The organism is Pedococcus sp. 5OH_020 (assembly GCF_027812955.1).
Lineage (GTDB): Bacteria > Actinomycetota > Actinomycetes > Actinomycetales > Dermatophilaceae > Pedococcus.
The window spans coordinates 1-114,289 of the sequence record NZ_JAPYZV010000010.1; the positions used below are offsets into that span (position 1 = coordinate 1).

At 70.8% G+C, this 114,289-nt stretch carries 104 protein-coding genes and 1 pseudogene (1 of these 105 cut by a window edge); 45 read left to right on the plus strand and 60 right to left on the minus strand.

Features of this window, described 5'->3' with window-relative positions; all coding sequences use genetic code 11:
- Positions 1–217 precede the first annotated feature (217 nt).
- From PHA84_RS17110 to PHA84_RS17145, 8 genes are all read left to right on the plus strand, one after another.
- Positions 218–403, plus strand: a complete 186-nt coding sequence (locus PHA84_RS17110) for a hypothetical protein (RefSeq protein ID WP_270889350.1) — start codon at positions 218–220, stop codon at positions 401–403.
- Positions 404–507: 104 nt separating this feature from the next.
- On the plus strand, positions 508–1,629 hold the full coding sequence (gene ald, locus PHA84_RS17115; protein WP_270889351.1) for an alanine dehydrogenase: 1,122 nt from the start codon (positions 508–510) through the stop codon (positions 1,627–1,629).
- A gap of 38 nt (positions 1,630–1,667) precedes the next feature.
- Entirely contained in the window at positions 1,668–3,197 is a 1,530-nt protein-coding gene (locus PHA84_RS17120) for an ATP-dependent DNA ligase (RefSeq protein ID WP_270889352.1), read from the plus strand.
- A gap of 80 nt (positions 3,198–3,277) precedes the next feature.
- Positions 3,278–3,466, plus strand: coding sequence for a hypothetical protein (locus PHA84_RS17125; protein WP_270889353.1), 189 nt, complete (start codon positions 3,278–3,280; stop codon positions 3,464–3,466).
- 43 nt (positions 3,467–3,509) lie between these two features.
- Complete coding sequence (locus PHA84_RS17130) at positions 3,510–3,968, plus strand: MarR family winged helix-turn-helix transcriptional regulator (protein WP_270889354.1); 459 nt, start codon at positions 3,510–3,512, stop codon at positions 3,966–3,968.
- 7 nt (positions 3,969–3,975) lie between these two features.
- On the plus strand, positions 3,976–5,190 hold the full coding sequence (locus PHA84_RS17135; RefSeq protein WP_270889355.1) for an MFS transporter: 1,215 nt from the start codon (positions 3,976–3,978) through the stop codon (positions 5,188–5,190).
- 44 nt (positions 5,191–5,234) lie between these two features.
- Positions 5,235–5,999 carry a HipA family kinase gene (locus PHA84_RS17140; protein WP_270889356.1) on the plus strand — a complete coding sequence of 255 codons (765 nt, stop codon included), beginning with the start codon at positions 5,235–5,237 and terminating at the stop codon, positions 5,997–5,999.
- Positions 5,975–6,376, plus strand: coding sequence for a DUF3037 domain-containing protein (locus PHA84_RS17145; protein ID WP_270889357.1), 402 nt, complete (start codon positions 5,975–5,977; stop codon positions 6,374–6,376). The genes PHA84_RS17140 and PHA84_RS17145 overlap by 25 nt, the downstream gene beginning before the upstream one ends.
- 49 nt (positions 6,377–6,425) lie before the next feature.
- Here PHA84_RS17145 and PHA84_RS17150 read toward each other — a convergent pair whose 3' ends face one another.
- The 5 genes from PHA84_RS17150 to PHA84_RS17170 form a co-directional block, all read right to left on the minus strand.
- The gene (locus tag PHA84_RS17150) at positions 6,426–7,244 is read right to left on the minus strand and encodes a TrmH family RNA methyltransferase (protein ID WP_270889358.1); all 819 of its coding nucleotides are present in this window, start codon (positions 7,242–7,244) and stop codon (positions 6,426–6,428) included.
- 49 nt (positions 7,245–7,293) lie between these two features.
- Positions 7,294–8,067, minus strand: coding sequence for a sulfite exporter TauE/SafE family protein (locus PHA84_RS17155; RefSeq protein ID WP_270889359.1), 774 nt, complete (start codon positions 8,065–8,067; stop codon positions 7,294–7,296).
- A 76-nt stretch (positions 8,068–8,143) separates the two neighbouring features.
- Positions 8,144–9,361: an SPFH domain-containing protein gene (locus PHA84_RS17160; RefSeq protein WP_270889360.1), complete on the minus strand. Its 1,218-nt coding sequence runs from the start codon at positions 9,359–9,361 to the stop codon at positions 8,144–8,146.
- 4 nt (positions 9,362–9,365) lie between these two features.
- Positions 9,366–9,833, minus strand: a complete 468-nt coding sequence (locus PHA84_RS17165; protein ID WP_270889361.1) for an NfeD family protein — start codon at positions 9,831–9,833, stop codon at positions 9,366–9,368.
- Between the two features lie 25 nt (positions 9,834–9,858).
- A complete protein-coding gene (locus tag PHA84_RS17170) occupies positions 9,859–10,677 on the minus strand; it encodes an ABC transporter ATP-binding protein (protein WP_270889362.1) in 819 nt (272 codons plus the stop codon).
- A 32-nt stretch (positions 10,678–10,709) separates the two neighbouring features.
- Between PHA84_RS17170 and PHA84_RS17175 the strand changes: the two genes are divergently transcribed.
- Entirely contained in the window at positions 10,710–11,477 is a 768-nt protein-coding gene (locus PHA84_RS17175) for a hypothetical protein (protein WP_270889363.1), read from the plus strand.
- Positions 11,478–11,512: 35 nt separating this feature from the next.
- On the opposite strand, the gene glgA is transcribed toward PHA84_RS17175, so the two are convergent.
- Positions 11,513–12,718 (minus strand): glycogen synthase, encoded by a 1,206-nt coding sequence (gene glgA, locus PHA84_RS17180; protein WP_270889364.1) that lies wholly within the window; start codon positions 12,716–12,718, stop codon positions 11,513–11,515.
- A gap of 137 nt (positions 12,719–12,855) precedes the next feature.
- On the opposite strand from glgA, the gene glgC reads away from it, so the two are divergent.
- The 5 genes from glgC to cphA all read left to right on the plus strand — a co-directional run bounded on the left by glgC (position 12,856) and on the right by cphA (position 20,079).
- Positions 12,856–14,109, plus strand: coding sequence for a glucose-1-phosphate adenylyltransferase (glgC, locus tag PHA84_RS17185; RefSeq protein WP_270889365.1), 1,254 nt, complete (start codon positions 12,856–12,858; stop codon positions 14,107–14,109).
- A complete protein-coding gene (locus tag PHA84_RS17190; RefSeq protein WP_270889366.1) occupies positions 14,106–14,924 on the plus strand; it encodes an LLM class F420-dependent oxidoreductase in 819 nt (272 codons plus the stop codon). The genes glgC and PHA84_RS17190 overlap by 4 nt, the downstream gene beginning before the upstream one ends.
- Positions 14,925–15,092: 168 nt before the next feature.
- Positions 15,093–16,322 carry a phosphoserine phosphatase SerB gene (serB, locus tag PHA84_RS17195; protein WP_270889367.1) on the plus strand — a complete coding sequence of 410 codons (1,230 nt, stop codon included), beginning with the start codon at positions 15,093–15,095 and terminating at the stop codon, positions 16,320–16,322.
- A gap of 16 nt (positions 16,323–16,338) precedes the next feature.
- On the plus strand, positions 16,339–17,196 hold the full coding sequence (locus PHA84_RS17200) for a cyanophycinase (protein ID WP_270889368.1): 858 nt from the start codon (positions 16,339–16,341) through the stop codon (positions 17,194–17,196).
- Positions 17,197–17,232: 36 nt separating this feature from the next.
- Entirely contained in the window at positions 17,233–20,079 is a 2,847-nt protein-coding gene (gene cphA / locus PHA84_RS17205) for a cyanophycin synthetase (protein ID WP_270889369.1), read from the plus strand.
- Between the two features lie 23 nt (positions 20,080–20,102).
- On the opposite strand, the gene PHA84_RS17210 is transcribed toward cphA, so the two are convergent.
- From PHA84_RS17210 to PHA84_RS17220, 3 genes are read right to left on the minus strand one after another with little or no spacing between them, the layout of a single operon-like run.
- Positions 20,103–22,289 (minus strand): tetratricopeptide repeat protein, encoded by a 2,187-nt coding sequence (locus PHA84_RS17210; RefSeq protein ID WP_270889370.1) that lies wholly within the window; start codon positions 22,287–22,289, stop codon positions 20,103–20,105.
- 44 nt (positions 22,290–22,333) lie between these two features.
- Positions 22,334–23,092 (minus strand): enoyl-ACP reductase FabI, encoded by a 759-nt coding sequence (gene fabI / locus PHA84_RS17215; protein ID WP_270889371.1) that lies wholly within the window; start codon positions 23,090–23,092, stop codon positions 22,334–22,336.
- A gap of 40 nt (positions 23,093–23,132) precedes the next feature.
- Complete coding sequence (locus PHA84_RS17220; RefSeq protein WP_270889372.1) at positions 23,133–23,843, minus strand: beta-ketoacyl-ACP reductase; 711 nt, start codon at positions 23,841–23,843, stop codon at positions 23,133–23,135.
- 90 nt (positions 23,844–23,933) lie between these two features.
- Here PHA84_RS17220 and PHA84_RS17225 point away from each other — a divergent pair, with 90 nt between their 5' ends.
- Positions 23,934–24,254: a DUF3099 domain-containing protein gene (locus PHA84_RS17225; protein WP_270889373.1), complete on the plus strand. Its 321-nt coding sequence runs from the start codon at positions 23,934–23,936 to the stop codon at positions 24,252–24,254.
- On the plus strand, positions 24,254–24,463 hold the full coding sequence (locus tag PHA84_RS17230) for a hypothetical protein (RefSeq protein WP_270889374.1): 210 nt from the start codon (positions 24,254–24,256) through the stop codon (positions 24,461–24,463). Before PHA84_RS17225 ends, PHA84_RS17230 begins: the two co-directional genes overlap by 1 nt.
- A gap of 26 nt (positions 24,464–24,489) precedes the next feature.
- On the opposite strand, the gene moaA is transcribed toward PHA84_RS17230, so the two are convergent.
- Positions 24,490–25,536, minus strand: coding sequence for a GTP 3',8-cyclase MoaA (gene moaA, locus PHA84_RS17235; protein WP_270889375.1), 1,047 nt, complete (start codon positions 25,534–25,536; stop codon positions 24,490–24,492).
- 32 nt (positions 25,537–25,568) lie between these two features.
- On the opposite strand from moaA, the gene PHA84_RS17240 reads away from it, so the two are divergent.
- On the plus strand, positions 25,569–26,366 hold the full coding sequence (locus PHA84_RS17240) for an SURF1 family cytochrome oxidase biogenesis protein (RefSeq protein WP_270889376.1): 798 nt from the start codon (positions 25,569–25,571) through the stop codon (positions 26,364–26,366).
- A 31-nt stretch (positions 26,367–26,397) separates the two neighbouring features.
- Here the strand turns inward: PHA84_RS17240 and PHA84_RS17245 are convergent, their stop codons facing one another.
- The 10 genes from PHA84_RS17245 to PHA84_RS17290 form a co-directional block, all read right to left on the minus strand.
- Complete coding sequence (locus PHA84_RS17245; RefSeq protein ID WP_270889481.1) at positions 26,398–28,269, minus strand: ABC transporter ATP-binding protein; 1,872 nt, start codon at positions 28,267–28,269, stop codon at positions 26,398–26,400.
- 44 nt (positions 28,270–28,313) lie between these two features.
- Positions 28,314–29,186 carry an enoyl-CoA hydratase/isomerase family protein gene (locus tag PHA84_RS17250; protein ID WP_270889377.1) on the minus strand — a complete coding sequence of 291 codons (873 nt, stop codon included), beginning with the start codon at positions 29,184–29,186 and terminating at the stop codon, positions 28,314–28,316.
- Positions 29,187–29,196: 10 nt separating this feature from the next.
- The gene (locus tag PHA84_RS17255) at positions 29,197–29,901 is read right to left on the minus strand and encodes a sirohydrochlorin chelatase (RefSeq protein ID WP_270889378.1); all 705 of its coding nucleotides are present in this window, start codon (positions 29,899–29,901) and stop codon (positions 29,197–29,199) included.
- On the minus strand, positions 29,898–31,184 hold the full coding sequence (gene cobA, locus PHA84_RS17260) for a uroporphyrinogen-III C-methyltransferase (protein ID WP_270889379.1): 1,287 nt from the start codon (positions 31,182–31,184) through the stop codon (positions 29,898–29,900). The genes PHA84_RS17255 and cobA overlap by 4 nt, the downstream gene beginning before the upstream one ends.
- Entirely contained in the window at positions 31,184–32,530 is a 1,347-nt protein-coding gene (locus PHA84_RS17265; protein WP_270889380.1) for a sulfate adenylyltransferase subunit 1, read from the minus strand. Before PHA84_RS17265 ends, cobA begins: the two co-directional genes overlap by 1 nt.
- Positions 32,530–33,471, minus strand: a complete 942-nt coding sequence (cysD, locus tag PHA84_RS17270) for a sulfate adenylyltransferase subunit CysD (RefSeq protein ID WP_270889381.1) — start codon at positions 33,469–33,471, stop codon at positions 32,530–32,532. The genes PHA84_RS17265 and cysD overlap by 1 nt, the downstream gene beginning before the upstream one ends.
- The gene (locus PHA84_RS17275; protein WP_270889382.1) at positions 33,468–34,235 is read right to left on the minus strand and encodes a phosphoadenylyl-sulfate reductase; all 768 of its coding nucleotides are present in this window, start codon (positions 34,233–34,235) and stop codon (positions 33,468–33,470) included. Before PHA84_RS17275 ends, cysD begins: the two co-directional genes overlap by 4 nt.
- Positions 34,232–34,474, minus strand: a complete 243-nt coding sequence (locus PHA84_RS17280; RefSeq protein ID WP_270889383.1) for a hypothetical protein — start codon at positions 34,472–34,474, stop codon at positions 34,232–34,234. Before PHA84_RS17280 ends, PHA84_RS17275 begins: the two co-directional genes overlap by 4 nt.
- Positions 34,471–36,192: a nitrite/sulfite reductase gene (locus tag PHA84_RS17285; protein WP_270889384.1), complete on the minus strand. Its 1,722-nt coding sequence runs from the start codon at positions 36,190–36,192 to the stop codon at positions 34,471–34,473. Before PHA84_RS17285 ends, PHA84_RS17280 begins: the two co-directional genes overlap by 4 nt.
- Positions 36,193–36,323: 131 nt before the next feature.
- Positions 36,324–37,925, minus strand: a complete 1,602-nt coding sequence (locus tag PHA84_RS17290; RefSeq protein ID WP_270889385.1) for an ABC-F family ATP-binding cassette domain-containing protein — start codon at positions 37,923–37,925, stop codon at positions 36,324–36,326.
- A 146-nt stretch (positions 37,926–38,071) separates the two neighbouring features.
- On the opposite strand from PHA84_RS17290, the gene ypfJ reads away from it, so the two are divergent.
- The gene (ypfJ, locus tag PHA84_RS17295; RefSeq protein ID WP_270889386.1) at positions 38,072–38,992 is read left to right on the plus strand and encodes a KPN_02809 family neutral zinc metallopeptidase; all 921 of its coding nucleotides are present in this window, start codon (positions 38,072–38,074) and stop codon (positions 38,990–38,992) included.
- A gap of 27 nt (positions 38,993–39,019) precedes the next feature.
- Here the strand turns inward: ypfJ and PHA84_RS17300 are convergent, their stop codons facing one another.
- From PHA84_RS17300 to PHA84_RS17355, 12 genes are all read right to left on the minus strand, one after another.
- On the minus strand, positions 39,020–39,613 hold the full coding sequence (locus PHA84_RS17300) for an acVLRF1 family peptidyl-tRNA hydrolase (protein WP_270889387.1): 594 nt from the start codon (positions 39,611–39,613) through the stop codon (positions 39,020–39,022).
- Positions 39,547–39,876: a metal-sulfur cluster assembly factor gene (locus tag PHA84_RS17305; RefSeq protein WP_270889388.1), complete on the minus strand. Its 330-nt coding sequence runs from the start codon at positions 39,874–39,876 to the stop codon at positions 39,547–39,549. Before PHA84_RS17305 ends, PHA84_RS17300 begins: the two co-directional genes overlap by 67 nt.
- The gene (sufU, locus tag PHA84_RS17310; RefSeq protein ID WP_270889389.1) at positions 39,869–40,336 is read right to left on the minus strand and encodes a Fe-S cluster assembly sulfur transfer protein SufU; all 468 of its coding nucleotides are present in this window, start codon (positions 40,334–40,336) and stop codon (positions 39,869–39,871) included. Before sufU ends, PHA84_RS17305 begins: the two co-directional genes overlap by 8 nt.
- On the minus strand, positions 40,336–41,619 hold the full coding sequence (locus PHA84_RS17315) for an aminotransferase class V-fold PLP-dependent enzyme (RefSeq protein ID WP_270889390.1): 1,284 nt from the start codon (positions 41,617–41,619) through the stop codon (positions 40,336–40,338). Before PHA84_RS17315 ends, sufU begins: the two co-directional genes overlap by 1 nt.
- A gap of 67 nt (positions 41,620–41,686) precedes the next feature.
- Positions 41,687–42,445 carry a Fe-S cluster assembly ATPase SufC gene (gene sufC, locus PHA84_RS17320; RefSeq protein WP_270889391.1) on the minus strand — a complete coding sequence of 253 codons (759 nt, stop codon included), beginning with the start codon at positions 42,443–42,445 and terminating at the stop codon, positions 41,687–41,689.
- A 79-nt stretch (positions 42,446–42,524) separates the two neighbouring features.
- Positions 42,525–42,893, minus strand: a complete 369-nt coding sequence (locus PHA84_RS17325) for a non-heme iron oxygenase ferredoxin subunit (protein WP_270889392.1) — start codon at positions 42,891–42,893, stop codon at positions 42,525–42,527.
- Positions 42,890–44,095, minus strand: a complete 1,206-nt coding sequence (gene sufD / locus PHA84_RS17330) for a Fe-S cluster assembly protein SufD (protein WP_270889393.1) — start codon at positions 44,093–44,095, stop codon at positions 42,890–42,892. The genes PHA84_RS17325 and sufD overlap by 4 nt, the downstream gene beginning before the upstream one ends.
- Positions 44,095–45,516 (minus strand): Fe-S cluster assembly protein SufB, encoded by a 1,422-nt coding sequence (sufB, locus tag PHA84_RS17335; RefSeq protein ID WP_270889394.1) that lies wholly within the window; start codon positions 45,514–45,516, stop codon positions 44,095–44,097. The genes sufD and sufB overlap by 1 nt, the downstream gene beginning before the upstream one ends.
- Positions 45,513–46,358: a helix-turn-helix transcriptional regulator gene (locus PHA84_RS17340; protein ID WP_270889395.1), complete on the minus strand. Its 846-nt coding sequence runs from the start codon at positions 46,356–46,358 to the stop codon at positions 45,513–45,515. Before PHA84_RS17340 ends, sufB begins: the two co-directional genes overlap by 4 nt.
- Before the next feature lie 198 nt (positions 46,359–46,556).
- Positions 46,557–49,484: a helix-turn-helix transcriptional regulator gene (locus PHA84_RS17345; RefSeq protein ID WP_270889396.1), complete on the minus strand. Its 2,928-nt coding sequence runs from the start codon at positions 49,482–49,484 to the stop codon at positions 46,557–46,559.
- Positions 49,485–49,558: 74 nt separating this feature from the next.
- Positions 49,559–49,801 carry a hypothetical protein gene (locus tag PHA84_RS17350; RefSeq protein ID WP_270889397.1) on the minus strand — a complete coding sequence of 81 codons (243 nt, stop codon included), beginning with the start codon at positions 49,799–49,801 and terminating at the stop codon, positions 49,559–49,561.
- 163 nt (positions 49,802–49,964) lie between these two features.
- Positions 49,965–50,141, minus strand: coding sequence for a hypothetical protein (locus tag PHA84_RS17355; RefSeq protein ID WP_270889398.1), 177 nt, complete (start codon positions 50,139–50,141; stop codon positions 49,965–49,967).
- Positions 50,142–50,290: 149 nt separating this feature from the next.
- On the opposite strand from PHA84_RS17355, the gene PHA84_RS17360 reads away from it, so the two are divergent.
- The 3 genes from PHA84_RS17360 (at position 50,291) to PHA84_RS17370 (ending at position 52,957) form a co-directional block, all read left to right on the plus strand.
- Complete coding sequence (locus PHA84_RS17360) at positions 50,291–51,001, plus strand: ABC transporter ATP-binding protein (RefSeq protein WP_270889399.1); 711 nt, start codon at positions 50,291–50,293, stop codon at positions 50,999–51,001.
- A complete protein-coding gene (locus PHA84_RS17365) occupies positions 50,998–51,804 on the plus strand; it encodes an ABC transporter permease (RefSeq protein ID WP_270889400.1) in 807 nt (268 codons plus the stop codon). The genes PHA84_RS17360 and PHA84_RS17365 overlap by 4 nt, the downstream gene beginning before the upstream one ends.
- A 226-nt stretch (positions 51,805–52,030) precedes the next feature.
- Positions 52,031–52,957 (plus strand): COX15/CtaA family protein, encoded by a 927-nt coding sequence (locus tag PHA84_RS17370; RefSeq protein ID WP_270889401.1) that lies wholly within the window; start codon positions 52,031–52,033, stop codon positions 52,955–52,957.
- A gap of 24 nt (positions 52,958–52,981) precedes the next feature.
- Here the strand turns inward: PHA84_RS17370 and PHA84_RS17375 are convergent, their stop codons facing one another.
- Positions 52,982–53,878 carry an oxidoreductase gene (locus tag PHA84_RS17375; protein WP_270889402.1) on the minus strand — a complete coding sequence of 299 codons (897 nt, stop codon included), beginning with the start codon at positions 53,876–53,878 and terminating at the stop codon, positions 52,982–52,984.
- A 110-nt stretch (positions 53,879–53,988) separates the two neighbouring features.
- Positions 53,989–54,936, minus strand: a complete 948-nt coding sequence (locus tag PHA84_RS17380) for a heme o synthase (RefSeq protein ID WP_270889403.1) — start codon at positions 54,934–54,936, stop codon at positions 53,989–53,991.
- Between the two features lie 250 nt (positions 54,937–55,186).
- Between PHA84_RS17380 and tkt the strand changes: the two genes are divergently transcribed.
- Genes tkt through pgl form a run of 6 tightly spaced genes read left to right on the plus strand, consistent with a single transcriptional unit; the run spans position 55,187 to position 63,806 of the window.
- The gene (tkt, locus tag PHA84_RS17385) at positions 55,187–57,484 is read left to right on the plus strand and encodes a transketolase (RefSeq protein WP_270889404.1); all 2,298 of its coding nucleotides are present in this window, start codon (positions 55,187–55,189) and stop codon (positions 57,482–57,484) included.
- Positions 57,485–57,489: 5 nt separating this feature from the next.
- Positions 57,490–58,635, plus strand: coding sequence for a transaldolase (tal, locus tag PHA84_RS17390; protein ID WP_270889405.1), 1,146 nt, complete (start codon positions 57,490–57,492; stop codon positions 58,633–58,635).
- A complete protein-coding gene (locus PHA84_RS17395) occupies positions 58,632–60,296 on the plus strand; it encodes a glucose-6-phosphate isomerase (RefSeq protein ID WP_270889406.1) in 1,665 nt (554 codons plus the stop codon). The genes tal and PHA84_RS17395 overlap by 4 nt, the downstream gene beginning before the upstream one ends.
- Positions 60,293–61,837, plus strand: a complete 1,545-nt coding sequence (gene zwf / locus PHA84_RS17400) for a glucose-6-phosphate dehydrogenase (protein ID WP_270889407.1) — start codon at positions 60,293–60,295, stop codon at positions 61,835–61,837. Before PHA84_RS17395 ends, zwf begins: the two co-directional genes overlap by 4 nt.
- Positions 61,834–63,057 (plus strand): glucose-6-phosphate dehydrogenase assembly protein OpcA, encoded by a 1,224-nt coding sequence (opcA, locus tag PHA84_RS17405; protein ID WP_270889408.1) that lies wholly within the window; start codon positions 61,834–61,836, stop codon positions 63,055–63,057. The genes zwf and opcA overlap by 4 nt, the downstream gene beginning before the upstream one ends.
- Entirely contained in the window at positions 63,054–63,806 is a 753-nt protein-coding gene (pgl, locus tag PHA84_RS17410; RefSeq protein ID WP_270889409.1) for a 6-phosphogluconolactonase, read from the plus strand. Before opcA ends, pgl begins: the two co-directional genes overlap by 4 nt.
- Positions 63,807–63,974: 168 nt before the next feature.
- On the opposite strand, the gene PHA84_RS17415 is transcribed toward pgl, so the two are convergent.
- From PHA84_RS17415 to PHA84_RS17465, 11 genes are all read right to left on the minus strand, one after another.
- Complete coding sequence (locus PHA84_RS17415) at positions 63,975–64,325, minus strand: RNA polymerase-binding protein RbpA (protein WP_179422783.1); 351 nt, start codon at positions 64,323–64,325, stop codon at positions 63,975–63,977.
- Positions 64,326–64,346: 21 nt separating this feature from the next.
- Complete coding sequence (gene secG, locus PHA84_RS17420; protein WP_270889410.1) at positions 64,347–64,592, minus strand: preprotein translocase subunit SecG; 246 nt, start codon at positions 64,590–64,592, stop codon at positions 64,347–64,349.
- Positions 64,593–64,664: 72 nt separating this feature from the next.
- On the minus strand, positions 64,665–65,471 hold the full coding sequence (tpiA, locus tag PHA84_RS17425) for a triose-phosphate isomerase (protein WP_270889411.1): 807 nt from the start codon (positions 65,469–65,471) through the stop codon (positions 64,665–64,667).
- Positions 65,471–66,682, minus strand: coding sequence for a phosphoglycerate kinase (locus tag PHA84_RS17430; RefSeq protein WP_270889412.1), 1,212 nt, complete (start codon positions 66,680–66,682; stop codon positions 65,471–65,473). The genes tpiA and PHA84_RS17430 overlap by 1 nt, the downstream gene beginning before the upstream one ends.
- A 4-nt stretch (positions 66,683–66,686) precedes the next feature.
- A complete protein-coding gene (gene gap / locus PHA84_RS17435) occupies positions 66,687–67,691 on the minus strand; it encodes a type I glyceraldehyde-3-phosphate dehydrogenase (protein WP_270889413.1) in 1,005 nt (334 codons plus the stop codon).
- Positions 67,692–67,819: 128 nt separating this feature from the next.
- A complete protein-coding gene (locus tag PHA84_RS17440; protein ID WP_270889414.1) occupies positions 67,820–68,992 on the minus strand; it encodes a nucleotide sugar dehydrogenase in 1,173 nt (390 codons plus the stop codon).
- The gene (gene whiA, locus PHA84_RS17445; protein WP_270889415.1) at positions 68,989–69,969 is read right to left on the minus strand and encodes a DNA-binding protein WhiA; all 981 of its coding nucleotides are present in this window, start codon (positions 69,967–69,969) and stop codon (positions 68,989–68,991) included. Before whiA ends, PHA84_RS17440 begins: the two co-directional genes overlap by 4 nt.
- Positions 69,970–70,020: 51 nt before the next feature.
- On the minus strand, positions 70,021–70,959 hold the full coding sequence (locus PHA84_RS17450) for a gluconeogenesis factor YvcK family protein (RefSeq protein WP_270889416.1): 939 nt from the start codon (positions 70,957–70,959) through the stop codon (positions 70,021–70,023).
- Positions 70,956–71,897, minus strand: a complete 942-nt coding sequence (gene rapZ, locus PHA84_RS17455) for an RNase adapter RapZ (RefSeq protein WP_442952929.1) — start codon at positions 71,895–71,897, stop codon at positions 70,956–70,958. The genes PHA84_RS17450 and rapZ overlap by 4 nt, the downstream gene beginning before the upstream one ends.
- 2 nt (positions 71,898–71,899) lie before the next feature.
- Entirely contained in the window at positions 71,900–73,879 is a 1,980-nt protein-coding gene (uvrC, locus tag PHA84_RS17460) for an excinuclease ABC subunit UvrC (protein WP_270889418.1), read from the minus strand.
- 59 nt (positions 73,880–73,938) lie between these two features.
- Complete coding sequence (locus PHA84_RS17465) at positions 73,939–74,388, minus strand: Rieske (2Fe-2S) protein (protein WP_270889419.1); 450 nt, start codon at positions 74,386–74,388, stop codon at positions 73,939–73,941.
- Between the two features lie 269 nt (positions 74,389–74,657).
- Between PHA84_RS17465 and PHA84_RS17470 the strand changes: the two genes are divergently transcribed.
- From PHA84_RS17470 to PHA84_RS17490, 5 genes are all read left to right on the plus strand, one after another.
- Positions 74,658–75,791, plus strand: coding sequence for a branched-chain amino acid ABC transporter substrate-binding protein (locus PHA84_RS17470; protein ID WP_270889420.1), 1,134 nt, complete (start codon positions 74,658–74,660; stop codon positions 75,789–75,791).
- Positions 75,792–75,909: 118 nt separating this feature from the next.
- Positions 75,910–76,893, plus strand: a complete 984-nt coding sequence (locus PHA84_RS17475) for a branched-chain amino acid ABC transporter permease (protein ID WP_270889421.1) — start codon at positions 75,910–75,912, stop codon at positions 76,891–76,893.
- Positions 76,890–78,017, plus strand: coding sequence for a branched-chain amino acid ABC transporter permease (locus PHA84_RS17480; protein WP_270889422.1), 1,128 nt, complete (start codon positions 76,890–76,892; stop codon positions 78,015–78,017). Before PHA84_RS17475 ends, PHA84_RS17480 begins: the two co-directional genes overlap by 4 nt.
- The gene (locus PHA84_RS17485) at positions 78,010–78,903 is read left to right on the plus strand and encodes an ABC transporter ATP-binding protein (RefSeq protein WP_270889423.1); all 894 of its coding nucleotides are present in this window, start codon (positions 78,010–78,012) and stop codon (positions 78,901–78,903) included. The genes PHA84_RS17480 and PHA84_RS17485 overlap by 8 nt, the downstream gene beginning before the upstream one ends.
- Positions 78,893–79,612 carry an ABC transporter ATP-binding protein gene (locus PHA84_RS17490; protein WP_270889424.1) on the plus strand — a complete coding sequence of 240 codons (720 nt, stop codon included), beginning with the start codon at positions 78,893–78,895 and terminating at the stop codon, positions 79,610–79,612. The genes PHA84_RS17485 and PHA84_RS17490 overlap by 11 nt, the downstream gene beginning before the upstream one ends.
- A 60-nt stretch (positions 79,613–79,672) precedes the next feature.
- Here the strand turns inward: PHA84_RS17490 and uvrA are convergent, their stop codons facing one another.
- Positions 79,673–82,885: an excinuclease ABC subunit UvrA gene (gene uvrA, locus PHA84_RS17495; RefSeq protein ID WP_270889425.1), complete on the minus strand. Its 3,213-nt coding sequence runs from the start codon at positions 82,883–82,885 to the stop codon at positions 79,673–79,675.
- 50 nt (positions 82,886–82,935) lie between these two features.
- Between uvrA and PHA84_RS17500 the strand changes: the two genes are divergently transcribed.
- Complete coding sequence (locus tag PHA84_RS17500) at positions 82,936–84,762, plus strand: glycoside hydrolase family 15 protein (protein ID WP_270889426.1); 1,827 nt, start codon at positions 82,936–82,938, stop codon at positions 84,760–84,762.
- The gene (locus tag PHA84_RS17505) at positions 84,759–85,457 is read left to right on the plus strand and encodes a maleylpyruvate isomerase family mycothiol-dependent enzyme (RefSeq protein ID WP_270889427.1); all 699 of its coding nucleotides are present in this window, start codon (positions 84,759–84,761) and stop codon (positions 85,455–85,457) included. The genes PHA84_RS17500 and PHA84_RS17505 overlap by 4 nt, the downstream gene beginning before the upstream one ends.
- Positions 85,458–85,463: 6 nt before the next feature.
- Here the strand turns inward: PHA84_RS17505 and PHA84_RS17510 are convergent, their stop codons facing one another.
- From PHA84_RS17510 to PHA84_RS17520, 3 genes are all read right to left on the minus strand, one after another.
- Positions 85,464–86,156, minus strand: coding sequence for a response regulator transcription factor (locus PHA84_RS17510; protein WP_270889428.1), 693 nt, complete (start codon positions 86,154–86,156; stop codon positions 85,464–85,466).
- 120 nt (positions 86,157–86,276) lie between these two features.
- Positions 86,277–86,927 (minus strand): response regulator transcription factor, encoded by a 651-nt coding sequence (locus PHA84_RS17515; protein ID WP_270889429.1) that lies wholly within the window; start codon positions 86,925–86,927, stop codon positions 86,277–86,279.
- The gene (locus tag PHA84_RS17520) at positions 86,924–87,553 is read right to left on the minus strand and encodes a sensor histidine kinase (protein WP_270889430.1); all 630 of its coding nucleotides are present in this window, start codon (positions 87,551–87,553) and stop codon (positions 86,924–86,926) included. The genes PHA84_RS17515 and PHA84_RS17520 overlap by 4 nt, the downstream gene beginning before the upstream one ends.
- Positions 87,554–87,950: 397 nt before the next feature.
- On the opposite strand from PHA84_RS17520, the gene PHA84_RS17525 reads away from it, so the two are divergent.
- Positions 87,951–88,856 (plus strand): EamA family transporter, encoded by a 906-nt coding sequence (locus tag PHA84_RS17525; RefSeq protein ID WP_270889431.1) that lies wholly within the window; start codon positions 87,951–87,953, stop codon positions 88,854–88,856.
- A 36-nt stretch (positions 88,857–88,892) separates the two neighbouring features.
- Here the strand turns inward: PHA84_RS17525 and PHA84_RS17530 are convergent, their stop codons facing one another.
- On the minus strand, positions 88,893–89,897 hold the full coding sequence (locus tag PHA84_RS17530; protein ID WP_270889432.1) for a TerC family protein: 1,005 nt from the start codon (positions 89,895–89,897) through the stop codon (positions 88,893–88,895).
- A gap of 296 nt (positions 89,898–90,193) precedes the next feature.
- Here PHA84_RS17530 and PHA84_RS17535 point away from each other — a divergent pair, with 296 nt between their 5' ends.
- Positions 90,194–90,334: a hypothetical protein gene (locus tag PHA84_RS17535; protein ID WP_270889433.1), complete on the plus strand. Its 141-nt coding sequence runs from the start codon at positions 90,194–90,196 to the stop codon at positions 90,332–90,334.
- The gene (locus tag PHA84_RS17540) at positions 90,301–90,573 is read left to right on the plus strand and encodes a DUF7218 family protein (RefSeq protein WP_270889434.1); all 273 of its coding nucleotides are present in this window, start codon (positions 90,301–90,303) and stop codon (positions 90,571–90,573) included. The genes PHA84_RS17535 and PHA84_RS17540 overlap by 34 nt, the downstream gene beginning before the upstream one ends.
- Here the strand turns inward: PHA84_RS17540 and PHA84_RS17545 are convergent.
- Both PHA84_RS17545 and uvrB read right to left on the minus strand, forming a co-directional pair.
- On the minus strand, positions 90,570–90,920 hold the full coding sequence (locus PHA84_RS17545; protein WP_270889435.1) for an MmcQ/YjbR family DNA-binding protein: 351 nt from the start codon (positions 90,918–90,920) through the stop codon (positions 90,570–90,572). The genes PHA84_RS17540 and PHA84_RS17545 overlap by 4 nt on opposite strands.
- A 13-nt stretch (positions 90,921–90,933) precedes the next feature.
- The gene (gene uvrB, locus PHA84_RS17550; RefSeq protein ID WP_270889436.1) at positions 90,934–93,045 is read right to left on the minus strand and encodes an excinuclease ABC subunit UvrB; all 2,112 of its coding nucleotides are present in this window, start codon (positions 93,043–93,045) and stop codon (positions 90,934–90,936) included.
- Between the two features lie 124 nt (positions 93,046–93,169).
- Between uvrB and PHA84_RS17555 the strand changes: the two genes are divergently transcribed.
- Positions 93,170–94,381 (plus strand): MFS transporter, encoded by a 1,212-nt coding sequence (locus PHA84_RS17555; protein ID WP_270889437.1) that lies wholly within the window; start codon positions 93,170–93,172, stop codon positions 94,379–94,381.
- A gap of 143 nt (positions 94,382–94,524) precedes the next feature.
- Here the strand turns inward: PHA84_RS17555 and coaE are convergent, their stop codons facing one another.
- The 3 genes from coaE to rpsA form a co-directional block, all read right to left on the minus strand.
- Positions 94,525–95,736, minus strand: a complete 1,212-nt coding sequence (gene coaE / locus PHA84_RS17560) for a dephospho-CoA kinase (protein ID WP_270889438.1) — start codon at positions 95,734–95,736, stop codon at positions 94,525–94,527.
- A 64-nt stretch (positions 95,737–95,800) separates the two neighbouring features.
- Positions 95,801–96,271, minus strand: coding sequence for a PPOX class F420-dependent oxidoreductase (locus PHA84_RS17565; RefSeq protein ID WP_270889439.1), 471 nt, complete (start codon positions 96,269–96,271; stop codon positions 95,801–95,803).
- Between the two features lie 189 nt (positions 96,272–96,460).
- A complete protein-coding gene (gene rpsA / locus PHA84_RS17570) occupies positions 96,461–97,957 on the minus strand; it encodes a 30S ribosomal protein S1 (RefSeq protein ID WP_270889440.1) in 1,497 nt (498 codons plus the stop codon).
- Positions 97,958–98,122: 165 nt separating this feature from the next.
- Here rpsA and PHA84_RS17575 point away from each other — a divergent pair, with 165 nt between their 5' ends.
- From PHA84_RS17575 to PHA84_RS17585, 3 genes are all read left to right on the plus strand, one after another.
- Entirely contained in the window at positions 98,123–98,932 is an 810-nt protein-coding gene (locus tag PHA84_RS17575) for a class I SAM-dependent methyltransferase (RefSeq protein WP_270889441.1), read from the plus strand.
- Between the two features lie 100 nt (positions 98,933–99,032).
- Positions 99,033–99,281: an SCO4226 family nickel-binding protein gene (locus PHA84_RS17580; RefSeq protein WP_270889442.1), complete on the plus strand. Its 249-nt coding sequence runs from the start codon at positions 99,033–99,035 to the stop codon at positions 99,279–99,281.
- 260 nt (positions 99,282–99,541) lie between these two features.
- The gene (locus tag PHA84_RS17585) at positions 99,542–101,254 is read left to right on the plus strand and encodes a hypothetical protein (protein ID WP_270889443.1); all 1,713 of its coding nucleotides are present in this window, start codon (positions 99,542–99,544) and stop codon (positions 101,252–101,254) included.
- A 20-nt stretch (positions 101,255–101,274) separates the two neighbouring features.
- On the opposite strand, the gene PHA84_RS17590 is transcribed toward PHA84_RS17585, so the two are convergent.
- On the minus strand, positions 101,275–102,255 hold the full coding sequence (locus tag PHA84_RS17590) for a DUF3068 domain-containing protein (protein ID WP_270889444.1): 981 nt from the start codon (positions 102,253–102,255) through the stop codon (positions 101,275–101,277).
- Positions 102,256–102,449: 194 nt separating this feature from the next.
- On the opposite strand from PHA84_RS17590, the gene PHA84_RS17595 reads away from it, so the two are divergent.
- From PHA84_RS17595 to PHA84_RS17605, 3 genes are read left to right on the plus strand one after another with little or no spacing between them, the layout of a single operon-like run.
- Positions 102,450–103,181, plus strand: a complete 732-nt coding sequence (locus PHA84_RS17595) for a class I SAM-dependent methyltransferase (protein WP_270889445.1) — start codon at positions 102,450–102,452, stop codon at positions 103,179–103,181.
- The gene (locus PHA84_RS17600) at positions 103,178–105,127 is read left to right on the plus strand and encodes a hypothetical protein (protein ID WP_270889446.1); all 1,950 of its coding nucleotides are present in this window, start codon (positions 103,178–103,180) and stop codon (positions 105,125–105,127) included. The genes PHA84_RS17595 and PHA84_RS17600 overlap by 4 nt, the downstream gene beginning before the upstream one ends.
- Complete coding sequence (locus PHA84_RS17605; RefSeq protein ID WP_270889447.1) at positions 105,124–106,467, plus strand: acyltransferase family protein; 1,344 nt, start codon at positions 105,124–105,126, stop codon at positions 106,465–106,467. Before PHA84_RS17600 ends, PHA84_RS17605 begins: the two co-directional genes overlap by 4 nt.
- Positions 106,468–107,447: 980 nt before the next feature.
- On the opposite strand, the pseudogene PHA84_RS17610 reads toward PHA84_RS17605, so the two are convergent.
- Positions 107,448–110,531, minus strand: a pseudogene (locus PHA84_RS17610) (alpha-(1->3)-arabinofuranosyltransferase domain-containing protein); the annotation flags it as partial.
- A 10-nt stretch (positions 110,532–110,541) separates the two neighbouring features.
- Positions 110,542–111,303, minus strand: a complete 762-nt coding sequence (locus PHA84_RS17615) for a class I SAM-dependent methyltransferase (RefSeq protein WP_270889448.1) — start codon at positions 111,301–111,303, stop codon at positions 110,542–110,544.
- 83 nt (positions 111,304–111,386) lie between these two features.
- Here PHA84_RS17615 and PHA84_RS17620 point away from each other — a divergent pair, with 83 nt between their 5' ends.
- Complete coding sequence (locus PHA84_RS17620) at positions 111,387–112,577, plus strand: glycosyltransferase family 4 protein (RefSeq protein ID WP_270889449.1); 1,191 nt, start codon at positions 111,387–111,389, stop codon at positions 112,575–112,577.
- Here PHA84_RS17620 and PHA84_RS17625 read toward each other — a convergent pair.
- Positions 112,559–112,690 carry a hypothetical protein gene (locus tag PHA84_RS17625; protein WP_270889450.1) on the minus strand — a complete coding sequence of 44 codons (132 nt, stop codon included), beginning with the start codon at positions 112,688–112,690 and terminating at the stop codon, positions 112,559–112,561. The genes PHA84_RS17620 and PHA84_RS17625 overlap by 19 nt on opposite strands.
- Positions 112,691–112,749: 59 nt before the next feature.
- On the minus strand, positions 112,750–114,289 hold the 3' portion of the coding sequence (locus PHA84_RS17630; RefSeq protein WP_270889451.1) for a hypothetical protein. It continues 374 nt past the right edge of the window; the window shows 1,540 of its 1,914 coding nt (coding positions 375–1,914); its start codon lies beyond the right edge, outside the window — the gene reads right to left on this strand; it ends in the stop codon at positions 112,750–112,752.

A 114,289-nucleotide genomic window follows, 5' to 3' on the forward strand; every position in this document is an offset into this window, starting at 1 on the left:
ACCGCGGGAGGCCCTCCCATGTCAGCCCATCAAAGCGACGAGTCGCACTCCCTCAACCAACGTGACCGGTCAGTACATCTAGCTGCCTCGCCGTCTTCTTCGAGCCGTCCCCACGAGGAGAGCCCACCTCATCCGTTCGGCCACTTCGGCTCGTCCGTCGGAGCGACCTCGGCGCGTCTCGCAGGGCATGGCACGAGGTCAGCTCTACCTTCGAATCGTGAGCAGTCACGCGACATACCGCACCTCCACCGCGCACCACCCACGGGTCCAGCGTGGCCCCGACGGCGGCTGGGTCTGGGCGTGCTCCTGCGGCGGTGCGTCGTGCCGGACCATCCGTCACGGCCTCCCCTGGAAGCAGGCCGTCATCGGCGCCCTCCTGCACTCGGCCACGGTCGCCCCCTGAGGGTCGCGCTCGTCGCCCTTGGCACCGACCGCCCCTGCTGGTGGTTGGCAGCGGGCCGCAAGTCCGCCATTGTTCGAGGACCACTGCGATCCAGGAGGCACCACATGAAGGTCGGCATTCCCCGCGAGGTCAAGAACAACGAGTACCGCGTCGCGATCACCCCCTCCGGAGTCCACGAGCTGGTCGTGCACGGCCACAAGGTCTTCGTCGAGCGGGGGGCCGGAGTCGGTTCCTCCATCCTGGACGACGACTACCGGGCGGCCGGGGCGAGCATCCTCGAGACCGCAGACGACGTGTGGGGCACCGGTGACCTCATCCTCAAGGTGAAGGAGCCGATCGAGCCCGAGTACGGGCGGATGCGCGAGGGACAGACACTCTTCACCTACCTCCACCTCGCCGCCGACAAGGCCCTCACAGAGGAGCTCGTGCAGCGGAAGGTGACCGCCATCGCGTACGAGACGGTCGAGCTCCCGGACCGCTCGCTGCCGCTGCTGGCCCCCATGTCGGAGGTGGCGGGCCGCCTCGCGCCGCAGGTCGGCGCGCACACCCTGATGCGGGCCCAGGGCGGACGCGGCGTGCTGATGGGCGGCGTCAGCGGGGTCTACGCCGCCAAGGTCGTCGTCATCGGCGCCGGTGTGTCAGGCATGAACGCCGCCGCGATCGCCCTCGGCATGCAGGCGGAGGTCCTCCTGCTCGACCGGGACATCGCCAAGCTGCGCCATGCGGACGCCATCTACCAGGGCCACTGCCAGACGGTTGCCTCCAACACGTACGAGATCGAGCGCGCCATCAGCGACGCGGACCTCGTCATCGGCGCGGTACTCGTCCCGGGTGCCAAGGCACCAAAGCTCGTCACGAACGAGCAGGTGTCCCGCATGAAGCCGGGGTCCGTCCTCGTCGACATCTCCATCGACCAGGGAGGCTGCTTCGAGGACTCCCGGCCGACCACCCACGCCGACCCCACCTACGAGGTGCACGGCTCGGTCTTCTACTGCGTCGCGAACATGCCCGGGGCCGTCCCACACACGAGCACCTACGCCCTCACCAACGTGACCCTCCCGTACGCCGTGGAGCTCGCCGACAAGGGCTGGCGCTCCGCCCTGTCCGAGAACCACCCGCTGAGCCTGGGGCTCAACACCCATGACGGGCAGGTCACGTACGCCCCGGTCGCGCAGGCTCACGGGCTTCCGTCGACCCCGCTCGGCACGATCCTCGGCGGGGGCTGAGCAAGGCGCCCGTCGGTCCCGCGCACTAGCCTCGACTGGTGCTCTTCGCCGACGTCGTGGCCGCCTCGAACACAGCCACCGCGACCAGGTCCCGGCTGGCCAAGACGCAGGCCGTCGCGAGCGCCCTGCGCTCTGCGGGCAGCGAGGAGGCGGCCACGGTCGCCGCCTACCTCTCCGGGGTCCTGCCCCAGCGCCGTGTGGGCGTAAGCTGGCGGGGCTTGTCGAGCCTGCCGACCCCTGCGGACAGCCCCGTGGCCACCGTCGCCGAGGTCGACCAGGCCCTGACCGCGCTGTCCGAGGTCAGCGGAGCGGGGTCGGGGGCCCTGCGTGCTGCTGCTGTGGGCACGCTCTTCGGCGGGCTCACGGCGGCGGAGCAGGACTTCCTGCGCGCCCTCGTGACCGGTCAGGTCCGGCAGGGTGCGCTCGACGGCGTGATGCAGGCCGCGATCGCCGCCGCAGCCGACGTTCCCGAGGCTGCTGTCCGCAGAGCGGTCATGCTCGCCGGCCACGCCGGACCGGTCGCACGCGCGGCTCTCGAGGGCGGCACGGCGGCCTTGGCGCAGATCGGCCTCGAGGTGGGCCGCCCCCTGCGCCCCATGCTCGCCGCGTCGACGCCAGACGTTGCAGCGGCCTGGGACCAGGTCGCCTCCCAGGACGGCGCCTTCGTCGACGGCAAGCTCGACGGGATCAGGCTCCAGGCCCACCGCGACGGGAACGACGTCCGGCTGTTCACCAGATCGCTCGACGACATCACCGACAGGCTGCCGGAGGTCGTGGAGGCGGTCCTGGAGCTCCCGGTCCGGCGGCTCGTCACCGACGGCGAGGCGATCGCCCTGGACGAACGAGGCCGGCCGCGGCCCTTCCAGGAGACCGCGTCGCGAACCATGAGCAGCGTGGGAGTGACCGAGCTCCGCGAACGCATCCCTGTCACGCCCTTCTTCTTCGACCTGCTCCACCTCGACGGCGAGGACCTGCTGGACGCTCCGGCGCACGAGCGTCTCGACCGCCTCGGCACTCTCGTCCCGGCCCGATGGCTGGTCCCCCGGGTGCGGGCGACCTCGGCCGAGGAGGCCCAGCAGTTCTTCCAGCGCCTCGTCGCCGACGGGCACGAGGGTGTCGTGGTCAAGTCGACGACCGCTGCGTATGCCGCGGGCCGACGCGGTGCGGGGTGGGTCAAGGTCAAGCCCCGACACACGCTCGACCTCGTCGTCCTCGCCGTCGAGTGGGGAAGCGGTCGCCGGCGGGGCTTCCTGTCCAACATCCACCTGGGAGCCAGGGACCCCCACAGCGGCGGCTTCGTCATGCTGGGCAAGACCTTCAAGGGCATGACGGACGAGATGTTGCAGTGGCAGACCACGCGCTTCCTGCAGCTCGAGACCTCCCGCTCGGGGCACGTGGTGCACCTACGCCCCGAACAGGTGGTGGAGGTGGCCTTCGACGGCATACAGACCTCCTCCCGGTACCCGGGCGGCATGGCGCTGCGGTTCGCCCGGGTGCTGCGCTACCGCGATGACAAGACCGCGGAAGAGGCAGACACGGTCGACACCCTGACGGCGTTGCGGACCTGAGCAGGCCCGTACGCCGTTGGCCGTATCAGCGGCCCTCTCACCCTCTCCTGAGAGCAGGAACATCCGGAGAGGGCAGAGAGATGACCACACGGCGGGCGACCAGGGCCGACATTGCGCACCACCACCCACGGGTACGCCGGGTCGGCTGCCAGGGCTGGGCCTGGCTCTGCGCCTGCGGTGGCGCATCGGGCCGGACCCCGCTGGCGTGCTCGACCTGGCGGGAGGCCGTCCTGGGAGCCCTGCACCACTCCGAGAACCTGGCGCCCTGACGCTCGAGTTGAACTACATAATGACGTTATATAAACTGCCGGCATGGACGAGCGGAGCACTGTCGGCAACGACCTGTTGCGGGCGGCTGCCAGGCTGACCCGGTGGGCCACCCGCAACGCCTCGTTCGAGGTTCCGTATGCCCAGGCGCGCCTGTTGGCCCTGCTGGACGAGCTCGGGCCGTCGAGGGTGAGCGCTCTGGCCGAGGCCGACCACAGCAGCCAGCCGAGCATGACCGCAGCCCTACAGCGCCTGGAGAGCCAGGGCTGGGCCCAGCGGGAACCCGACCCGAGTGACGCTCGGGCGACGTTGCTGTCGCTGTCCCGCGCTGGGCGCAAGGCCCTGTACGAGGTCCGAGCGGCCAGGCTGGACGCCCTGTCCCCCACGTTGGACGCCCTCAGCGACAGCGACATCGCCGTCCTGCGCGAGGCCATCACGGTCATGGAGTCCCTGGTCCATCCGGTCCCGGTCTCGACCACCCCCACCCTCCGAAAGGAAGCCTGAACCTCTCATGTGGCGCCAACCCAAGACCGTCTGGTCTGTGGCCTTCGCCTGTGTCATCGCCTTCATGGGCATCGGCCTCGTCGACCCCATCCTGAAGCCCATCGCGGACGACCTCGGGGCGACCGCGTCCCAGGTCTCCCTGCTCTTCACCAGCTACATGGCGGTCATGGGCGTCGCCATGCTCGTCACGGGCTGGGTGTCGAGCCGAGCGGGCGCCAAGCGCACCCTGCTGCTCGGCCTGCTGGTCATCATCGTCGGAGCGGGTCTCGCCGGTGCACAGGACTCGGTCGGCGGGATCGTCGCCTTCCGCGCCGTGTGGGGGCTGGGCAACGCGCTCTTCATCGCCACGGCCCTGGCCACGATCGTGAGCGCGGCCCGCGGCTCCGTCGGCCAGGCCATCATCCTGTACGAGGCCGCCCTGGGCGTCGGCATCGCAGCCGGGCCGCTGCTCGGTGGATGGCTCGGCGGCCACTCCTGGCGCTGGCCCTTCTGGGGCGTCTCCGCCCTCATGGCCGTCGCGGTCGTCGCGATCGTCTTCACGTTGCCGGCCACCCCACCGACCGGCCGTCGCAGCAGCATCACCGCGCCGCTGCGAGCCCTGTCCCACCGGGGGCTGCTGACGGTGGGACTGACCGCGCTGCTCTACAACTTCGGCTTCTTCACCCTCCTGGCGTTCACCCCGTTCCCGCTCGCCATGGGCGCCCACCAGGTGGGGCTGGTCTTCTTCGGCTGGGGCCTGCTGCTCGCCTTCACCTCCGTTGTCGTCGCGCCGCGGCTGCAGCGCCGTGTCGGGACCCTGCCGGGGGTCGTCGGTGCACTGCTCGGGTTCGCCGTGATCCTCGCGGTCATGGCGGTGGAGACGGAGCACAAGCCGGTTCTCGTGGTCGGGGTCATCCTGGCCGGAGCCTTCCTGGGCATCAACAACACCTTGATCACGGAGACGGTGATGAAGGTGTCGCCGGTGGAACGAGGGGTCGCCTCGGCCGCCTACAGCTTCGTCCGGTTCGGAGGTGGGGCGGTCGCCCCATGGCTGGCCGGAAAGCTCGGCGAACGGTCCATCCACGTGCCGTTCTGGGTGGGCTCGGGCGCCGTAGTGCTGGGCGTGCTCGTGCTGCTCACCGCACGCCGTGACATCCTGTCGATCGACGCGCAGCCGGGGCACGGAGCCGAGGCCGCCGACAGCCCGCTGGAGGCAGAGGCGGTCACCGTCGGCGACTCCTGACCTCGCGGGCGGTTCGCCAAGGGCGACGCCCTAGGCTGGCGCCCGTGCTCGACGAGATCACCGCGACTCGGTACGTGACCCCCCTCAAGGAGGGTGGCTCGCTGCCGGGCATCGTCGAGGCCGACGACCTCGGCACCTATGTGCTGAAGTTTCGCGGAGCCGGTCAGGGTCTGAAGGTCCTGGTCGCCGAGGTGCTCGTCGGTGAGCTGGCGCGCGCGCTGGGGCTGAACGTCCCCCGTCTCGCGGTCGTCGACCTCCAGGCGCCGATCGCCAAGTACGAGGCGGACGAAGAGGTCCAGGACCTGCTGACCGCCAGCCTGGGCCTGAACCTCGGCATCGACTTCCTGCCCGGCTCCTTCGGGTACGACGGCTCACGCCCACCGGACCCGCAGACGGCTGCCGAGATTCTCTGGCTCGACGCCTTCACGGCCAACGTGGACCGGACGTGGAGCAACCCCAACCTGCTGGTCTGGCACCGGCGGCCGTGGCTCATCGACCACGGAGCAGCGCTGTACTTCCACCACTCGTGGCCCGGTCGAGGCGCGCGACCCGAGCGTTTCGCCGCGCAGCCGTTCGACGCCAGCACGCACGTCCTTCGAGACGTCGCCGGTGACGTCCGCGAGGCGCATTCGCGCCTGGCGACGCAGGTCCCCGGCCTGCTCGACAGCGTGACGGAGGAGGTTCCCGACGCGTGGCTGGAGAGCGCACCAGGGCTGGACAGCCCTCACGCGGTACGCGCCGCCTACCGGGAGCACCTCCTTGCGCGGCTGGAGACCGTCGAGGTATGGCTGCCGGGGGGTGCGCCGTGAGCCTGTACGGGTACCAGTACGTCGTCCTGCGGTGCGTTCCCCGCGTGGAGCGCGAGGAGTTCCTCAACGTCGGCGTGGTGCTGTACTCCCAGAGCGCCGACTACCTCGAGGCGGAGTACCACGTCGATAGCGCTCGCCTCAGCGTGTTGGCGCCCGATCTCGATGCCACCGAGGTGGGCGAGGCCCTGGAGACGGTCTGCCGGGTATGCCGTGGGGACACCGGCGGCGGCCTGCCGAACCTGGGCAGCCTGGGACGTCGCTTCGGCTGGCTCAGTGCACCGCGGAGCACGGTCGTCCAGCCGGGGCCGGTGCACGGTGGACTGACGGCAGACCCCGCCGCCGAGCTGGCCGGCCTCGTCCAGCGGCTGGTGGGCTGACGGCTGGTCGGCTGACCGGCTGGTCGGCTAAGGACTGGTCGGCTCAGGGCTAACACTCGGCGGACGTTCGAAGGGCCCAGGCAGCCACGGCACCGGCGGCGGCGACGTTGAGGGAGTCCACGCCGCCGGCCATGGGGATGGTCACGGTCAGGTCTGCCGCTGCGAGGGTGCGATGGGACAGGCCGTCGCCCTCGGTGCCCAGCACCAGCGCCAACCGGTCCGGCGGCGCGGCCGCCAGCTCGTCCAGGCTGACGGCGTCCGCCGCCAAGGCGAGGGTGGCCACCGTGAACCCGAGCCGACGCAGGTCGGCGATACCGGCGGGCCAGGGGCCGATACGCGTCCACGGCACCTGGAACACCGTGCCCATCGAGACACGGACCGCCCTGCGGTACAAGGGATCGGCGCACCGGGGCGTCACGAGGACGACGTCGACCCCGAGCGCCGCGGCAGACCGGAACACGGCGCCGACGTTCGTGTGGTCCACGATGTCCTCCAGGACCAGCACCCGGCGGGCGCTGTCGAGGATCTCGTCCAAGGACGGCAGGACCGGACGGTGCATCGAGGCCAGGGCGCCGCGATGGAGATGGAAGCCCGTCAGCTGCTCGATCACCTCGGGCTGCCCCACGAACACCGGGACGCCGGACTCCTCTGCCTCGCCGACCAGGTCAGCCAGATCCGTGAGCCAGCGCGGTGCCATCAGGTAGCTGCGCGGTCGATGACCCGCGGACAGCGCCCGGCGGATGACCTTCTCCGACTCCGCGATGTAGAGGCCGCGCTCCGGCTCCGTACGCCGGCGCAGCGCGACGTCGGTGAGCGACACGTAGTCCGCGAGTCGCTCGTCGGTGGGAGTCTCGATGGGGATCGGCACGGCGAGCAGGCTAGAGCACCCACCACGCAGGCTCAGTCCCAGGTCGTGCTCAGCTGAACCAGATGATCTTCGTGATGCCGACGAGCCCGACGAGGATGATCACCGTACGCAGCGCCAGGGGTGGCAGCCTCCGCCCGACCCTGGCCCCGAGGAGCCCACCGACGAAGGCGCCGACGCCGATGAGCAGCGCGACCAGCCAGTCGATCCGTTCCCAGGCGACGAGCATGAACGTGGCTGCCGCCACGGCGTTGACGATGGTGCCGAGCACGTTCTTGAACCCGTTGAGGCGCTGGATCGGCTCACTCGACAGTGCGCTCAGCAGCCCCATGAGGATCACTCCCTGGGCCGCCCCGAAGTAGCCCCCGTACACTCCGGCCACCAGGACTCCGCCGGTCAGGGCGGGACCGTTCCAGGCAGCCGGAGGGATACCTGCCTCGTGTCTGGCCGCCGCCCGACGCTGGAGCGTTGGGCCGAGTACTACCAGTGCAAGGCCGAGCGCGATCAGCACGGGGACGATGGCCTGGAACGCCTCTGGTGGGAGTACGAGGAGCAGCACGGCACCGATCACGCCGCCCACCAGCGAGGCGGGGGCAAGCCGGGTCAGCGTCCGCCTCGAGCCCTCCAGCTCGCCGCGGTAGCCATGCACGGCCGTCACCCCGCCCGCCACGAGACCCACCGTGTTGGACACGTTGGCCACCACCGGCGGGTAGCCGAAGAAGAGCAGCGTCGGAAACGTGATCAACGTGCCGGAGCCGACGACGGTGTTGATCGTGCCGGCCGCCATTCCCGCCACCAGCACGCCCACGGCTTCTAGGACGGACACCGGGCAACCCTAACGAGGTGGCCCGCGCCGCTCCATTCAGGATGCCGCGCGGGCGACGCGCGGTGTCCCTCGTGGCCTACGCCGTCGGCGGCTTGGGCGGCCCCTCACCCTCGAAGGGTGCGATCGGTTCGGTCGGCGCAACGGGGTCGGCTGGCGTGCCGGAAGCGGTGTCAGCCATGGTGGCAGGCGCGGAGACCGGCGACTCGTACTCGGGCACCGCGTCGACCGGTGGTCTCGGCGCGGGCTGCACCCGCTGCACCGGTGCCGCGTGCTCGGTCGCCTCCTGGCTGGCCTTGCCCGCCATACCTCGCGCCTCGGCCAGCGCCTGTGCCGGGTCCTCGAGCACGGTGTCGTCGAACGCGTCCGCGAGCTCTCCCGGGTCGACCCACTCCTCGCCGTCGCCGCCGTCGGGGCTCGGCCCCTTGTCGGCGGCGCCGAGTGCTCCGCCGATCCCTCGTAGCGCGTCGGTGAGCTCGCTCGGGATGATCCACATCTTGTTGGCGTCGCCGCGGGCGATCTGCGGCAGGACCTGCAGGTACTGGTAGGCCAGCAGCTTCTGGGTCGGCTTGCCGCGGTGGATCGCGTCGAAGACCTGCTGGATCGCGCGCGCCTGCCCCTGCGCCTCCAGGATGCGCGCCTGGGCCGAGCCCTCGGCCCGCAGGATCTGGCTCTGCTTCTCTCCCTCGGCGGTGAGGATGTTGGACTGTTTGGCGCCCTCGGCGGTGAGGATGATGGCGCGGCGTTCACGCTCGGCCTTCATCTGCTTCTCCATGGACTCCTGGATCGACATCGGCGGGTCGATGGCCTTCAGCTCGACCCGGTTGACCCGGATCCCCCACTTGCCGGTCGCCTCGTCGAGGACGCCCCGCAGCTGGGCGTTGATCTGGTCGCGGCTGGTCAGCGTCTGCTCGAGGTCCAGCGAACCGATGACGTTGCGCAGCGTGGTGACGGTGAGCTGCTCGATGCCCTGGATGAAGTTGGCGATCTCGTAGACGGCCGACTTGGCCTCGATCACCTGGTAGTAGATGACGGTGTCGATGTTGACCACGAGGTTGTCGGACGTGATGACGGGCTGCGGCGGGAATGACACCACCTGTTCCCGCAGGTCGATGTTGGCGCGCACCTTGTCGACGAACGGCACGAGGAAGTGGATGCCGCCCTCGAGGGTCCTGGAGTACCGACCCAGCCGCTCGATGATGAGCGCAGTCTGCTGCGGGACGATCCGGATGGTCCGGAACAGGATGATGAGGACCAGGACGACCAGGACCAGCAGGACGACATAGCCAGGAGTCATGCTTTTACTCCGATTTCTGACCCACCGCGTCGCCGGTGACGATGGCGGTGGCCCCCTCGATGGATATGACCCGGACCTGTTGCCCGGGCTCACACACCGTGCCTGCGTCGCGGGTGCGCGCAGACCACGTCTCGCCGTTGAGCTTGATACGGCCCGCCGTCTCGGTCACCGGCTGGAGCACCCAGGCCGTGCGACCGACGAGGCTCGCCGCACCGATCCCGCCCGTTCCGGCGGGCACCATGAAGTGACGCTTGATGGGCGGACGAACCACGAACACGAGGACGACCGCGACGACCACCGCGACCAGGACCTGGGCGGCGAAGCCGGCACCCACCGCGGCGGTGGCCGCTCCAGCGACCGCACCTCCCGCGATCATGAGGAAGACGAAGTCCACCGAGGCGGCCTCGATCGCGACCAGAACCAGCGCCACACCCAGCCAGGCCACCCACGGGTTCTCCGAGAACCACTCCATCGCGTTCCTCCCTCGTCAGCTATCTCTATGACGCCGCGGCCGCGGCAACCGTTCCCGCGCCGACGCGGGCACGCGCCGTCCACCGGCCGCCACGACGCTCGAGCTCGAGCGGCATGCCGAAGGTCGCCGAAAGGTTGCCCTCCGTCAGCGTGATCTCCAGCGGTCCCTGGGCCACGACCTTGCCGTCGCGCAGGAGCAGGACGTCCGTGAAGCTCGGCGGGATCTCCTCGACGTGGTGCGTCACGAGGACCAGCGCGGGAGCGTCGACGTCTGCGGCCAGCTCCCCCAGACGGCGGACGAGGTCCTCGCGGCCACCCAGGTCCAGGCCGGCGGCCGGCTCGTCCAGCAGCAACAGCTCCGGATCGGTCATCAGGGCCCGTGCGATCTGCACGCGCTTCCGCTCACCCTCCGAGAGGGTGCCGTAGCTGCGGTCGGCCAGGTGGTCGGCGCCCAGGGCCTTGAGCAGCTCGGCGGCCCGCACATGGTCGAAGGTGTCGTACGACTCCCGCCAGCGGCCCACCACGCCGTACGACGCGGTGACCACCACGTTGTGGACTGCCTCGTCACCCGGTATGCGCTCGGCGAGAGCCGCGGACGCCAGCCCGATCCGCGGCCTCAGCTCGAAGACGTCCACCGCTCCCAGTACCTCGGAGAGCACACCAGCGACTCCGGACGTCGGGTGCATCCGGCCGGCCGCCAGCTGCAGCAGCGTCGTCTTCCCGGCGCCGTTCGGGCCGAGGATGACCCAGCGCTGCCCCTCCTCCACCTCCCAGGTGACGTCGTCGAGCAGCGTCGTCTGGCCCCGGACCACGGTCACCCCGGCGAACTCAAGGACGTCACTCATGCCACCGGACCCTATCGGCTTAGCATGACGCGGTGCCCGAACTGCCTGCGTCTGTGCGTCTTTCGCTGTGGACAACGCACGCCTGGGCGACCGGCGGGTCGGTGGAGGACGCCGTACGGCTCGCCATGCAGGACGTCGACCACGTCTCGGGTGACCTGGGCCGGCTGTCGCTGTGGCATGAGCTGGGCGAGCAGGCGCTGCTGGTTGCCCTGCCGGCGGCGGGTGACCTGACCGCCATGCCGGGCGCTTCTGCGGAGGCGCTCGGCGCGGCGGCGTCGGAAGGAGAGTGTGTCTACGTCGCGGGCCTCGGCGGCATGCTCGTGCCCAGGTTCTCGACCTTCGGCCATGAGCATCGAGGAGGCCTCGACACCGGCACTCGGGTCGACTGGGCGGCCTACGACGCGGACCCTGTCCCCCGGCACCGCGTCGAGGCCCTGGAGGCGTCACAGCTCGAGCGTCACCTGCGAGAGGAGCTCGCGGACGCCACACGCTCGCTCGAGGCGGTGGGAGGACAGCCGTTCTCGGGCGGCGCCGCACGGGAGCTGGCGGACGCCTCGCTGGGGGGTCGCTGGGGCCTGCCGGCCGGTCTGCCGGGCAGGGCGGCTCGCGTCATCGCGCTGGCGGGGACGGTCGGCGCGGTGGTGGACGTGGCTCTCGCCGCCGGCGACGGGTCACTGACCGCGGCAGCTGCCATGGCCCGCAACACCGTGTTGCGCCGTCTACAGCGCGCGGCCGACCGGGCTCTCGCGGATGCCACGAACGCGGCCTGCGCGGTGGTGGCCGGATGGCGACCAGGCTGACCCAGGGGTAGCAGGCACGGCCTGGACCAGGTGTGTCAGCCGACGGCCGACCGGTCGAGGACGTCGAGGTAGACCTGGCTGGTCTGTTCGCCGATGCTCGCCCAGGAGAACTCCTCGACCGCCCGGCGGCGGCCTGCCTGCCCCAGCTGCTCCGCCCGCGAGACGTCGCTCACGGCGTCGGTGAGCGCGCCCGCGAGGTCGCTGACGAAGCGGTCCGGGTCGAGCGGGATCCCGCTGCCGTCCTGCTTCTGGTCGATGGGCACGAGCCATCCGGTCTCGCCGTCGACCACGACCTCCGGGATGCCGCCCGTGGCCGTGGCGACCACTGGCAGCTCGCACGCCATGGCCTCGAGGTTGACGATGCCCAGGGGCTCGTAGATGGAGGGGCAGGCGAACACGGTCGCTGCGGACAGGAGCGCGACGACCTCGTTGCGTGGAAGCATCTCGGGAATCCACACCACGCCGTCGCGGCCCGACTTGAGCTGGTCCATCAGCCCTTCGACCTCGGCGAGGATCTCCGGGGTGTCGGGCGCCCCGGCGCACAGCACCAGCTGCACGTCGGGTGGGAGCTCGGCCGCCGCCCGAAGCAGGTACGGCAGGCCCTTCTGCCGAGTGATGCGGCCGACGAAGATGACGGACCTGCCGTCGGGGTCGACCCCGTGCCGTCGCACCGTCTCCACGTCGGGATGGCGTTGCCACAGCTGCGAGTCGATGCCGTTGTGCACCACCTTCACGCGCTCCGGGTCGATGTCCGGGTAGCTGCGCAGGACGTCCTGACGCATGCCCTCGCTCACGGCGACCACGGCGCCCGCCGCCTCGTACGCAGTCCGCTCCATGAACGACGACAGGCGGTAGCCGCCTCCGAGCTGCTCCGCCTTCCACGGCCGCATGGGCTCCAACGAGTGTGCGGTCACGACATGCGGCATCCCGCCCAGCAGTGACGCCACGTGGCCGCCGAAGTTGGCGTACCACGTGTGCGAGTGGACGAGGTCCGCCCCGACGCAGTCGCCGGCCATCGAGAGGTCCACGCCCATCGTCCTCACGGCGGCGTTCGCCTCCGCCAGGCCCGGTAGGTCGGCATACCCCGAGGTGCCCTCCTCGGCCACCGGCTCACCGAAGGCGCGCACCCTGGTGTCGATGTCACCGCGCTCGCGCAACGCCCGGACCAGCTCGGCCACGTGGACGCCCGCGCCACCGTAGATGTTGGGCGGGTACTCCTTGGTCAGGATGTCCACTCTCACGTCCGTGAGACTAGCCCGGCCGTGGTGCCGCCGCGAGGGGCGCAGCGGCGGGCCAGGTGCAGGTGCGGCGCAGCCCAGCGTGAGATTGGCCGCCTGGTGGGGTCGCCGCGGGGCCTGTCAGTCCCTAGGGTCTGAGCATGGCGTACCGATCGGGTGGACCCCAGGTGCTGGCGATCGTCCTGGCAGGCGGCGAGGGGAAGCGGCTGATGCCGCTGACGGCCGACCGAGCCAAACCGGCGGTCCCCTTCGGGGGCATCTACCGGCTCATCGACTTCGCGCTCAGCAACGTCGTGAACTCGGGCTACCTCAAGGTCGTCGTGCTAACCCAGTACAAGTCGCACAGTCTCGACCGGCACGTCACGAAGACGTGGCGCATGTCCAACATGCTCGGCAACTACGTCGCGCCGGTCCCCGCGCAGCAGCGCATCGACAAGAACTGGTACCTCGGCTCGGCGAACGCGATCTTCCAGAGCCTGAACCTGATCCACGACGAGCAGCCGGACATCGTCGTGGTGGTGGGCGCCGACCACGTCTACCGCATGGACTTCTCCCAGATGGTCACCCAGCACATCGAGACCGCTGCAGGCGTCACCGTGGCCGCGATCCGCCAGCCCATCTCCCTCGCCGACCAGTTCGGGGTCATCGAGGTGGACGGCTCGGACCACCGCAAGATCGGTGCGTTCCTGGAGAAGCCGAAGGAGCCCAAGGGACTGCCGGACTCACCGCAGGAGGTGCTGGCCTCCATGGGGAACTACGTCTTCGACTCGGACGTGCTGGTGGACGCCGTCACCCAGGACGACGCGCGTCCGGGAAGCAAGCACGACATGGGTGGCGACATCGTGCCCGCGTTCGTCGAGGAAGGTCGCGGCTATGTCTACGACTTCAAGGACAACATCATTCCCGGGGCCACCGAGCGCGACCAGGCCTACTGGCGCGATGTCGGCACCATGGACTCGTACTGGGATGCGCACATGGACCTCGTCTCGATCCATCCGGTGTTCAACCTCTACAACTACGAGTGGCCCATCTACACCGACTACGGGCCCTTTGCGCCTGCCAAGCTCGTCCACGGCGCTGCCGGAAAGTTCGGCGAGGCGCACAACTCCGCCGTCTCCCCTGGCGTGGTCATCTCTGGTGCGACCGTCACCAACTCGGTGTTGTCGCCGAGGTGCCACATCCACAGCGGCACCACCATCGACGACAGCGTCCTGCTCGACGGCGTCGAGGTCGGACGCGGCTGCACGATCACCAGGGCGATCATCGACAAGGGCGTCCTCGTGCCGGACGGCGCGGAGATCGGCGTAGACCACGAGCACGACAAGGAGAGAGGGTTCATGGTGACCGAGTCAGGACTGACTGTGGTGGCGAAGTTCCAGAAGGTCCCGCTATGACGGCAGCAGACCGGCCGGTGCGGGTCGGGGTGCAGCTCCAGCCTCAGCATGCCGAGTACGCGGCGATCCGGCGCGCCTGCGCAGAGGCCGAGGAGATCGGTGCAGACGTGGTGTTCAACTGGGACCACTTCTACCCGCTCTACGGCCAGCCCGACGGCGCTCACTTCGAGTGCTGGACGATGCTCGGCGCCTGGGCCGAGGCGACCGAACGCGTGGAGATCGGTGCACTGGTCACCTGCAACAGCTACCGGAACCCGCAGCTGCTCGCCGACATGGCCCGGACGGTCGACCACATCAGCGGTGGTCGGCTGATCCTGGGCATCGGCTCCGGCTGGTTCGAGAAGGACTATGACGAGTACGGCTACGAGTTCGGCACGGCCGGTGGACGCCTGAACGCCCTGGCCCGCGACCTTCCGCTGATCCGGGACAGGTGGACCAGGCTCAACCCACCACCGACCCGCGACATCCCGGTGCTGATCGGCGGTGGTGGGGAGCGCAAGACCCTTCGGATCGTCGCCGAGCACGCGTCGATCTGGCACGGCTTCGGGGACGCCCAGACCATCGCGCACAAGCATCAGGTCCTCGACGAGTGGTGCGCCAAGGTCGGCCGCGACCCTGGTGAGATCGAGCGCTCGGCCGGCGTCTCACCGCGGCCAGGTCGGCACCGCGAGGACGTCCCGGACTACGCCAGCGGCGCCGAGGCACTGTATGAGGTCGGCACGCGCCTGTTCACTGTGGGAATAGGCGGTCCGAAGTACGACCTGGCGCCACTGCGCGAGCTGGTCGACTGGCGGGACTCCCGCAGGGGCGCCTGAGCCGGCCGGCCGGCCCGAGGGCGCCGCCCGATCCGGCCGGCTCACCGGCGGGACCGCATGGATGTTCCGCCGGCAGCACAGCGACTGTTCGAATCTCGAAGAGTGGCACGACAACCGTATGGCGAGACTCAGCACAGCGGCCCCTGAGAGCGTCGATATCGTGGCGTCGTGCCCGAGCCGACCACCGAGGACGCCGAGTCGCTGCTCGTCACGATCAGCGGTGAGGACCGCCCCGGCGTCACCAGCGCGTTCTTCGACGCCATCGCAGACGTGGGCGCGGAGGTGCTGGACCTGGAGCAGGTCGTGGTCCGCGGACATCTGACGCTGGCCATGCTGCTGACCGGAGGGGCCCAGGACCGGCTGCGCGGCGTGGTCCAGTCGGTCGCGAAGTCCCTCGACCTCAAGGTCAAGATCAAGAGCGGCACGGGTGACACGAGACGGCGTCGCACAGGCCGGGCAGCGGTCGTCGTCCTCGGCGCACCCCTGCGCGCCAGCGGAGTCGCCGCCGTGACCGCGCGGATCGCCTCCCACGGCGCCAACATCGACCGGATCCGTCGCCTCTCCCGGTACCCCGTGACGACCCTGGAGCTCGACGTCTCGGGCGCCGACGTCGACCTGCTGCGCCGGGAGCTCGCGCTGGAGTCTGCGGTCCACGGCATCGACATCGCCGTTGCCGCCGGGGGGCTCGCGCGTCGCGGCCGCCGCCTGGTCGTCATGGACGTCGACTCCACCCTCATCCAGGACGAGGTCATCGAGCTGCTCGCCAGCCACGCGGGACGGCAGGCCGAGGTCGCCGCGGTGACCGAGGCAGCGATGCGCGGCGAGCTGGACTTCGCGGAGAGCCTGCGGGAGCGGGTGGCGGCGCTGCGGGGTCTACCCGTCTCGGTTCTCGACGACGTCCGTGCCGCGGTGCGGTTCACCCCGGGAGCCAGGACGCTGGTGCGGACGCTCAAGCGCCTGGGGTTCACGGTCGCGGTGGTGTCCGGCGGGTTCATCGAGATCGTCGGGGACCTCGCGCGGGAGCTGGACATCGACCATGCCCATGCCAACAGTCTCGAGGTGCGCGACGGCCTCCTCACCGGGCGCGTCGTCGGGGACGTCGTGGACCGCGCCGGCAAGGCGCAGGCCCTGAGGCGGTTCGCCGAGGAAGCCGGCCTTCCCCTTTCCCGCACTGTTGCCATCGGGGACGGCGCGAACGACCTGGACATGCTGGAGGCCGCGGGAATGGGCGTCGCCTTCAACGCCAAGCCGGTGGTCCGCGAGCAGGCGGACACCGCGGTCACGGTGCCCTACCTCGACGCGGTCCTCTACCTCCTCGGAATCACCCGCGAGGAGATCGAGGAGGCCGACGAGGCTGACGGCACGCCGACCCCCGCTCCGCCCCTGGCCACCGCGTGACTCCTAGGCTGACGTGATGGCAGCAACGAGACGGAGCACGCCCACCCTCTTCATCATCGGTGGAGCGGAGGACCGCGTCGGCAAGGCGACGGTCCTGCGCCGCTTCGTACGGCTTGCGGGCGGACGCCGGTCCATCATCGTGCTGATTCCCACAGCGTCGTCCTTCCAGGCCCAGGTGGGTGAGGCCTACACGGACGTCTTCACCAGGCTGGGGGCCCCGGCACCCATCGTCGTGAACCCGCAGAGCCGGACCGACGCCTACTCCCAGGAGTCCGTCGACCTGCTGGACGCCGCGACGGGGATCTTCATGAGCGGCGGCAGCCAGCTCAGGCTGAGCCAGCGGTTCCCCGGCACGCCGCTGGGAGACGCCCTGCATCGCGCTCACGAGCGGGGAGCCGTCATCGCGGGAACCTCGGCCGGCGCCTCCATCATGAGCCGATTCATGATCTCCATGGGCGACGAGGGCATCACGCCCCGCCAGCGGCACAGCCAGCTCAGTGCCGGGCTGGGCCTGCTCGAAGGGGTCATCATCGACCAGCACTTCGCCCAGCGGTCGCGGTACGGACGGCTGATGTCCATGGTCGCCGCCTCCCCCAACCTCATCGGCGTCGGCATCGACGAGGACACCGCGATCGAGGTCCGGGACCGCAGGACGTTCACCGTGCACGGCTCCGGTGCCGTGTTCGTCCTGGACTGCCGCGCCGCGACGTCGGACGCGCCGGATGCCCGCCGAGGTGCGCCCCTGATGGTCTCCGGTGCAGTGGTGCATTCGCTTCCGGCAGGCAGTACGTTCGACCTCGCCGAGGTGCGGCTCGTGGAGTTCGTCGAGAAGCACCCGGACGTCACCGTGGCCCTGGCCTCGGCCAAGGCCTGACCAGCCGCCTCGCATGTCCGACCGCTAGGAGTACCGATGGCTGATCGCCCCACCCCGACGGGACCGCCTGCTCCGGACCTGCGGATCGTCGAGTCACGGGTCTACCGCGGTGGGAACATCTGGTCCTACAACCCCGCGATCCACCTCGTGGTCGACCTTGGAGTCCTCGAGGGGTACCCGAGCGACTCCCTGGACGGGTTCACCGACGCGCTGGTGGACCTGCTGCCCGGTCTGAAGAACCACACCTGCTCGCGAGGGGTCAAGGGCGGCTTCGTCGAACGTCTCCGCGACGGCACCTGGCTGGGCCATGTTGCGGAGCACGTTGCACTGCAGCTTCAGCAGGAGGCCGGGCACGACCTGCGCCGTGGCAAGACCCGGGCCGTGAAGGGCCACGCCGGCCGGTACAACGTCATCTACGACTACACCGACGAGACGGTCGGGCTCGCCGCGGGCGAGCTCGCCGTGCGGCTGGTGAACCATCTGGTCCAGGCCGAAGAGGGCTTCGACTTCCCCGACGAGCTCGAGGCGTTCTTGCGACGGGCGCAACGGACCGCGTTCGGGCCCTCCACCGCCGCCATCCTCGAGGAGGCGGTGGCCCGGGACATCCCCTACATCCGGCTCAACGCCGCGTCGCTGGTGCAGCTCGGCCAAGGCGTCCACGCACAGCGCATCCGGGCCACCATGACATCCAAGACCGGGGCACTGGCGGTCGACATCGCCAGCGACAAGGACATGACGACACGGTTGCTGGCGTCCGCCGGGCTGCCGGTCCCCAAGCAGGAGACGGTCCGTAGCGCGGAAGGCGCCGTGGCGGCCGCGCGGCGGATCGGCTTCCCCGTCGTCGTCAAGCCGCTCGACGGCAACCACGGACGTGGTGTCTGCCTGAACCTGCAGTCCGACGACGAGGTACGTGACGGGTTCGCCACGGCGCAGGAGGAGTCCCGCCGTGGCCCGGTGATCGTCGAGTCCTTCGTCACCGGCCGCGACTACCGCTGCCTCATCGTCGGCGGACGGATGCAGGCCATCGCCGAGCGGGTGCCGGCCCACGTGGTGGGTGACGGCACCCATACGGTGGCCGAGCTGGTCGACATCACGAACGCCGACCCGCGTCGCGGTGTCGGGCACGAGAAGGTGCTGACCCGGATCAGGGTCGACGCGGCGGCCGAGCGGCTCGTCCGCGACCAGGGCCTCACCATGGAGGACGTGGCGCCCGAGGGGCAGATGGTCAAGCTGGCCCTGACCGGCAACATGTCGACCGGCGGGATCTCCGTGGACCGGACCTTCGACGCGCACCCCGACAACGTGGAGATCGCCGAGGAGGCGGCCCGCATGATCGGTCTCGACGTCGCGGGCATCGACTTCATCTGCCCCGACATCGCCTCGCCGGTGCGTGAGACGGGCGGCGCCATCTGTGAGGTCAACGCGGCACCGGGGTTCCGGATGCATACCCATCCGACCGTCGGTGAGCCGCAGTTCATCGCCAAGCCGGTCGTCGACCTGCTCTTCCCGCCCGGCTCCCCCTCCCGGGTCCCGATCGTCGCGGTGACCGGGACCAACGGCAAGACGACGACGTCGCGGATGATCGCCCACATCTTCAAGGGGATCGGCCGCAAGGTCGGCATGACCTCCACCGACGGGATCGTCATCGACGAGCGGCTCGTCTACAAGGCCGACGCCTCAGGGCCCCGCTCGGCCCGGATGGTCCTGCAGAACCCCAGGGTGGACTTCGCCGTCATGGAGGTGGCGCGTGGCGGGATCCTGCGCGAGGGGCTGGGCTATGACCGCAACGACGTCGCGGTCGTCACCAATGTCGCCCCCGACCACCTCGGCATGAAGGGGATCGACACCCTCGAGCAGCTCGCCGACGTCAAGGCTGTCGTCGTGGAGGCGGTGCCCCGCAGCGGTTTCGCGGTGCTCAACGCCGATGACGCCCTCGTCCGGAGGATGCGGCGCCGCTGTTCCGGCGGGATCGTCTGGTTCTCCTTGCAGCCGCCCGGGACCCCCGTGCGCGAGTTCATCGAGGAGGCCTGCCGACGAGGGGGCCGGGCCGTGGTGCTCGAGCCGACGGACCGCGGCGACATGATCGTCATCAAGCACGGCAGGCGGTCCATGCAGCTGGCGTGGACCCACCTGCTGCCGTCCACGTTCGGAGGCACTGCGAAGTTCAACGTGGCGAACGCCATGGCGGCGGCCGGTGCGGCCTTCGCGGCGGGCGCGGGACTGCACGAGATCCGTCAGGGACTGCGGACCTTCACGACCTCGTACTACCTGTCGCCGGGACGGATGAACCTCGTCAACGTCCACAACGTCGACGTCTTCGTCGACTACTGCCACAACGCGCCCGGTATGCGGGTGCTCGGCGAGTTCGTGGACGGGTATGCCGCCCAGAAGACGGGGCAGAGCGACCTCGGGAAGGTCTCGCGCATCGGCATGGTGTCCACGGCCGGTGACCGCCGTGACGACGACATGCGTGAGCTCGGGGCAATCGCGGCGCACCACTTCGACGTGGTCGTCGTCCGCGAGGACCAGCGGCTGCGCGGTCGACCGGCCGGCCAGACCGCTGCCCTCATCGCCGAAGGCGCCAAGGGTGAGATCGGAAAGGAGGGCGTGCGGTGCCGGCAGGTGGAGACCGTCCTGAACGAGGTGGAGGCGGTCCGACACTGCATGGCGAGGGCCAACCCTGGGGACGTCGTGGTGCTCTGCGTCGACCAGCACGCGGAGGTGCTGGCGGAGCTGGAGCAGCTCACCCACTCGGCGCAGGCCGGCGCGCACAACCCAGAGGGCACCGGAGATCCCGACCTCGACCCGGCGGAGCTGCAGTCCGAGGCCCAGCAGTCCGGTGACGAGGCGGCCGTTCCCGAGAGCGACTCGGCCACCGTCTGACCGACCAGAGCCGGTCCCGGACGTCAGCGGGGACGCAGCTCCTCGGCATACGCGTGCAGGGCCCGCTGGTAGCTCAGGGTGTCCTCGTCGCCGGCGTGGTGGAGCAGCGTGTCGACGAGGTCGGCCACGGCCTGGTCGGCGCGGCCGATGTCGACCGCAGCCAGCGCGCGGAACGCCGCCACGGCCGCGCTGCCCGGGCGCTCGCCGCTCAGCTCGGTGAGGAGCTCGTAGGCGGCCTCCGGCTGACCGGTGACCCGCAGGCTGGAGGCGAGCTGGATCCTCGCGCGGTGCCGGTGCGGCTCGCGCAGCCCTGTCGCCAAGCACTCCCGGTAGAGCGGGATCGCGTCATGCTCCTTGCCGGCGGCGTCGAGCGCGCAGGCCAGCTCGTACATCAGGCGACCGTCCGACGGATGCCGCCGGTGCAGCGCCGCGGCAGCCTCTACGCGGGCCTGGTCCTCGCCGAGCTGCCAGACCTCGGCAATGGCGGCCTCGAGCTCGTGCTCCCCGCGTGAGGCGACGACCTTGCGCCGGATGTCCTGCGGCCCGTCGGCGGTCGCCCCCTGCGACTCCAGCCACTCGATGACCTGCGCCCTCTCGGCGTGGCACATCAACGCGACGACATCGCCGTCGGCGGCTCCCGGGACGAGGGCCTGCAGCCCCGCGAGCTCGGTGCCGTAGGACTCGATGTCCGAGACGCCCGCGCGCGCGAGCCCTGCCCGCAGATGCTGCTCGAGATCCTGCATCGTCCGTCCGCGCAGGTAGTGAGCCTTGTGGGCGGCCACCACGCGGTCGGCGCGCAGGCCCGCGAGCTCGCCCATGGCCTCGAGGAGGTCGTCCGTGCGGTCACCGGCCAGCCCCAGACCGAGGTGCACCTGCCCGCCGGATGCCGTCAGGCCGCGGGCGACGTCGAGCAGCGCCTCGAGGCCGGCCTCGTTGTGGGCCAGGTCCACGATCACCGTGATGCTGCCGCCGTCCGGGCGGGGCAGCGTGTACGTGTTCATCCGTCCCGGGTTGAGCCGGCCGTCCGGCACGAAGGTGCGCAGGCCCTTCACCACCGCGTCCCGGGGCAGCCCCACCCCGAGTGCCGCGGCCGTGGCGGCGAGGGCGTTGGCCATGTTGTGCTGCGAGAGCCCCGCCATGGTGGCGGGCACGTCGAGGATGCTCACCAGGCGGTCCGGGTCCTGACCGTTCTGGAGCACGGTGAGGTGCCCGTCCAGGATCGTGAGGGCCCTGCCCCCGAGGTCCAAGGACTCCCGCACCGCAGGCGAGTCGGCGCGCAGCGTGAACACCCAAGGACGCGCCTTGATGCCCGCCCTCATGGCCCAGACGCGGGGGTCGTCCCCGTTGAGCACCACCCAGCCGGTCGGGCGCGTCGCCTTCGTCACGATCGCCTTCACCTCGGCGAGCTGGTCGACCGTGTCGATGCCCTGCATGCCGAGATGGTCGGCCGACACATTCGTCACCACGCTGACGTCGTTGGACGAGACGCCCATCCCCTTGAGCAGCATGCCACCCCGGGCCGTCTCCAGGATGCCCAGCTGGACCCCCGGCGAGGTCAGCACGCCGCGCGCGCCCGCGGGACCGGAGTAGTCCCCCGGCTCCACCATCTCGCCCTGCACGACGATCCCGTCGGTCGACGACCAGGCGGTGCGCAGCCCGGCCGTCATCCCGATATGGCCCAGCAGGCGGGTCGTGGTCGTCTTGCCGTTCGTCCCCGTCACCGAGACGACCGGGATGGTGGGGCGCAGGACGGAAGGGCGGTCTCCCGGCTCCGCCTGGCTGACAGCCCTGGCCTGCTGCTCGACGACGTCACGTCCCTGCAGCCACGCCTCGAGGACGGGTGCGACGGAGGCACCCAGCGCGTGGGCACGTCCCCGCCTGCGCCACACGAACGCGACGACGACCTCTTCCGGTAGGCCCCCCGGCCGGGTCCGGACCCCCAGCCGGGTGGTGCCGCTCGCCGTCGCCACGCGGCGTACTGCTCGTTCGACGACACGCATGACGAACCGCTGACGCTGCTCCGTCCCTGGGGCGCCCGGGCGCGCGCCTCGCATCCCGATCCGCCGGGCAAGCTCGGACAGCGACGCCTCGCGTGCTGCCAGGTAGCCCGGCAGCTCCAGGCTCACCTTGGTGGCGGGCTTGCCGAAGTAGAGGTTGGGACCCTCCAGGAGCCGCATCTCGGTCACGGCGACAGCGGTCTCCGACGTCATGCCGGGAGCCTAACGGCGGCAGGGGGCAGAACCGAGACGGTGCCCTACTGGCCCATCGCGTGGACGCCACCGTCGACGTGCACGATCTCGGCCGTCGTGGCGGGGAACCAGTCGGACAGCAGCGCCACACAGGCCTGGGCAGCGGGAAGCGCGTTGTTGACGTCCCATCCCAGGGGCGCCCGCTGCCCCCAGGTGTCCTCGAAGGTCTGGAACCCCGGGATCGACTTCGCGGCCGTGGTCCGGATGGGGCCGGCCGCGACGAGGTTGCACCGGATCCCCTTGGGCCCGAAGTCACGTGCGAGGTACCGGTTCGTCGACTCGAACGCCGCCTTGGCGACCCCCATCCAGTCGTACACCGGCCAGGCGTACTTGGCGTCGAAGGTCAGCCCGACGATGCTGCCGCCGCCCTGCATCAGGGGCAGGGCGGCGACCCCGAGAGCCTTGAGGGAGTAGGCGGAGGCGTGCATCGCCGTTGACACGTCCTCGAACGTGCCCTCCAGGAAGTTGAACGCCCCCTGCGGCGCGAAGCCGATCGAGTGCAGCACCCCGTCGAGGTGGTCCACGTGCTCGCCGACCCGCTCTGCCAACGAGTCGAGGTGGCCCTGGTCGGTGACGTCGAGCTCTACCACCGGTGGAGTGGTGGGCAGGCGCTTGGCGATGGTCTGCGTGATCCGCATGGTGCGTCCGAAGGACGTCAGCACCACCTCGGCGCCCTGCTCCTGTGCCAGCTTGGCCACGTGGAAGGCGATCGAGGAGTCCATCAGGACTCCGGTGACGAGCAGCTTCTTGCCCTCGAGGAGCATGGTCGGGTCTCCGATCTCGTGAGGTGAGGGAGGTCGTGGGTCAGTGACCCATGCCGAGGCCGCCGTCGACGGGGATCACCGCGCCGGTGATGTATGCCGCGTCGTCGGACACCAGGAAGCGGACGGCGGCCGCAACCTCCTCCGGCTGGGCGAACCGCCCTGCAGGAATGCTGGCCTGGTAGGCCTTCTTGCGGTCGTCGGGCAGATCGGCGGTCATGTCGGTCTCGATGAAGCCCGGGGCCACCACGTTGGCCGTGATGCCACGACCGCCGAGCTCACGGGAGATCGAGCGGGCCAGCCCCACGAGGCCCGCCTTGCTGGCGGAGTAGTTGGTCTGGCCTGGGGACCCGTAGAGCCCCACCACGCTCGAGATGAAGACGATCCGGCCGCGGCGCTGACGGATCATCCCCTTGACCGCACGACGGGCGCAGCGGAAGGCGCCGGCCAGGTTGGTGTCCAGAACGGTGTCGAAGTCCTCGTCGCTCATCCTCATGAGGAGCTGGTCCCTGGTCACTCCGGCGTTCGCCACCAGAACGTCCACCGGAGCACCCAGGAGGCTCTCGGCGTCGGTGAAGGCCTGGTCCACCGAGGCGGTGTCCGTCACCTCGCAGCGGACCCCCTGGAGCCCCTGTGGCGGCTCACCGGACCGGTGCGTGACCACGACCTGGTGGCCGGCGTCCGCGAGGGTGGTGGCGATGCTCAGCCCGATGCCCCGGTTGCCGCCGGTGACCAGGACGTTGCGGGCTGTCATGCGTCTCCTTCCGCCGTGCTGTCGTCGACGCGAGCGACCCTATCGACTACCGATCGGTACACCGCATCCGAAGGCGCCTATCGTGGACCTGTGCCGCACCGCTCCCACCACCACGACGACGAACCGGTCGTCCAGTCGGTGACCTCCGCCCCGTCGTCGCTGGCCGAGGAGCAGTCCGGCCGCATCCGGCGGTACCTCGTCACGATGGGGATCCGGACGGTGTGCTTCGTCCTCGCGGTCGTCACCGCCACGGCAGGAGCGCCCTGGTGGGTGTGGGGCTCGTTCGCTGTCGCCGCTGTCGTCCTGCCGTATGTCGCCGTCGTGATGGCGAACGCTGTCCGACCGCGCCCGCCGGGGAGCTCTGCACCCGTGACGCCCCACGGCGACGGCCCCGACCAGCTCGAGCGCTGATGAGCTCTCTGCTCTGCAGCGCCAAGGGCTGTCGCGCGTCGGCCACCTGGGCGCACCTGTGGAACAACCCGTCCCTCCACGATCCGCAGCGGCGTAAGGTCTGGCTCGCCTGCGACGACCACCGGACGTCCCTGGGCGACTTCCTGTCGGTCCGCGGGTTCCTCGTCGAGACGGTGCCGGCGGACGCCATTCCCGCGACTGCCGGCTGAGCCGCCGACCTGCTGTGTTCTGGTCCTCAGCCGCCGATGGCAGACATCGGCCGGTCGGGCTGGACGAAGTCGGCCGAGCCGATCCCGTGGCCCGGCGCCTTGCGCCACATCTCGCCCTGGATGAGCCGGGCCAGCTGGTCGTCGTCCGCGCCGTCGCGCAGGGGGCCGCGAAGGTCGGTCTCCCGCTGGGAGAAGAGGCAGTTGCGGACCTGGCCGTCGGCCGTGAGCCTGGTGCGGTCGCAGGCGGCACAGAAGGGGGCTGTGACGCTGGCGATGATGCCCACGGTCTGCGGCCCGCCGTCGACCAGGAACCGCTCCGCCGGGGCGCTGCCCCGGTCGGACTCGGGGAGCGCCGTGAGCTCGAACCGCTCCGCCAGCCGCTCCCGAACCTCCGCGGCCGAGACCATCGTGGAGGCGTCCCACCCGTGCTGGGCGTCGAGCGGCATCTGCTCGATGAAGCGCAGCTCGTACCCCCGGTCCAGGCACCACTGCAACAGCTGCGCAACCGAGCGGTCGTTGATGCCACGCATGGCCACCGCGTTCACCTTCACCGGCACGAGCCCGGCCTGCGACGCGGCCTTCAGGCCCGCTTCCACGTCGTGCAGCCGGTCGCGGCGGGTGAGGTCGGCGAACTCCTCGGCGTCGATGGTGTCCAGACTGACGTTCACCCGGTCCAGCCCGGCCGCGGCGAGCGGCTGCGCCAGGCGGTCCAGGCCGATGCCGTTCGTCGTCATGGCGATGCGTGGGCGCGGCCGCAGCTCGGCGATCCGGCGGACGACGTCCACGAGGGACCTGCGCAACAACGGCTCCCCGCCGGTCAGCCGCACCTGCCGGACCCCCAGGCGCACGAAGACGCCCACCACCCGGACCAGCTCGTCGTCGGTCAGCATCTCCGGTTTCGCCAGCCAGGGCAGCCCCTCGGCAGGCATGCAGTAACGGCACCGAAGGTTGCACCGGTCCGTGACGGAGACCCGTAGGTCGCGCGCGACCCGGCCGAGCTGGTCGGGGAGCCCCGCCAGGCCCGCCGGAGCAGGGCTCAGCTCGCGCACGCGAGGGAACGGCAGGCCGGTCATGGACACCAGCCTAAGCCGGGTACCGTGATCCGGTGCTAAGGGTGCTCATATCGCGACGGTGGCTGGGCGCCCTTGCCGTAGCCCTGGCGTTCGCCGTCGCGGCCTTCTTCCTGGGGCGGTGGCAGTGGCATCGGTACGAGGCCAAGGCGGCTCGGGCCGACCGCATCCATGCCCACTACGACGCCCGGCCGCGGCCGGTGGAGGACGTCCTGGGCGCCGCACCCCTTCCGCTCGCCCTGGAGTGGACGCGCGTCACGATGCACGGCCGGTATGCCGGGAGCCAGACCCTGCTGGTGCGCAACCGACCGTTCGAAGGTACCTACGGATACGAGGTGCTGGTCCCGCTGGTCGACGACCAGGGCTCCACCGTGCTCGTCGACCGAGGATGGGTGGTGAACGCCAAGACCGCCGAGACGCCACCGCAGGTCCCGCCGGCGCCATCCGACGCCGTCACGGTCACAGGGTGGCTCAGGCGATCGGAACCGTCCCTCGGACGCAGGCCGCCCGCGGGACAGCTGGCCAGCATCAACCTCCAGGAGGCGAGCCGGCAGGTCGGGAGACCGCTACTGGGCGGCTACGTGGTGCTCGAGGTGGAACGCCGGCCCGACGGGACGTCGCCGCCTCGCCCCACGCCCCTGGAGGCGCCCGACACAGACCTGGGCCCGCATCAGGCCTACGCGTTCCAGTGGTGGGCTGCGATGGCCGGCGGGTTCGTGCTGGTCTGGTTCGGCGCCCGCCGTGAGTACCGGGAGGGGAAGGCGTTGGAGCCGGGCGCGAGCCTGGTCCCCGCTGCCCGGAAGGTACGCATCTGGGACGAGGAGGACGCCTGAGTCCTCGCGCACGAGCTGGACACCCCCGCAGTCATGCGGGGATGTCGGACTCCTGGTCGGCGAACTGCGTCGTGTAGAGGTCGCTGTAGAGGCCACCAGCGGCCATCAGCTCGCGGTGGGTGCCGCGCTCGACGATGCGGCCCTGGTCGACGACGAGGATCTGGTCGGCCCCTCGCACCGTGGACAGGCGGTGGGCGATGACCACCGCGGTGCGGCCGTGGAGCGCCGTGTCGAGGGCCCGCTGGACGGCCGCCTCCGACTCGCTGTCCAGGTGGGCGGTCGCCTCGTCGAGGACGAGCAGCCCAGGACCCTTCAGCAGCAGCCGGGCCAGAGCCAGTCGCTGCTTCTCGCCGCCGGACAGCCGGTGACCCCGGTCGCCGACCACCGTGTCGAGCCCCTCCGGCAGGGCGCTGACCAGCGACCACACCTGGGCCGCCTTCAGAGCCTCGACAAGCTCGGGCTCGGTGGCCTGCGGTGCCGCGTAGAGGAGGTTGGCGCGGATGGTGTCGTGGAAGAGGTGCGCCTCCTGGGTCACCATGCCAACTGTCCGGGCCACCGACTCCAGGGTCGCCTCCCGAAGGTCGAGCCCGTTGATCCGGACCGCTCCGGCGCTCGGGTCGTACAGCCGCGCGAGCAGGGCCGTGATGGTGGACTTGCCGGCACCACTGGGACCCACGAGCGCGACGAGCTGTCCGGGCAGCACCTCGAAGTCCACGTCGAGCAGCACCGCGCCGGAGCCCTTGCGGTCCCCCGCCGCCACGCTCTCCAGGGACGCCAGGGAGACCTCGTCCGCCGAGGGGTAGCGGAAGGCGACGCCTTCCACCTCGACCCTGACCGGTCCGGCCGGCACTGGCCGCGCACTCGGGCTCTGCGTCACCAGCGGCTTCAGGTCGAGGACCTCGAAGACCCGCTCGAAGGAGACGAGTGCCGTCATGACGTCGACCCGCACGTTGGACAGCGAGGTGAGCGGACCGTACAGCCGCGCGAGCAGCGCGGTGAGGGCGAGCAACGTACCGACGGTCAGTGAGCCACTCACCGCCATCAGCCCTCCGAGGCCGTAGACCATCGCGGTGGCCAGCGAGGCGACGAGGGTCAGCGCCACGAAGAACACGCTGCGGTTCAACGCGATCTTGACGCCCATGTCGCGCACCCCGGCCGCCTGCCCGGAGTACTCACGGTCCTCACGCTGCGGGTCGCCGAAGAGCTTGACGAGCAGCGCCCCGGCGACGTTGAAGCGCTCGGTCATCCGCGACCCGAGGTCGGCGTTGAGGCCCATCTGGGCGTGGGTCAGGCCTGCGAGCCGCTTGCCCATGTACCGGGCCGGGAGGAGGAAGAACGGCACCAGGGCCAGGGAGGCGGCCGTGAGCTGCCAGGAGAGGGTCGCCATGGTGCCGATGATGAGCGCCAGCGACACGACGTTGCTCACGACGCTCGACAGGACCGACGTGAACGCCTGCTGCGCTCCGATGACGTCGCTGTTGAGCCTGCTGACCAGGGCACCGGTCTGGGCCCGGGTGAAGAAGGCGATGGGCTGGCGCAGGACATGCGCGAAGACCTGGGTCCGCAGGGAGTAGATGAGCCCCTCGCCGATCCGGCTCGAGTACCACCGCTCGACGAGCGTCAGGATCCCGTCCCCGACGGCCAGCGCCGCGACGATGAGCGCCAGGTCGATGACGACCCCGCGGTCGCGGGGGGTGATGCCACGGTCGATGAGCTCCTTGAGGAGCAGCGGCGTGGCGACCACCAGGGCCGAGTCCACCACGACGAGCACCACGAAGAGCGCGATCTCGCGACGGAACGGTTGTGCGTAGCCCATCACCCTGCGGGCGGTGCCGGGGGCGAGCTTGCGGTCCTTGACGGAGTCGTCGCGGGTCAACGACCGCATCGCCATCCAGCCCGACATGCTCACGCGACCACTCCTTCACTCACGCCGTGGCAACGCGGTAGCTACCCGCCGGCATTCCCATCCTCACCGCGGCCACTGACAGCCGAGGCGGCCAGTGCCCGCAGGAGCCGGGCCTGAGCCTGTCTCTCACGCTGCAGCTGGGAGCCCGGGTCGGCGCCGACGGCGGCCCGGAGCAACGGCTTCAGCTCACGGAGGGCGGCGTTCGGCGCGGACAGCAGGCCGGCCACGAGGTCCCTCGTCGCGGCCTCGAGGTCCGCCGCGGGCACGGCCACGTTCGCAAGGCCGATCGCCACTGCCTCCGCAGCCCCGACGAACCGGCCGGTGGCACAGATCTCCAGCGCCCGGCCGAGCCCGACCAGGGAGACGAGCGGCTGCGTGCCGGCCAGGTCCGGCACGAGCCCCAACGACGTCTCCCGCATGCCGAGCTGCACGTCGTCGGCCACGACTCGCAGGTCCGCGGCGAGCGCGAGCTGGAGGCCCGCCCCGATCGCGTGCCCCTGCACCGAAGCCACCACCACTGCCGGCACCTCGCCCCACCTCGCGAAGCCCTGCTGGAACTCGGCGATCATCGCCTCCGCCGCCTCGGCTCCGGCGGCGGCGAGGGCCAACAGGTCCGGCTCCCCTTCGACGCCGTCGGCCGACAGCAGCCCACGATCCAGCCCCGCGGAGAAGGACGGGCCGTTGCCGCGCAGGACGACGACGCGCACCGCCGGATCCAGCGACGCCGCCACGGACGCCAGGGCCCGCCAGAGGCTCGGCGTCTGGGCGTTGCGTCGCGGCACGTTGTCCAGCGTGACCGTCAGGACGAGCCCGTCACGATGGAGCCGCAGGTGCGGGTGCGGCCGGTCACGGTCGGAAGCGTGGTCGGGGGGCTCGTCGCTGGGGTCCGTGGGCAGGTCGTCGGGCGCGCTCACACGGGCCCGCTCACGCGGGCACGCTGTCGGCGCGACGCAGGACCAGTCGTGCCACCGCCTCGGTGTGCGCGAGGGCTCCGGGCACCATCCGCACGCCGGCGCGTCCGCACTCCTGGGCCATCCGGTCGCGCAGCACACCCTCGGCGACCATGAACGACACCGCCACGGTCCGTTCCACCTCGTCCGGCAGCGTCCGCAGCACCTGGTCGAGGGTCGCGCCCCCGTCCAGGGCGGCCACGCCCCAGGCGCCCCAGCCCTGTCGGGGGTGCTGCGCCACGGTGCGGGCCACCGTGGCCACCGCCTCGCTGTCGCTCGACCCGGCGGCATACAGGACCACAGCGGTGTGCCGGTTCGGCGCTAGCCCCGCCGCGGCCAGCAGCTCGTCCACACCGTCCAGCAAGAGCTCGTGCGGTCCCAGCGAGGCCGCAAGGGCCACCTCGGCGCCGGACCGGCGAAGCATCACCCCGACCGCCTCGGGAACGTCCACCTTCGCGTGGAACGCGGGGGTCAGCAGGACGGGGACCACGACGGCGCGGTCCCCGAGCACCGCCGCCGTCTCGGTCGGGCTGGGTGCGTGGTGGTCGAGGTACGCAGTGTGCACGGGCCGGTGGGGCACCAGGGACTGGACGCGACCCGCGAGGGCCTGCACCCCCCGAGCGTGGCGGGGGTCCGGCGAACCATGGGCCAGCAGGACGATGTCGGGGTCGGAGCTCACCCGCCGGACGCTACTCCCGCGAGGTCGCCGAGTGCGGCACGCACGCCGACGACCTCGCCCACCACGACGACAGCGGGCGCGCGCACCCCTGCGGCTCGTGCGTCTGCGGCGGCGCGACCCAACGTCGTCGTGGTGGTGCGCTGGTCGGCGGTCCACCCCCGCTCCACGAGGGCGACAGGCGTGCTCTCCGGACGGCCGGCGGCGACGAGGGCCTTCGCGGTCCGCTCCAGACCCGTGACGCCCATGAGCAGGACGAGCGTGGCGTCGGGTGCCGCGTCAGCCGCCGCTCGGAGCACGTCGTCTGCACCGTCATGGGCGGAGGCCACCACGAAGGAGGCGGTGATGCCTCGATGCGTCACCGGGATCCCCGCCGCAGCGGGGACGGACACGGCGGAGGTGACGCCGGGCACGACCTCCACCGCGACCCCATGTCGGACGCAGTAGAGCGCCTCCTCACCACCCCGTCCCAGGACGAAGGGGTCGCCACCCTTGAGCCGGACGACGCGTCTGCCGAGCCGGGCGTGATGGACGAGCAGCTCGTTGATCCGCTGCTGGCTGACCGGGTGGTTCCCGGGGGTCTTGCCGACGTCGACCACCTCGACCTCAGCCGCGAGGTCGCGGAGCAGGCCGCGTGGTCCCAGCCGGTCCGCCACCACGACGTCCGCCGCGGCAAGCAGCGCCCTGCCGCGCACGGTGATCAGGTCCTCCGCTCCTGGGCCGCCCCCGACCAGAGCGACGCGTCCGGCGACGTGGTCACTGCCACCTGGCTCCGGGGTGCGGCGGGTCCCACGGACCGGCAGCGTACCGCTGTCCAGAGCGGCCGAGACGGCGTCGCGCACAGCCATGGCACGACGTGGGTCACCCGCTGCGGACACCGCCACGGTGATCCCCTCCGCCGGCGATCCGGCCGCTCCCCTGGCGACCGCGGGGGTCCAGGCGCTGGACGCCCGGCCGTCCCCTGCCTGCACGCACCAGATCCGCGCAGCAGCCGCCTCGCGAGCCACCTGGGCGTCCACGGCCGGGTCGCCCGTGGCCGTCTGGACGAGCCAGGCGGGTTCCGGTGTGAGCAGGTCTCCCGCGACATACTCGCGCTGCTCCCAACGGACCCGGCCATCGTCCACCAGCTGCTGGACGTCCTCGCAGACCCAGGGCGCGACGACCTGCACGGCGGCTCCCGCCGCGAGCAGCCCCTGCGCGCGGCGTGCGGCGACCGGGCCGCCCCCCACGACGACCACCCGTCGGCCTTCGAGGTCGAGGGTCAGCGAGTACGCCGGGCGGGCCATCAGATGCCCTCGCCGGCGCTGCGGTCAGGTGCGTCCGCCATGCCGGCAGCCAGAGTGGAGCCGTCACTGTCGTCGATGAGCAGGAACGCCCCGGTCCGACGGAGGGCGCGGTAGTCGTCGATGGCCACGTCCTCGGCGAGCTTGATGCGCACCCTCCCGATCGCGTTGAGGGCCAGTCCATCGGGGGCCGTGCGCTGTTCCATCGTCTCGATGTCGAGCTGGTCCACCACGTCCTCGACGAGGGCGCGGACCGTACGCGTCCCCACCCGGACCAGGACGCGGTCACGGTGACGGACCGGCCGGTCGGAGAGCACGGCCACGGTTCCGGACAGTGAGCGGGTGACCAGGCCTGGAGTGTCGGCCGCGGCGAGCAGGTCCCCACGGCTGACGTCGATGTCTTCGGCCAGCCGCAGCACCACCGACTGGGGCGCGAAGGCGACCTCGAGCGACTCGATGGTGCCGTCCGCCCGGGCGCGGTCGATGCCGCTGACGGTGGTGCGCCGCCCCGCAGGCAGGACCACCACCTCGTCACCCGGTCGCACCACGCCGGAGGCCAAGCGCCCCGCATACCCGCGGTAGTCGCGGTGCTGGGCACTCTGTGGCCGGATGACATGCTGCACCGGCAGCCGGAACGGCTGGGTGGAGGGGTCCGTCCCCACGGGGACCGCCTCCAGATGCTCCAGCAGGGTCGGTCCCGCGTACCACGGCGCCCGGTCGGACCGGTCGACCACGTTGTCGCCGAACAGGGCCGAGACCGGGACGGCGACGACGTCGTCGATGCCGAACCGCGCGGCGTGCCGGCGGAACTCCGCGACGATCTCCTCGAACCGGGCGTGGTCCCAGTCGACGAGGTCCATCTTGTTCACGGCCACGGCGACGTGCCGCACCCCGAGCAGCCCGGTGACCGCCAGGTGGCGCCGGGTCTGCTCGACGACGCCATGGCGGGCGTCGATAAGGATGAGCGCCAGCTCGGCCGTCGACGCCCCCGTGACCATGTTGCGGGTGTACTGCACATGCCCCGGGGTGTCCGCGAGGACATAGGACCGCGTGGCGGTGGAGAAGTAGCGGTAGGCGACGTCGATGGTGATGCCCTGCTCGCGCTCGGCCCGCAGGCCGTCGGTCAGCAGGGCGAGGTCCGCGACGTCGAGCCCGCGCTCGCGGCTGACCCGCTCGACGGCGTCGAGCTGGTCGGCGAGAACCGACTTGGTGTCGTACAGGAGCCGGCCGACCAGGGTGGACTTGCCGTCGTCGACCGACCCTGCCGTCGCCAGGCGGAGCAGGTCGTGTCGCCGGCCGGTCGGCAGCCCGGAGGCGTGCGCTGCCGGCTGGGCGTGGGTCGTCGTCATCAGAAGTACCCCTGCTTCTTGCGGTCTTCCATGGCCGCCTCGGACAGCCGGTCGTCCGCACGCGTGGCCCCGCGCTCGGTCAGTCGCGAGCCGGCCAGCTCCCGGATGACGCCTGCGACGTCGACCGCCTGGGAGTCCACGGCGCCGGTGCAGCTCATGTCCCCGACGGTCCGGTAGCGGACCCGCCGCGCCTCCACGGTCTCGTGCTGGCGAGGTCCGCCCCACTCCCCCGCCGAGAGCCACATGCCGTCGCGCTGGAAGACGTCCCGCTCGTGGGCGTAGTAGAGGTCCGGCAGGGCGATGCCTTCGCGCTCGATGTAGCGCCAGACATCCAGCTCGGTCCAGTTGGACAACGGGAAGACCCGCACGTGCTCGCCGGGGGCGTGCCTGCCGTTGTAGAGGTCCCAGAGCTCAGGACGCTGACGTCGCGGGTCCCAGGCTCCGAAGGAGTCGCGCAGGCTGAAGACGCGCTCCTTGGCCCGCGCCTTCTCCTCGTCGCGGCGACCGCCACCGAACACGGCGTCGAACTTGCCCGCCTCGATCGCGTCGAGCAGAGGGACCGTCTGGAGCGGGTTGCGCGTGCCGTCCGCCCGCTCGCGCAGGCGCCCGTCGTCGATGTAGTCCTGGACCTGCGCCACGACGAGCCGCACGCCCAGCCGCGCCACGGTCGCGTCGCGGTACTCGAGCACCTCCGGGAAGTTGTGCCCGGTGTCGACATGAAGCAGGGCGAAGGGCAGTGCAGCCGGTGCGAACGCCTTGAGCGCCAGGTGCACCATCACGACGGAGTCCTTGCCCCCGCTGAACAGGATCACCGGCCGCTCGAACTCCCCGGCCACCTCGCGGAAGATGTGGATCGCCTCTGACTCCAGGTGGTCCAGGTGGTCCAGGGTGTACTGCGCCGGCAGCGCCGTGGCGGTGTTGGTGACGGCTGTCGTGGTCATGTGTGCAACCCGCATTCGGTCTTGTCCTTGCCGGCCCAGCGGCCGGCTCTCGCGTCTTCCCCAGGAGCCACCGCACGAGTGCAGGGAGCGCAGCCGATGGACGTGTAGCCCTCCTGCCGCAGGGGGTTGAGGAACACCTGGTGCTCCGCGACATACCGGTCCACGTCCTCGTCGCTCCACGCGGCGATGGGGTTGAGCTTGACCATCTGCCTGCGCTCGTCCCAGCCGACCAGGCCGATGTCGGTCCTCGTGGGGGCGTCGGCCCGGCGCATGCCGGTCACCCAGGCCTGGTGGGTCGACAGCGCCCGGTTGAGCGGTTCCACCTTGCGCATCGCGCAGCACTGGTCGGGGTCGCGGTCGTGCAGCTTCTCGCCGTACTGGGCGTCCTGCTGCGGCACGGTGAGCAGGGGCAGGATGGTCCGGATCCTCAACGGCAGCATGGCCTGGTAGGCGTCCCGGGTGCCGAGGGTCTCGGCGAAGTGGTACCCGGTGTCGAGGAAGAAGACGTCAGCGCCCTCGATGGTCGTGCCGACCAGGTGCACCAGCACCTCGTCCCCCATCGATGAGGCGACCGTGAGCTTGTCGCCGAAGGTCTCGGCCGCCCATCGCAACGCCTCTCGCGCCAGCTCCACCCGGGTCGCGTATGCGGTCCGTCCGCCCGGCGCGTCCTCGGCGGCCGCCTCCAGTCCGGTGAACCGGGCGGCGGCCTCGTCGGCCAGCGTGCGCAGCTCCTGCGCCGAGCGCGTCTGCGTGACAGCGGTCATGATGTCGTCTCCTTGTGCGACTCGGCGTGCTCGAGGTGGGCCTTCTCGAGCGCGGCCTGCTCCCGCAGCCGCCCGGGGATGTGCGCGGCGTCAACTGCCTCGAGCGACACGGTGAAGACGCGCGCGCAGGCGGTGCACCGCCAGGCGCCCTGCGGATCCTCCACCGGCCGGAGGTCCTCCTCGGCGCAGAACGGGCAGTAGTAGATCGCGGCTGACGACAGCCGTCCCGTGTCCGTCACCGCAGGTCGCCCTCGTCCGCGCGGTGGGCCCAGTGGGCGAAGGACTCCTGGGCCTCGCGCTGCTCGAGGAAGCGGCCGGCCAGCCGCTCGACGTACTCGGGAAGGTCCTGCGCACGGACCTTGAGCGCGCGGGTCTTGCGCGCAAGCTGTGGCTCGCTGCCCAGCCCCCCGCCCAGGTGCACCTGGAAGATCTCGACCAGGTTGCCCTCGTCGTCCGTCTGGACCATGCCCTTGAGCCCCACGTCCGCCACCTGGGTCCGCGCACACGAGTTCGGGCATCCGTTGATGTGGATGGAGAAGGGGACGTCGAAGTCGGGGAGCCGCCGCTCCATCTCGGCGATCACGGTGTGCGCGCGAGCCTTGGTCTCGACCAGGGCAAGCTTGCAGAACTCGATGCCCGTGCACGCCATCACCCCGCGCCGCCACTCGCTCGGCGCGGCCGGGAGCCCCACGGCGGCCAGCGCGCGCGTGAGCGCAGCCACCTCGGCCTGTGGAACGTCGAGCACGAGGATCTTCTGATGCGCCGTCAGGCGGACCCGACCGGAGCCGTGACGCGACGCGAGGTCCGCGACGGCCGCCAGGGCCGTCCCGCTGACCCGTCCCGCGACGGGAGCCACACCCACCCAGAAGCGTCCGTCCTTCTGCGCGTGGACGCCCACGTGGTCGCGCCGACGCGTCGAGGGCGCCTGGGGTGCCGGCCCGTCCAGCAGCGGCCGGCCGAGGTACTCGGTCTCCAGGATGTCCCGGAACTTCGCCGGACCCCAGTCGGCCATGAGGAACTTCAGTCGAGCCCGGTTGCGCAGACGGCGGTAGCCGTAGTCCCGGAAGATGGAGACGACGCCTCTCCAGACCTCCGGTACCTCCGCGAGGGGGACCCAGGCCCCCAGACGCTCGGCGAACATCGGGTTCGTGGACAGCCCGCCGCCGACCCACAGGTCGAAGCCGGGACCGTGGTCGGGGTGGTGCACGCCGACGAAGGAGATGTCGTTCACCTCGTGGGCGACGTCGAGGCTGGGGCTGCCCGAGACCGCGGTCTTGAACTTCCGCGGCAGGTTCGAGAACTCGGGGCTGCCGATGTAGCGCTCGCGGATCTCGCGGATCGCAGGGGTGCCGTCGATGACCTCGTCCGCGGCGATCCCGGCCACGGGCGAGCCGAGGATCACGCGTGGCGTGTCACCGCAGGCCTCTGCCGTGGTCAGCCCGACCGCCTCGAGCCTGCGCCAGATCTCCGGCACGTCCTCCACCCGGATCCAGTGCAGCTGGATGTTCTGGCGGTCGGTGACGTCCGCCGTGTCGCGGGCGAACTCCTGGCTGATGCCCGCGACCGTCCGCAGCTGCTCCCCGTCCAGCGCGCCTCCGTCGCTGCGCACCCGGAGCATGAAGTACTCGGCGTCGAGCTCGCTCGGGTCCAGCGTGGCGGTCTTGCCACCGTCGATGCCGGGCTTGCGCTGGGTGTACAGACCCCACCAGCGCATCCGTCCCCGCAGGTCCTCACCCGGGATGCTCGCGAAGCCCTCCTTGGCGTAGACCTCCTCGATACGGGTCCGCACGTTGAGGCCGTCGTCGGCCTGCTTGAGCTCCTCGTTGGGGTTCAGCGGGGTGCGGTCGCCGTCGGCCCAGGCGCCGGTAGCCTTCCCAGCCTGGCGCTGGGGGCGGGTAGGGGTCTGCGTCACGCAGTCTATTGTGCCGAACGGCTTATGGATTGCATAACCGTCCATTATCCGACCCGAATCCCCACGTAACCGGTGGGCGATCGGGGCCCCCGCACGTTCGCGGTGCGGGGAAGCGGTGGCAGCCGCTGCCGCGGGTGGCTTGCGCCGGGCCGCTGGCCGTGGCGGGGCTTGGCCGGCTACGCCAGCGCGATGAGGTCCAGGTAGTCCTGACCCCAGAGGTCCTCGACGCCGTCCGGTAGGAGCAGGATGCGCTCGGGTTCCAGAGCCTCCACCGCCCCCTCGTCGTGGGTCACGAGGACCACCGCCCCCTTGTACGTCCGCAGCGCCCCCAGGATCTCCTCGCGAGAGGCGGGGTCCAGGTTGTTGGTCGGCTCGTCGAGGAGCAGGACGTTCGCGCTCGAGACCACGAGCATCGCCAGGGACAGGCGGGTCTTCTCGCCTCCCGAGAGCACCGAGGCCGGCTTGTCGACGTCGTCGCCGCTGAACAGGAAGGAGCCGAGGACCTTGCGAACATCGGTCTCGCCGAAGGAGTCCGGCGCCGCCGACTTCATGTTCGCCAGCACCGACCGGCTGACGTCGAGGTTCTCGTGCTCCTGGGCGTAGTAGCCGAGCTTGAGCCCATGGCCGGGTTCGACCTGGCCGGTGTCGGGACTGTCCACGCCGGCCAGCATGCGCAGCAGAGTGGTCTTGCCGGCGCCGTTGAGGCCCAGGACGACGACGCGGGAGCCACGGTCGATAGCGAGGTCCACATCGGTGAAGACCTCCTGGCTGCCGTACGACCGGGAGAGCCCGGTGGCACGCAAGGGGGTGCGCCCGCAGGGCGCCGGTTCGGGAAAGCGCAGCTTGGCCACCTTGTCGGTCACCCGCTCCCCCTCCACGCCGGCCAGCATCCGCTCCGCGCGCTTGATCATGTTCTGGGCGGCGACCGCCTTGGTGGCCTTGGCACGCATCTTCTCGGCCTGCTCCATGAGAGCGGCAGCCTTCTTCTGCGCGTTGGCCAGCTCGCGCTTGCGACGCCGCTCGTCGGTCTCGCGCTGCACCAGGTACGGCTTCCACCCGACGTTGTACACGTCGAGCTCCCCCCGGTTGGCGTCCAGGTGGAACACCCGGTTCACCACCGCGTCGAGCAGGTCGACGTCGTGGCTGATGACCACGAGACCGCCCTGGTAGCCCTTGAGGTAGTCCCGGAGCCAGCCGATGGAGTCGGCGTCGAGGTGGTTGGTGGGCTCGTCCAGGAGCAGGGTCTGTGCTCCGGAGAAGAGGATGCGGGACAGCTCGACGCGCCGGCGCTGGCCACCCGACAGGGTGGCCAGGGGCTGGCCGAGGATGCGCTCCTCCAGTGCCAGCGCGCTGGCGATCGACGCGGCCTCGGACTCCGCGGCATACCCGCCCCGAGTGGTGAACTCGCCCTCCAGGCGGCTGTACCGCCGCATCGCCTTCTCGCGCGTCTCCTCGTCGGCGCTCGCCATCGCTGCCTCCGCCTCGCGCATCTGCGTGATGATGCGGTCCAGGCCGCGCGCAGAGAGGATCCTGTCCCGGGCGAGCACGTGGAGGTCGCCGGTACGGGGGTCCTGCGGGAGGTAGCCGACCTCGCCACTGCTGGTCACCGACCCGGCGGCAGGCTGCCCCTGCCCGGCGAGGACCTTGGTGAGCGTCGTCTTGCCGGCACCGTTGCGGCCCACGAGCCCGACGCGGTCGCCCGGGGCGATGCGGAACGTCGCCCCGTCGAGGAGGAGTCGGGAGCCAGCGCGCAGCTCGATCCCACTGGCGGCAATCACGGCGGCAGAACTCCAGACATCGACACGGGGAAGGTGGACGCACCGCCCGAATTGCGGTTGCGACGCTCAGGGGCTGAGATCACTAGTCTAGCGAGGACGTTCGCACCCGGGCGCCCGCCCGCCCGCCCCCCGGCCATGGAGGTCAGATGAGCTTCAACGACGACGTCCAGCTCGACACGTCACAGGTCGGGTCCGGCGGCGGCGGAGGCGGGCCGGGCGGGATGGTGGTCGGCGGAGGCATCGGCGGCATCATCCTGCTCGTCATCGCACTCATCTTCGGCATCAACCCCGGCTCGCTCCCGGACGGCTCGGGAACCGGCCCAGGACAGGCGCAGGGCGGACAGGTGCAGGCTGGTGGGAGCGAGGACCCGGGCGCGCTGGCGCAGTGCAAGACCGGGGCGGACGCCAACCGGAGCGACACCTGCCGGGTGGTCGCCACGGTGAACTCGGTGAACGCCTTCTGGGCTACGGAGCTGCCGCGGTACCAGCGGCAGTACACGCCCGCCAAGACGATCATCTACAACGGCTCGACCCGGTCGGCCTGCGGCACGGCTTCCAACCAGGTCGGGCCCTTCTACTGCCCGCTGGACAAGCAGGTCTACATCGACGCGAGCTTCTTCCAGATCCTCACCGACCAGTTCGGCTCGAGCGGCGGACCGCTGGCCCAGGAGTACGTCGTCGCGCATGAGTACGGCCACCACATCCAGGACCTCCTCGGGCTGCTGGACCGCGCGCAGCAGGACCCTCAGGGACAACAGAGCGGGAGCGTCAGGGTCGAGCTCATGGCCGACTGTCTCGGCGGTGTCTGGGCGAACCATGCCACCGAGACGAAGGACAGGAACGGCGTGACGTTCCTGAAGCCGTTGACCCAGAAGGACATTCAGGATGCGCTGTCCGCGGCAGCCTCCGTGGGCGACGACCGCATCCAGCGCAAGACGCAGGGCAGGGTCAGCCCGGAGTCCTGGACCCACGGCTCCGCCGCGGCCAGGCAGCGCTGGTTCACCCAGGGGTACCGGTCGGGCGACCTCAACGAGTGCGACACGTTCAGCGTCGCCAACGTCGAGTAGCCAGGCTCCGCCCTCCCCGCACCCGTTTTAGGCGTCCTCCACGGTGACGCGCACGGACCGGCCTCGCCTCAGGGCGTCCTCGAGCACGGACCTGCGCGGGTCAGGCAGGTCGTAGAGCTCGCGGCGCGGCAGGCCGACGAGATGGTCCAGGCGTGCGTCGCCGAGCAGCTCTCGCACCAGTGCGCGGTCGCCGCCCACCACCAGTCCGGCCGGTATGCCGCGGGGAAGGATGCGAAGCGTGTGGTCGGCCACCGCACGGACCAGCTCGTCCGCCTGGTTGCCGCGACGCCGCGCGAACCTCTGCTGCGACCACCCGCCGGCCGCGGTCCTGGACTGGACGTGGCGCGTACCCACCTTCGACTCGACGAACGAGGGCCCGCGAGCCAGACCCACGGCATACCCTCCGCGGCGTAGCAGCACCACGCCGAGCGGGTCGTGCGGGAAGTCCTGGCACTCGCGGATCCGTTGTGGTGCGGTCGACCCGTCGTTGTTCGCGGTGAAGCGCTCGAGCCACCCGTCGAGGCGCTCGGGGGCGACCTCGACGACGCGCAGGCTCAGAGGTTGAAGCCCAGTGCTCGCAGCTGCTCGCGCCCGTCGTCCGTGATCTTGTCCGGACCCCACGGCGGCATCCAGACCCAGTTGACCCGGTAGCTCGACACGAGGCCCTCGAGCGCCTGGGCCGTCTGGTCCTCGATGACGTCGGTCAGCGGGCACGCCGCAGAGGTGAGAGTCATGTCGAGTACGGCGTGCTTCTGCGCGTCGACGGTGATGCCGTAGACGAGACCCAGGTCGACGACGTTGATCCCGAGCTCGGGGTCGACGACGTCACGCATCGCCTCCTCGATGTCGGCGACGTTGGGGGTTGCGGTCGTGGTCTCAGCCATGGCTTGTCCTCTGTGGTGCGATGTCGATGCCTGCCTGGGTCAACGCGTCGATGAACGCCATCCATCCCAGCAGAGCACATTTGACGCGGGCGGGGTACTTGGCGACTCCGGCGAACGCCACCCCGTCGCCGATGACGGCTTCATCGCCGGGGTCTGCGCCCTTGGAGGTCAGCATCGACCGCATCGCATGATGCGTGGTCAGGGCCTCGGCGACCGTGCGTCCGATCACCTCGTCGGCCAGCACGCTGGCGGACGCCGTCGAGATCGAGCAGCCCAGGGAGTCGTAGGACACGTCTCGCACGACGGCATCCGCGCCCGACCCCTCGACCTGGAGGCGCAGGGTCACCTCGTCGCCGCAGGTGGGGTTGACGTGGTGCACCTCAGCTGCGAACGGCTCACGCAAGCCGGCGTGGTGCGGTCGCTTCGAGTGCTCGAGGATGAGCTCCTGGTAGAGGTCCATCAGCTCGCCACTCCGAATACCGCCGGTACGCGGTCCAGCGCCTCGAGCATGGCGTCGACCTCGCCGGGCGTGGTGTACGCCGCGACGCTGACGCGCGCGGTAGCGGTCGCCCGCATGCGTCGGTGGAGCGGCCAGGCGCAGTGGTGCCCGACCCGGACGGCCACACCCTGGTCGTCGAGCACCTGGCCCACGTCGTGGGCATGGACGCCCTCGACCACGAACGAGACGGCGCCCACCCGGTCGGTGGAGCCGGTCGGGCCCACCACGCGGACCCAGGGCCGTTGGGCCAGGCCCTCGAGCAGCCGCTCGGTCAACGCGTGCTCATGTGCCGCAACCCGGTCCAGGCCCAGCTCCCCCAGGTAGTCGATCGCGGCAGCGAGACCAACGGCCTGGGCAGAGTTCGGCGAACCTGCCTCGAAGCGCTGCGGCGGCGCCGCGTACGTCGTGGCCTCCATGGTCACCGTCTCGATCATCGAGCCGCCGGTGATGAAGGGCGGCATGGCCGCGAGGAGGTCACGCCGGCCCCACAGCACACCGACGCCGGTCGGCCCGAACATCTTGTGTCCCGAGAACGCGGCGTAGTCCACCCCGAGGGCAGTCACGTCGAGGGCGAGGTGTGGCGCGGCCTGGCAGGCATCCAGGACGGTGAGGGCTCCGACAGCCCGCGCCGCCTCCGTGAGCCGCCGCACCGGGTTCACCGTGCCGAGCACGTTCGAGACGTGGGTGAAAGCGAAGACCTTGGTGCGCTCGGTCAGCGTGGACCCGAGCTGGGACAGGTCCAGACGCCCCTCGTCTGTGACGCCGAGCCAGCGCAGGGTGGCACCGGTGCGCCGCGCCAGCTCCTGCCACGGCACGAGGTTGGCGTGATGCTCCATCTCGGTGACGAGGATCTCGTCGCCCGCTCCCACGGTCAGCCGCGGGTCCTTGGCCTGCCCACCCACCGTGTTGGAGAAGCCGTACGCCACGAGGTTGAGCGCCTCGGTGGCGTTCTTGGTGAAGACCACCTCGTCGGCGGCCCCGCCGACGAACCGTGCCGCCGTGGCCCTGGCGCCCTCGTAGGCGTCGGTCGCCTCCTCGCTCAGCTGGTGGGCGCCGCGGTGCACGGCAGCGTTCACCTGCTCGCTGAAGGCGCGCTCGGCGTCCAGGGCCCCGGCATAGCGCTGTGACGTCGCCCCGGAGTCCAGGTAGACGAGCGGCTTCCCGTCGCGGACCGTCCTCGACAGGATCGGGAAGCCCGCCCGGATGCGGGCCAGCTCGCCGTCACTGAAAGGCGTGTCGCTCACGGGGCTCCTCGTAGGTCGCTCGGGCTTCGGTGGTCCGGATGAGGTCGGCCAGGCTCGGTGGTCCGGCTCAGGCCTGGGCGCCGACGTAGCGGTCATAGCCCTCGGCCTCGAGACGGTCGGCCAGCTCGGGACCGCCCTCCTCGACGATCCTGCCGTCGACGAAGACATGGACGTAGTCGGGCTTGATGTAGCGCAGGATCCGTGTGTAGTGCGTGATGAGCAGCACCCCGACGTCGGTGTTCTCCTTGACCCGGTTGACCCCCTCGGACACGACCCGCAGCGCATCCACGTCGAGGCCCGAGTCGGTCTCGTCCAGCACCGCGATGCGGGGCTTGAGCAGCTCCATCTGCAGGATCTCGTGGCGCTTCTTCTCCCCGCCGGAGAACCCCTCGTTGACATTGCGCTCGGCGAAGGCCGGGTCCATGCGGAGCGCACCCATCGCCTCCTTGACGTCCTTGACCCAGGTGCGGAGCTTGGGCGCCTGCCCGTCGACCGCCGTCTTGGCGGTCCGCAGGAAGTTGCTGACCGTGACGCCAGGCACCTCGACCGGGTACTGCATCGCGAGGAAGACGCCTGCGCGGGCCCGCTCGTCGACCGACATGGCCAGCACGTCCTCGCCGTCGAGGGTGACCGTGCCACCGGTCACGGTGTACTTCGGGTGGCCGGCGATGGAGTACGCGAGGGTGGACTTGCCGGAGCCGTTGGGGCCCATGATCGCGTGCGTCTCCCCCGACCGCACGGTCAGGTCGACGCCGCGGAGGATCTCCTTGACTCCGCCCTCGACATCGACGGTGACGGTCAGGCCACGGATTTCCAGTGTTGACATGGTTCTCGTTCCTCGGTTCTTGGCGTTCAGGCTGGGGATCAGGGGGTTTCGGCTTTACAGGGCGTGGCCCCGGCCAGGCTCAGACGTTCTGCGGCGTCGTGGAGACGTAGACCTCGTCGTCCTCGACCTTCACGGCATAGACGTTGATGGGCACAATCGCCGGCGGTCCGGACGGCTCGCCGGTGCGGACGTCGAACCGGGAGCCGTGCAGCCAGCACTCGAGCGTGCAGCCGTCGAGCTCACCCTCGGAGAGGGAAACGTTGGCGTGGCTGCAGGTGTCGTCGACGGCGTGGATGGACCCGTCGCCGGTGTGCACGATCGCCACGACCCTGCCGTTGATGTCAGCCGCGGCCACGCCGACCTCGGGCAGCTCCTCGACCCGGCACACCCGCACGAAGTCGGTCTCCTCAGCGCTCAGTGGCTCGGGACCCAGTGGCTGCGCGCTCATGCCGCGCCCTCCACCGCCGGCTGCGCGACGGCCCCGGACAGCTCGGCGTCGATGACCTCCATCAGGTGCTCGGACACCTCGGGGACGCCGATGCGCGCCACGATGCTCGCGAAGAAGCCGCGCACCACCAGGCGGCGGGCGACGTCCTCCGGAATGCCGCGGGCCTGGAGGTAGAACAGCTGCTCGTCGTCGAAGCGACCGGTGGCCGAGGCGTGCCCGGCGCCGACGATCTCGCCGGTCTCGATCTCCAGGTTGGGGACCGAGTCCGCCCGCGCCCCGTCGGTGAGCACGAGGTTGCGGTTGAGCTCGTAGGTGTCGGTGCCCTCCGCACTGGCGCGGATCAGGACGTCGCCCACCCATACGGTGTGGGCGGTGTCGCCCTGGAGCGCCCCCTTGTACTCCACGTTGGAGCGGCAGTGCGGTGCCTCGTGGTCGACGAAGAGCCGGTGCTCCTGGTGCTGTCCCGCGTCGGCGAAGTACACGCCCAGGCCCTCGAACGACCCGCCGGGACCGGAGTAGCGGGCGTTCGTCGAGACACGCACGACCTTGCCGCCCAGCGTGACCGCGATGTGGCGCAGCCGCGCGTCGCGTCCGATCACCGCGTCGTTCTGGGTCAGGTGCAGGGCGTCGTCGTCCCACTCCTGGACCGTGACGAACGTGAGCTCTGCACCGTCCCCGACCTTGAGCTCCACGTTGGCCCCGCACTCGGCGGAACCGCGGTGGGTCAGCACCACGGTCGCGCGCGAGTGTCGGCCGGCGTCGATGACGAGGTGGCCGTTGACGCGAGCGAGGTCGCGAGCCGTGACGGTGATGCGGACCGGCTCGGTGAGCTCCGCCTCCGCGGGGATGCTGACCCGGGTCGCGTCCGGCTCGCCCGCCCAGGCGACGACGGAGGCCCGGTCGGCGGGCACGAGGACTCCGGCGGCGCGGGGCTCGACGGACGAGGTGGTCACCTCCTGGGGGGCGACCACCTCGACGGTGAGCCTGTCCGTGTCGGTCGGGTGCACGTGGAACAGCGCGGACAGCCGGTCCACCGGGGTGAACCGCCAGTCCTCCTCTCGGCCACCGGGCACAGCGAAGTCGTCGACCTCGTACGAGCGCTTCCGTTCGGCTCGTGACTGGTCGGGGACGAACGCCGCTGCGGAGTCCGTATGCGCTGCTGCGCCGGGTGCGGAGGGGTTCTTCTGGGCCAGAAGGCTCATCAGCCGACGGCTCCTTCCATCTGCAGCTCGATCAGGCGGTTGAGCTCGAGGGCGTACTCCATGGGCAGCTCGCGCGCGATGGGCTCGACGAACCCGCGCACGATCATGGCCATGGCCTCCTCCTCCGTCATCCCGCGGGACATGAGGTAGAACATCTGGTCCTCGGACACCTTCGAGACGGTGGCCTCGTGCCCCATGGTCACGTCGTCCTCGCGAATGTCCACGTAGGGGTAGGTGTCCGAGCGACTGATGGTGTCGACCAGCAGGGCATCGCAGACGACGTTCGACTTCGAGCCGTAGGCGCCGTCCAGGATCTGCACGAGACCGCGGTAGGAGGTCCGCCCGCCGCCTCGTGCCACGGACTTCGAGACGATGTGGGACGAGGTGTGCGGGGCGGCGTGCACCATCTTGGCGCCCGCGTCCTGGTGCTGCCCCTCGCCCGCGAAGGCGATCGACAGCGTCTCGCCTCGCGCGTGCTCGCCGAGCAGGAACACGGCGGGGTACTTCATGGTGACCTTCGAGCCGATGTTCCCGTCGATCCACTCCATCGTCGCCCCCTCGGCCGCGGTCGCCCGCTTGGTGACGAGGTTGTACACATTGTTCGACCAGTTCTGGATGGTCGTGTACCGGACGCGCGCGTTCTTCTTCACGACGATCTCGACCACGGCGGAGTGGAGCGAGTCCGACTTGTAGATGGGCGCCGTGCAGCCTTCGACATAGTGCACGTACGAGCCCTCGTCGGCGATGATCAGGGTGCGCTCGAACTGGCCCATGTTCTCGGTGTTGATCCGGAAGTAGGCCTGCAGCGGGATGTCGACATTCACGCCCGGCGGCACGTAGATGAACGAGCCACCGGACCACACGGCCGTGTTCAGCGCGGCGAACTTGTTGTCGCCGGCGGGGATCACCGAGGCGAAGTACTCGCGGAACAGGTCCTCGTGCTCGCGCAGGCCGGTGTCGGTGTCGACGAAGATGACGCCCTTCTGCTCCAGGTCCTCGCGGATCTGGTGGTAGACGACCTCGGACTCGTACTGGGCTGCGACCCCCGCGATGAGGCGCTGCTTCTCCGCCTCGGGGATGCCGAGCCTGTCGTACGTGTTCTTGATGTCAGCCGGGAGCTCGTCCCAGGTGGTCGCCTGCTTCTCCGTCGACTTCACGAAGTACTTGATGTTCTGGAAGTCGATCCCGGTCAGGTCCGAGCCCCAGCTGGGCATCGGCTTCTTGCCGAACAGCCGCAGGGACTTCAGCCGCAGGTCGAGCATCCACTGCGGCTCGTTCTTGCGCCCGGAGATGTCGCGGACGACGTCCTCGTTGAGGCCGCGCTTGGCGGTGGCGCCGGCGGTGTCGCTGTCGGCCCAGCCGTACTCGTAGCGACCGAGGTCCTTCAGACCCGGGTTACGCTCCTCGATGTGGGTGCTCATCGCGTGGACCCTTCCATGGTGGGGGCAGTCGTAGTGGCGGTCGTGCTGGCAGTCATTGGGGCAGTCCTGGCCGTGGCCGACGTGGCAGTGGCGATACTCGCGTCAGCGGGAGCGGCGACCGCTGCGGGGGCGACGACCGTGCTGGTCGGGACGAAGGTGCTGGTCGGGACGAAGGTGGTGCACACGTGGTCACCGTGCGCAAGCGTCGCCAGCCGCTGGACGTGCACTCCGAGCAACCGGGAGAACGCATCTGTCTCAGCGTCACAGAACTGAGGAAATTCCCGTGCCGCGTGCTGGACCGGGCAGTGACCCTGACACAGCTGGATGCCGGCGAGGCGCGCGGCTCCCGGCGGCCCGCCCATCGGGCGGGCAGAGGCGGCGAAGCCGTCCTGGGTCAGCAGAGCCACCAGTGCGTCGACCCGGTCACCCGCGGAGCCGTGGACGTCGGCCAGCTGCGCGGCATACCGCTGCTCGAGCTGGGCAACGCGCTGCTCGGCGAACCGGCGGACCGCCGCGTCGCCGGCCTCGGCCGACAGGAACCGCAGCGCCTCGGTGGCGAGGTGGTCGTAGTCCGACTCCAGTGCCTGGTGACCTGCCTCGCTGACGACGTAGGCGCGGGCCGGACGGCCGCGACCACGGTGAGCGCCGGAGGAGGCAGGCTCTCGCTCGGCGATGAGGCCTGCATCCACGAGGTTCTCGAGGTGACGACGGACGGCGGGAGCCGTCAGTCCGAGGTCCTCCGCGAGCACGACGGCGGTGATCGGCCCGCGCTCGCTGATGGCCTGCAGCACCCGGTCCCGGGTGCGCGACTCCAGCGCGAGGGGAGCCTCGCCAGTCGACACCGCGATATTCACAACACCAATGTTACGTAATTGGGCTGCGAACGCGAAAGCAAGGCCCCCCTAACCTGCCCTCAACACGCCGCCCGCACCCCTCGACACCGCGCACCGCCCTCGACCAGACTCACGTTTTTGGTGCGTGTCGAAGCTCCCGAGCGCGCGACACGCACAAAATCGTGAGTCCGGTCGGGAAGGAGAGGCTCAGTCGAGCAGGCCCTTGTCGCGAGCCACCGCCACTGCCTCCCCGCGGCCGGCCACCCCGAGCTTCGCCAGGATGTTCGAGACGTGGACGCTGGCCGTCTTGGCGCTGATGAACAGCTGGGTGCCGATCTGGCGGTTGCTGCGGCCCAGCGCCACGAGCTCGAGGATCTCGCGCTCGCGAGAGGTCAGCGCCTCGCCGTGGCGGTCCACCTGTCTGGTCGGCGTCAGCGGTCCCGCCCCGGTCCTGATCTCGGTCCGAAGAGGTTCGGCACCGAGCTCCTGGGCGGCCGCGAGCGCCGCCCTGAGCTCCTGACCAGCAGCCGGGTCACCGCTGGCGCGCAGCACCGCGCCCAGCCGGGCCCGTGACCGTGCCGTCTCGTACGGATGCCCGTAGCGGTCGAACGCGTCCACGGCGGCCCGCCAGGCGGACGCCATGACGGACGGCTCGACCTCCTCGCCGCCCAGCCAGCGGACCCGGAGGGCCTCCGCCCGGGACCGCGCGAGCCAGGCAGTCGACTCGGGGCCGTCGTTGCCGGGGCGCTCGGTGGCGTGCTCCCACACCTCCTGCGAGCACTGCGCCAGCTGTGCGGCCCGGTCGAGCAGCGCCGGTCGCTCGGCAGTCGGAACGCGCTGGATGTGGCTGCCGAGCTGACCCAGCAGCAGCGTGCCGAGCCGCAGCTGCCCCTGGAACAACGGGTGCCACACCCGCGTCAGCAGCTCGACGACCTCGTCGTGGACCGCGATGGCGGCGGGCAGGTCGCCCGCCTGGCCGAAAAGGTCCACGGCGGCGCTCCCGACGAGCAGGGCCACGAGCCCCTCGCTCTCCCACCACGGACGGGTCAGCTCGACCCCTGTGACGGCTTCCAGCTGTCCCCTCCCGGCCGCCACGTACATCCGAGCGCCCACCAGAAGCGAGCCCGCGGGTTCTGGCGGAGCCTCCCCGTGGACGTCGAGGATCTCGAGCGCATCCTCCCAGCGACCCCGTTCATATGCGGCGATGCCGGCGAGCAGCCGCCCGTCGAACGCGTACGGCGCCCATGGACGACCCGCGCCGCGGGCACGGTCCACCCCCCGCCGGTAGACGTCCACCGCCTCGTCGAGCCGTCCGGCCCGGTGGTGCAGCCAGCCCAGGTGGTGGTAGGCGCGGACCTCCGCGGGGTCCCCCGGGGCCCGCGAGGTGGCGATGATGCGCTCGAGGGTCCGGCGGGAGCCTTCGGGATCCCCGGCGCGCTCCAGGATGCGGGCCGACACGACCCGCACCTCGTCCGCCACGTCCGGGAGACCGGCGAGCTCCGCCGCGCCCACGGCATCGTCGACGGCACTGAGTGCCTCCTCGTCGCGGCCGCGGTCGGCCAGGGCCTGCACCCGAGCCCCCAGCAGCCGCGCCCGGGTCTGGGGGTGCGGATCGTCGACCCCGTCCAGCAGCCCGAGCCCCTCCTTCGTGGCGGCCAGCGTGTCCAGGGTGCTCTCGGTGATCCTCGCTGTCGCGGCCAGCGCGGCGAGCAGCTCCGCCCTGCCTGCCGGCGATGCGTCCGGGCTGCGCCGGGCGAGTCGGGCCTCGACGAGCTCGAGGGCCTTCAGCTGGCGGCCGACCGCGGTCGCGGCTGCCGCAGCTCGCAGCGTGATGGAGTCGAGGTCGTCCTCGGTCTCCGGCTTGAGGGCCAACGCCTGGCTGAAGTGACGGAAGGCCTCCTCGGGGCCAGCCATCCGCAACGCCGAGTCCCCTGCCTGGACGCTGGCGTCCCGCGCGAGCGCGAGCTGTCCAGCGGCCGTCGCGTGCCGCGCCAGCTCCGCCCACGTGCCGAGGGTGCGGTCGGCGGCCAGCGCCGCTGCATACCGGTCGTGGGCGCGGACCCGCTCACCCGGAAGCAGGTCGTCGTAGACCGTCTCGCCGAGCAGGGCATGGCGAAAGGCGTAGCCACCACTCTCGGAGGGGATGAGCACGTGATGCTCCACCGCATCGCGCAGGCCCGAGTCCAGCTCTGCCACGTCCAGCCCCGCGACGGCCGCCAACAGCAGATGCGAGACCTGCCGCCCGGCCGCCGAGGCCATCCGCACGACGTGCTGCCCCGCGGTGCCGAGCTGGTCGAACCGCACGAGCAGCAGGCGGGAGAGGTCCTCCGCGACCGCGCCCCGGTGAACCGCGGCGGCGGCAACGAGCTCCTCGGCGAAGAACGCGTTGCCCTCCGCACGCTGCACGACGCGAAGGACCTCCTCCTCCGGCAGCTGCCTGGCGGCCAGCCCCCGGACCAGCTCACCGACCGCCTGGTCCGGCAGCGGTGCGAGGTCGAGCCGCTCGACCTCGGCAAGCCGGGACCAGTGGGCCAGCGTCGCGCGCAGGGGATGACGACGGTGCAGGTCGTCGCTGCGGTAGGACGCGACCACGCTGACGCGGGCGGAGAAGCCACGGGTGAACAGGAGGGTCAGCAGGTCGCGGGACGACTGGTCGGCCCAGTGGACGTCCTCGACGACGAGGAGCACCGGGGCCACCGCGGCAAGGTCCTCCAGCGCCGCGTGTACCGCCTCCACCAGGTCGCCTCGGTCAGCCATGCCCAGCGACGCCTCCTGGGTGGCTGCGTCCCCCCTGCGTCCGGGTACCAGCCGCTGCAGCCCTGGGTGTGCCGCGACGAGGCGGTCGATCACCTCAGGCCTATCGGCCTCGAGCCGGCCGAGAACCTCGATGAACGGCAGGTAGGGAAGCGACTGGCCCGCCTCGCCGAGGCAGTGGCCCACCAGCACCACGTGACCCGCCGCCCGGGCGATGGCTACCATCTCGGACAGCAGTCGGGTCTTGCCGATACCGGCGTCCCCCGACAGCAGCACCATGGCCGACCGTGACGCTCCGTCGAGGCCGAGCAGCCCCTCCAGCCGTGCGGCTTCCGCCTCGCGGCCCACGAACGCCCCTGCCGCCCCGCGCTCGAAACCCACGGCATCGATTATGTCGGAGGTCTGGGACACGGCGCCGCGGGTTTCCAGCCGGGGCGCGGCCATCGTCGCGGCGCTCAGGCCGGACGCGGCGTGCGCGGGAGCCCCTGTCGCGGGTCGCGCCGCCGAGGGTGCTCGTTCCCGGGACGACCGCCGCGGTCGCCGGTGCCGTGCCGGCCCGCACCAAGCCGCTTCAGGGCTGCACGCAGGCCAGCGCCGTGGTGCCTGGCTGCGACGACGGTGTCAAGGCCCCGGGACAGATTGTCCCTGCGCCACTGCACCTCTGCTGCGATGAAGAGGGGGTCTGCGGTGATGCTCATGGTTCGTGCTCCTTCTCGTGGTGATGACCACCACGGTCGTCGTCTGAGGTGGGCAGCCACATCAGGCGGTTGCCCTATCTCGAGGTCGCCGCTTCAGCGAGGCAGCAGGCGATCCTTAGGACCGTGCTGAGGACAGTGCTCAGGACGGCGCTCAGGACGGCGCTCAGACAGGGCGCGGGGCGTGCGTGGCGACCCGGTCCCAGAACCAGTGCAACCGACGGACCGGGCTGCGGGGGGCACTGCGCGGCTGGACGTCTGAGGCGATGTTGGCCCGGCCGAGGCTCTCCAGCTTCCACTGCTGCTCGGCGAGAACGACGTAAGGGTGGGCGTTGAGGCTCATCGGATGCTCCTGGTGTGGGTGGGTCGATGCCTCCACGGTTCGTCCCTGAGGTAGGCCGGCGTATGGGGAGCCTGCCCAGGCTCTGGGGCCGGGCCACCTCAGCGCGGGTCGGCGGCGGAGGGGTCCCCTCGCCGACCTAGACTCGTGTCGTGCCACCCGCCGTCGCCGTCTCCGGACTCGCCAAGCGATACGGCCAGGTGACCGCGCTGGACGGGGCGAGCTGGAAGGCCGACGTTGGTCGCATCACCGCGGTCCTCGGCCCGAACGGCGCAGGCAAGACCACGATGGTGGAGTGCTGTGAAGGGCTGCGGCGTGCGGACTCCGGTGAGGTGAGGACCCTCGGCGTCGACCCGTGGCGCGCGGGACCGGACCACCGAGCCCGGGTCGGCGTGATGCTCCAGGACGGTGGCCTGCCCAACGCCGCGCGGCCCCTTCGCCTGCTGCACCACCTGGCCACGCTGTACGCCCGTCCTGCACCGGTCGCCGACCTGGTGGAGCGACTCGGGATCGACGAGTTCGCCGGCACCTCGATCCGTCGGCTCTCCGGAGGGCAGCGTCAGCGGGTCGCCCTCGCCGCCGCCCTGGTGGGCAGGCCCGAGGTCGCGTTCCTCGACGAGCCGAGTGCCGGGCTCGATCCCCACGCCAGGCTCGAGGTCTGGGACCTCGTGCGGTCCACAGCGACGGCGGGCAGTGCCGTGGTGCTGACCACCCACTCCTTCGAGGAGGCCGAGCGGCTCGCCGACCACATCGTCGTCGTCGCCCGAGGCCACGTCGTCGCGGAGGGCACCCTCGCGGAGGTCACTCACGGTGGCCGGCTCGAGGACCGCTACTTCGCCCTCACCGGGCGGTCGGTGGCATGAGGTCCGCCCCGGACCCGGCACGCTCGGCGCCCTCCCCCGCGTCGGCGGCCGCCTCTCGGGGCGCGGCCGCGCCGGGGCTGCACCGGGTGCTGTCCCAGGCGCGCTTCGAGACCGGCACCCTGATGCGCAACGGCGAGCAGCTCCTGGTGGCCCTGGTCCTTCCGGCCGCGGTTCTCGTCGGCCTCGTCCACTCCGAGGCCGTGTCGCTGGGTGACGGCCGCCGGGTGGACCTCGCCGTACCGGGCGTCCTTGCACTGTGTGTCATCTCCTCCGCGTTCACCGGCCAGGCGATCTCGACCGGGTTCGACCGGCGTTACGGCGTGCTCCGGCTGCTCGGGGCCTCCCCCCTGGGGCGCACCGGCCTGCTGCTGGCCAAGGCGGCCGCGGTGCTGTCGGTCGTGGCGCTGCAGCTGCTGGCCATCGTCGTCCTCGGTGCCGTGCTGGGGTGGGAGCCCCACCTTGGCGGCATCCCCGCGGCACTCGCCGCCATCCTGCTCGGCACCTGGGCGTTCGTGGCACTCGCCCTTCTGCTGGCCGGCACGGTCCGAGCCGAAGGTGTGCTGGCACTGGCCAACCTCGTCTGGCTGGGTCTGCTGGCCCTCGGCGGAGTCGTCGTCCCAGGCACGGAGCTCCCGGGACGCCTGGCGCCGGTCGTGGAGCTCATGCCCTCCGGAGCCTTGGGGGACAGCCTGCGCGCAGCGCTGGTCGCGGGCCAGGTGAGGCTGGGGGACTGGGCGGTGCTGGCAGCGTGGGGCCTGGCCGCCACCCTGCTGGCGCGACGCTTCTTCCGCTGGGGCGACTGAGCGACGACCCCTACGGCGCTCCACGCCGACGCGACGACGAGCATCGCCAGCAGCCACGAAGGGCGTTGCGTCACGACGGCCAGCGAGAGCAACGCGGCATACCCGAGTGCCACCTGAACCCGCCGTCCACCGTCCATGGCGCCAGTCAGCCAGAGAACCGGGACCGGCACCACGAGGTGACTCCCCCAACGGCCTCAGGGTTCCACCGGAGACGTACCCTCATGGCGTGACCGCCGCACCCGCCTCGACGTCGGCCCAGGCCCCGGCCCGCGCTGTCTCCGGGCACCCGTGGCTCCGGCGGATCCTCCTGGCCAACCTGGTGGTCGAGGTGCTCATCGTGGTCACCGGTGGGCTGGTGCGCCTCACCGGCAGCGGACTCGGCTGCCCCACCTGGCCGCAGTGCGTCCCGGGCTCGTACACGCCTGTGCCACATCAGGCGGAGGGCTGGCACCGGTACATCGAGTTCGGCAACCGAACCCTGACCAGCGTCGTGAGCATCGCGGCGGTGGCCTCTGTGTTTGCCGTGTGGCGCTGGGCCGGAAGCCGTCGGGACCTCGTGGTGCCGGCCTGGATCGTGCTCGCCGGGGTCGCGGTCCAGGCCGTGCTCGGTGGGGTGACCGTGAGAACCGGCCTCAACCCGGTCACCGTCGCGGCCCACTTCCTCGTGTCCATGACGCTCGTCGCCGCGGCCGCGTACCTGGTGTTCCGGGCCTCGGAGCGGCCCGGCCCACGCCGCCTCGCGGTGCCGGCGCTGGTGGAGCGTCTCGCCTGGGTGACGTGCGCGGTGGCGGCAGCAGTGCTGCTGCTCGGCACGGTGGTGACCGGGTCGGGGCCGCACTCGGGGGACGCCGACGAGCCGGCGCGGTTCGCACTGGACCCGCGAAGCGTCTCCTGGCTGCACGCCGATGCCGTCATGCTCTTCTGCGGGCTCGTGGTCGCCGTATGGGTGACCACCAGACTCACCGGTGAGCGGGCCGCGGCCGCACGCGCCTGGGCGGCCGTCCTGGGCGTGACGGTCGCCCAGGCAGTGGTCGGCTACACCCAGTACTTCACCGGCCTTCCGTGCGCGGTCGTGCTGCTTCACATGCTGCTCGCGTCCCTGCTCGTCGTCGCTCTGACCCGCGCCATGGTCCGTCTCCGCATCGCCGGCTGAGCCGGCCGCCTCTCCCCTACGCGCTCAGAGGTCGAACCTGACGCCCGTGAGCTCCTCGCTGACGGTCCACAGCCGACCCGCCAGGTCCTCGTCGGTCGCCAGCCGGCTGAGCCTCGCCGGTCCGACGCGCCCGCGGACCTCGCCGCGCCCCTGCGGCCCGGTGTAGGTCCCAGGCGCTGCCACGGTGGCGGCATACAACACCGCCTCCGCTCCGCCCTCGGCGCCGGGAAGCACCAGCCGCATGAGCGGGGGCGCAAGCGTGCGGACCGCCCACCGTGCCCCCATCCCGTCGCGGCTGGCGACGAGGTTCGTCACGGCCACCCCCGGATGAGCCGCCGTCGAGGTGAGCCGCGAGCCGGCCGCGGTTGCCCGGCGGTGCAGCTCCAGCGCGAAGAGCAGGTTCGCCAGCTTGGAGCGTCCGTAGGAGGACCGCGCCCTGTACCCCTGAGCGGGGTTCCCCTCGAGGACCTGCTCGTCCCCCTGGTGGTGGGCCAGCGAGGCGACCGTCGTGACCCGCGGGGACGGCGCAGCGAGCAGCGTCGGCAGGAGTAGCGCCGTGAGCGCGAAGTGACCGAGGTGGTTGGTCCCGAACTGCAGCTCCAGCCCGTCGGCGGTGGTGCGCCGGGTGGGCGGTGACATCACGCCGGCGTTGTTGACCAGCAGGTCGACGGGCCCGTCGACCCGGGCGGCGAAGCCGCGCACCGAGTCCAGCGAGGCCAGGTCCAGCGCCTCGACCTTGGTGCTGCCGTCGATGCCGGCCGCCGCCGCGCGGCCGGCCTCCGTGTTCCGCACTGCGAGGACGACGTGGGCGCCGTGCTCGGCCAGCGTCCTGGCCTCCACCAGCCCGATTCCCGAGCTGGCGCCGGTCACGATCGCGGTCCGACCGGACAGGTCGCCGATCTGGCTGGGACTCCACGCCATGGTGCGCTCCTCGCGTCGCCGAGCGCCCGGGACGGTTGCCGCGGGCCCGAGAGAGTATGCCGCGGGCGGCACCGCCGTGGGGCCGGCTAAGGGGCTCGGGGGCTCGGCGGTCAGCGCAGCGGCAGGTAGAGCAACGGGTCCAGAGCCACGCCGAGGAAGAGGATGCCGACGTACGTGATGGAGAAGTGGAACAGCCGCATGGGTCGCAGCACCCGCGGTCCCTCGCCGGTCCTCGCCGCCCGCAGCAGCCGGTGCGCCTCCGCCAGGAAGAGACCTCCGACGGCCAGCGCGGTCACCAGGTACACCCACCCCATCGGGTTGACCCAGACCAGGAGGAGCGAGCTGGCCACCATCGCCCACGAGTACGCCACGATCTGCCGCGCGACCACCACGAAACGCTCGACGACGGGCAGCATCGGCACGTGAGCGGCCGCGTAGTCGTCCTTGAACTTCATCGACAGGGGCCAGTAGTGCGGGGGCGTCCAGAAGAAGATGACGAGGAAGAGCACCAGCGCCGACCACGACAGGGAGCTCGTCACGGCCGACCAGCCGATCAGTACGGGCATGCACCCGGCGGCTCCTCCCCACACGATGTTCTGCGCGGTGCGGCGCTTGAGGATCATCGTGTACCCCACTGCGTACAGCAGGATCGCACCGAGCGACAGCGACGCGGAAAGCAGGTTCACCGTGAGCGCGAGCCACACGGTGGACCCGACGGCCAGAGCCGTCCCGAACACCAGGCCCTCGCGAGGCGACACCTCTCCGGTGACCATCGGACGGTTGCTCGTGCGGTGCATCTGCGCATCGATGTCCCGGTCGTAGACGCAGTTGAACGTGTTGGCGGCACCGGCGCTCAAGGTGCCACCCACGAGCGTCGCGACAATGAGCCAGAGGGAGGGAACGCCCTTCTGCGCCAAGAACATCACCGGCACCGTCGTGACGAGGAGCAGCTCGATGATCCTTGGCTTGGTGAGGGCCAGGTATGCCGCCGCCTTCCCACCGCGACGTGCCGGCGCCGACGACGCGGAGACCCGGGCAGTCGGATCGAGAGCGGTCACGGCGTCCTTCGTCGGGTGGTTGCGAGATCGGGCCCGGCAAGCGGCCCGCCGGCTCACGCAGTCTATCCCCGGGCGGCTGCCGCCCTTGGACGGGACCGGACCGGGTGGCGGGCAGCGTGGCGGGCACCGTGGCTGGCACGGTGGCTGGCACGGTGCGGCCGGACTGGATGCGACGCGGGTCACCCTCGGGACTAGTCTCGGATCGTCGTCGTGCGCCGACTCTGACGCTCATCGTGAGGAGACCCAATCCGTGCCCACCGCCACCCGCTCGCCCAAGTCCAAGCCAGCCCGTAAGCGAAGCTCCGAGCTGCCTCGACCGGTGGCCCGCAAGGCGGGGTGGACCGACCTCGACGTCCGCGCCGTCGACACGGTTCGCCTTCTCGCGGCGGACGCCGTCCAGAAGGTGGGCAACGGTCACCCGGGTACGGCGATGAGCCTGGCGCCAGCGGCGTACCTGTTGTTCCAGCAGGTGATGACGCACGACCCGAGTGACCCGGCGTGGCTCGGTCGCGACCGGTTCGTGCTCTCGGCGGGGCACTCCAGCCTCACCCAGTACATCCAGCTCTACCTCTCCGGCTACGGCCTGGAGCTCGACGACCTGAAGGCTCTGCGTACCTGGGGCTCCCTGACTCCCGGCCACCCAGAGGTCCACCACACCACCGGCGTCGAGATCACCACCGGCCCACTGGGGTCGGGCCTTGCGTCGGCGGTCGGCATGGCGATGGCCCAGCGACGTCAGCGCGGGCTCCTGGACCCGGACGCGAAGCCCGGCGAGAGCCCCTTCGACCACCATGTCTGGGTGATCGCCTCGGACGGCGACCTCATGGAAGGCGTGTCGTCAGAGGCGAGCTCGCTCGCGGGGCACCAGGAGCTCGGCAACCTCACCGTCATCTACGACGCCAACCAGATCTCCATCGAGGACCAGACCAACATCTCGTTCTCCGAGGACGTGGCGATGCGGTACCGCGCCTACGGCTGGGACGTCGTCGACGTCGACTGGCGCGGCGACGGCCGGGGAGAGGACTACGTCGAGGACGTCGACGCCCTCTACACCGCGCTGCAGAGGTCGAAGAACGGCAAGCGCCCCACCCTCGTACGCCTGCACACCATCATCGCCTGGCCGGCCCCGACCAAGCAGGACACCGGGAAGTCGCACGGATCGGCTCTGGGGGACGCGGAGGTCGAGGCCACCAAGGAGCTTCTGGGCTTCGACCCCAAGAGGACCTTCGAGGTCGAGCGGCCGGTCCTCACGCACGCGCGCAAGGTGGTCGGCCGCGGCAAGGCCGCGCACAAGCAGTGGAACAAGGCGTATGCCGCGTGGCGCAAGGCGGACGCCGAGCGCGCTGCGCTGCTGGACCGGCTCGTCGACAGCCGGCTCCCCGAAGGCCTGGACAAGGCGCTCCCGGTCTTCCCCACGGACACCGAGAAGGGTCTGGCCACGCGGGCCGCCTCCGGCAAGGTGCTCACCGCCCTGGCCGACGTGATGCCGGAGCTCTGGGGCGGGTCCGCCGACCTCGCCGAGTCGAACAACACGACGATGGAGGGAGAGCCGTCCTTCATCCCGCGGAGCAAGCAGACGCGAGAGTGGAAGGGCGGCCCGTACGGGCGGACGCTGCACTTCGGCATCCGTGAGAACGCCATGGGGATGATCCTCAACGGCGTCGCGCTCGAGGGGCTGACCCGCCCGTACGGCGGCACGTTCCTGGTGTTCTCCGACTACATGCGCCCTGCCGTGAGGCTGGCCGCCATCCAGCAGATCCCGGTGACGTACGTGTGGACGCACGACTCCATCGGCCTGGGCGAGGACGGTCCCACCCACCAGCCGATCGAGCACCTCGCGGCGCTGCGGGCCATCCCTGGTCTCGACGTGGTCCGTCCGGCCGACGCGAACGAGACCGCGGCAGTGTGGGCGCAGGTCCTACGCAACGCGCGGCCCGCCGGCCTGGCCCTCACCCGCCAGAACCTGCCGGTCATCGACCGCCAGAAGTACGCGAAGACCACCGGGGTGGCCAAGGGCGCGTACGTGCTGGTGGACGGCGGTGAGAACGGCAAGGGCAAGCCGGACGTCATCCTGATCGCCACCGGGTCGGAGGTCTCGATCGCCTTGGAGGCCAGGGAATCTCTGGAGCGCCAGGGCGTTGCCACTCGTGTGGTCTCCATGCCGTGCCGCGAGTGGTTCGAGGAGGCTGGGCGGGCGTACCAGAACCGTGTCCTGCCGCCCGACGTGCGGGCGCGGGTCAGCGTGGAGGCGGCCGTCTCCCTGGGCTGGCATGACCTGGTCGGCGACGCCGGCCGCAGCATCAGCATCGAGCACTTCGGCGCGTCCGCGGACTACAAGACCCTCTACCGGGAGTTCGGCATCACCCCCGAGGCCGTCGTCAAGGCGGCCAAGGAATCGCTCAAGGACGCCAGGGCGACGGCCGGCAGCAGTGCCGCGGCCTCGGTCACCCAGACCCGGCCGCGTGCGGAGGTCCCTCCCACGCAGGCCACAGACACCACGACCAAGAAGAGCGCTGCGAGAAAGAGCGCAGCCGGCAAAGGGAAGTGACTCACGTGACTGACAACACCGCACTCCAGGCACTGGCCGACAACGGCGTGTCCATCTGGCTCGACGACCTCTCGCGCGACCGCATCGAGACCGGGAACCTCCAGGAGCTCATCGACCGCAAGGGTGTCGTCGGGGTGACGACGAACCCCTCGATCTTCCAGGCGGCGCTGGCCAAGGGCGACCGGTACGACGCGGACCTGCGCCGGTTCGCCGCGGAGGGCAAGGACGTCGACGAGACGGTCTTCGGGCTCACCACTGCCGACGTGCGCAACGCCTGCGACATCCTGCTCCCGGTATACGAGTCCACGGAAGGCAAGGACGGTCGCGTGTCCATCGAGGTGGACCCGCGGCTGGCCCACGACACCGGCAAGACGGTCGACCAGGCCAAGGAGCTCGCCGCCGCGGTGGACCGACCCAACGTGCTCATCAAGATCCCCGCCACCGTGGAGGGGCTGCCGGCGATCGCGCAGGTCCTTGCCGAGGGCATCAGCGTCAACGTGACCCTCATCTTCTCCCTCGACCGGTACCGCGGCGTCATGAACGCCTTCCTCACCGGCCTGGAGCAGGCCCGCGAGAAGGGCCGGGACCTGTCCCGGATCCACTCGGTCGCCTCCTTCTTCGTCTCCCGTGTCGACACCGAGGTCGACAAGCGCCTCGACGCGACCGACGGCGACAGGGCATCGGAGGCAGCCGGGCTGAAGGGCAAGGCCGCGGTGGCCAACGCGCGTCTCGCCTACCAGGCGTACGAGGAGGTCTTCTCCACCCCGCGCTGGAAGAATCTCGAGGACGACGGCGCACACGCGCAGCGGCCGCTGTGGGCCTCCACCGGTGTGAAGGACCCGGCCTACCCGGACACCATGTACGTCACCGAGCTGGTGGCGCCGAACACCGTCAACACCATGCCGGAGAAGACCCTCGACGCGGTGGCGGACCACGGCGAGATCACCGGGGACACCATCACCGGACGCTACGCCGAGGCCTCCGAGGTCCTGGACCGGCTGGAGGCGCTGGGCATCTCCTACGCCGACGTGACCGCCCAGCTGGAGCGCGAGGGTGTCGAGAAGTTCGAGGCCTCCTGGGGCGAGCTCATCGACGAGGCCCAGCACGACCTCGACCTGGCCCGCGCCGACGCGGAGCAGAGCACCAAGTGAGCGCACTCGGCGTGGTGGCGTCCGGCGCGGCGGCGGATGCGATCACGACGGCAGTGCCGGACCTCGTCGACGCCCGGTTCGCCAGCAGGCTGTTCGCCCAGGACGCCACACTGTGGGGCTCCGAGGCGGAGTCCGAGTCGGCGGTCCGCCTGTCGTGGGTCAACCTGCCGCGCGCTTCCCGCCCGCTGGTCGGTGAGGTGGCGGCGCTGCGGGACCAGCTGCGCTCCGACGGCGTCGACCGCGTGGTGCTGTGCGGCATGGGCGGCTCGTCCCTGGCGCCCGAGGTCATCTGCGCGACGGCCGGCGTCGAGCTCGTGGTGCTGGACTCGTCCCAGCCGGACATGGTGCGCGAGGCGATCGTGGACCTGCAGCGCACGGTCGTGGTTGTGTCGAGCAAGTCCGGCTCCACGGTCGAGACGGACTCCCAGCGGCGCGCGTTCCAGGCGGCGTTCGAGGCCGAGGGCATCGACCCGACCGCTCGGATCGTCGTCGTCACCGACCCCGGCAGCCCCCTGGACGAGGAGGCTCGGTCCGGCGGCTACCGCGTGGTCAACGCAGACCCGAACGTGGGCGGCCGCTACTCCGCGCTGACCGCCTTCGGGCTCGTCCCGTCCGGTCTGGCCGGTGCCGACCTCGAAGCCCTCCTCGACGACGCGGAGGCCGTGTCCGACGTGCTCAGCGCAGACGACGACGCCAACCCGGGGCTGCGGCTGGCCGCGGCCATGGCCGGGACCTCTCCCCTGCGGGACAAGCTCGTCCTCGTCGACGACGGTTCCGGCATCGTCGGGTTCGCCGACTGGGCGGAGCAGCTCATCGCCGAGAGCACGGGCAAGCAGGGCACCGGGGTCCTTCCGGTCGTCGTGGGTGGTGGCGGCGACCCGGAGGTCGCCGCGCCGGCCGCGGACGTCACGGTGGCGCGACTGGTGAGCGACTCCGACGCCGACGACGTGCAGGTCGAGGCAGACGTGGAGGTGGATTCCGACCGGTCGGAGGTGCGCGTCAGCGGGCCGCTCGGGGCGCAGCTGCTCCTGTGGGAGGTCGCTACGGCGGCTGCCGGGCGTCTGCTGGGGATCAACCCGTTCGACCAGCCGGACGTGGAGAGCGCGAAGAAGGCCGCACGCGCCCTGCTGGACCAGGGGGTCGGAGCCGCCGCAGAGCCTGCTGCCACGGACGGCGCGGTCGAGATCCGCGCCCTAGGCGGCGACTGGCTGGGCGAGGCGAAGACCGTGCCGGACGCTGTGGCGGCGCTCTTCGGCGAGCTGGACCGCGAGCACGGCTACGTCGCCGTGATGGCCTACCTCGACCGCCTGCGCGACGCCGAGCTGGCGCAGGTCCGACCGGGAGTCGCCCGGCATACCGGACGGCCCACCACGTTCGGCTGGGGTCCCCGGTTCCTGCACTCGACGGGGCAGTTCCACAAGGGTGGTCCTACCACGGGCGTCTACCTGCAGGTCACCACCGCTCCGCACGAGGACCTGTCCATCCCGGGACGTGACTTCACCTTCGGCGACTTCATCGCCTCCCAGGCCGCGGGCGACGCGCAAGTGCTCGCGGAGCACCACCGGCCTGTACTCCAGCTGCACCTCACCGACCACGACTCCGGCCTGCGCCAGGTCGTCAAGGCGCTGTCCGAGCTGCCGCCCACGAAAGGCACCGTATGAGTCCGACGCGCGTGACGCAGGAGAGCAACCCCCTGCGGGACCCACGCGACAAGAGGCTTCCGCGCATCGCCGGCCCGTGCGGGCTGGTCCTCTTCGGCGTCACGGGGGACCTCGCTCGCAAGAAGCTCATGCCCGCGATCTACGACCTGGCGAACCGTGGGCTCCTGCCCCCAGGCTTCTCCCTCGTCGGGTTCGCCCGTCGCGACTGGGCCGACCAGGACTTCGGGAAGGTCGTGTACGAGGCGGTCAAGCAGCACGCCCGGACGCCGTTCCGGGAGAGTGTCTGGCGCAACCTGGCGGAGGGGTTCCGTTTCGTACCAGGGGTCTTCGACGACCCCGCCGCGTTCGACCTGCTGTCCGAGACGGTGAAGTCGCTCGAGGACGAGCGAGGCACCGGTGGCAACCAGGCGTTCTACCTCTCCATCCCACCCAGCATGTTCTCGGTGGTGTGCGAGCAGCTCGAGCGGTCCGGCCTGAGCAAGCCGGCCGGTGACTCCTGGCGGCGCGTGGTCATCGAGAAGCCGTTCGGCCACGACCTGAAGAGCGCCCGGGAGCTCAACGACATCGTCGAGGGCGTGTTCCCTCCGGACGCCGTCTTCCGGATCGACCACTACCTCGGCAAGGAGACCGTCCAGAACCTGCTGGCGCTGCGCTTCGCCAACCAGATGTTCGAGCCGGTGTGGAACGCCAACTACGTCGACCACGTCCAGATCACCATGGCCGAGGACATCGGCATCGGCGGCCGCGCCGGCTACTACGATGGCATCGGCGCCGCGCGGGACGTCATCCAGAACCACCTGCTGCAGCTGCTGGCCCTCACCGCGATGGAGGAGCCTGTGTCCTTCGCCGCCGAGCACCTGCGCGCGGAGAAGGAGAAGGTCCTGTCGGCGGTGCGGCTGCCCAAGGACCTGTCCAGGGCCACTGCCCGCGGCCAGTACGCAGCCGGCTGGCAGGGCGGCGAGGAGGTACGCGGCTACCTCGAGGAGGAAGGCGTCGCCGCCGGCTCGCGCACCGAGACCTATGCCGCGCTGAAGCTGGAGATCGACTCCCGTCGGTGGGCAGGGGTGCCCTTCTACCTGCGCACGGGCAAGCGGCTGGGCAAGCGGGTGACCGAGATCGCCGTGGTGTTCAAGAAGGCCCCGCACCTGCCGTTCAACGACACCGCGACGGAGGAGCTGGGGCAGAACGCCATCGTCATCCGGGTGCAGCCCGACGAGGGCATCACCATGAGGTTCGGCGCGAAGGTGCCCGGTGCCCAGATGGAGGTGCGGGACGTCACCATGGACTTCGGGTACGGCCGCTCCTTCACCGAGTCGAGCCCAGAGGCATACGAGCGGCTCATCCTCGACGTGCTCCTCGGTGACCCACCGCTGTTCCCGCGGCATGAGGAGGTCGAGCTGTCCTGGCAGATCCTCGACCCGGTCGAGGCGTTCTGGGCCAAGCAGAAGGTCAACCCGGAGCCGTACCTCTCGGGCGGCTGGGGACCGGCCAGTGCCGACGAGATGATGCATCGTGACGGCCGCGCCTGGAGGATGCCGTGATCGTCGACCTGCCCAACACCTCGACCGTCGCCATCAGCAAGAAGCTCGTCCAGCTCCGGCAGGACACGGGCGCGATGGCCCTGGGCCGCGTGCTGACGCTCGTCATCGTCGTCGACGAGCAGGATGCCGAGGAGGCCATCGAGGCCGCCAACGCGGCCAGTCGTCAGCATCCCTGCCGGATCATCGCGGTGGTGCTGGGCAACAAGAGGGGCGTGTCCCGGCTGGACGGCCAGATCCGGGTCGGAGGTGACGCGGGAGCCAGCGAGGTCGTCGTGCTCCGGCTCTACGGCGCGCTGACCGAGCACGGGCGCAGCGTCGTCACGCCGCTGCTGCTGCCGGACTCCCCTGTGGTCGCCTGGTGGCCGCAGGAGGCGCCGCCCAACGTCTCTGCGGACCCGATCGGGTCCATGGCCCAGCGCCGGATCACCGATGCCGCGGCCACCAAGAACCCGCGCAAGGCGCTGCAGGCGCGCGCCAAGACGTATGCCGACGGCGACACCGACCTGGCGTGGACCCGCATCACGCTGTGGCGTGGTCTGCTGGCGGCGGCCCTCGACCAGCCGCCGTACGAACCGGTGCTCGAGGCCACCGTCACCGGAGGCAGCGACTCGCCGTCGACCGACCTTCTGGCGGCCTGGCTCGCCCAGACGTTGCGTTGCAAGGTGACTCGCGCCCGCAGCCGCGCAGGCACCGGGATGGTGAGCGTGCGGCTGGAGCGGCGCAGCGGCGCGGTGGACCTCGTCAGGCCGGACGGTACGACGGCGACCCTGACCCAGCCCAGGCAGCCGGTCCGGCGGATCACGCTGGCTCGGCGTGCCACGGCCGAGTGCCTGGCCGACGAGCTCCGTCGTCTGGACCCCGACGACGTGTACGAGGAGACGATCCGCAAGGGGCTGCCCCGGGTGGGTGCGAAGACCGTGACGGCCGGCGAGGCCGTCCGTGAGGGTGACGCGCCCTCGACCCAGGAGGCGGCTGCCGAGGTGCGCCGGTTGCGCCGGCAGAACCATCACGCGTCCAGCTCCGCCATGGTGCGCGCCGGTTCAGTTGCGGAGAAGCCGGCGGACGACACGGCGGTCAAGCACGCTGCGGCCAGCAAGCTCGCGAAGGTCACGACGGGGGCTGACGGTGCCGCCGACCGCGACGGTGACCGTGACCGTGCCCCTGACGGGGCAAAGGCGGCGGCCGGCAGCGGCAAGCCGGCAGCGAAGAAGTCGCGGTGAGCACGCCCGCCCGGGTGGTCGTCCACCCCGACAAGCAGGTCCTCGCCGACCTCTCCGGCGCGCGGCTGCTGGTAGCCCTGGTCGACGCCCAGGCCGCCCGTGGCGAAGCACATGTCGTCCTCACCGGCGGCTCGATGGGGTCGGCCATCCTCGCGTCGCTCGGGGCGAGCCCCGGCCGGGACGCGGTGGACTGGGGTCGGCTGCACGTGTGGTGGGGCGACGAGCGGTTCCTGCCGTCCGGCGACCCCGACCGCAACGAGACCCAGAACCGGGAGGCTCTGCTGGGCTCCGTGCCGCTGGACCCGAGGCGGGTCCACGCCATACCGGGCCCAGACGGGCCCGATGGCGACGACGTCGCTGCGGCGGCGAGCCGCTATGCGGCTGAGCTGGCCTCCGCGGCCCCAGACGGCGAGCCGTCCCCTACGTTCGACGTCATGCTGCTCGGCGTCGGTCCGGACGGCCACATCGCATCCTTGTTCCCGGGGCACCCCGACCAGCTCACCTCCGGCGTCGCGGCAGCCGCCGTCCATGACTCACCCAAGCCGCCTCCGACCCGGATCACGCTGACGTTCGAGACGCTGCGCCGTTCAGACCGGGTGTGGTTCCTGGTCGCAGGAGCTGACAAGGCGGAGGCTGTCCGGAACGGAGTGCACGGCGCAGAACCCAGCGCGTCGTCGGCAGCTCAGGTCCAGGGCCTCCAGGAGACGCTGTGGCTCGTCGACGCGGACGCCGCGTCCGGGCTGCACTGACCTGCGCGTCCGGGCTGCACTGACCTTGTAGCCCGCGACTTTGTATGCGGGATGCCGATCCACCCCGGCCGATAGTGGCCCCCAGCGCGGCCGACCGCATACAAAGTCGCCGGATGGTGCGGCTGCCAGCGCGGCCGACCGCATACGAAGTCGCCGGATGGTGCGGCGCTACTGGATGAGCTTGCGCTCGCGAAGGGTGGCCAGCGCCTCGTCGAGGATCGCCTTGCCGTCCGCGTCCGAGCGACGCTCCTTCACGTAGGCGAGGTGCGTCTTGTACGGCTCGACCTTCGGTGGCGCCGGAGGGTTGGCCTCGTCCTGGCCGGCGGGGAAGCCGCACCTCGGGCAGTCCCACGTCTCGGGCACCGCGAGACCGGGCTCCTCGGCGAAGCTGGGCCGGGTCTGGTGGCCGTTCGCGCACCAGTACGAGACGAACACCCGCGGGGCTGCGTCGCCTCGCTCGGCCTCGCCCATGGGACCGGCGCCGACTCGGCTACCGCGGATTGCGTTGCCACCTGCCATAGCTGTGAGGCTGCCTTTCGATCAGGAGGAGAAGCGGTCGATGAGGCCGATGCCCACGATGCAGGCGAACCAGACGACGCCCACTGCGATGGTGAAGCGGTCGAGGTTGCGCTCGGCCACCGACGACGAGCCCAGTGACGTGGACATCCCTCCACCGAACATGTCGGAGAGACCGCCGCCCTTGCCCTTGTGGAGCAGGATCAGCAGCGTCAGGAACAGACCACCGATGACCAGCAGGACCTGCAGGCCGATACGTACGGCTTCCACGATGCACCAATCTCGAGTCGACTACGGTCCGCCACCACCAAGGCAGCGAGGTTCAGGATACCTGTTCGGTGCTCACACGGAGGCAAGGTGGTCGCGGTAGCGGCAGATGGACGCGAACTGCGCGGCATCCGTCGAGGCACCTCCGACCAGGGCGCCGTCCACGTCCTCCTGCGCCATGATGGCGGCCACGTTGCTCGCCTTCACCGAGCCGCCGTAGAGGATGCGCATCCCGTCGGCGACGGAGCCCGAGTACAGCTCGGCGACCTTGGTCCGGATGGCCGAACAGACCTCCTGGGCGTCCTCGGGGGTGGCGACCTCACCGGTCCCGATGGCCCACACCGGCTCGTACGCGATGACCAGTGGGCCTACCTGCTCCGCCGGGACACCGTCGAGGCACGCCTCCACCTGCGCCAGCACGTAATCCACGTGGTCACGCGGCTGGCGGACGTGCAGCGGCTCACCGACGCACAGGATGGGCACCAGGCCATGACGCAGCGCCGCCTGCAGCTTGGCATTGACCTCGCTGTCGCTCTCGCCGTGGTACTCGCGCCGCTCGCTGTGTCCCACCACGACATACGTACAGCCCAGCTTGGCCAGGAAGGCCCCCGAGATCTCGCCGGTGTAGGCGCCGCTGTCGTGCGTCGAGAGGTCCTGCGCGCCGTGCCGCAGCTCGAGCCGGTCACCGTCGATGAGGGTCTGCACGGAACGCAGGTCGGTGAAGGGCGGCAGCACGACGACCTCCACCGCGGCGTAGTCGTGCTTTCCGTCGCGCAGCGTCCAGTCGAGCTTCTGGACCAGGTGGGTGGCCTGGAGGTGGTCCAGGTTCATCTTCCAGTTGCCGGCCATGAGCGGTGTGCGCCCGGCGGTGTTCGCCGCCATCAGTGGCCGGTCTCCTCGTCCAGGACGGCGAGGCCGGGCAGCTCCTTGCCCTCGAGGTACTCCAGGCTCGCCCCGCCTCCCGTCGAGATGTGCCCGAACTGGTCGTCCTCGAAGCCCAGCTGGCGGACGGCGGCGGCCGAGTCGCCACCGCCGACGACGGTCAGCCCGCCCTTGCTCGTGACGTCGACCAGGGCCTGCGCCAGCGCGGCCGTGCCCGCGGCGTACGGCTCCATCTCGAAGGCACCCATCGGGCCGTTCCAGAAGACGGTCCGTGCGTCGCGAAGCTTCTCGGCGAAGAGGACCCCGGACTCGGGTCCGATGTCTACGCCCATGCGGTCGGCCGGAATGGCGCCGGCGGGCACCACCTCGTACTCGGCGTCGGCGGAGAACCGGGTGGCCGCAACGATGTCCACGGGCAGCACGATCTCGACGCCGCGCTCCTTCGCCTGCTCGAGGTAGCCCTTCACCTGCTCGACCTGGTCAGCCTCCAGGAGGCTGGTGCCCACCTCGTACCCCTGGGCCTTGAGGAACGTGAAGACCATGCCACCTCCCACGAGCAGCCGGTCGGCAGTCTGCAGCAGGTTGTCGATGACCCCCAGCTTGTCCGAGACCTTCGCGCCGCCCAGCACAACCGCGTACGGCCGCTCGGGGTCGACGGTGAGCCGCCGCAGCACCTCGACCTCCCGCTCCACGAGGCCACCCACCGCCGCCGGCAGGAGGCGTGCCACGTCGTAGACGGACGCCTGCTTGCGGTGCACCACACCGAAGCCGTCGGAGACGTACGCGTCGGCGAGCTCGGCCAGGCTCGCGGCGAACTCCGCTCGCTCCTCGTCCGACTTCGCCGTCTCGCCCGCGTTGAACCTCAGGTTCTCCAGGACCACGACGTCGCCGTCCTGCGCCGACGCCACCTCGGCGCGAGCGCTCTCGCCCACGGTATCGGTCGCGAACGTCACGTCCCTGCCCAGCAGCTGGCCCAGCCGGGTGGCCACGGGCCGCAGGGAGTACCGCTCCTCGGGCGCCCCCTTGGGACGGCCGAGGTGGGCGCACACGACCACGCGAGCCCCGGCGTCCGCGAGCGCCTTGATGGTCGGGACGGACGCACGGATGCGACCGTCGTCGGTGATGGTCGTGCCGTCGAGGGGCACGTTGAGGTCGGACCGGACGAGAACGCGCTTTCCGCGCAGGTCGCCCAGCTCGGAGACGGACCTCATGCCGTCAGAGTGACTGGCCGACGAGCGACACCAGGTCCGCCAGGCGGTTGGAGTAGCCCCACTCGTTGTCGTACCAGCCGACGACCTTCACCTGGTTGCCGATGACCTTGGTGAGTCCCGCGTCGAAGATGCACGACGCCGGGTCGGTCTCGATGTCCTTGGAGACGATCGGGTCCTCGGTGTACACCAGAACGCCCTTGAGCGGCCCCTCGGCAGCCGCCTTCACCGCCGCGTTGACCTCGTCCACGGTGGTCTCCCGCGACGCCTCGAAGGTGAGGTCGGTTGCCGAGCCGGTGGGCACCGGGACCCGCAGGGCGTAGCCGTCCAGCTTGCCCTTGAGCTCGGGCAGCACCAGACCGATCGCCTTGGCCGCTCCCGTGGAGGTGGGCACGATGTTGAGGGCGGCGGCGCGGGCCCGGCGGAGGTCCTTGTGCGGGGCGTCCTGGAGGTTCTGGTCCTGGGTGTACGCGTGGATCGTGGTCATCAGCCCCTTGACGATCCCGAACTCGTCGTTCAGCACCTTGGCCATCGGGCCGAGGCAGTTCGTCGTGCAGGAGGCGTTGGAGATGATCGTGTGTGAGGCGGCGTCGTACTGGTCGTCGTTGACGCCCATGACGATCGTGATGTCCTCGTTGGAGGCTGGTGCCGAGATGATGACCTTCTTGGCGCCACCGTCGATGTGCGCCTTCGCCTTCGTGGCGTCGGTGAAGAAGCCGGTGGACTCCACGACGATGTCAGCGCCGACCGACGCCCAGTCGATCTTGGCGGGGTCGCGCTCCTCGAAGACCCGGATGGACTTGCCGCCCACAGTGATCGACGTCTCGTCGTAGGTCACCTCGCCGGGGAAGCGCCCGAGGATCGAGTCGTACTTGAGCAGGTGGGCCAGCGTCTTGTTGTTCATGAGGTCGTTGGTCGCAACGACCTCGATGTCGGCGCCGGAGGCCTGCACGGCGCGGAAGAAGTTGCGGCCGATGCGGCCGAAGCCGTTGATACCTACGCGAACAGTCACGATGCCTAGTCCTTCACAGAGGAGACGGTATGCCGCTGCGGCGGCGGAGTCGTTCGCCGTCGAGCCTATTCGATGGCCGGACCGCGGCGACACCGTGGTCCGGTGTACGGCCCGGTAACCCGCAGCCGCTACTGGTCCCCGCCGAACAGGTCGCGCGTGTAGACCTTCTCCACGACGTCCGCCAGCTCCGGCACCATCCGGTTGGCCACGATCACGTCGGAGCAGGCCTTGAACTCGGAGAGGTCACGGACGACGCGTGAACCGAAGAAGTGCTCCGCCGAGATCCCCGGCTCGTAGACCACCACCTCGACGCCCTTGGCCTTGATCCGCTTCATGATTCCCTGGACGCTGCTCGCCCGGAAGTTGTCCGACTGCGCCTTCATGATGAGCCGGTGGATGCCGACCACCTTGGGACGCCTGCGGAGGATGTCGGTCGCGACGAAGTCCTTCCGCGTCGTGTTGGCGTTGACGATCGCCTCGATGAGGTTCTGCGGGACGTTCTGGTAGTTGGCCAGCAGCTGCTTGGTGTCCTTGGGCAGGCAGTAGCCGCCATAGCCGAAGGAGGGGTTGTTGTAGAACTGCCCGACGCGGGGGTCAAGCCCCACCCCGTCGATGATCTGCCGGCTGTCCAGCCCATGCGTCACCGCGAAGGTGTCGAGCTCGTTGAAGAAGGCGACGCGCATGGCCAGGAACGTGTTGGCAAACAGCTTGATGGCCTCCGCCTCGGTGCTGTCGGTCAGCAGGACGGGGACGTCGTCCTGCACGGCCGCCTCGGCCAACAGCCCGGCGAAGACCGCGGCCCGCTCGCTGCGCTCCCCCACCACGATGCGGGACGGGTGCAAGAGGTCCCAGAGCGCCTTGCCCTCCCGGAGGAACTCCGGGCTGAAGATGACCGTGTCGAGCCCCAGCCGCGCCGACAGGTCGCGCGTGAAGCCCACCGGCACCGTCGACTTGATCACCATGACGGCATCAGGGCTGTGCCCGTTGACGTCCTTCACGACGCTCTCGACCGTGGACGTGTCGAAGTAGTTCGTCTCCGGGTCGTAGTCCGTGGGGGTGGCGATGACGACGAACTCGGCCCCGTCGTACGCCTCGGCCGGGTCGGTGGTGAAGGACAGCCGGAGCTGCCCTGCCGCCAGGAGACCCTCGATGTCCGGGTCCACGATGGGGCTGCGACCCTCACGCAGCGCCGCCACCCGCGCTTCGTCGATGTCGAGGGCCACGACCTCGTGCCGCTGGGACAGCAGGACGGCGATCGACAGTCCTACGTAGCCCGTACCGACGACGGTGACCCTCCTCATGCGTCGAGCATGTCGGGGGTGAGGTTCGCGTCGGTGCCCGGGATTCCGAGGTCCTGGGCCCGCTTGTCCGCCATCGCGAGGAGCCGTCGGATCCGGCCTGCGACAGCGTCCTTCGTCATGGGCGGCTGGGCGAGCTGGCCGAGCTCCTCCAGGGAGGCCTGCTTGTGCTCCAGCCGGAGGGCACCGGCCTCCCGCAGGTGGTCCGGGATCTCCTCGCCCAGGATCTCCATCGCACGATGGACCCTGGCTCCCGCCGCCACGGCCGCGCGTGCCGAGCGGCGCAGGTTGGCGTCGTCGAAGTTGGCCAGTCGGTTCGCCGTGGCCCGCACCTCGCGGCGCATCCGGCGCTCCTCCCAGGCGAGCACAGCCTCGTGCGCCCCCAGCCGGGTGAGCATGGCGCCGATGGCGTCGCCGTCGCGGATGACCACCCGGTCCACGCCGCGTACCTCGCGGGCCTTCGCCTGGATGCCGAGGCGGCGAGCCGCGCCCACCAGTGCGAGCGCGGCCTCGGGGCCGGGACAGGTCACCTCGAGCGCGGACGACCGGCCCGGCTCGGTCAGCGAGCCGTGCGCAAGGAACGCCCCACGCCACGCCGCCTCGGCGTCGCAGGCGGAGGCGCTGACGACCTTCGGGGGCAGACCGCGGACCGGACGGCCACGGGCGTCGATGAGGCCGGTCTGCCTGGCCAGCGCCTCGCCGTCCTGGACCACCCTGACGACGTACCGGCTCCCCTTGCGCAGCCCGCCGGCCGCCAGCACCAGGACCTCGCTCGGGTGCCCGTAGAGATCGCCGATGCTCTTGCGGAGCCGTCGGGCGGCGTTGGCCGTGTCGAGCTCGGCCTCGACGACGATGCGACCCCCGACGATGTGCAGCCCGCCGGCGAACCGCAGGGTGGCCGCCACCTCGGACTTGCGGCAGCAGGTCTTAGTGACGTCGAGTCTGCTCAGCTCGTCCTTGACTCTCGCCGTCATCGCCATGCCGTCATCCTGCCATCTCGCGTCGTCGCCTTGCCGGGCCCGTCGGGTCCGTCATGAGCCGAAGAGGTCACGGTATGCCGCAGCGAGCCGCAGCGTGTCATGGTGGCCGGGGGCTCCCCGCTTGGCCACGGCCGAGATGACCAGCTCCGCTCCCAGCCGCGAGGCGGCCGCCCGCAGCCCGGGCTCGTCGTCCACGGCGCCAGGGTCGGCGAGCACCACGTCGAGGCGGAGCCGGGGGGCGTGGTCCGCCAGGACCTCCACCTGGCTCGCCGCCGTGAAGCCTGCCGTCTCGCCGGAGCTCTCCAGGTTCAGGGTGAGCACCCGGCGCGCCGAGGTGTCGTGCAGGGCGTCGCGAAGCGCGGGGACCATGAGATGCGGCATCACGGACGTGAACCATGAACCGGGCCCCAGGATCACCCAGTCCGCGTCCCGGACCGCTGCGACGGTGGCCGCAGCCGCCGGAGGGTCCGACGGCTCCAGGGCGATGCTGCGCACCGTCCCGCGGGTGGTCGCCACGGCGACTTGGCCGCGCACTGTGGCGACAGCGTCCGGCTCCTCGGGGTCGACCCCCTGCACCCGTGCCGTGATCTCGAGCGGCACGGCGGCCATCGGCAGCACCCGCCCACGGCAGTTCAGCAGGCGGCCGACGAGGTCCAGGCCGGTCACCGGGTCGTGGTGCAGGTCCCACAGCGCGGCGATGAGGAGGTTTCCGAGGGCGTGGCCGGCCAGCGGCCCGTCACCCCGGAAGCGATGTTGAAGCACGTCACGCCAGGTGTGGCCCCATTCGGTGTCGTCGCACAGAGCGGTCAGTGCCATCCGCAGGTCGCCGGGGGGCAGCACGTCGAACTCGTCGCGCAGGCGGCCGGAGGAGCCACCGTTGTCGGCGACCGTCACGACGGCCGTGATGTCGTCGCAGACGAGCTTCAGGGCCTCCAGGGACGCGGCGAGCCCATGCCCGCCACCCAGGGCGACGACCGCGGGTCCGCTCACTCCTGCCCCAGGTCGCGATGCACGACGAAGGTGGCGACGTCGGCACTGGTGAGCCGGTCGCGCAGCGCCTCGGCGACGGCCACGGACCGGTGCTTCCCACCGGTGCAGCCGACGGCGAGGGTGGCATAGCGCCGCCCCTCGCGGACGTACCCGTGGGTGACGGGTGCCATGAGGTCGATGACCCGGTCGACGAACTCGGGGGCGCCCTCCTGTCCCAGGACGTAGTCGGCAACGGCCTTGTCCTGTCCGGTGAAGGGACGCAGCTCGGGGATCCAGAACGGGTTGGGCAGGAAGCGGAGGTCGAAGACGAAGTCCGAGTCCAGCGGCACACCGTACTTGAAGCCGAAGGACATCACGGCGATCCGCACCTTGGGCCCCCGGCTGCCGGCGAAGACGGAGTGCACCTTCTTGGCGAGCTGGTGGACGTTGAGCCCGGACGTGTCGATCACGACGTCCGCACCGGAGCGCAGGTCCGCGAGCAGCTCGCGCTCACGCAGGATGCCGTCCAGCAGCCGGCCCTCCCCCTGAAGGGGGTGGGGTCGCCGCACCGACTCGAAGCGTCGTACGAGGGCCTCGTCGGTGGCGTCGAGGAACACGAGGTTGGGATGCCACCCGGATACCCGGAGCTGGTCGACCGCCGTCTGCAGGTGGGCGAAGAAGCCGCGAGCGCGCACGTCGACCACCGCCGCGAGCCGGGGCAGCTCGTCACTGCGGGCCGACTCCGTCGCGAGCTCGGCCAGAGACACCAGCAGATGGGGTGGCAGGTTGTCCACCACGTACCAGCCGGAGTCCTCGAGCACGTTGGCCGCCGTGGAGCGGCCGGCCCCGCTCATCCCGGTGACGATGACCAGCTCAGTGTGCCGGTCCCCGCTCTGCGGCGTACTGCTCACTGCGCTGCCCCCTGCGGGTCGAAGGTGGTCCTGGTCCTCACCTGCCATCGTCAGCCGTCACCCTCGGCATCGACGATCTCACCGGTCATGAGGTTCACGGCCGGCGCTGCGGTGTCCGTCTTGCCCAACTCTGCCGCAATGGTCGCGGCCAGCGCAGGCCCGATCCCGGAAACGGACCGAAGGTCCTCGACCTCGGCCGCCCTCAGGCGCTTCACGGAGCCGAAGTGGCGCAGCAGCGCCTTCTTGCGGGTCTCGCCCAGGCCGGGGATGCCGTCGAGCGCGCTGGCCGTCATCGCCTTCGACCTGCGCTGCCGGTGGAAGGTGATGGCGAACCGGTGCGCCTCGTCCCGCACGCGCTGCAGGAGGTACAGTCCCTCGCTCGTGCGCGGGAGGATCACTGGGTAGTCATGGCCGGGCACCCAGACCTCCTCCAGCCGCTTCGCCAGCCCGACCACCGCGACGTCGTCGATCCCCAGTGCCGTAAGCGCCGACTGGGCTGCGTTGACCTGCGGGAGCCCACCGTCCACCACGACCAGGTTCGGGGGGTACGCGAACTTCTTCGGCCGCCCGGTGTCGGGGTCGATGCGCTCCGGACCGGCTTCGGGGTCCATTCCCAGCTCGACGTCGGAGGCGACGTCGCGCTCCTCCAGGTAGCGCTGGAACCGGCGCGTGAGCACCTCGTCCATGGCAGCCGTGTCGTCGACGTCCTCCCCACGGATGACGAAGCGGCGGTACTCGGACTTGCGCGCCAGCCCGTCCTCGAAGACCACCATCGAGCCCACCACCTGGGACCCCTGGATGTGGCTGATGTCGTAGCACTCGATGCGCAGCGGCGCGTCCGCGAGGTCGAGAGTGGCCTGCAGCTCTTGGAGGGCCTGGCTGCGCGCCGTCAGGTCGCCGGCCCGCGCGAGCTTGTGCCGGGCGAGCGACTGCTCGGCGTTGCGCCGCACGGTCTCCAGAAGGGTCCGCTTGTCGCCGCGCTGCGGGACCCTCAGGTCCACCGAGGACCCCCGCAGGGATGCCAGCCACGCGGACACCGCGTCCGGGTCCTCCGGAAGAACCGGGACGAGCACCTCCCGCGGGACGCCCTCACCGGACTCCCCGCCATACACCTGCTGCAGCAGGTGTCCCACGATCTCCGGCACGGACTCCGCGTCCATCTCGGCCACCCAGCCGCGCTGTCCGCGCACCCGGCCCCCGCGCACGTGGAAGACCTGCACGGCGACCTCGAGCTCGTCGTCCGCGAGGGCGAAGACGTCGGCGTCCGTGCCGTCGCCCAGGACGACGGCAGACTTCTCCAAGGCCTTGCGCAGGGCCCCGAGGTCGTCGCGCAGCCGCGCGGCCTGCTCGAACTCCAGCGCCTGCGAGGCGGCGGCCATGTCGCGCTCCAGCCGCTTGACGAAGCGGGTCGTGTTCCCGGCCATGAAGTCGCAGAAGTCCTCGGCGATGGCCCGGTGCTCCTCGGCGCTCACCCGGCCGACGCAGGGTGCGGAGCACTTGTCGATGTAGCCGAGCAGGCAGGGCCGGCCGACCTGGGCGGCCCGCTTGAACACGCCCGAGGAGCAGGTCCGCACCGGGAAGACCCTGAGCAGCAGGTCGAGGGTCTCCCGGATCGCCCAGGCGTGGGCGTAGGGACCGAAGTAGCGGGTGCCCTTCCGCTTGGCACCGCGCATCACCTGGGCCCGGGGGAACTCGTCCCCGAGCGTCACCGCCAGGTACGGATAGGACTTGTCGTCGCGGTACTTGACGTTGAACCGAGGGTCGAACTCCTTGATCCAGGAGTACTCCAGCTGAAGCGCCTCCACCTCGGTGGAGACGACCGTCCACTCGACGCTGGCCGCGGTGGTGACCATGGTCGCGGTCCGGGGGTGCAGCTGGGCCAGATCCTGGAAGTACGACGAGAGCCTCGGCCGCAGTGACTTCGCCTTGCCGACATAGATGACGCGCTTCGCCTTGTCCCGGAACCGGTAGACCCCTGGGTCCACGGGGATCTCCCCTGGAGCGGGTCGGTAGGTCGAGGGGTCAGCCACGCCTCCACTCTATGAAGTGCCACCGACTCTGTGGCGAGGCGGGGAGGCACCTGGCGGCGTCAGGTGACCTTGATGCCGTCGCCGCTGACGCTCACCTTCTTCTCGGGCAGTGGCGCGGTGGCCGGACCGTTCTTCACCGCGCCGGTGGTGATGTCGTACTTGCTGCCGTGACAGGCGCAGTTGATCGTGCCGCCCGCGACGTCGCTGACCACGCAGGCCTGATGCGTGCACACGGCGCTGAACGCCTTGAAGTCTCCTGAGGTGGGCTGCGTGACGACGACCTTCGCGTCGGCGAAGACCTTGCCGCCACCCACCGGGATGCTGGTCTTGGAGATGGCGTCCTTGACCGCGCCGGCCACCGCGTCCGAGGCGGACCCGGCGACGCCTGCCGCGTCCTGGCCGGAGCCGCACCCGGCGAGGGCAGCGGCGCCGAGGCCGGCGAGCCCCGCCGTGCCCAGCACCGTGCGCCGGCTCGGGCCGGTGGTCCGGAGGTCTTCTGCGTGGGTCATGCGGTTCCTTTCGGTGAGCGGCCGCCGGGGGACGGACCGGTGACGAGTATGCAGGTCAGAACTGTGTGAAAGCCGAGGCGTGCCCAAAGGTTCACCGCCGGGGTCCGATTAACACAACTTTTGTTGCCTGTGAAGAGGTAACGACACGATCACGCATGTGTGCGATGTCCCCCCACCGGTTGTGAACGGCGGCATAGTCTGCACACACCCCACCCGGGGTAACCGTGGGCTCGGTGCCCGCGAGCCCCAACGTGACTTCAGGAGGAGTCTTGCGTTCCGTCTTCAAGATTGGCGCGCCGCTCGTGGCGGCTGCCCTCGCGCTGAGTGCCTGTGGTGGCACCACCAACGACGCCGGTTCCAGCGGCGGCGGCAAGGCGTGCGACCTCAAGATCGGCTTCTTCGGCGCCCTCACCGGTGACGCCGCCAACCTCGGCATCAACATCAAGAACGGTGCCGAGCTCGCCGTCAGCCAGTACAACGAGAAGAACGCCGACTGCAAGGTCACGCTCACCTCGTTCGACAGCCAGGGCGACCCTGCCATCGCGCCCGGCCTCGCCCAGAAGGCCGTCGCCGACAAGAAGCTCGTCGGCATCGTCGGACCTGCCTTCTCGGGTGAGTCCAAGGCTGCGGACCCCATCTTCGACAAGGCCGGCCTCAACATCATCTCCGCGTCGGCCACCAACCCGGCCCTGTCGGAGAACGGCTGGAAGACCTTCCACCGCATCCTGGGCAACGACGCCACCCAGGGCCCCGCCGCGGCGAAGTACATCAAGGAGATCCTCAAGGCCCCCAAGGCGTACGTCGTCGACGACTCGTCGGAGTACGGCAAGGGCCTGGCCGACATCGTCCGCAAGGACCTCGGCAGCATGGTGGCCGGGAGCGACGCCATCCAGCAGAAGCAGACGGACTTCTCCGGCACCGTCACCAAGGTGACCGCCTCCAAGGCGCCGGCCATCTTCTTCGGTGGCTACTACGCCGAGGCTGCGCTCCTGGTGAAGCAGCTCCGCGCTGCCGGCTACAACGGAACCTTCGTGGCCGCGGACGGCGTCAAGGACGACGGCTTCATCAAGGCCGCCGGCTCCGCCTCCGAGGGCGCCATCGTCACCTGCCCGTGCCTGCCCCCGGACAAGGCCCCGGAGTTCGCCACCGCCTACAAGAAGGCGTACAGCTCGGACCCCGCGACGTACTCCGCGGAGGCGTACGACGCGGCGAACGTCTTCCTCGCCGCCATCAAGGCGGGCAAGACGTCCTCGGCCGACATGACGTCGTTCATCGGCTCCTACTCTCAGCAGGGCGTCACCAAGAACGTCAAGTTCGACGCCAAGGGCGAGCCCGCCGAGGTCTCCGTCTGGGCCTACAAGGTCAAGGGCGGGAAGATCGTGCCGGATCAGGAAATCAAGTAACAGCTGTTGTGGTAGCGGCCAGGGCTGACCCATTGGGCGGTCCTGGCCGCTACCGTGTTCTCGTCCGGACGCGGACCGAGCCGGCACGCCGCGGCCGTCCACCACACACGGAGGTCTGATGGATCTTCTACTCACCCACTTCTGGGAGCTGACGATCACGGGGCTGGCCATCGGGGCCGTCTACTCGCTCGTCGCCCTGGGGTACACGCTGGTCTACGGCGTGCTGCGCCTGATCAACTTCGCGCACTCCGAGGTCTTCATGTGGGGCAGCTTCGCGGCCGTCTGGGTCCTCATGGCGGCCGGCGCCGGCAAGGCCTCGGGGCTGGGGCTGGCCGGCTACCTCATCCTCGGGCTCGTGGCCGCGATGGCGGTCTCCGCGATCGTGGCCCTGCTCCTGGAGTTCGTGGCCTACCGGCCGCTGCGCAAGCGGAACTCCCCACCGCTCATCGCGCTCATCTCGGCGATCGGGGCCTCCTTCACGCTGTCCGAGCTCATGGGCCTGCGCGACAAGCCGCTGAAGTGGTTCAACGCCAGCGGGCTGCAGGACTACCTCGGCCGCCCGCGGGAGAACCTGCCCTTCCCGCTGCAGGTGGAGACGAAGCGGCTCTTCTACGTCTTCAACTACCACGTCAGCAACATCGACGTCATCGTCCTGGTGTCCGCCATCGTGATGATGGTCATCCTCGACCAGTTCATCAAGCGGTCCCGCCTCGGCCGCGGCATCCGCGCAGTGGCGCAGGACCCGGAGGCGGCCGCGCTCATGGGCGTCAACCGTGACCGCGTCATCCGCCTCACCTTCCTCATCGGCGGCCTCATGGCGGGGGCCGCGGCGATGATGTACCTGCTCAAGATCGGCGTCACCCGGTACAACGCGGGGTTCATCCTCGGCGTCAAGGCCTTCACCGCCGCGGTGCTCGGCGGCATCGGCAACCTGCGGGGCGCGCTGCTGGGCGGGTTCATCCTCGGCGTGGCCGAGAACTACGGGTCCGCGTTGTTCGGGTCGAACTGGAAGGACGTCGTCGCGTTCGTCCTGCTCGTCGTCATCCTCCTGTTCCGTCCCACCGGCCTGCTCGGCGAATCTCTCGGGAAGGCACGCGCATGAGCACTGTCTCCACCACCCTGCATCGCGTCGGCGACCGGTTCAGGTCGCTCCCCCGCCCTGCGAAGCTCGCGCTCGCGGTCCTAGCCGTCCTCCTGGTGTACCTGCTGCCCATCATCAACCCGCCGCTCATCACGACGACGGACTCCGACTTCGGCGCCGTGCTGTTCTCCTGCGCGATGTACGCACTGGTGGCGATCGGGCTGAACATCGTGATCGGGTATGCCGGGCTGCTCGACCTCGGCTATATCGGCTTCTTCGCCGTGGGCGCCTTCACCGTCGGCGTCCTCGGCTCGCAGCACGGCAAGCTGCCGCTGCTGCTCTGCATCCCGGCTGCCATGGCGGTGACGATGGTCTCCGGCGTGCTGCTCGGGGCCCCGACCCTGCGGGTCCGCGGCGACTACCTGGCCATCGTCACCCTCGGCTTCGGCGAGATCATCCGACTGGTGCTCGTCAACACGAACTGGCTGGGGGCCTCCCGCGGCATCTCGAACATCCCCTCGCCGCCAAGCATCGACCTCTTCGGCGTGCCGCACCTGGTCTGGAACGGGGCGGTGGCCAGTATCGACCTGGGCAACGAGACCCGGTTCCTGCAGTTCAGCGTCACCGACTCCATCCCGTTCTACTGGCTGACCCTGACCATCGTGCTGGTCGTGCTCTTCCTCGACTGGCTCATGCAGAACTCCCGCGTGGGTCGGGCCTGGGAGGCGACCCGCGAGGACGAGGACGCCGCCGAGCTGATGGGCGTCCCCACCTTCCGCTTCAAGCTGCTCGCCTTCGCGACCGGGGCGGCCATCGGTGGGCTCTCCGGGGCGTTGTTCGCGACCAAGCAGGCGTTCATCAACCCGGACAACTTCACCATCATCTACTCCGTGCTCTTCGTGGCCATGGTCGTCGTGGGTGGCCAGGGCAACCGGTGGGGCGTCGTCCTCGCGGCCGCGCTGCTCACCTGGGCTCCGGAGAAGTTCCGGTTCCTGTCCGACGCGCGCTTCCTGCTCTTCGGCATGGCGCTCATGGCCCTGGCCATCTTCCGGCCCCAGGGCCTGCTGCCGCCACGACGTACCGTCCGGGCGAAGCAGGCGGACGAGGAGACAGAGGTTCTCGAGGAAGGAGTGGCTCATGCCTGAGTCGACGTCCACAGGTGGTGCGACCGGGGCCCAGGTGGTCGCGCCGGAGCCGACCGAGTCGGTGCCCGACACGTCGGTCGACATCACCGTGGAGGAGCTGGTCGACCTCCCTCGCGGCAAGATGCTCGAGGTCGACGACGTGACCCTCCGGTTCGGCGGTGTCAAGGCCCTCGACGGGGTGTCCTTCCACATCAACACGGGAGAGATCCTCGGCCTGATCGGCCCCAACGGAGCCGGCAAGACCACCTGCTTCAACGTCATGACGGGCGTGTACCAGCCGACGTCCGGGGCGGTGCGCTTCATGGGCGACCCGCTGGGCAAGCGCCAGAAGTTCCAGATCACCAAGCTGGGGATCGCCCGAACCTTCCAGAACATCCGCCTGTTCCACAACATGACCGCGCTGGAGAATGTGCTGGTCGGCGCCGACGCGCATCACTCCACCGGCATGGTGTCGGCCCTCCTGCGCCTGCCGAAGCACCGCGCCGAGGAGTCCGAGGGCCTTGACCGGGCATTCGAGCTGCTGAAGTTCATGGGCCTCGACCGACGGGCCAACGAGCTGGCCCGCAACCTGCCCTACGGTGACCAGCGTCGGCTCGAGATCGCCCGCGCCCTCGCCACGAACCCCAAGCTGCTCTGCCTGGACGAGCCCGCGGCGGGCTTCAACCCCGCGGAGAAGGTCCGGCTGATGGAGCTGATCCAGACCATCCGTGACCAGGGCTACACCGTGCTGCTCATCGAGCACGACATGAAGCTCGTCATGGGCGTCACCGACCGGATCGTCGTCCTGGAGTTCGGCAAGAAGATCGCCGAGGGCCTCCCGTCGGAGATCCAGGACAACCCCGCCGTCATCGCGGCCTACCTGGGAGTTGACGAAGATGCTTCTTGAGGTCGACGAGCTCTGCGTCAACTACGGCCGCATCGAGGCGATCCGCAACATCTCCTTCACCGTGCGCGAGGGCGAGGTCGTCACCCTGATCGGCGCCAACGGTGCGGGAAAGACGACCACCATGAAGACCGTGTCGGGACTGCGGCCGGTGCGTCAGGGCACGGTGCGGTTCCAGGGCGAGGACATCACCTCCATGCCGGCGCACGAGCGCCCGGTCCTGGGCATCGCCCAGTCCCCGGAAGGCCGCGGTTGCTTCGTCGGCATGACCGTCATCGAGAACCTGGACATGGGCGCCTACGCGCGCCCCGACCGGAAGTCACCGAGGATCAACGAGGACCGGGACCGCGTCTTCGGGCTCTTCCCGCGCCTGGCGGAACGGCGTAGCCAGGTCGCCGGCACGATGTCCGGCGGGGAGCAGCAGATGCTGGCGATCGGCCGCGCGCTGATGGCGAACCCGAAGCTGCTCCTCCTGGACGAGCCGTCGATGGGGCTTGCGCCCAAGCTGATCCAGCAGATCTTCGACATCATCACCGAGATCAACGAGCAGGGCACCACGGTGCTCCTCGTCGAGCAGAACGCGGCTCAGGCGCTGAAGCGCGCCCACCGGGCCTACATCCTCGAGACCGGGGAGATCGTCCGGGAGGGCACCGGCGACGAGCTGGCCAACGACCCCGCCGTCAAGGCGTCGTACCTCGGTGGAGACGTCTGAGGGGAGTGCTCTGCGCACGGCAGGCGGCGGCACCCGGGAGCATCTCCCGGGTGCCGCCGCTCACTTCGTAGCGGCCTTGGTAGCAGCTGTCTTCGTAGCAGCGGCCTTGGTAGCAGCGGTCTTCGCGCCCGTCGTCTTGGTGGTAGTGGGCCTCTTGGCAGCAGGCGTCGTGCTCCCTGTGTTCTTGGTAGCCGTGTTCTTCGTTGCAGCCGTCTTAGTGGCAGCCGTCTTGGTAGCACCCGTCGTCGTGGCCGTCGACCTGGCGGCAGCGGGCGTCCTGGCGGCGGTCGCCGTGGCCCGACGCGTGGGGCCTGCCGCCGCCGCAGTCCGCTTGCTACCGGTCAGCCGCTGCGGCGTGCGAGCGCTCTTGGCCAGGACCGGCGCGAGGAACCGCCCGGTGTGGCTCTCCTCGACCTGGGCGACGTTCTCAGGTGTCCCCTCAGCGACCACCCGGCCACCGGCGTGACCACCCTCGGGGCCCATGTCGACGATCCAGTCGGCGTTCTTGATGACGTCGAGGTTGTGCTCGATGACGATTACCGTGTTCCCCTTGTCCACGAGGCCCTGGAGCACCTCGAGCAGCCTGCGGATGTCCTCGAAGTGCAGCCCGGTCGTCGGCTCGTCCAGCACGTAGATCGTCCGTCCGGTGGAGCGCTTCTGCAGCTCGGAGGCCAGCTTGACGCGCTGCGCCTCACCGCCTGAGAGGGTCGGAGCCGGCTGTCCGAGTCGGACATAGCCGAGACCGACGTCGTTCAGGGTCTTCATGTGCCGGGAGATGGCAGGAACGGCGGCGAAGAAGTCGGCGGCCTCCTCGATCGGCATGTCGAGGACGTCTGCGATGGTCCTGCCCTTGAAGTGCACCTCCAGCGTCTCGCGGTTGTAGCGGGCTCCGTGACAGACCTCGCACGGCACGTAGACGTCGGGCAGGAAGTTCATCTCGATCTTGATCGTGCCGTCACCGGAGCAGGCGTCACAGCGACCGCCCTTGACGTTGAACGAGAAGCGCCCGGGCTGGTAGCCCCGGATCTTCGCCTCCGTCGTCGTGGCGAACAGCTTGCGGATGGCGTCGAAGACCCCGGTGTATGTGGCGGGGTTGGAGCGCGGGGTGCGCCCGATGGGGCTCTGGTCGACGTGGACGACCTTGTCGAGGTTCTCCAGACCCTTGACGGTCTTGTGGCGTCCCGGCACATGGCGGGCCCCGTTGAGCTTGTTGGCCAGGACGTTGTAGAGGATGTCGTTGACCAGGGTCGACTTGCCCGAGCCCGAGACCCCCGTGACCGCCACGAGGTTGCCCAGGGGGAACGAGACGTCGACGCCGTGCAGGTTGTGCTCGCGAGCTCCGACGACGGAGACGGACCTGCCGCGCTCCTGCGGCCGGCGGGTCTGCGGCGTCGGGATCTCCAGGCGCCCGGACAGGTACTTGCCTGTCATGGAGTCGGGGTGGTCGAGCAGGCCCTGCACGGGACCCGAGTGGACCACCATGCCGCCGTGCTCCCCCGCCCCAGGACCGATGTCCACGACCCAGTCCGCCGTCGCGATGGTGTCCTCGTCGTGCTCGACCACGATCAGCGTGTTGCCGAGGTCGCGCAGGCGGGTCAGCGTCTCGATGAGCCGGTGGTTGTCGCGCTGGTGCAGGCCGATGCTGGGCTCGTCGAGCACGTAGAGGACCCCGACAAGGCCCGACCCGATCTGCGTCGCGAGCCGGATCCGCTGGGCCTCACCGCCGGACAGCGTGCCTGCCGGGCGGTCGAGTGACAGGTAGTCCAGCCCGACGTCGAGGAGGAAGCCCAGGCGGGCGTCGATCTCCTTGATCACCCGCTCGGCGATCTGCTGTTCCCGCGGTGTGAAGTCCACCTCCTTGAGGAACTTCGCGCAGTCGGCGATGGCCAGGGCGCAGATCCCCGAGATGCTGTGGCCTCCGATGGTCACGGCCAGGGACTCCGGCTTGAGCCGAGCACCCTTGCACTGCGGGCACGGCACCTCCCGCATGAACCCCTCGTACCGCTCGCGGCTCCACTCGGAGTCGGTCTCGGCGTGTCGCCGTCTGACGAACGGCACGACACCCTCGAACCCCGTGGTGTACGAGCGCTCGCGGCCGTACCGGTTCCGGTAGCGGACGTGCACCTTGTAGTTCTGTCCGTGCAGCAGGGCCTCCTTGGCTCGCGCCGGCAGGGCGTGCCATGGGGTGTCCATGGAGAACTTGAGATCCTCACCGAGGGCGGTCATGACCCGCTGGAAGTACTCCGCGGACCCGCTCCCCTGGGCCCACGGCGCTATGGCGCCCTCGTTGAGGCTGAGGTCCTCGTCGGGGACGAGCAGCTCGGGGTCGACCTCCAGCTCGGTGCCCAGCCCCGTGCACTTCGGGCAGGCGCCGAAGGGACTGTTGAACGAGAAGGACCGCGGCTCCACGTCGTCCATGGACAGCGGGTGGTCGTTGGGGCAGGCCATCCGCTCGGAGAACCGACGTTCTCGCTCCGGGTCGTCGGCCTCCCTGTCGACGAACTCCACGACCAGGACGCCGCCCGCCAGGCCGAGGGCGGTCTCCACCGAGTCGGTCAGCCGCCTCTTGGCGCCGGTGTCGCCGCCCTTGGCCACCAGGCGGTCGACGACCACGTCGATCGTGTGCTTGACCTGCTTCTCGAGCTTCGGCGGCTCGGTGAGCGAGACGACCTGACCGTCCACCCGGGCTCGGGAGAAACCCTTGCTCTGCAGCTCACCGAACAGGTCGACGTACTCTCCCTTGCGGGCCCGCACGACCGGCGCGAGGACCTGGAACCTGGTCCGCTCCGGAAGCTCGAGGAGCCGGTCGACGATCTGCTGGGGGCTCTGCCGGGTGATGGGCTCGCCGCACACGGGGCAGTGCGGCCGGCCGGCGCGCGCGAAGAGCAGCCGGAGGTAGTCGTAGACCTCCGTGATGGTCCCGACCGTGGAGCGTGGGTTGCGGTTCGTCGACTTCTGGTCGATGGAGACGGCGGGTGACAGGCCTTCGATGAAGTCGACGTCCGGCTTGTCCATCTGGCCCAGGAACTGCCGCGCGTATGCCGACAGGGACTCCACGTACCGGCGCTGCCCCTCCGCGAAGATCGTGTCGAACGCCAGGGACGACTTTCCCGAGCCCGAAAGGCCCGTGAACACGATCATCGAGTCACGGGGCAGCTCGACCGAGACGTCCCTGAGGTTGTGCTCACGGGCACCACGGACGACGAGCTGGTCGTGGTGGGAGCGGGCGGCGGCGGGCGGACGGGTGAAGGGCACTGCGGTCACGCGCATCATGCTAGGTGGCTGCACTGACAGGTCCCACATCAGCGCCTACCGTGGGGCCCATGACGCCCCCCGCGAGCACCCCGATCGAGGACTACGCCGTCCTGGGGGACACCGAGACTGCAGCCCTGGTGAGCAGGGGCGGGTCCATCGACTGGCTGTGCCTGCCCCGCTTCGACTCCCCCGCCTGCTTCGCCGCGCTGCTCGGCACGCCGGAGCACGGCCGATGGCTGCTGGGGCCGGCCCAGCCGGCTCGGAGCACGCGGCGCTACGTGGAGCACTCGTTCGTGCTGGAGACGACGCATGAGACCGACACCGGTGTGGTCAAGGTGCTCGACCTCATGCCCATCGCGGACGGTCGTGCGGACATCGTCCGGACCGTGGAGTGCCTCCGGGGACGGGTTAGGATGGTCCACGAGTGGGTCGTCCGCTTCGACTACGGCAAGGTGCGCCCGTGGGTCTCGCACAGCGTCGGGCACCGGCTGGACAGCGACGTCCTGACCGCCGTGGCCGGCCCCGACATGCTCGTGCTGCGCGGGACCAGGCTTCCCCGGGCTCGGGACGGGCGGCACGCCGACGAGTTCGAGATGCGGGCCGGGGACACCCATACCTTCTCGACCACCTGGTTCCCCTCGTACGACGAGGTGCCGCCCCCGCTGGACATCGACTCCCGCATCCGGGAGACGATCACCCTCTCCAACGACTGGGCCGGCCGCTGCACGTACACGGGCCCGTACCGGGACCAGGTCGTGCGCTCCCTGCTCACGCTGCGGATGATGACCCATTCGCGGTTCGGGGGCATCGTCGCGGCGCCGACGACGAGCCTGCCCGAGGACTTCGGCGGCGAGCGGAACTGGGACTACAGGTACTGCTGGCTACGCGACGCCTCGCTGACGCTCGAGGCGCTGCTCGCCTGCGGGTACGTCGGTGAGGCGAGGCTGTGGCGGAACTGGCTGCTGCGAGCGGTGGCGGGCGACCCGGAGGACCTCCAGATCATGTACACGATCGACGGGTCGCGCAGGCTCCCCGAGCGCACTCTCGACCACCTGCCGGGGTATGCCGGGTCCGCACCCGTGCGGATCGGCAACGGCGCCGTGGAGCAGCGCCAGTCGGACGTCCTGGGAGAGGTGATGATCGCCCTCGACGAGGCGCGTCGCCGCGGCCTCGAGATGTCGCCCCAGGCGTGGGCGATGCAGCGCTCCCTGGTGCAGGAGCTCGGTCGTCGCTGGGACGAGCCCGACAACGGCCTGTGGGAGATCCGGGGGCCGCTGCGTCACTTCACCCACTCGCGGGTGATGGTGTGGGCGGCGTTCGACCGGGCCGTCCGTGCCGTGGAGGACTGGGGCCTGGAGGGCCCCGTCGACCGCTGGCGGGAGCTGCGCGAACGGGTCCACGCGGAGATCCTCGAGAAGGGCTTCTCGAAGGAGCGCAACACCTTCACGCAGCACTACGACACGACCGAGGTCGACGCGTCGCTGCTACTCATCCCCATCGTCGGGTTCCTGCCTCCGGAGGACCCGCGGGTCCACGGCACCATCGCGGCGATAGAGGCGGACCTCATGCGGGACGGCTTCCTGCTGCGCTACCGGACCGAGACCGGCGTCGACGGGCTGTCCGGCGACGAGCATCCGTTCCTCGCCTGCTCGTGGTGGCTGGTCAGTGCCTACGCGATGTGCGGCCTGCTCGACAAGGCGCGTCCCCTGATGGACCGCTTGGTGGGGCTGCTCAACGACGTGGGGCTCGTCTCGGAGGAGTACGACCCCGTCGGCCGGCGCATGGTGGGCAACTTCCCGCAGGCCTTCTCCCACCTGACCTTCATCGGCGCGGCGCACGCGATGGCCCAGGCCGAGGCCAAGGGCTCGGCGGACGCCGGGTCCCAGCTGCCATGAGCGGCACGGTGGACGACCTCGCTCTGGTGTCCCGGCATACGGAGCTCCTCCTCGACACGGCGGCGGGGCTGAGCGACCTTTCGGCGGCCTCGTTGTGCCAGGGCTGGACCCGCGGCCACGTGCTCACCCACGTCGCGCGCAACGCGGAGGCGGTAGGCCGCCTCAGTCGATGGGCTCTGACCGGCACGAGACACGAGATGTACCCCGGCGGCAGCACCGCCCGCGATGCCGAGATCGAGGCGGGCGCGGGGCGGGGCACGTCTGAGCAGGTTGAGGACCTCCGTCGCACCGCTGCCGACCTCGAGCCGCTGCTCGCAGCCCTCAGCGGCCCGCGTGCCGTCGAGGAGGTGGAGATGCGGGGTGGCCTTCGGACCAGCGCCGACCGTCTGCCGTTCCTGCGTCTGCGCGAGGTGGTGTACCACCACGTCGACCTGGACGCCGGCTTCGGCTTCGCGGACGTGGAGCCTGACCTGCTCCGCCGGTTCGTCGCCGACGCCGTCGAGCGGCTGGCGGCAGACACGCGGGCGCCGGACCTGCTCGTGCGGTCCGAGGAGGGCGCGGTGTGGTCGACCGGGTCACGGGTGGTCTCGCCGGTGACGGGGCGCTTGGACGGCATCCTCCTCTGGCTCACCCGCCGGGACCCACGAGGAGTCCACTCGGCGGACCCGCTGCCCGAGCTGCCCAAGGGCGCCTGAGACCGATCAGGAGGACGAAGCCGAGGAGACGGTCCGGACGCTGGCGCCGTTGATCCCGGCGCGTCGTGCCACCGCCACGGCTGCCAGCGCCGAGTGCACCTTGAGCTTGTGAAGGATGCTCTGCACGTGGGTCCGTACGGTGTTGGGCGACACGTGGAGCAGGTCCCCGATCTCGGTGCGGCTCATCCCCTCGACCAGACAGCCGAGCACCTCCAGCTCCCGGCTCGTCAGGTCGTCGATGCCCTGGACGTGCTCCAGACCCCTGCCGGTCCCCCGGGACAGTGCCATCAGCACCTCGGCCAGAAGGTCGGCGGGCACTCGAGTCTCACCCCGGACGACGCCACGGACGGCGTCCACCAACGCCGCCGCGGTCACGGTCTTGGGGACCCACCCTCGTACGCCGAGCTGGACCGCCTCCACGAGCTGGTCGTTGCCCTCCAGGCCCGTGGCGACGACGATGGCGACGTCCGGATCCCGGAGCAGGGCCTCCCTGGCCACCGTCAACCCGTCCTCCCCCGCCATACCGAGGTCGAGGACGAGTACGTCGAAGCCGCCACGGTCCACCAGGCGGACTCCCGACGACAGCGTGGTCGCGGTGCCCACCACCTCGAGGTCGGGGTAGTCCCTGAGGCAGACGGCCAACGCGTCGAGGAACACCTCGTGGTCGTCGACCAGGATCACTCGAGTCCGCTCCGGCATGGGCCCACCCTGACCTGCGCGGAACCTCTGAGAAACCGACCCGCGCCCGAGCGGGTGCTACGTCAAACAGGGGAAGGGACCAGGTGCCCGACACGGGCCCTGAGCAGCCGCGACGGCTGCTCAGCGCAGGTGGACCGGCCAGGACTCCTGGGAGCCGTGGGCCGACATCAGCGCCGCAGCCTGCAACCGCGAGTGCACGCCCAGCTTGGTCAGGAGGTTCTGCACATGGGTCCGCGCGGTGCTCCGCTGGACCCCGAGCGAGCCGGCCATCTCCTCGGTGGTCTGGCCCTCCATGATGCAGCGCATGACCTGCCACTCGCGGTCGGTGAGGAACTGCAGGGCCCACAGCGGGTCCTCGGAGGACTTGTGCGGCCGCAGAGCCCGCTGCAGGAGCGACGGCTCCACCGCCAGCTGACCTCGGACCGCCCGGTCCAGCATCTCGACGATCTCGGTGATCGGCTTCTCCTTGCCGACGTAGCCGGACGCGCCCTCGGCGATGGCGCGGCCCACGACGGCGTGGTCGGCCTCCGCGGAGAGCATCACGACCTTGGTGTCGGGCGAGGCCTCGCGCAGCTGGTGGATCGCCGCGACGGAGGTCCCGTCGGGGAAGTTCACGTCGAGCAGGCACACGTCAGGCTGGTGCTCCGCCACGGCCTGCACCGCCTCTTCCGGGTGGCCGGCCAGGGCGACGACCTCGTGGCCTGTTGCCGAGAGCGCCATCCCCAGTGCCTCGAGGAGCAGCCGGTGGTCGTCGCAGACAACGATCCTCATGACGCCACCGACCGCAGCGCCGCAGGAGCGAGACAGATGTCGGCGACCACGCCGCCCTCCCGGGCCGTGTGGATCACGAAGGCGCCGTTGCAGGCCGCGACCATCGCACGGGTGGTGGTCAGTCCCAGCGAGGTACGGGGAGACACCTGGCCCAGCCCCGGGCCGTCGTCCACGACCGTGAGGTGGACCCCGTCAGCGTCCGAGCGGACGCAGACCCTGACATGCCCGCCCTCCCCGGCCGCACGTACTGCGTTGTCGACCACGCAGGCCAGGGCCCGGCTCAGGGCGACCGGCCGGGCCCAGACGTCCGGAGCCGGTTCGGCCTGCACGGTGATCTCGCAGGCGGCGGTGGCGCGGGCACGCTGGACGGCCGCCTCGGCGAGGAGCGTCACGTCCGTCGCCTCGATCTCGTCCGCCGCCGCCTCACTGAGGACGGTGTCGACGAGGTCCGCGAGCCAGCGTGCCTGCCCGGCGATGCCGTCCATCTTCCAGCCCGCGTCGCCACCCTCGGTCCCGGCCAGCAGCAGGATCGCGGCCAGTGGCTGCCGCAGATCGTGCAGGAGTGCCCGCACGGTGTCGATGCTGTGACCAGCGACTTTCCCCTGGTCCTGGAGTACTGCACCCATGTCTTCCCTCACAGACCCGCGGACAGTGGCCGCCACCCCCTGTGTGACCCCGTCGCTCCGCGACCGCTCAAACGTAGGACGTCAAAAAGCGGGCCAGCAATAGTCAATAGGGACTAGCCGCGGTCACCTTCTTCCGCCGGTTCCTCCCGGTTGCCTCCTGTCGGCGGCCGGTGCGTCCCCTGGCATGACGAGAGGTCTGCGGCCACCTGGTACCGAACCGGACTCAGTGGTGCCCATCCCAGGCAGGTGCGGCTCCTCGACGACACTGGTCCGAATGCCTCCTTCAGGAGTCTGGACGAGCATGGCCCGTCGGGGCGGTGGGCCAGCTCATCACCGTCCGCCCCTCCTGACCAGTCGTCGACCACCGCCGCATCCGCGGCTCGTTAGAGTGCCCGCCATGGCCGCGACACGAGGGTGGACGGCACCGCGCTTCCCGGCGCGGCGGTCCTCAGCCTCTCCCCTCCTGCTCGTGGTCGCCGCCGTGGTGTCGGTCCAGTTCGGCGGAGCCCTTGCGGCCACCCTGGTGCCCCGGATCGGGGCCGCCGGCTCGGTGACCCTGCGACTGCTGTTCGCCACGGCGATCCTCTGGGCCTACGCCCGGCCGTCGCTGCGCGGCCACACCCGCCGGGCGTGGCTCACCGTGGTGGCGTTCGGGGTCACTCTGGGCCTGATGAACCTCTGCTTCTACGCCTCGCTCGGCCACCTGCCCATCGGCGTCGCGGTGACGGTCGAGTTCCTCGGACCTCTCACCCTTGCCACGGTGCTGGCTCGGCGGTCGCGGGACCTGGTCGCTGTCCTGGGAGCCGGAGTCGGGGTGCTGCTGATCTCCCGGGCGTTCGAGGTGCCGGTGGAGGACGTCGAATGGTCGGGCCTCGTGCTCGCCGCCCTGGCTGGAGCGTGCTGGGCGGGCTACATCCTGGCGAGTGGCCGAGCCGGCCGCGAGTTCCCCAAGCTGGACGGCCTGGCGCTTGCCATGGCGGTGGCCCTGGTGGTGACCCTTCCACTCGGCGTCCGGGCAGTCCCCCAGTGGACCGGTGAGGCGGTCCTGAAGGGGCTCGGCATCGCCGTCCTGTCCTCCGTGCTGCCCTACTCGCTGGAGCTCGCCGCGCTGCGCCGGCTGAGCGCCCGGGTCTTCGGGATCCTCCTCAGCCTCGAGCCGGCCGTCGCGGCGCTCGCGGGTTTCCTCGTGCTGGGGCAGCGGCTGTCCGGGACCCAGCTCGGCGGCATGGGGCTGGTCGTGCTGGCCAGCGCGCTGGTCATGGGCGCCGGCCAGCAGGCCGACCCGGCCGCGTCAGGAGGCTGAGGGCGTCACGAGCGACGACGATACCGTCGAGGTCGCTCAGGAGGCCGAGGACGGCACCTTGGCGTCCTTGCGTGACCTCCACAGGCTGGCCACCGTCGTGACTCCCAGGATCAGCACGATGGCGCCGAGGGAGACGGAGATGGGGATGTCCGGCGCTGCCGTGACGTGCTGCCCGCCGTTGACGAACGGCAGCTCGTTCTCGTGCAGGGCGTGCAGCACGAGCTTCACGCCGATGAAGGCGAGCAGCACCGCCAGGCCGAGGGTGAGATAGACCAGTTTCTTGAGCAGGCCACCGATGAGGAAGTACAGCTGACGCAGACCCATGAGCGCGAACAGGTTCGCCGTGAGGACGAGGTACGGCTCCTTGGTCAGGCCGTAGATCGCGGGGATCGAGTCGAGGGCGAACAGCAGGTCCGTCGTGCCGAGAGCCATGATGACGATGAACATCGGGGTGGCCAGCCTCCGACCGTTCACCGTGGTGAAGAGCTTCGCCCCGTCATAGCGGTCCGTGGCACGGAACCGGCGCTCCACCCACGCCATGAAGCGGTTCTCCTCGTACTCGTCGTCGTCGCTCTGCCCCTCCTTGGCGAGCTTGACCGCGGTGTAGACCAGGAAGGCGCCGAACAGGTAGAACACCCACGAGAACTGGTTGATCGCCGCCGCGCCCACCGCGATGAAGATGCCGCGCAGCACGATCGCGATGATGATGCCGATGAGCAGGGCCGACTGCTGAAGCTTCTGAGGTACGCCGAACCTGGCCATGATGAGCAGGAAGATGAAGAGGTTGTCGACGCTGAGCGAGTACTCGGTGAGCCAGCCGGCGTAGTACTCGGTCATGAACTTCGCACCGGCCTGGTCGTGGGTGAACCACCAGACTCCCAGTCCGAACAGGACCGCGGCGCCGACGTACAGGACCAGGGCCCCCGAGACCTCTTTCGTGGTGGGCACGTGAGGGCGCCGGGCCACGACGAAGACGTCGAACAGCAGCACAGCGGCCATCAGCCCGATGGTCAGGCACCAGACCCAGGTGGGGACTTCCATCTGACTAGCGGTGGTAGCGGTGAGCACGGTCACGGGGTCCTCCGGTCACGAAGAAGTGGCCGGAGGTCTCTCCCGCCCCTTGACGGTGCGGACCGGCTCCCCGGGCCGGTATGCCGCGCCGCCCAGCAGGCAGCGCCACAGACGACCGTGATGACGAGGACACCGCGTGGGGATACTCCCCTCCGAGTGGTGGCCCCAGTGTCCCAGAAATCCGGCCAGGACCCCAAACCGGCGCACCCGACGACGGGTTGGCCGGCCTTCGACCGGGTAGCTACGCGGTGGAGAGGCACGACCACATGAGCGAGACGTCCACCGATATCTCCACCGATATCTCCACCGACATGTCGACCGACACGGCCACCGGCGAGACCCGCTACTGCACAGAGGAGAGGACTGAACGGCGATGCCCCGACGCAAGGATCCCGGCCCGAGCGTGAAGGACCCCGAGCTCTACGAGAAGCTTCGGGACGAGGGCAACTCCAAGGAGAAGTCGGCGCGTATCGCGAACGCCGCCGCGAGGCAGGGGCGGTCAGCCGTCGGACGGCGCGGTGGCAAGAGCGGGGACTACGACGACTGGACCGTCAAGGACCTACGGCGCAAAGCCGCCGACCTCGACATCCGCGGACGGTCCTCGATGAGCAAGCAGGAGCTCATCTCGGCGCTGCGGAACCACTAGCCCTCCCCCGCAGCGGGCCTCCGGGACTTCGGCAGCTTGCTGACGACCGTGTCGTAGGAGGCGTCCATCGCCTCGCGCAGCTCGTCGTCGGGGATGGCGCCCGCGATGGCCAGCGTGTTCCACCCCGACCGGCCGATGTAGGGCATGACCGAGGCGTCCTGGGGATACTGCAGCAGCCACTCGTCCGCCTCCGCCCGGGTGGCCCCGCACTTCAGCCCGACGGAGGTTGTGCCGAGGAAGGCGAAGATCTTGTCGCTGACCTTGGCGACCTGGTCGTCCTCCCACGGCTGGTCCAGCCACGCACCGGGCTTGGCGAGGCAGTAGTCCCGGACCTCGTCGGGGGTCATGGGCGTCCAGCCGTCATTGCGTAGCCGCCGACATCTGACGGAGCTCCTTCTTCAGGTCGCCGATCTCGTCCCTGAGGCGCGCGGCGAGCTCGAAGTGGAGGTCCGCGGCGGCCTGGTGCATCTGAGCGGAGAGCTCCTGGATGAGGTTGGCCAGGTCGTTCGCGGGGAGGTTGCGCAGCCTGTCGGTGGCGACTCCCGAGTCGGCCTGGAGAGCGCCACGTCCGCCGCGCCCCCCTCCGCCCTTGCCTCGGGACTGCGTCCGGCCTGAGCCCATCAGCGCCTCGGTGTCGGCATCCTCACGCTGGAGGAGGTCCGTGATGTCCGCGATCCTCTTGCGGAGTGGCTGGGGGTCGACGCCTGCCTCCAGGTTGTAGGCGATCTGCTTCTCACGCCGTCTCTGGGTCTCCTCGATGGCCTCCTGCATCGAGGGGGTGACCTTGTCCGCGTACATGTGGACCTGCCCTGACACGTTGCGCGCAGCCCGGCCGATCGTCTGGATCAGCGACCTCGCCGACCGCAGGAAGCCCTCCTTGTCGGCATCGAGGATGCTGACGAGCGAGACCTCCGGGAGGTCCAGCCCCTCGCGTAGCAGGTTGATCCCGACCAGCACGTCGTACTCCCCCAAGCGGAGCTCTCGGAGCAACTCCACCCGGCGCAGCGTGTCCACCTCGCTGTGCAGGTACCGGACACGGACGCCCTTGTCGAGGAGGTAGTCGGTGAGGTCCTCGGCCATCTTCTTCGTCAGCGTGGTGACAAGCACGCGCTCGTCGCGCTTGGTCCGCTCACCGATCTCGTGGAGCAGGTCGTCGATCTGTCCCTTGGTGGGCTTGAGGATCACCTCAGGGTCGACCAGGCCGGTCGGACGGATGATCTGTTCCACGACGCCGGTGCTCTGGGCCAGCTCGTAGGGCCCCGGGGTGGCCGACAGGTAGATCGTCTGGTCGATACGGTCGAGGAACTCCTCCCAGCGCAACGGCCGGTTGTCCATCGCCGAAGGCAGCCGGAACCCGTGGTCGACGAGCATCCGCTTTCGCGACATGTCCCCCTCGTACATCGCGCCGATCTGCGGGACGGTGACGTGGGACTCGTCGATCACGAGGAGGAAGTCCTCGGGGAAGTAGTCGAGCAGGGTGTTGGGGGCCGATCCGCGGGCCCGTCCGTCGATGTGCATGGAGTAGTTCTCGATCCCCGAGCAGGAGCCGACCTGCCGCATCATCTCCACGTCGTACGTCGTCCGCATCCGCAGGCGTTGGGCCTCCAGCAGCTTGCCCTGCTTCTCGAAGGCGGCCAGCTGGTCGGCCAGCTCGAGCTCGATGCCGCGGATGGCGCGCTCCATGCGCTCGGGCCCGGCGACATAGTGCGTGGCCGGGAAGACGTACATCTCCTCCTCCTCGCGCATCACCTCGCCGCTGATGGGGTGGAGCGTGTAGATGCGCTCGATCTCGTCTCCGAAGAACTCGATGCGGACGGCCAGCTCCTCGTACACCGGGATGATCTCCACCGTGTCGCCCCGCACTCGGAACGTCCCGCGCGTGAAGGCCAGGTCGTTGCGGGTGTACTGCATCTGGACGAAACGGCGCAGCAGCTCGTCCCGGTCGACCTCCATCCCGACCCGGAGCCGGGCCATCCGGTCGACGTACTCCTGTGGGGTGCCCAGGCCGTAGATGCAGGAGACCGACGCCACGACGACGACGTCGCGGCGGGTGAGCAGGGAGTTGGTCGCGCTGTGGCGCAGGCGCTCGACCTCGTCGTTGATCGAGGAGTCCTTCTCGATGTAGGTGTCCGTCTGCGGGATGTACGCCTCGGGCTGGTAGTAGTCGTAGTACGACACGAAGTACTCGACGGCGTTGTGCGGAAGCAGCTCTCGGAACTCGTTGGCCAGCTGGGCAGCGAGGGTCTTGTTCGGCGCCATGACCAGTGTCGGACGTTGCACCTGCTCGACGAGCCAGGCGGTGGTGGCCGACTTGCCCGTGCCGGTTGCGCCCAGGAGGACGGTGTTCTTCTCTCCTGCCTTGACCCGCCGGGCGAGCTCAGCGATCGCCGCAGGCTGGTCGCCGGCGGGCTGGAAGTCGGAGACCACTTGGAAGGGTGCCACCGTGCGCTGGAGGTCGGTCGTGGGACGCATGGGTAAACCGTAAGCCTGCGCACCGACAGTCGAGTCACCGCAGGCGGAGCTCCTGTCCGCGAGGCGTCTCACCATGCGGTGAGACGCGCATGCCATCGCCCGCCGGCTCGCCTTGACTGGCGCCGTGCCCTCCACCCAGCTCGTCGCCGAGGTCGGGACCACCCGCCGCTGGCTCATGCTGGCCGCCAGCACGGCGGCGCAGGCCGCGGCGGCAGTGGCGATGCACGGCCCCGCGTTCCTCATCCCGGTGCTGCACGGCCGCGAGGGGCTCACCCTGCCGGAGGCGGGGATGGTCGCCGCCGCTCCCATGCTCGGCGTGATGCTGACCCTGGTCGCCTGGGGAGCAGTGGTGGACCGGTACGGCGAGCGGCTGGCGCTGCTCGCGGGCCTGTCGCTGACGGCTGCCGCGGGCCTGGTCAGCACCCTGGCCCACGGACCGCTGCGGCTCGGTGCGGCCCTCCTGCTCGCCGGCGCCGCCGCGGCCGCCGCGAACGCGGCCAGCGGTCGCGTCGTCGTCGGGTGGTTCCCCGCGCATCGGCGGGGCTTGGCGATGGGTATCCGCCAGATGGCCCAGCCCCTGGGGGTCGGCTTGGCGGCGGTCACCATGGCGGTCCTGGCCCAGCGGCATGGTGTCGCTGTGGCGTTGTGGGTCCCTACGCTGGCCGCAGCCGGCGCCGCAGGTCTCGTCGCACTGGTGGTGGTCGACCCTCCCCGCCCGGCACGTCCCATAGGCGCGCCGTCCAGCGACGCGACGGCCAGGAGCCCCTACCGGCAGGACCGCTACCTGGCGCGGATCCACGGGGTCTCAATGCTGCTCGTGGTCCCCCAGTTCGTGGTCTGGACCTACGCGCTGGCGTGGCTGGTCAGCGACCGGCGCTGGTCGGCCGGGGCCGCGGGACTCGTGGTGGCTCTGACCCAGCTGCTCGGCGCTGCCGGCCGGCTCGGGGTCGGACAGGTCTCGGACATGGTCCGCAGCCGCATGCGTCCGCTGCGATGGGTGGCTGTCGCGGCAGTGGCGACAATGGTCCTGCTCGGGCTGGCGGCGCGCCTGAAGCTTCCGGTCGCGGTCGCACTCATGGTGCTGGCCAGCGCCGTGACGGTGGCCGACAACGGTCTGGCGTTCACCGCCGTCGCGGAGCGCGCCCGAGCATTCTGGTCGGGCCGCGCGCTGGGCGTCCAGAACACCGGTCAGTTCCTGGTGGCCGCCGCCGTCCCACCCGGGGCCGGGCTGGTGGTCGCGGTGGGGGGCTACGCCGCCGCGTTCGCGGCCGCGGCGGTGTTCGCCGCCGCCGCGGTCCCGCTCATCCCCGTCAGCCAGGAGGAGCCTCCTGGCTGAGCGCCGCCCCCGGCATCGCCACACCTCCACCGACCAGCGCCGGTGCTGTCCACCTCCGGGTCAGCGCTGTGCGTTCGTTGGCCGACGAGGCTGGCGGGTCTGGTTCCTCGCCGACGCGGTACACGCTGCGTGGTGTGCGGCGGTCAGCCATCCGCCCGCGCCAAGCCATCCGCCGGGGCCCAGCCCGTCTCGCGCGCCCAGGCCTCAGCGCGGGGGTGGACCGAGTCGAACCACGGCTCCTTGGCCGCGGCGTACTCGGCGGTCGTGGCGCCAGCCGAGGCGAGGCGGCGCTTCTCTGCCTCGTAGTCGCGTCTGGCCGCCGGGTCCGCGCGCATCCAGTCGCGAAACATGAGCGCCCAGCGCCAGCCGGGGCTGCCGACCTCGCGAACGTGGACGTGGGTGACGCGGCCCGGATCGGCGTTGCCGTGCATCCGCTTGGGCCACAGGCCTTCGGAGCCCCGGTCGAAGTCCGCGTACACCCCTTGCGCGCGCGGGAAGCCGGCGGCGTCGAGACGGGCGCGGACCGTCTCATCGTCCGCGGCGTCCAGAGTCCTCACTCCGACCTGAAGGTCGACCACGTCCTTGGAGAGCAGCCCCGGGACTGCGGTACTGCCGACGTGGTCGCCGGTGACCATCGCGGTCCCGAACGCGAGCCGAAGCCGCGCGAGCAGCCGCTGCGCCGCGGCGGCCCATCCCGGGTCGCTCGGCACCAGGACGAGCGCCTCGGGTGGTCTGGAGCGGACCCCGTGGCGGACGTTGTGCTCGAAAGGAACGAGTCGCTCGTGCCAGAGACGCTCGACGCTGGGCGCAAGGTCCTCGCGACGGCCCTCGTTGTCGAGCCAGACGTCCGCGGCGCGACGACGCTCCTCGTCGGTGGCCTGGGCCGCGATGCGGCTCCGGGCGTCGGTCTCGGTCATGCCACGACTGTGCATGAGGCGCTTCACGCGAAGGTCCGCTCCAGCCCCCACGACCACGACGAGGTGGTACGCGGCGCCCATCGCCTTCTCGACGAGGAGCGGTACGTCGTGCACTGTGACCGCATCATGCGGCGCCGCAGCGAGGAGCTCCTTGGTGCGGCGGGCGATCAGCGGGTGCGTGATGCCCTCGAGGTCCCGCCGAGCGCCCACGTCCGAGAACACCAGGGCACCGAGGGCGGCGCGGTTCAACACGCCGTCGTCGTCCAGGACGCCGTCCCCGAACCGCCGGACGACGGCGTCCAGGCCCTCACTCCCCGTCGCGACGACCTCGCGCGCCAGGAGGTCGGCGTCGATGACCACTGCACCGAGCTCACGGAGCCGGTGCGCCACCGTCGACTTGCCGGACCCGATGCCTCCGGAGAGGCCGACGCGCAGCATGCGTCCGACCCTACCGGTGGGAGCTTGCGGGCGGCCCGATCGCCGGCATCAGCTCTCGTCGGTATCAGCGCTGGTCGGCCAGCCGCGCGGGGAAGCCACCGGTGGCGACAGGCCCCCAGCGAGTGGGCGTGACGCGGAGCAGCGACTTGTCCTGCTCGACCATGGCCCGGCGGTACTCCTCCCAGTCGGGGTGCTCACCCGCGATGTTCCGGAAGTACTCCACGAGCGGCTCCACCGACTCGGGGACGTCCAGGACCTCGCAGTCTCCGTCGACCTGGACCCATGCCCCACCGAAGTCGTCCGACAGCACGACGACGCTCACCTGGGGCCGCTTACGGGCGTTGAGGCTCTTGGCGCGCTCCCGGTAGCTGGAGATGACCAGGCGTCCACTGTCGTCCACCCCACCGGTTACAGGTGACGCCTGCGGGCGCCCGTCGGCCCGGGTCGTGATGAGCACCATCTGGTGCCGGGGCCGGACGAACTCGAGCAGGCCCTCGAGGTCCACGGAGGTGTTCGTGGCGATGGTGCGTGGCATCTGCACATCCAACGCCGCACGCGCCGTCGGGCGCAAACCCTGGACCTCCCCTCTCCTGAAGAGGCGCAAGGCAGGCAGTGAGGTATGCGCTCAGGGACGCGGTCAGGGACGCGGAGAGGCCCGGTCCCAGAGGGGACCGGGCCTCTCGGCGCCTTCAGCGTCCGACCCCGCGGGGCCGGCCGGTTCGGCTCAGTTGCCGGTGAGCTTCTCGCGCAGCGCAGCGAGCGCCTCGTCGGAGGCCAAGGTGCCCTCCGAGGCGGCTGCCGCGGGGCGACCGCCCGGCTGGTCGTCGGAAGCCGACGAGCCGGAGTCCGAGGAGTACGACGTCGCGGTGCCGGAGCCGGAGGCCGCCTCGGCGTCGGCGCGGGTGGCCTCCTCGACCTGAGCCTTGTGGGCCTCCCAGCGAGAGTGGGCCTCCGCGTACTGCTTCTCCCACTTCTCGCGCTGCGCCTCGTAGCCCTCGAGCCACTCGTTGGTCTCGGGGTCGAAGCCCTCGGGGTACTTGTAGTTGCCCTGCTCGTCGTACTCCGCGGCCATGCCGTAGAGCGTCGGGTCGAACTCGGCGACCGGGGCGCTGTCGTCGTTCGCCTGCTTCAGCGACAACGAGATCCGGCGACGCTCGAGGTCGATGTCGATCACCTTGACGAAGATGTCGGCACCGACGGTGACGACCTGCTCCGGGAGCTCGACGTGTCGTTCGGCCAGCTCGGAGATGTGGACCAGACCCTCGATGCCGTCGTCCACGCGGACGAACGCACCGAACGGGACCAGCTTGGTGACCTTGCCCGGCACGACCTGGCCGATCGCGTGGGTGCGGGCGAAGTGCTGCCACGGGTCTTCCTGGGTCGCCTTGAGCGACAGCGACACGCGCTCGCGGTCCATGTCGACGTCCAGCACCTCGACGGTGACCTCCTGGCCCACCTCGACGACCTCGGACGGGTGGTCGATGTGCTTCCAGGACAGCTCGGACACGTGCACCAGGCCGTCGACACCACCGAGGTCCACGAACGCGCCGAAGTTGACGATCGAGGACACGACGCCGGAGCGGACCTGCCCCTTCTGGAGCTCCTTGAGGAACGTGGTGCGGACCTCGGACTGCGTCTGCTCCAGCCACGCCCGACGCGACAGGACCACGTTGTTGCGGTTCTTGTCGAGCTCGATGATCTTGGCCTCGATCTCCTTGCCCACATAGGGCTGGAGGTCGCGCACGCGTCGCATCTCGACGAGGGAGGCCGGCAGGAAGCCGCGCAGGCCGATGTCGAGGATGAGGCCGCCCTTGACGACCTCGATGACGGTGCCCGTGACGACCCCGTCCTCCTCCTTGATCTTCTCGATCGTGCCCCAGGCGCGCTCGTACTGCGCGCGCTTCTTGGACAGGATCAGGCGGCCTTCCTTGTCCTCCTTCTGGAGGACCAGGGCCTCGACCTCGTCGCCCACGCTGACGACCTCGGACGGGTCGACGTCGTGCTTGATGGAGAGCTCGCGCGAGGGGATGACGCCCTCGGTCTTGTAGCCGATGTCGAGCAGGACCTCGTCCCGGTCGACCTTGACGATGCGACCTTCCACGATGTCGCCGTCGTTGAAGTCCTTGATGGTCGCGTCGATCGCGGCAAGGAGGTCTTCCTCAGAGCCAATGTCGTTGATGGCGATCTGAGGGGCGGTCTTTTCGACCGTGCTGGCAGTCATGTAGTAGGAACTCCGATGGTGGACAGTGAATAAGAGGGTGTGTGTTGTGGGCCCGCCGTCGTGGTGCGAGAGAGTCACGCAGACACGGCGAGGCGCGCACACGAGAGTGCCTGTCCACCTTACCGAGAGCGTCCCCACGGGGTCAAAACACGAAAGGTATGCCGCGTGAGCGACTTTGCGCAGGTCAGCCGAAGGGAGGCCGGTCCGGAGGAGACGGCCGCGGCCAACCGGTCCTGGTGGGATGCCGAGGCGGTCGAGTACTACGCCGAGCACGGGCAGTTCCTCGGTGATGCGGAGCTGGTGTGGGGACCGGAGGGCTGGCGGGAGTCCGAGCTCGGGCTCCTGGGCGACGTGCGCGCCAGACGCGTCCTGGAGGTCGGCGCCGGAGCGGGACAGGGCGCGCGGTGGGTGGCGGCCCGGGGTGGGCAGGTGGTCGGCTCGGACCTGTCGGCCGGGATGGTCCGTCAAGGTCTGGACCTCAACCGAAGGGTGAGCCGTCCGGAGTGCGTCGTCCCCTTCGCCCAGTGCGACGCCACGGCCCTGCCTTTCGGGGAGGGCAGCTTCGACGTCGTGTTCACGGCGTACGGGGCGGTCCCCTTCGTGGCGGACTCGGCGCTGCTGATGCAGGAGGTGGCCCGGGTCCTGCGGCCGGGCGGCCGGTTCGTCTTCTCGACCACCCATCCCTTCCGCTGGGCCTTCCCGGACGACCCGGGCCAGAACGGGCTCACCGTGACGCAGTCGTACTTCGACAGGACGCCATACGTGGAGGCCGACCCCGACGGCGAGGCGACGTACGTGGAGCACCACCGGACGATCGGGGACCGGGTCCGGGAGCTGGTCAGCGCGGGGCTGGTCCTGGTGGACCTCGTCGAGCCGGAGTGGCCGGAGCGGAACGAGCAGAGCTGGGGCGGCTGGTCACCGCTACGGGGGCGCCTGTTCCCCGGCACGGCCATCTTCGTGTGTGTCCGGGCCTGAGCTGGACCCGAGCTACGCAGGGCGACGGAGGCGACCTCCTGTGGGGCGGCGGATCATGAGCCCTGACCGAGACCCCGCGGGGGCCCAGAAAGGGAGTTCGATGCCGAAGTTCATGGATGTTCACGAGGGGTTCCACGGTGCGACCCAGGAGCAGCTGGCCGAAGCCCATCAGCGGGACCTGGACACCGAGGGGCAGGACGGCGTGCACTTCGAGCACGCCTGGCTGGACCCCGAGTCAGGCAAGGTGTTCTGCCTGTCGACAGCCCCCGACAAGGAGGCCGTGATGCGGGTGCACGAGCGGTCCGGCCACCCGACCGACCAGGTGTTCGAGCTGCCCGTGGAGGCTTGACCAGGGGGCAGCAGCCTGCAGGAGCCCCGGTAGGCTCGTCGTCCGACGGCGGACGCGGGTGACGCCCGGACCGGAGGGCTGCTCTGACTACTGGGGGCGAGCCGTACGAGGACGCGGAGCTCTCGTCCTACCTCCCGTTCAGGACGTGGCTCGCGGCGCAGCCTGGCCGCTCCGTCCACTGTGCTGCGGCATGCCTGCTGCTTTTCCAGGCGCTGGTACGTGGGTACGTCAAGCTCGACGGCTGGTTCCTGGCCGACGACATGCTGTTCATCGGGCGTGCCGAGCACCTTCCACTGCTCAGCCGCGAGTACCTCCTCGCGCCCTGGAACGGCCATCTCATGCCGGGGTCCTTCGCCGTGGTGCGCCTGCTCGACCAGCTATGGCCCGTGAGCTACGTCCCTGTGGCCATCGTGGACCTGAGCCTTCAGCTGGTCGCGGGAGTGCTGGCCTACCGGTTGCTCGTCGCCCTCTTCGGTGCCCGTGCCGCGATCCTCGTGCCGCTGTCGATGTTCCTCTTCTCTCCCGTCACCCTGCCCGCGTTCCTGTGGTGGGCCGCCGCACTCAACCAGCTCCCCGGACAGGTCGCCATGATCGGCGTCCTGCTGCTGCAGGTGCGCTACCACCGACTGGGAAGGACGCGTGACGGCGTCGCAGGGGCCATGGTTCTGGCAACCGGTCTGCTGTTCTCGGAGAAGCTCCTGCTCGTGCTGCCCGTCGTGTTCGCCCTCACGCTGTTGTTCCTCTCCTCTGGACGACCGCCGGCCAGGGTGCGGTACGCGGTGAGGAGCAGCTGGCGCGTCTGGCTCGCCCACCTGGCTGTCGTCGTGCCGTACTGCGTCTACTACCTCTCGCACGTCCCCAGCCCGGTCACCAGGACGCCGAAGGGCGAGGTCGTCCTGCGGACCGCGTGGACAGCGCTGACCAAGGCCGTCCTGCCGGGGCTGTTGGGCGGACCATGGCGGTGGCAGCAGGTCGGCGTCGGCGCGATAGCCGACCCGGTCGAGGCCGTCGTCGTGGTGAGCACCGTGGCAGCGGGGCTGCTTGTGGTCGTCTCGGTGCTCCGCCGTCGCCGTGCCGTGTTCGGCTGGGCGGTCGTCGCGGGGTACTGGCTGTCCACGGCACTTCTGCTGGGCGTCACGCGGGCCCCGTATGTCGGACCGGTCATCGGCGCCGAGTACCGCTACAGCACGGAGGTCTGCATCGTCGTCGCCGTGTTCGGCACTGCGGCGTTCCTGCCCCTGCACGGCCCCTTCCGGCGTGGTCAGGCGCAGCGACTGGCGCCCCGGCGCCGAGGGCGCCGCCCTATGGCCGCCAGCAGGCAGCCCCTCGCAGCCGGAGCGCTCTGCGTGGCGGTCGTCGGGGCGTCACTGGTCTCGACGTACCAGTTCGACCGCTTCTGGCGTCAGAACCAGGCCGCGTCGTACTTCGCGAGGGCACGAAGCGACCTGGCGACGGCCCACCGTCCTCTGACGCTGGTGGAGATGCCGCTCCCGCCGAAGGTCCAGCAGGGCTTTCTCGGGTCCTTCGTCCACACGTCGACGGTGATGTCGGCGTTCGAGCCGAGACCACGCTTCCTCACCGCCGGCAGGTCGGCCGACGAGCTCTACATGCCCGACGACACGGGCCATCTGCGACGGGTCGCCGTAGAGGGCTTCCCGAACCGGAAGGGGCGCTCGCACGGATGCGGCTGGAGGGTCGAGCGGCAGCCGGTCTCCATCCCGCTGACCCGGCCGACCCTGCCGTGGCGGTGGACCGCCCGCGTCGGCTACCTGGCGAGCGAGGACGCGACCGCGACCGTGCGTGTCGGATCGGTGACCTCGATGGTCCGGATCCGCCGGGGCGTCAACACGCTGTTCGTCCTCGGCGAGGGCGTCGTCGACAGCGTCGACCTGACCGGGCTCAGCCGAGGGGCGCTGTGCACTGACGACGTCACGGTGGGCTCACCCCGCGCCGTCCCGTACTCCCATCCGTGACGTGCGGAAGGGGCCTCGGATCACAGCCGGGCGCGTGCCCGACGCTCGTCCGCGCCGCGGGCCAGGAAGATCCCGAAGCCGGCAAGGATGATCCCCAGGAGCAGAGCCGCCAGGGGCACGATCATGGTGATCCCGGTGATCGACTTGATGCCGTCGCGCGCGAGTCCGGCCTGCAGCCTGTCCGCCGCCTGGGTGAAGGCCAGCGTGCCCTTGAGCGCAGTCTTGCCGGCCAACGCCGGGTCACGCATGTCCGAGCCGGGCTCCGTGGTCGCCAGACCGGTCAGCCGCTGGTCGATCTGCTCCTGGCCGTGGATGATGACGCCGGTCCTCGGCTCCACCCACAGGGTGCGCACGTTGCTGTAGAGCGAGGGAAAGATGCCCGAGGTCATCGCCGGAGCATCGGTGATCGTCTGGACGAACTTGTAGACCTCCAGGCCCTCCCGCTTCTCGACGCCCTTGAACTCGATCGGCCAGGCGTGCTTGGACACGGTGTCGAAGTACTGGTAGTCCGTCTTGCCGGTGAACATCGGGAACTTGTAGCCCAGACCCCTGTGAGCCACCGGCTCGCCGTCCACGGAGGCCTTGCACTCCTGCGCCCCCGACTCGCCGCACTTCCTGCCCGTCACGGCATACCCGGAGACCCGGTCGAACGCGATGCGGTCCTGGTAGTTGGCCACGATCCGGTCGTCGTCACGCAGGCACCCCGGGTGCTGGTTGTCGTCGTCCCGTGTCAGGCACAGCGTCTCGTCGTACACCGCCACGTCATGGTTTCCCGCCGCGACGTCGCCGCGCAGGTGCCGCGTGATGTCGACGGTGATGGGAACGACGCCTCCCGCCTTCGCGTCGAGGTACTGGAAGCCGGTACCGCCCGCCTTCAGCGTCACGTTGATGTCCAGGGGCGCGCGGACCAGGGCTGGGGCGACCGCGAACCTCACCACGGGCGCCATCACCAGGAGGAGGACGCCCAGTCCGAACAGGACCAAGCCCAGCGAGCGCTTCACGCGTGCAGCCTTTCAGCAGGGTGCCGTCACGCGAGTCGTCGACGGCGGTGTCCACAGGTGTTCGGCAAAACGTACCAGGGAGTAGCCTTCCTCCGCCGTAACGTTGTCTCGCCGGACCGCGTTGTCGGCGCGTGTCGCCGTCCCGTGTCGCCAGGGGGCGCTGGCGGCTGGGCGCGGCTGCACAGAGGAGCTCGATGGATCTCGACCGGACGCAGTCCGACTGGACGACCCTCGGCGAGAGGGACCCCCTGTGGGCCGTGCTCGTCACGCCCGAGGGGCGGCACGACTCCTGGGACCCGGACGAGTTCCTCGCCACCGGTCGCGCTGAGGTCGCCGACGTGCTGGAGCAGGTGCGTCGACTGGGTCTCGCTCCTGGGAGCGCGTCGGCCCTCGACTTCGGCTGCGGGGCCGGGCGGCTGACCCAGGCGCTGCGCGACCACTTCGACGCGGTGGTCGGCGTCGACTTCTCCGAGCCGATGCTGTCGAGGGCGCGTGACCTGGACCCCGAGCACCGCTGCCAGCTCGTGCACCACGAGGGCCCCGGTCTCGCCATCTTCCCCAGCGACAGCTTCGACCTTGCCTACTCCTCCCTCGTCCTCCAGCACATCCCCACGCCCCATGCGCGGACGTACCTGTCCGAGCTGGTCCGCGTCGTCCGGCCGGGCGGGGTCGTCGCCGTGCAGGTCGCGACTCGGCCCGACCTCAGCGTGAAGGGTGTGCTCACGCGAGTGCTGCCCCGGACAGCGATGCGCTTCCTGCAACGGCGGCTGCTCCGCTACCCCGCCCCCATGGACATGTACCGCCTCTCGCGGGCCGACGTCGACGCCGCGGTCAATCCTGGCGCCCGCGTGGTCGCCGCCTGGGACGAGCCGATGTACGGCGGTCACTGGGTGTACACGCGCTACCTCGTCGAGGTGGTGCGATGACGGCGGCCGACCCGATCCTGGACCCGGCAGACGCCGCCGGGCCCACCGAGCAGGTGGACCCACCAGCACCGTCCGCACCACCACGACGTCAGCCCGCCCGCTGGGTCTCACTGAGCGTCGGCGCCGTGCTCGTGGTCGGGCTGGCGACGCGGGGCTGGGTGGCGTGGCGCGGGTACTACTACCTCGACGACTTCACCTTCATGGCCAAGGCGGCCGGACACTCGGCGCTCGACCCGGACTACCTCCTGGAGCCGTACAACAGCCATCTCATGCCCGGCGCCTACCTGTGGGTCTGGGTGCTGACCTGGACGATGCCCTTCCACTACGGGGCTGTGGTCGTCGTGACCGTGGCCCTCCAGGCGGTCCTCGGAGGGCTGTTCTACACCCTGCTGCGCCGCCTCTTCGGCGCGTCCCCGCTGGTGCTCCTACCGTTCGCCGTACTCGTGCTGAGCCCGCTGACGCTGCCCGGCACCACATGGTGGGCGGCCGCCGTGAACCAGGTACCGCAGCAGCTGGCGATGGTGGCCGCGCTCCTGGCGCACACCGCCTACCTGCGCACCGGACGAGTGCGACAGGGGCTGCTGGGACCCCTGGCCCTGGTCGGCGGCCTGCTCTTCTCGGAGAAGACTCTGCTCCTCCTGCCGCTGGTCGCGGGCCTCACGGTGCTCTTCTTCACCACCGGCCCGGCCCGGGGCCGCATCCGGGTAGCGCTCAGCCGGCACCGCGTCGTGTGGCTCGGCTACGCCGTCGTTGCCCTGCCCTACCTCGGGTACTACGTGACTCATGTCCCCTCGCCCGCCCGGCACCCGGGACAGGGCTCGGCCCTCGTACAGCTGGGGCTGGAGTCGCTCGTGCGCGGCGTGGTTCCGGCACTGCTCGGCGGCCCCTGGACCTGGGTCCGGATCGGCTACGCGGGGGCGCTGGCCGACCCGAGCCCCTTCGCGTGCGGGGTGGCCCTCGTGCTGGCGGTCGCGGTGGTGGTGGGGAGTTGCCTGCTCCACCGCGACGCCTGGCGTGGCTGGGTGCTGGCGACCGGCTACGGGATGCTGAACCTCGTCGTCCTGGCCTTCAGCAGGGCGGCCATCATCGGCCCCGTCATCGGCGACGAGTACCGCTACGTCACCGACCTCGCCCTCGTCGCGGCCCTCGGACTGGGACTGGCGACCGTCCCTCTCGCCGGACGGTGGCGGCTCGGACCCGCCACCACCCTGGCGCCGCGGGAGACCGTCCGCAGGTGGTTTGCGTCCTCCCCGGTGCGCGACCAGCTGGCCGAGCTGCCCCGGCCCACGACCGGTGGCGTCGCTGCAGTGGCGACGTCGGGGCTGGTCCTCAGTGCCACCTGGAGCACGGTGGCCTACGACGAGTTCTGGCACGACAACCCGGCCAGGCCCTGGGTCCGCACCGCCAGTGCCGAGCTCGCGCGGGCGGACGGCGACGTGGTCCTCGCGGAGGGCTACGTCCCCCAGAAGGTGGCGTGGGCCCTCCTCGGTCCGTACGCCGGCGTCGGCCGGCTGCTCTCGCCGCTGCCCGAGGCGCCTCGCACTCTGGCGAGCGGCCCAGCCGCCGACGCGTTGTGGATGCTCGACTCGGAGGGGCGCCTGCAGCGGGCAGCCGTCGAGGGCATCTCGGCTCGCAAGGGCCCGGCGAAGAGCTGCGGCTGGAGGCTCGGGGCCAGGGCGGTCACCATCCCTCTGCAGAAGCGCACCCTTCCGTTCCGCTGGACCCTGCGCATCGGCTACCTGAGCACGACGTCGACGACCGCCGTCGTGACGGTCGGCGGCCACCGCACCACCGTGCCGTTCCACGCCGGCCTCGGCTCGGTGTACCTGCTGGTCGACGGCGCTGTCGATCAGGTGACCGTCTCCGCCCTCCAGGACGCGGGCACGCTGTGCACCGACGACGTCACGGTGGGCACCGCCGTGCCCGCCGCGGGAGGGTCCCGATGAACCGCGGGCGTCCCGGCCCCGACGCCGGCGCGGACCACGGCGCCTTCCCGGCCCTCGACGGGCTGCGTGCCGTCGCGGTGGTCGCGGTCGTGCTGACCCACGCCGGCTACTGGACCGGCCGGTACGGCCACGGCTTCGGTGCGGCCTTCCTGGCTCGGATGGACAGCGGCGTCGCCGTGTTCTTCGTCATCAGCGGCTTCCTGCTCTTCCGCCCCTGGCTGCTCTCCGCGGCCGTCCCGCAGCGGCACACTCCCTCGCTCCAGCGCTACGCCGTCCGCAGAGCGCTGCGCATCCTGCCCGCGTACTGGCTGGCCGTCGTCCTGTGCCTGGTGCTCGTGCCCCAACAGCAGCACGTCACGGCCCTGGACTGGGTGCGTCACGCCCTGCTCCTGCAGATCTACCGCTTCGGGTGGTTCCGCGAGGGACTGACCCAGACCTGGAGCCTGGCGACCGAGGCCTCGTTCTACGCGGCCCTGCCCTTGTTCGGGCTGGCCGTGGCGTGGTGGTTGCGGCGGGCCTGGTCCGCGCCGACCGCCCTGGCGGCGTGCGCGGCGCTCGGCGCGGTACCGGTCGGCTGGCAGATCTGGCTCCACGCAGGAGCGCACCAGGTCATGGGAGGGTTCTGGCTCCCGGCATACCTCGGGTGGTTCGCCGCCGGTATGGCCCTGGCCGTGGTCCGCGTGCACCTCGACGCCCACGCCCCGGACCAGGAGTCACGCTGGTGGCGGGCCGAGGCGCTGGGTCGGTACCCGTTCACGTGCTGGGCCGTGACGGCGGCGGCCCTGCTCGCCGCGATGACGCCGGTGGCGGGACCCCGCTCCCTCACCGCGGACACCGCCGGCCAAGCGGTCACCAAGGCGCTGCTGTACGGCGTCGTCGGGACGTCGCTGGTGTGGCCGGCGGTGTTCGGCCGGTCACCCCTCACGATGGTGGTGCTGGCGAACCGCCCCCTACGATACCTGGGCGACATCTCGTACGGCATGTTCCTGTACCACCTGCTGGTACTGACGTGGGTGATGCGCGTACTGGGATATCCGGTGTTCTCCGGGCAGGTCGTCCAGGTGTTCCCGCTGACAGTCGTCGGCTCCGCCGCGCTGGCGGCCGTGAGCTTCCGGTTCCTCGAGCGACCGTTCATCCGCCTCGGCCACCGCCGAGGCGAGTCCCAGGGGGAGAGTCGGCGAGGTGGTCAGCCGCTCTGCGCGCTTCCGCCCGTCTCCGGCGAGGCCGCGCTCGACGCACCGGCACCCGTCGGAGCACAGGTACCCCTCGCAGCGCTCGAAGCACCGGTACCCACGGGTACCGCGAACCCGAGGCCCAACGCCAGGAGGCACAGCGTCTGAGCGGGTGCCGAGCCGGCCGCATAGCTCGTGGATCCCCACGGGTCGACGGCGAGCCTGACCACGGCCGCCAGGTAGCACCCGGCGGCGAGCCACGGCAGGGACGCTGCGGCCCTCGCGTGCCGGGAAGCGACGGACCACGCCAGCGCCGCCGCTGCACCGACCGCGAGTCCGACCCAGCCGCCGGCGGCAGCGAGCACGACCAGCCCCACCACGGCCGGTGACGGCCCCGTACCGACGCGGGGCGTGACCGCTCGAGGTGAGCCGCCGCGTCGACCCGGAACGACCGCGCCGAGCAGCAGCGCGAACGCGGCGAGGAGGCCGAGCGCCAGCCCCGAGCGCATCAGCCGGTCGGGTGCGAAGTCCAGGTGGACCACCGCGGTGGAGGTGCCGCCGGGCACGACATACCCCTGCTGCCAGCCGTCGACCGTGACTCGGCGCAGCTCACGGCCCGCCACCGTGGCGTGCCAGCCCTCGTTCGCGTTCTCGTGCACCGTGAGCACAGTCTCCTCGCGGCGCGGTCCCACCGTGACGGCCCGGTGGGTGGGGTCCCAGCGACCCGTCCGCACCTCTGGTGTGGGCGGATCGGCCGTCGGCGCACTCTCGGGAGACTCGGTGGCGGCCAGCACCACTCCGTCCGGGGTCCACGTCTGCGTGCCGGGGAGCCGCACCCGGTGGGTGCCCTGCTGCACGGTCAGCGACGCCAGACCGCACGGCTGCGCAACCATCGGCTGCAGTCGGCGCAGGGCGTCCACAGTGGTGTCCACGCGCGTGGCGAAGGCCTGGTCGTCGAGGAACAGGCCAGGGCCCTGCCCGCAGCCGAGATGCACGGGACGGGAACGGACGGCGTCGAGCGCTGCCGCGGTGGCTGTGTGCGTCACCCGGGGGATCTCCACCTCGCTGACCCCCACGCCGAGATGCACCAGCCGCCGCTGCGCGGGGTCGTAGCTGGAGGCCAGGGTCGGAGCCCGAACCAGCATGGTGAGGCGGTCCGTGGCGAGCGTGTCGAAGAGCACCTCCCCGTCGGCGCCCACCGCAACCACCCGGTTGCCGGCCGGACTGGTGATGGTGACCTCGGTGGGCGCCGTGGCGGCGACTGCGGGATCGAGGACGAGCCGCAGGTGGGAGATCCTCCGGGCGCCGTGCCAGCGGAGCTCCAGCGATGGGCGGGCGTCGGCCGGGTCGGCGACCCAGGCGGTCCCGAGGTCACCGTCGACGGCGGACGCGGCGGAACCCCCGGGATCCGGGACGGCCGCCGAGGACCCCGTAGCGCTGACCGGCCCACCGGCTGCCCTCCGCAGGAGCCGGTCGAGGGGAGCGCCAGGCGTGGGCACCACGGTCGCCTGCACGGCATACCGCTGCGACGTCGGTGAGGTGAACGTCCGGTCGAGGCCGGCGGCATCCTCGCCGGCGGTGGAGCGGCCGGTGGCGCACAGCGTCCGGGCCGATGTGGACACACACGAGTCCCGACGCCCGGACGTCGTGAGCACCACCGCGCGGAGCGCGACCGGTGTGGTCGACGGGGCCAGCACCACAGTCCGGCTCACTGTCACGCCCGGGACGGCGAGCTCGCTCACGCCCAGCGGCGCGTCGAGGTCCGCGCCTGCGACCCGGTCCCCCAGCTGGAGCCGTAGGCCGGCCGCACGAGCGACGGGGACGCGCAGGTCCACGGACGTGGCGCCGTCGAGACGCGTCGTCGCGGACCGGCCGGCCACCTTCACGGTGACGCTGCGCAGCTGCGACCCCGGCACAACCGTCAGGTGGGTCCTCGAGAGGTCCACGACCCGACCGAAGTCCACCGAGAGCCACTGCTGTGCGACGGGAAGCCCCGGGTTGGGACGCCAGGCGGTCCGGGGGCTGCCGTCGATGGCCGAGTAGGGCATCGCGGACTGGTCGACCGACGGTACGGCGTCGGCATCGGCTGCCGAGGAGGAGGCCTCGACCGCGCGGACACCATCGAGGCGCGCCTCGGCAGGCGCCACCTCACCGGCGTCGTAGTCGCGGCTCGGCTTGTCGATCCGGAGTGGGTCCGTCGCAGAGAGGGTCGCCGACTCGTTGGCCGCGCCCCCGGCGAAGCTGGTCTCGCGACGCCGCGGTGTGTCGGTCAGCACGGTGCCCGAGGAGGTCAGCAGCGCCGCTCCGCTGCCCAGCTGTCCGGCGTCCTGGAGCGCCACGAGCGACTCGCTACCACCCTGCACCTGCTGGACCTGCGACCGCGGCGTGACGGTCACGCGGCTGTCGCCGCCACCCCGGATCTCGAAGACCTCGAGGGCGGGGTACGGCACGTTGAGGAACTGGTCGTAGGCGAGCGTCACACTGCCGCGCGAGCCGACGGTGGGACCGAAGGTCGCGACCCGGACGACGTCCGCCGAGGCCTCGAGGGCCTGGTGCACCAGCACGGGGCTCGTCGCTCCGACCGCCCCGTAGTCCAGGTCGTTGCGGACCAGCACGTACCGCACGCCGCCTCGCTTGAGGGCCGTCACAAGCCCGGGGCCGCCTCGACCGGCCGAGAAGGCATGTTCCACGGAGTCCAGCCAGCGGATGTGGCCCGTCGTGGTGAGAGGGATGGTGTTGCGGACGTCCCACGGCTGCCTGGCGAGCGGCTGCAGCGGCTCGTCGTTGGTGTTCCCCCAGTCGTAGACGCCGAAGCGCGAACCAGGGGCCAGGAGCGTGCGGCCCGTGGCGTCGGCGTGGTCCAGCCAGCGTGCCGCGTCGCTCCAGTACCCCGGCACCGCACTGAACCCCTGGGCCGGTGCCGCCTTCATGGACAGCAGCGGTACCGCGGCGCCGAGGACTGCGAAGAGCGCGGCGACGAAGACGAGCGCGCGCGTGGCGCGGGTCTCGGCCACGCTGCGGCCTCGGCCCAAGGCGTCCACCAAGGCGGCGAGCCCGAGCACCAGTGGCAGCCGAACGGCGACGTCGAACTTATGGACGTTGCGCAGCGGCGCCAGCGCACCGTCCAGGGCGGCGCGCAGCGTCTGGGAGCCGAACCCGTCCACACTCCCCACGTGACCGAGAGTCACCAGGACGACTCCGGCGGCCAGGCTCGCGAGCAGCCAGCGGCGGTGCGGCATCGCCGGGAGGAAGAGTCCTGCGACCCCGGCCGCGGCCACGGCTCCGGTGAGCAGCACGAGCACCGGGGACGTGAGCAGCATCGCCCCTGCGGTCGACCCGGACGCCGAGAGGTACCCGATCCAGTCGTGCGTCCCGCGAAGCACCTCGACCAGGTTGGTGGTGCTCGTCGTCACCGACGCACTCTCGATGTAGCCCAGGAACGGCGGGCTGAAGCGGCCGAGCAACAGCAGGGGCACCAGCCACCACGAGCAGGCCAGCAGGACAGCCAGCGCCCACCACCCCGCCAGCGCCGCGAGCGCCCGGTCGAGGCGCCTCGTGGCGAACCACGCCATGGCAGGCACCACAGCGGCCAGGACCAGGGTGGCGTTGACGCCGCCCATGCACAGCACGGGCACGCCGGACAGGAATGCGGTCCGGCGCGCGGAGCGCGTCGCAGCGGCATCCGAGACGAGCGGGACGAGGACCCAAGGGGCCAGCGCCATCGGCCACGCCTCTGCGGACACCGGGCCGAGGACGGTGAGGAGGTGCGGCGACACGGCGAACGCCGCGCCTGCCAGGAGCTGTCCGGCGGGGGACCCGACCCGCAGCCGCCGTGCGAGGGCCACGACTCCGGTGAACCCCACGCAGAGCACCACCGACCACCACAGCCGCTGAACCACCCAGGCCGGCGCTCCGGCCAGGTGGCCCAGCGCGAAGAAGGGCCCCATCGGGAACAGGTACCCGTACGCCTGGTTCTGGAGCTGGCCGGACGCACCCAGTGGGTCCCAGAGGTGCAGCGCACGCTGGAGGAACCCGACGGGGTCGACCACGAGGTCCAGCTTGGTGTCGGCCACCGTCGCTCCGCTCGAGGACCCCAGGGCGAAGGCGGTCAGCAGGGCACAGACCACCACCTGCCGCACGGTCCAGATGAACGACGCCGAGCCGCCCGGTGCCGGCCCGTCGGGACGTGAGAGCTGCCGCGGAGGAGACGCGGCCCGAGCGGGCTCGGTCATCGCGGCCACGTCAGTGCACCCGCAGGACGATCACGAGGTTCCAGACCGCCACCTCGCGAAGGATAGGTACCTTCGCGACCCAGTGGGCCCACCGCGGGTGGTATCTGGGGAAGACGGCGACGACCTCGGCGTCACTGGTCGTGCGTGCCCAGCGAACCAGCCGGCCCGCGTGGGTGGCGAAGAGGGACCGGCCGAAGTCGTTCTTGGGACGGCGCCCGCGGGACCGCGCGAACCGGTCCGCCGCGTACCGGCCGCCCAGGTAGTGCCACGGCGCGGTCTCGTGGCCACCCCACGGCGAGAACCAGGTGGTCCAGGACAGGAACACGATTCCGCCGGGCCGCGTGACGCGGACCATCTCCGCCGCCATCGCGTAGGGGTCGCGCACGTGCTCCAGGACGTTGCTGGAGTAGCTGAGGTCCACCGCGTCGGTGGCCAGGGGCAGCAGCATCCCGCTCCCCTGCACCGTGTTGGCCCCCGGCTCGCCCACAGCCCCGAGCTCGCCGGCGTCCGCATCGAGCGCCGCATAGCGAGCCCCCGCGCTCTCGAAGGCCCGGGCGAAGTAGCCGGGTCCCCCTCCGACGTCCACGACGGTCGCGCCGTCCAGGTCCAGGAAGCGACCGACCTCCCGCACGGAGTCCCGCGCCAGTAGGCCGTAGAAGACCTCTGGACGGCTCTGCTCGAGCCGGAAGGCACGGAAGAGCTGCACCGACCGCCGCAGCGAGCCCGGGGGCGCGAGGGGGGTGCTCGCAGTCTGCGAGGCTGCTGCTGTCACTGCGGGCGTCTCCGATGACTTCTGGCGTGCTACCGGCAGGTAGGATAACGCGACCTCCGACGACGAAGGACCGCGCGACTACGGTGAGCCCCCGCACTACCTCGGCACGCCACGTGCTGATCCTGAACTGGCGAGACACGGGCCACCCCGACGGTGGTGGCTCCGAGGTCTACGCCGAGCGCATCGCCGACGGCCTGGCCCACCGGGGCCACCGGGTGACGCTGCTCACCGCACGCTATGCCGGGTCTGCGGCGGCGGAGACGCGGCCCAGCGGCGTGGAGGTCCGGCGTGCCGGTGGACGGCTCGGCGTGTACCCCCGGGCGGCGCTCACGGTGCTGCTGCGCAAGGTGGCCCGGCCGGACCTCATCATCGAGACCCAGAACGGCTTCCCGTTCCTGGCCGCCCTGTGGGCACCTCGGGTCCCGCATGTGGTGCTCGTCCACCACGTCCATCGGGAGCAGTGGCCGGTCGTGTTCCCCGCACCGGTGGCCCGCCTCGGCTGGTGGCTCGAGTCCCGGCTGGCACCGTGGCTCAACCGGAGTCGTCCCTACGTCACCGTCTCGGACGTGAGCCGTGACGAGCTGGTCGAGCTCGGCATCGCCGCCGATCGGATCCGGGTCGTGCACAACGGCGTCATCCCGCCACCGCCGCACGACGTGCCACGCACCCCGCACCCCCAGCTGCTCGTCCTCGGGCGGCTCGTCCCGCACAAGCGGGTCGAGCTGGCGCTGGAGGTCGCGGAGCGGCTTCGGCCCGAGTTCCCGGACCTTCGGCTCGTCGTCGCCGGGCGTGGGTGGTGGGAGGACGAGCTGCGCGGTGAGATCGCGTCACGCGGGATCGGCCACTTCGTGCAGATGGCAGGGTTCGTCAGTGCTCAGGAGCGCCATCGCCTGTATGCCGGGAGCTGGGTCTCGCTGGTGCCGTCCCTGAAGGAGGGATGGGGCCTCGTCGTCGTGGAGGCCGGGCTGCACGAGACACCGAGCGTGGCCTTCCAAGGCGCGGGCGGGGTTGCCGAGTCGATCATGGACGGCCTCACGGGCGTGCTGGCTCGCCAGGACGACGTCGAGCACTTCACCGAGCTCACCCGCGGGCTCCTCCGAGACGTCAGGGCTCGCGAGGAGATGGGGGCGGCCGCCATGGCGTTCGCCGGCCGGTTCACCTGGGCAGAGGCCATTGCGCGCTTCGACGAGCTGGTCGCCGAGCTCACGGACGACGGCTCGTGCCTCAGGCCGACCAGCGGCTCAGGTCGACTGCCTCAGCGGCTGGTGCCGTAGTCGTACAGCGGTGCCTGGCTCTGCTTCACCGGCGGCTGGGCGGCCTGGTACACGCCATAGCTGGACAGCAGTCCAAGGACAGCGGCCACCACAGCCGTGACAGCGATGCGCATGCCGCTCGATACCTCCAGGACTGCCGGGAGCGGCACAGTGCAGCACTGCCCGCCAGACGTTACCGAAGAGTATCACCAGGGCCCTCCCGCCGGGTGCGCATAAGGCCGGCGCGGCGGAGGCCTCGGCGGCCAGCCCGAGCGGCCCCACAGAAGCGGCGCGCGGACACGCCCGATGCCCCGATGGGCGCCACGACCGTCGCCACGACGACCAGTACGGCCAGCGCGTCGGCGACCAGCACCGCAGTGGCCTTGGGGCGCCATCGACGGTCCGGGTCGCGCGCCGCAGCGTCGTCCACCTGCGGGACCTCGAAGAGCCGCAGGCTCTGGCTGGCCCAGCGCTCCACGAGACCCCGCGGGACCGGAGCCCCTGACTGGTCGACGACGACCCATCGCACGCCGAGCGCCGCGAGCGCCGTCGTCGGGTCGTGCTGCATGAGGGCCTGCCGCGTCGCCGCTGCGAACGGGTCCTCCCCGCGGACGCGGACCGCGCGCCCGTCATCACGGCGCACCACCAGGTCGGAGCTCGCCACCACCCGCGTCGGCAGCCACCGCGGTAGGGGGTCCAGAGCCGGACGGTCGCGGTTCCACGGGTACCGGCGGTAGGCCTCGAACGGCAGCACCACTGTGGCCCCGACGGGAGCGCCGGTCTGCCGGGCAAGCGACCGCTGGGCGTCCATCCTGGCGGCCAGCTCCGCGTACCCCTGGGGGTACTGCACCGCGTTCAGGCGGCCCCACAAGCCTGCCGCGGCCGAGGGCAACGCCGCCACGGGCAGCAGGGCCACCACGGCCGCCAGCCCGACACCGCCGACGGTGCGCCACGGCCCGCGGCGTCGTGCTGCGGCGTCGACCGCCAGCCCCACACCGATACTGACGGCGACGACCCAGGGACCGACCTGCCGGGCGCCGTCACGCAGCAGGGCGCCGGCAGGGACACCTACGACGGCGTGGGCGAGGCTGCTCGGCACGGTGACCAGTGCGATCACCATGCCCAGAACCCCCGCGAGGAGCGCCGCGGCTGCCACGCCACCACGGCCGTCGCCCGTGTCGTCGCCCGCGCCTTCACTCGCGGCGTGACCCACAGGCGGCCGCAGGAGACCCGCCACACCGACGAGCAGGACCAGCAGGGCGCCTGTCGCACCCACCCAGCTGTCCCGGCCCGCCGGTACGACGGCGTCGTTCCAGATACCGCCGCCGGTGAGCAGGCTGCCCACCACGCCCAGTGGCGTGTCGGCTCGTGGCGCGAACACCGCGCCGGCAGCGTCCGCCACGGTGCCGCCGGGTCGGGTCAGGGCCGGCACCGCCCACGGCAGTGCCATCACCGCGACCAACCCGGCGACCAGCCCGGGCCGCACCGCGAGCAGCCGCCCCCGCGTCGCGAGGGCGCACCCCGCGAAGGCAGCCACAGCCACCAAGAGCCAGCCTGGCGCGCCGCCGAGGGAACCCAGGACCACCGGGACTGCGACGCCCGACCAGCGTCCCGCGTCCCGCGTCACGCCGCCCTGACGCGTGGAGGCGGCCCACCGCCACGCTCCGCGCACGACCCACGGCAGGGCCGCGTACCCGACCAGGACCGCCCACTGGCCTGCGGCCAGCCGCTCG

Excerpts from the sequence above, each read along its gene's own strand:
- sufB (WP_270889394.1), bottom strand. The coding sequence starts at position 45,516 with ATGAGCACCCACATCGAGGAGCGTAACCCGGGTCTGAAGGACCTCGGT.
- PHA84_RS17625 (WP_270889450.1), bottom strand. The coding sequence starts at position 112,690 with ATGCGCATCGCTGTCACGGCTGTGGTGGCCGCTGTCCTTGGACTGCTG.
- glgC (WP_270889365.1), top strand. The coding sequence starts at position 12,856 with ATGGCGTACCGATCGGGTGGACCCCAGGTGCTGGCGATCGTCCTGGCA.
- PHA84_RS17160 (WP_270889360.1), bottom strand. The coding sequence starts at position 9,361 with ATGACTCCTGGCTATGTCGTCCTGCTGGTCCTGGTCGTCCTGGTCCTC.
- PHA84_RS17585 (WP_270889443.1), top strand. The coding sequence starts at position 99,542 with ATGCTGTTCATCGGGCGTGCCGAGCACCTTCCACTGCTCAGCCGCGAG.
- PHA84_RS17170 (WP_270889362.1), bottom strand. The coding sequence starts at position 10,677 with ATGAGTGACGTCCTTGAGTTCGCCGGGGTGACCGTGGTCCGGGGCCAG.
- PHA84_RS17580 (WP_270889442.1), top strand. The coding sequence starts at position 99,033 with ATGCCGAAGTTCATGGATGTTCACGAGGGGTTCCACGGTGCGACCCAG.
- sufD (WP_270889393.1), bottom strand. The coding sequence starts at position 44,095 with ATGAGCCTTCTGGCCCAGAAGAACCCCTCCGCACCCGGCGCAGCAGCG.
- PHA84_RS17545 (WP_270889435.1), bottom strand. The coding sequence starts at position 90,920 with ATGACCCCCGACGAGGTCCGGGACTACTGCCTCGCCAAGCCCGGTGCG.
- PHA84_RS17490 (WP_270889424.1), top strand. The coding sequence starts at position 78,893 with ATGCTTCTTGAGGTCGACGAGCTCTGCGTCAACTACGGCCGCATCGAG.
- moaA (WP_270889375.1), bottom strand. The coding sequence starts at position 25,536 with ATGACCGGCCTGCCGTTCCCTCGCGTGCGCGAGCTGAGCCCTGCTCCG.
- PHA84_RS17600 (WP_270889446.1), top strand. The coding sequence starts at position 103,178 with ATGACGGCGGCCGACCCGATCCTGGACCCGGCAGACGCCGCCGGGCCC.
- PHA84_RS17605 (WP_270889447.1), top strand. The coding sequence starts at position 105,124 with ATGAACCGCGGGCGTCCCGGCCCCGACGCCGGCGCGGACCACGGCGCC.
- PHA84_RS17515 (WP_270889429.1), bottom strand. The coding sequence starts at position 86,927 with ATGAGGATCGTTGTCTGCGACGACCACCGGCTGCTCCTCGAGGCACTG.
- rapZ (WP_442952929.1), bottom strand. The coding sequence starts at position 71,897 with ATGGCAGGTGAGGACCAGGACCACCTTCGACCCGCAGGGGGCAGCGCA.
- PHA84_RS17500 (WP_270889426.1), top strand. The coding sequence starts at position 82,936 with ATGACGCCCCCCGCGAGCACCCCGATCGAGGACTACGCCGTCCTGGGG.
- PHA84_RS17480 (WP_270889422.1), top strand. The coding sequence starts at position 76,890 with ATGAGCACTGTCTCCACCACCCTGCATCGCGTCGGCGACCGGTTCAGG.
- PHA84_RS17125 (WP_270889353.1), top strand. The coding sequence starts at position 3,278 with ATGACCACACGGCGGGCGACCAGGGCCGACATTGCGCACCACCACCCA.
- PHA84_RS17200 (WP_270889368.1), top strand. The coding sequence starts at position 16,339 with ATGGCAGCAACGAGACGGAGCACGCCCACCCTCTTCATCATCGGTGGA.
- PHA84_RS17510 (WP_270889428.1), bottom strand. The coding sequence starts at position 86,156 with ATGCCGGAGCGGACTCGAGTGATCCTGGTCGACGACCACGAGGTGTTC.
- cysD (WP_270889381.1), bottom strand. The coding sequence starts at position 33,471 with ATGACCACGACAGCCGTCACCAACACCGCCACGGCGCTGCCGGCGCAG.
- PHA84_RS17415 (WP_179422783.1), bottom strand. The coding sequence starts at position 64,325 with ATGGCAGGTGGCAACGCAATCCGCGGTAGCCGAGTCGGCGCCGGTCCC.
- whiA (WP_270889415.1), bottom strand. The coding sequence starts at position 69,969 with ATGGCGATGACGGCGAGAGTCAAGGACGAGCTGAGCAGACTCGACGTC.
- PHA84_RS17245 (WP_270889481.1), bottom strand. The coding sequence starts at position 28,269 with ATGTCGGGCTGGATGGCGATGCGGTCGTTGACCCGCGACGACTCCGTC.
- PHA84_RS17190 (WP_270889366.1), top strand. The coding sequence starts at position 14,106 with ATGACGGCAGCAGACCGGCCGGTGCGGGTCGGGGTGCAGCTCCAGCCT.
- cobA (WP_270889379.1), bottom strand. The coding sequence starts at position 31,184 with ATGGCCCGCCCGGCGTACTCGCTGACCCTCGACCTCGAAGGCCGACGG.
- PHA84_RS17525 (WP_270889431.1), top strand. The coding sequence starts at position 87,951 with ATGGCCGCGACACGAGGGTGGACGGCACCGCGCTTCCCGGCGCGGCGG.
- PHA84_RS17210 (WP_270889370.1), bottom strand. The coding sequence starts at position 22,289 with ATGACGTCGGAGACCGCTGTCGCCGTGACCGAGATGCGGCTCCTGGAG.
- PHA84_RS17350 (WP_270889397.1), bottom strand. The coding sequence starts at position 49,801 with ATGAGCATCACCGCAGACCCCCTCTTCATCGCAGCAGAGGTGCAGTGG.
- cphA (WP_270889369.1), top strand. The coding sequence starts at position 17,233 with ATGGCTGATCGCCCCACCCCGACGGGACCGCCTGCTCCGGACCTGCGG.
- PHA84_RS17485 (WP_270889423.1), top strand. The coding sequence starts at position 78,010 with ATGCCTGAGTCGACGTCCACAGGTGGTGCGACCGGGGCCCAGGTGGTC.
- PHA84_RS17275 (WP_270889382.1), bottom strand. The coding sequence starts at position 34,235 with ATGACCGCTGTCACGCAGACGCGCTCGGCGCAGGAGCTGCGCACGCTG.
- fabI (WP_270889371.1), bottom strand. The coding sequence starts at position 23,092 with ATGCTCCTCGAGGGCAAGAAGCTGCTCGTCACCGGAGTCCTGATGGAC.
- PHA84_RS17375 (WP_270889402.1), bottom strand. The coding sequence starts at position 53,878 with ATGGCGTGGAGTCCCAGCCAGATCGGCGACCTGTCCGGTCGGACCGCG.
- uvrB (WP_270889436.1), bottom strand. The coding sequence starts at position 93,045 with ATGCGTCCCACGACCGACCTCCAGCGCACGGTGGCACCCTTCCAAGTG.
- PHA84_RS17505 (WP_270889427.1), top strand. The coding sequence starts at position 84,759 with ATGAGCGGCACGGTGGACGACCTCGCTCTGGTGTCCCGGCATACGGAG.
- ypfJ (WP_270889386.1), top strand. The coding sequence starts at position 38,072 with ATGAGCTTCAACGACGACGTCCAGCTCGACACGTCACAGGTCGGGTCC.
- PHA84_RS17595 (WP_270889445.1), top strand. The coding sequence starts at position 102,450 with ATGGATCTCGACCGGACGCAGTCCGACTGGACGACCCTCGGCGAGAGG.
- PHA84_RS17355 (WP_270889398.1), bottom strand. The coding sequence starts at position 50,141 with ATGAGCCTCAACGCCCACCCTTACGTCGTTCTCGCCGAGCAGCAGTGG.
- PHA84_RS17465 (WP_270889419.1), bottom strand. The coding sequence starts at position 74,388 with ATGACCCACGCAGAAGACCTCCGGACCACCGGCCCGAGCCGGCGCACG.
- rpsA (WP_270889440.1), bottom strand. The coding sequence starts at position 97,957 with ATGACTGCCAGCACGGTCGAAAAGACCGCCCCTCAGATCGCCATCAAC.
- PHA84_RS17145 (WP_270889357.1), top strand. The coding sequence starts at position 5,975 with ATGGCTGCCGGGGGGTGCGCCGTGAGCCTGTACGGGTACCAGTACGTC.
- PHA84_RS17520 (WP_270889430.1), bottom strand. The coding sequence starts at position 87,553 with ATGGGTGCAGTACTCCAGGACCAGGGGAAAGTCGCTGGTCACAGCATC.
- PHA84_RS17565 (WP_270889439.1), bottom strand. The coding sequence starts at position 96,271 with ATGCCACGCACCATCGCCACGAACACCTCCGTGGACCTCGAGGGCCTG.
- PHA84_RS17325 (WP_270889392.1), bottom strand. The coding sequence starts at position 42,893 with ATGAGCGCGCAGCCACTGGGTCCCGAGCCACTGAGCGCTGAGGAGACC.
- PHA84_RS17475 (WP_270889421.1), top strand. The coding sequence starts at position 75,910 with ATGGATCTTCTACTCACCCACTTCTGGGAGCTGACGATCACGGGGCTG.
- PHA84_RS17305 (WP_270889388.1), bottom strand. The coding sequence starts at position 39,876 with ATGGCTGAGACCACGACCGCAACCCCCAACGTCGCCGACATCGAGGAG.
- PHA84_RS17535 (WP_270889433.1), top strand. The coding sequence starts at position 90,194 with ATGAGCGAGACGTCCACCGATATCTCCACCGATATCTCCACCGACATG.
- tpiA (WP_270889411.1), bottom strand. The coding sequence starts at position 65,471 with ATGGCGGCGAACACCGCCGGGCGCACACCGCTCATGGCCGGCAACTGG.
- PHA84_RS17165 (WP_270889361.1), bottom strand. The coding sequence starts at position 9,833 with ATGGAGTGGTTCTCGGAGAACCCGTGGGTGGCCTGGCTGGGTGTGGCG.
- PHA84_RS17540 (WP_270889434.1), top strand. The coding sequence starts at position 90,301 with ATGCCCCGACGCAAGGATCCCGGCCCGAGCGTGAAGGACCCCGAGCTC.
- PHA84_RS17440 (WP_270889414.1), bottom strand. The coding sequence starts at position 68,992 with ATGAGGAGGGTCACCGTCGTCGGTACGGGCTACGTAGGACTGTCGATC.
- PHA84_RS17265 (WP_270889380.1), bottom strand. The coding sequence starts at position 32,530 with ATGACGACGACCCACGCCCAGCCGGCAGCGCACGCCTCCGGGCTGCCG.
- PHA84_RS17230 (WP_270889374.1), top strand. The coding sequence starts at position 24,254 with ATGAGCTCTCTGCTCTGCAGCGCCAAGGGCTGTCGCGCGTCGGCCACC.
- coaE (WP_270889438.1), bottom strand. The coding sequence starts at position 95,736 with ATGCTGCGCGTCGGCCTCTCCGGAGGCATCGGGTCCGGCAAGTCGACG.
- PHA84_RS17285 (WP_270889384.1), bottom strand. The coding sequence starts at position 36,192 with ATGGACGGTTATGCAATCCATAAGCCGTTCGGCACAATAGACTGCGTG.
- zwf (WP_270889407.1), top strand. The coding sequence starts at position 60,293 with ATGAGTCCGACGCGCGTGACGCAGGAGAGCAACCCCCTGCGGGACCCA.
- PHA84_RS17135 (WP_270889355.1), top strand. The coding sequence starts at position 3,976 with ATGTGGCGCCAACCCAAGACCGTCTGGTCTGTGGCCTTCGCCTGTGTC.
- PHA84_RS17430 (WP_270889412.1), bottom strand. The coding sequence starts at position 66,682 with ATGAGGTCCGTCTCCGAGCTGGGCGACCTGCGCGGAAAGCGCGTTCTC.
- ald (WP_270889351.1), top strand. The coding sequence starts at position 508 with ATGAAGGTCGGCATTCCCCGCGAGGTCAAGAACAACGAGTACCGCGTC.
- uvrA (WP_270889425.1), bottom strand. The coding sequence starts at position 82,885 with ATGATGCGCGTGACCGCAGTGCCCTTCACCCGTCCGCCCGCCGCCGCC.
- PHA84_RS17130 (WP_270889354.1), top strand. The coding sequence starts at position 3,510 with ATGGACGAGCGGAGCACTGTCGGCAACGACCTGTTGCGGGCGGCTGCC.
- PHA84_RS17220 (WP_270889372.1), bottom strand. The coding sequence starts at position 23,843 with ATGACAGCCCGCAACGTCCTGGTCACCGGCGGCAACCGGGGCATCGGG.
- sufU (WP_270889389.1), bottom strand. The coding sequence starts at position 40,336 with ATGGACCTCTACCAGGAGCTCATCCTCGAGCACTCGAAGCGACCGCAC.
- PHA84_RS17365 (WP_270889400.1), top strand. The coding sequence starts at position 50,998 with ATGAGGTCCGCCCCGGACCCGGCACGCTCGGCGCCCTCCCCCGCGTCG.
- sufC (WP_270889391.1), bottom strand. The coding sequence starts at position 42,445 with ATGTCAACACTGGAAATCCGTGGCCTGACCGTCACCGTCGATGTCGAG.
- PHA84_RS17530 (WP_270889432.1), bottom strand. The coding sequence starts at position 89,897 with ATGGAAGTCCCCACCTGGGTCTGGTGCCTGACCATCGGGCTGATGGCC.